Below are 115,343 nucleotides of genomic sequence, written 5' to 3'. Positions count from 1 at the left end.
GTGCCCGTTTGATCAAGTGACTGCTGAATTTGCCGCAGCGGAAGGTGAAGGCGACAAGAGCTATGCGTGGTGGCGGCAGGCACATCTTGCATTTTTTGAGCAGGAAGGGCGAACTCTCGGCGTGCCGTTTACAACCCAATCACCTTTGGTGTTAGAGCGCTTTGAGAAAGTCTATCCGCTTGATAACCATGAAACTGAGCAGGTAAGCGCATGATAAAACAAGTCGGTCAAACATCCATCCAACCCGAACACTTGGCCCGCTGTCACTGCGGGGCGGTTGTGTTAAGCGAATAACCACTAAACATGTTCTTTAAGTTGTACATGTCTGGTTTGTTGCTCTATACTTCGATGTTGTACGAATAGGAGTGATCCGATGAAAATTATTTCGTTTACTGAAGCGAGAAATGGCCTCAAAACGGTATTAGATGGAGTGGTTGATGACGCTGATACCACTATCATCACCCGACGTGATGCGGAAGACGCGGTGGTGATGTCGCTTGACTACTACAACAGCCTTATGGAAACCGTTCATTTGTTGCGCTCACCCGCCAATGCTGAGCACCTAAATCGGTCTATTACTCAGTACAAGATGGGAAAAGCGATGGAGCACGCATTAGTCGATGACGATGAGTAGTCGCTTACTTTGCTGGACGGATGATGCGTGGCGTGACTACGTTTACTGGCAACGTCAGGATAGAAAAACACTCAAGCGAATCAACAAGCTTATCCTCGATGTAAAACGAACGCCATTCGAGGGAATAGGTAAGCCCGAAGCACTAAAAGAAAACCTGACCGGCTTTTGGTCGCGGCGTATTGATGATACCAATCGGCTGGTTTACGCCGTGGATGATACGTCTATTACGATCCTATCTTGCCGGTATCACTATTAGCCACCAAGCGCATGATGTAGGCCGCGCGTTTGCCGTGGGAATCGAATGCGTTGTGATCCCAAGTGTAGCAATTCAGTGAGTCAAACACATAAACTCCCTTCTATCTTAAACTCCCTTCTATCTTAGGGCCTTGGTTCGTCAACACGGTCAATTTAGCGTAGGATGCCAGTAATCCAGTCACATGTAGCTGTTTATGACTATTGAAGTAACAAACGTGCCAACCTCCGATGTTACCTGCGCGACGTGTAAAGCGTGTTGCTGTCGCTTAGAGGTGATGCTGATTACCGATACCGGTGTACCGAGAGAGCATATTGAAATCGATGCTTGGGGCGGAGAGGTAATGAAACGGCTTGACGATGGTTGGTGCTCGGCGGTTGATCGAGACACGTTTATGTGCACGATTTATGAAAATCGGCCTTGGATTTGTCGAGAGTTTGAAATGGGCTCAGATGAATGCATCGATGAGCGTAAAAACATGTAACCACGATTCACCGTGAAAAAAGAGGGCCTGTTGAACAAAAAGGCCCTCTTTTTTTATTTTTTGATCGCGCGAGGGCGGCCGTTCTCATCAATGGCAACATAGTTAAATGTTGCATGACTGACCTTATTACGATCACCAATTTCATCATGGCTGACGGGCTTAACCCATACCTCGAGTTCAATGGTTATCGACGTATTGCCGATACGTTGGCAGGTACCGTAGCAGCAGACCACATCGCCGACGCTCACCGGTGATTTAAAGGTAATGTCATTGACTGAGACAGTCACAACGCGACCGCCTGAGATTTCTTTCGCCAAAATGGCGCCGGCCAGATCGAGCTGAGACATAATCCAGCCACCAAAAATATCACCATTGGCGTTAGTGTCCGCAGGCATCGCTAATGTACGAAGCAGCAGTTGGCCGCGTGGGCAGTTGTTTTTATTGTCAGACATGGCTCTCTTCACATCTTATTGAAAAGGGGCAATGCGCCCCTTTTTTACAGTACAAGATAAGAATTGTGACCGCTAACACAGCATTCGGGCAAGTTTTTATTGGTCCGATAAGCGTTAAACCCAATCCCAGCCGAAGACCAACAGCATTAAAATGGGGCAAATAACACGCACATATCCGGGCCAAATTTTCCAGAACCAGGTGTCGCCCAGTTCAGGACTGCCTTGCACCAACTCTTTTAATATTTCGTTGCGGTGCCATAGCCAACCGGCGACAAGCGCAAACAGTAGACCGAGAATTGGCTGTGCGTATTCGGTGGTCACGGTGACGACCAAGCCAAACAGCTCGCCAAAGTTGTAGACGATGATGGCCGAGGCGGCGGTGATCAGGCCTCCTATCCACCAGACCGCTTTTTCTCGTGATTGTTTCAGCTCTTCGGTCGCACAGGCGACAGGCACTTCAAGCATGGAAATCGCCGAGGTGAGTGCCGCAATCACCATGAGCAGGAAGAAGGCAAAACCGATGAATAAGCCAGCCGAGCCCATGGTGTCAAACATGGCCGGTAATACGCTAAATACCAGGGTGTCGCTGCTCAGCAATTCGCCCGCTTCACTGTATATCGCCACCCCATTGTGCTGTGCCACAAACATGGCGGGCATGATCAGTAGCCCCGCGGTAAAGGCAATGCCCGTATCGAGTAGCGCAACTTGCGCGGCCGTTTTAGGAATGCTGGCAGATTTGGATAAGTAAGAGCCGTAGACCATCATCACGCAGACACCGAGCGATAACGAGAAGAAGGCTTGCCCCATGGCACTCACAACCAGGCTAGGTGACAGGTGTGACATATCGGGGATCAGGTACATTTTTAAACCGTCGATCGCACCCGGTTGGAACAAAATGTACACCACCATGACCACGAACAACAAAAACAGGACGGGCATAAGGCGGGATGACCAACGTTCAATACCGTTAGCAATGCCATTGCGCACAACCAGGATGGTCGGCACCATAAAACACAGCATCAATACCAGATTTCGGGTATCGCTAAATGATTCTAACCAGGTTGCTGTTTCGGTAAAGCCCAATGCGGTGAGTAAAGGCGAGACCATAAACCCGACCAGCCAGCCAGCGACAATGGCATAGAAGCTCAGAATACCCGTCGCTCCCAGCATACCGACTAAGCCGAGCAGGCGGCCCAACCACTTGTGTCCGCCGGCAACCGACGACAAAGAGCGAACAGGGTTGGCATTACCGTAACGACCAATAGTGAGTTCTGCTATTAAAAGAGGGTACGCTAGGATAAAAACCATTAGCAGATAAATGAATAGAAAAACGGCGCCGCCGTTAGAGGCGGTTTGGGTAGGGAATCCCCAAATGTTGCCTAGCCCAATGGCTGAGCCTGCTGCCGCCAAAATAAACCCAATGCGGGATGAAAATTGTGCGCGTTGTGTGTTTGCCATACCTACTCGTTATCGTTTGCGATAATTAATTGATTTTTTTAACGACACCTCAGGATGTCGTCGTTGATGAAACTGTCAAAGGTGTAAACTTTTTATTACGAACTTGGATGAGTGATTCCCAGCTCAAAGACTCGTAAGTAAAACAGTTTATGCGTAGAATTTGAAGATCTTGCCGTATGTAATGCCTAAAATAAGCATAATTTCCCCATATTCTTCCTGCTCGTGATGACTTCTTCGACAGTGATAAGCGCGATTCGCTACCTATAGTGAGTATCACAGTGACTTTCTCTGCTGCAATCACTGATTTAACAATCTAGTAACATTGCGGTGAGTTGTCACAATAATATGACTGACTGCGCTAAGATAAGCGCCAATGATGTGCGTTAACTCACTGTCGAGTCTGATTGTGTCGTAACCTAAAGACAAGACGTTGCTTGCACCCGCTCATAACCTAGGCAGAATGGAAGAGCTAGCGGGTTAACCCTTTATTAATGACTATCAAGGTGTGCACTTGGGCATGGAAAAAGTCTACGAAATCCTTACCGTACTGTTGTTGTTACTGTACTGGTTAACAATTGCGGGTGTAACGATACGCGTGGTATTCAAGCGACGCGCACTGGGCGTGTCGATTGCTTGGCTGATGATTATCTATATTCTGCCGATTGTGGGGGTGATTGCGTACCTGCTTTTTGGAGAATTGAACTTGGGGAAAACCCGAGCCGTGCGGGCGAAAGCGATGTTTGAGCCTTATCGTCAGTGGCTGTTAAGTTTACAAGCGTGTCCCGCGCACCGTCCCCATCATATTAATGAGCAATCCCACCATGTGAACCGGCTCTGTCATGCTCGAATTGGTGTCCCTGAGCTCACGGGCAATCAATTGGCGTTGAAAACGGAACCGGCAGAGATCCTTAAATCTGTGGCACTCGACATTCGTCAGGCGCAAAAAAGTGTGGATATGGTGTTTTATATCTGGCACCCGGGCGGGCACGCTGATGAGGTGGCGCAGGCGGCGTGCGATAAAGCAAAACAGGGCATTCCAGTGCGGATCATGTTGGATTCTGCAGGGAGCAAAGCTTTTTTCCGTAGTAAATGGCCTCATGCGATGCGCGAGGCCGGGGTTGAGCTGATAGAAGCACTGGCGGTGAACCCGTTCAGGATGTTCTTTCGTCGCCTCGATATTCGCCAGCATCGTAAAGTGGTTATTATCGATAACCAACTGGCTTATACCGGCTCGATGAATATGGTCGATCCACGATTTTTCAAGCAAAATGCGGGTGTTGGTCAGTGGGTCGATGTGATGGTTCGCGTGTCGGGGCCGACGGTATCGGTGCTTAGCAGCGTATTTGCCTGGGACTGGGAAGTTGAAACCGGCATTCGTGACCTGCCCAGTGCGCCCGAATGCTTGATGATAGAAGATCATCAACATGCCAATCATGCCGTACAAGCGATTCCGTCGGGGCCTGGATTGCCTGAGGGAATGATCCAACAAGTGCTCACCTTGGCCATTCACCAAGCGGAAACCAGTATTACGATTACCACGCCTTATTTAGTCCCCAGTGAAGGCCTGATGGTCAGCCTGCAAACCGCGGCGCAACGCGGTGTGAAAGTGACGATCATTGTGCCGGAAAAAAATGATTCGCTGATGGTGGAGTGGGCGAGTCGCTCATTTTTTGAGGACTTGATGTCAGCGGGGATAAACATCTATCGCTTCAGCGGTGGCTTATTGCATACCAAGTCAGTGCTTGTCGATGAGCAGTACTGCTTAGTGGGAACGGTAAATCTTGATATGCGCAGCCTATGGTTAAACTTTGAATTGACTTTGACTGTCGATGACCCTGAATTTTGTGCTGCTATTAACCAATTACATCAGGATTATCTGGCTCAGTCTTCGCGCGTGAACCCTGAGAGCTGGCAACAAAGGCCGGTTTACCTCAAACCTATCGAGCAGTTTTTTTATATGTTTAGTCCGCTGTTGTAAAAAAAGCCCACCATGGCACGACTTGCCTGGTGGGCTTTTTGCTATCGGTACTGATGACGACAAGCGACTGAAAGCTACGAGGCGTGTGCTGTTGCCGCTTTCATGGCTCGGACAAACTCAGTAAGCGCGTTGAGCATAGTCGGCACGTCGTGCTGATGGGTTTCAATAATTTTCACCACCGCTGAGCCTGATATTGCACCGGCGGCTCCGGCCACAATGGCTGCCTTGACTTGCTCAGGGGTTGAAATACCAAACCCAAGTAGCGGGCGCGGTGCTTGATGATGAAGTAGGGTACCTAGCAAGTGCTCGACCGGTGTGCCGGCTTTGGCTTCCGCACCAGTTACCCCGGCGCGCGATACCAAATAGGTATAGCCACGACCCAGCTCGGCCACTTTGGCGAGGGTTTTATCGTCCGCATTGGGTGGGGCGATAAAAATCGGATCGATACCGTGCGCTAGGGCGTGATCACGAAAGGGGGCGGATTCAGAAATCGGGGCATCGGCGATAAGCACCGAGTCGACGCCAACCTCAGCGCAGCGGGTGTAAAATGTTTCGATACCCCGAGCATAGACTAAGTTGGCGTACATTAATAACCCAATGGGAATCGTGGGGTGCTTGGCACGAATGGTCGCTAACATGTCAAAACAGGTATCGGGTGTAGTGCCGGCTGCCCGCGCTCGGATGGTGGCGTCTTGAATGGTCGGCCCATCAGCGAGCGGATCGGAAAATGGCATGCCGAGCTCTAGGGCATCCGCGCCACCTTCAATCAAGGCATCGACCACGGCGAGCGATTGCTCAGGATTCGGATCCCCCAAGGTCACAAAGGGAACAAAGGCGCCTTGCTGTTTGGCATCCAAGTTTGCAAACATTGATGAGTATCGCGTTGATGGTGCCACCATTACAGCTCTCCTTTGCCTTCTAAAATCTCATAAACCGAAAAAATATCTTTGTCGCCTCGGCCCGATAAATTAACCACCAATATCTGCTCTTTATTGGGGTCGGCGGCGATCATTTTTTGCGCGTGTGCCAGGGCGTGGGCGGTTTCTAATGCGGGAATGATCCCCTCATTACGCGCCAGTGATTTAAAGGCTTCCAGCGCCTCGTCATCCGTGGCCGCCGGGTATTCAGCACGACCAATGGCGTTGAGGTGGGCATGTTGAGGTCCCACGGACGGGAAATCTAACCCGGCAGACACGGAATACGACTCTTCTACTTGGCCATATTCATCTTGCATTAATGGCGATTTCATCCCAAAGAAAATCCCGGGCTTGCCGTGTTTTAAGGGGGCGCCGTGCTGATCGGTATCGAGTCCTTTACCGGCCGGTTCCACGCCAATTAAGCGCACGTCTTTGTCTTCAATAAAATCAGCAAACATGCCAATGGCGTTTGAGCCGCCGCCGACACAGGCGATCACCGCATCGGGCAAGCGGCCTTCTGCGCGCAGGATTTGTTCGCGGGTTTCTTCACCAATAATGCGTTGAAACTCGCGCACAATGGTCGGGAAAGGATGAGGGCCGGCCGCGGTGCCGAGCAAGTAGTGCGCGGTATCATAGTTGGCAGACCAGTCGCGCATCGCCTCGTTACAGGCATCTTTGAGGGTCGAAGAGCCCGCGTGCACGGGGATCACCGTTGCGCCCATCAGCTTCATGCGAAACACATTGGGGCTTTGACGTTCAACATCCTTGGCGCCCATATAAATGCGGCATTTTAGCCCCAACAGCGCACATGCGAGTGCGGTCGCCACGCCGTGTTGTCCGGCGCCGTTTCGGCAATAATTTCTGATTTGCCCATGCGCTGAGCGAGCATCGCCTGGCCAAGCACTTGGTTGGTTTTGTGCGCGCCACCGTGGAGTAAATCTTCACGTTTGAGATAGAGTTTAGTCTTGGTGCCCTTGGTAAGATTACGGCATAACGTCAGTGCGGTGGGGCGTCCCGCGTATTCTTGCAATAGACGAATATAGTCGTCTTTAAAGGTGGGATCTTCTTGCGCATCAATAAACGCTTGCTCGAGTTGATCGAGCGCAGGCACCAAAATTTGTGGCACGTACTGGCCGCCAAATTCACCAAAATAAGGGTTAAGCTTGCTCATAATAATCCTTTTACGTCTTTAATTTGGTGCCGAGGTGCGTCGTTCACCCCGGCGTAATCACTCATCTCTGGACAATTAATAACGGCGTAGGGCACGAAACGCCGCGTTAAGCTTGTGGGCGTCTTTCACACCGGGCGCATGTTCGACGCCGGAGTTAAAATCGAGCCCTAAGCAGCCTTGTGCAGCGGCCTTTGCGGCATTGTCGGGCGTCAAACCACCCGCGATCATCACTTTGTCTTTGGCCGCTTTTGGGATCAGGTGCCAATCAAAGGTTTTGCCGGTGCCGCCAGATTGCTGACCGACTCGGCTGTCGATGAGGTGGCGGTCTGCGTCGATGCCGTCTAACGCTGGGGCGACATCAGACACACCGTGCGCTTTCCACATTTCACAGTGGGTCGGAAGCCTTTCGCGCAGTGCTTGTAAGTACGCAGCATCTTCATCGCCATGTAATTGCACCGCGTGTAGGTTGAGCTGATGGGCATGCGCTGCGACTGTCTCTATTGCGTGGTTTTGGAACACGCCCACATAGCGAAGCGGCGCGCCTTGCTGTACACGTTCGGCCACGGCTGGGGTTACCGCGCGCGGCGAGTGTTCAACAAAAATGAGCCCGCCATAAACCGCGCCCGCGTCATAGGCGGCGAGGGCATCATCGGCTGAGGTTAACCCGCACACTTTGTTATCGCCCAAGATCACTTTACGTAGCGCAAGCGTGAGATCGGGTTCTGCCATTAAGGCACTGCCAATCAAAAAGCCGTCGGCGTAATCGGCGAGGTCGCGCACATGGCGGTGGCTATGAATGCCACTTTCTGAAATCACGATCGCTTTTTCCCCCACTTGCGGTGCTAAGCGTTTGGTGCGATCGCGATCAATACTTAAATCGCGCAAATTACGGTTGTTAATGCCAATCACCACCGCCCCTAAGGCATTGGCCCGCGCCAGCTCGTCTTCGGTACTCACTTCGGTGAGTACCCCCAGCTTTAAAGACTCGGCTAAATCGGCTAGCTCACGGTATTCAGCGTCGTCGAGCACTGACAGCATCAACAAGATCGCATCAGCTTGATAATGGCGCGCGAGGTAAACCTGATACGGGTCGATAATAAAGTCTTTACACAACACCGGCGCATCAACTTGGTCACGCACGATGGGGAGAAAATCAAAACTGCCCTGAAAGTAGTCTTCATCGGTGAGTACCGAAATCGCCGTGGCGAATGGCTTGTATGCTTGCGCAATGGCTGCTGGATCAAAATCGTCTCGAATCACCCCTTTCGAGGGCGAGGCTTTTTTGCACTCCAAGATAAACTGCGAGCCCGGTGCGGCTAACGCAGCACGAAAATCACGATCGCTCGGCGTCAGTTGGTCGACAAAGCTTTCTAACGGCTGGGCTTTTTTGCGGGCGGCGATCCAGCGTTTTTTGTCGTCGACAATACGGCCTAAGATAGTGTCGTTGAGGGCTGACGTGGTCATACTGCGCTCCTTTGTGCTAACGCTTGCATGATGGTGTAAGGCTTGCCCGACGCCATCACGTCCAAGGCCTGTTGGGTATTTGCTTTCAAATCTTCTTGTCCGAATAAGCGTAGCAATAGGGCGACATTGACCGCTACCGCCGCTTGCTGGGCATCTGTGCCTTTACCTTGCAAAATCGCGCGGATCATCTCGCGGTTTTGCTCGGGCGTGCCCCCGGCAATGCTGTCCAGCGGGTATTGGGATACACCAAAGTCGCTGGGGGTTAGGGTGTAATGCTCAATCTGTGTTGGCGTGATTTCTGCCACCGTCGTAGGGCCATGGATCGCCACTTCATCCAGGCCGTCACCGTGAACCACGGCCGCGCGCGTCATGTTGAGGTTTTGCATGGTTTGCGCAATTGGCGCCACCAGTGCTTGGTCGTACACGCCCATCAGCTCAATACTGGGCTTGGCTGGATTGATTAACGGCCCAAGCAGGTTAAAGATGGTGCGTGTTTTCATGGCTTGGCGCACGGGCATCGCATGGCGCACACCGGTATGGTATTGCGGGGCGAATAAAAAGCACACGCCAAGTGTATCCAGTGCCGCACGCGCTTGCTCGGCAGGCATGGCCAAATCAATCCCAAACGCGGCGAGTAGATCCGACGAGCCGGATTTGCTTGAGACCCCGCGATTGCCGTGCTTGGCGACTTTCACGCCACAGGCAGCGGCCACAAATGCGGCGGTGGTAGAAATATTAATGGTGTTCGCGCCATCGCCACCCGTGCCGACGATATCGGCAAACGGATAGCTGGGACGTGGAAAAGGCTCGGCGTTATCGGTGAGTGCCTTCGCGGCGCCGGCGATTTCTTCGGGGGTTTCCCCTTTAATCTTCAATGCGGTTAACGCGGCGGCTAATTGAGCAGGCTCGAGCTCGCCTTGAATAATGGCGCTAAATAGTTGTTCACTGCGCGTTTGGCTGAGCGACTGCTGTTGGTAGAGCGCTTCTAGTAGGTGATCCACGGTTGCTTGATCCATCACTGCATTTAACCTCGATGTGTCTGTCCTGACGTCCGTACTTATTGGTGCTGTACGTGTTGTATCTCTATTCGTTTCTTTATTTATTGGTTTGTTTAGCTATTAATCACGATTGCCTTGATAAAATTCACTCGCCCAATCGATGGTGTGGGTGAGTAGCGCGGCCCCTTGCGCGGTTAAAATCGATTCGGGGTGGAATTGATAACCGACTACATAGTCGGTGTTGTTAACCACGGCCATCACTTTCTGATCTTTGCCATCAAAGGTTGTGGCGATGACATCCAAGTTGGCAGGGACATCAGTGGCAACCAGTGAGTGGTAACGGGCGACGGTTAATGGTGAGGCAAGTGGACCAAATACCGCATGTTGCTGGTGGTGCATGGCTGAGGCTTTGCCGTGCATAATGGTACCGGCGCCTGCCACTATGCCGCCGTAGGCTTCAACGATGGCTTGCTGGCCCAAACAAATCCCCAACATCGGCACGTGGCCGCGTAAGGCCTCAATCAATGCGGGCATGCAGCCGGCATCGGCGGGTGCACCCGGACCGGGCGAGAGCACCAGTAGCGGCTGGGGCAGGGCACGAATGTGGCTGACAATGGCATCAGCATCTAAATGGTGCCGGAACACCGTGACCGGGTAACCCAATGCGCGAAATTGATCCACTAAGTTATAGGTAAAGGAGTCCATGTTATCGAGCAAGACAATGTCCATTTTTGGGGTGCTCATGGTTGGCCTCCTTGGTGAGCAGCTTGAATCGCATGGATCACGGCTTGCGCCTTGCCGCGGGTTTCGTCCGCTTCCGCTTGTGGGTCAGAATCAAACACCACGCCTGCGCCGGCTTGTACGGTAGCAAGGCCGTTTTCAACGTAGGCGGAGCGGATCACGATGCAGGTGTCCATGTCGCCTGAACCGGTAAAATATCCCACCGCACCGCCATAGCTACCGCGGCGGCAATGCTCGGTATCACGGATCAGTTGCATCGCTCTAAGTTTCGGTGCACCGGTGAGCGTGCCCATGTTCATACAGGCTTGGTAGGCATGCAGCGCGTCAAGATCGGGTTTAAGTTGACCCACCACCCGAGAGACTAAGTGCATGACGTGGCTGTAGCGGTCCACTTTGAGCAAATCGGCCACGTGGCGGCTGCCGGGCGTGCTAATGCGTGCAACATCGTTACGGGCCAAATCGACCAGCATCATGTGCTCAGCATTTTCTTTTTCATCATTACGCAGCTCAAGTTCAATTCGGCTATCTAAGTCGTGATCAATGCTGCCTTGGGCCGTTTTTCCGCGTCGACGAGTACCGGCAATAGGGTAAATTTCGACTTGATTGGTCGTTTGGGTATATTTGAGTGCGCTCTCTGGTGAGGCACCAAATAAGCTGAATTCGCTATCGCGCAGATAAAACATATATGGGCTAGGATTGCCGTGTTTCAGCGCGCGATAGGCATTGAGCGGCGACGGGCACGCGAGTGTAAAACGGCGCGAGGGCACCACTTGAAACACATCTCCGGCGATCACGTGTTTTTTTAGCGCTTCAACTTGCTGACAAAAGTTTGAATCGGAGATTGAAACCGCGACCGAGTGTTCAGTCATCACGGGCGCGTCGGGAAGTGGCGCAGGCGATAAGCAGGCTTCTTTGATGCGTTGCAAGCGGCGCGATAAATCCACGTAGTGGGCACTTGCATTATCGCCACCAAACAAGGTGCCTTGTAAGCGTGCTTGTCGGTGTTGGTGATCAATCACCAGTAAGCTCTCGGCGACATAAAAGAGATAATCCGGACAGCTCTCGGTGCCGTCTACGCTGGACAGTGTTTCGGTACTGGCGACTAAGTCATAGGCAAATAAGCCGCCGATAAACAGCGCATCGTCAGGCTGGTTCTCCAACGCGACGCTTTGTTTAACGACGCGCAGCGCATCAAACACCGACGCTTGGCGCAGGCGGGCGTCTTCATCCAATAGGGCACCATTGTCGTTAGGATGGCGGAATGTCAGTGTCAGTGCCGGCTGATTGTTACGCTCAGTGCTTTCTGCCTCACAAGGTAACGCTTGCAGCGCCGCACTTTGCCTGATGCTGTCGAGCAAATGGGCGCCATTATGGGTCAGCGCTTGCAAGGTTACGGTTTGCGCCCGGCATTCAATCCGTACCGCGGCGTCAACGAGCATCAGGCTTTTCACGTTGCGCTTTGAGTCAATTTCAGCTGACTCCAGCAACATGCTAAAGGGTTTATCTTGGCACACGGCGGCATACAGCTCGGTCGGATCGGCCACATAAGGCACCGACAGTTGGAGCGTATCGAGCTCGCCGTATTGGAGGTGATGGGTGTTCACAGCTTTCTCCCTGCCGCTTGAACAAAGGGGGTTAATTCTTGCATTAGCTGCGCGAACATATCGCCGGTCAATGCTTGGTGACCGTCTGACAACGCCTCGCTTGGATTCAGATGGCTTTCCACAATAATGCCATCTGCGCCGACGGCTGCAGCCGCGCGTGATAGCGGCGTGACGAGCTCTCGCACACCCGTTCCATGGCTTGGGTCGACCAGTACTGGCAGGTGGCTGCGTTGTTTCATAAAGGCCACCGCGTTTAAATCCAAGGTGTTTCTTGTGGCGGTTTCGTAAGTGCGAATGCCGCGCTCACACAAAATCACATTAGGGTTGCCCGCATCGACAATATATTCCGCTGCCAGCAAACATTCTTCGATAGTGGCGGAAAGGCCGCGTTTTAACAAGACCGGTTTGCCAGTTTCTCCCACTGCTTTGAGTAAGCCATAGTTTTGCATATTACGTGCGCCAATTTGCAAGCAATCAATGTATTCACACACGGCATCGACTTGGCTGATTTCCATCACTTCTGACACGGTTGGCATGCCGGTGAGCTCACTGGCTTTTTTTAGCAGCTTAAGCCCTTCTATTCCCATGCCTTGAAAATCATAAGGGCTGGTGCGCGGCTTAAAGGCACCGCCACGTAACACGCGAGCGCCGTGGGTTTTAACTCGCTCTGCCACGGAAAGCAATTGAGGTTCCGACTCCACCGAGCAAGGGCCTGCCATGACCACAAAGTCTTGTCCACCGACAGGCACATTGCCGATATTTACTACGCTATCGTGCGGCTGCACATCACGGCTGACGCGTTTGTACTTGGTTAAAATCGGTTTCACTTCTTCAACCAGCGGGTTGGCCTCAAAGTGGCATTGTTGCAAAACGCGTTCATCGCCCAACGCGCCGAGTACAATGCGCTCAACCCCTGGCATGTAAAGCGGTTTTAATCCGCACTGCTCGATTTGGTTGAGTAGCCCTTTGGCGTCCTGCTCAGTGGCTTGGGGTTTAAGTACAATAATCATCAAATATCCTTTTAAACTATGGTTGTGGATTACCGTGGCTGAATGCTTAGTGGCCAAATGCTTAGTGGCTAAATGCGTAGTGGCACGATAACGCTTAATGGCAAAGCTCAGAGACAAAAACGCCCGCGTCAGTGGCGGGCGTTGTGAATAAGGTAGCTGTTGATACAGCCCGTCACACCGCCCGTAAGGAGCCGTGCCACCCAATAAGCGCAACAGAGGTCATAGATGTCGCTAGCGCGCTGACGGCCAGTACTGCAGTGGGTGCCGTGTAAATGCCCTTTGTACGAGGCGAGGTATTGAAATACATGCTGCGAGACTCCGTTGTGACTGTTACCCTTAGCGCCATCTTGCTCCCCGAGACCGAGAAACGGTGTGCGTTAACTTGTGTACTAGTAAACTGATATTTTGTCTCTGTGTCAACGGGGAAAACCAAAAGAATGCAGAAAAAGTGCGGAAAAAGCGCACCATAAAAAATAACAAATGAATCAATAGTGTTCGCGTACGTGCATTAACTTGCTTGCGTTAGCATCATCAGAGTGCGTGGACATATTAAGGAAACCCGATACACCATGATCATTGATTTACATAGTCACACGACGGCCTCAGATGGCCGTTTATCGCCCCAAGATTTAGTGCAGCGTGCGGTTGAGCGCCGTGTGGGGGTGTTGGCGATTACCGATCACGACACCACTGCCGGGCTGGTGGATGCGCAAGCAGAAATTGACCGCCAAGCGCTGCCTCTTACCTTGGTCAGCGGTATTGAGATTTCTACTCTGTGGCAAAACTTTGATATTCATATTGTGGGCTTAAATATCGATCCGCACCATCCGGCATTAATCGCGCTGATTGCCGAGCAAGCTGAGCGACGCCAACAACGGGCGGAGTTGATTGCTGCGCGGCTAGAGCGCTCGCATTATATAGGCGCGTTAGCGGGTGCACGTGAGCTGGCCGGTGATGCACCGCTAACTCGTGCGCATTTTGCCCGCTGGCTGGTAGAGCAGGGCCACGCGAAAACCATGCAGGCTTGTTTTAAGCGCTTTTTAACCCGAGGCAATACGGGGTATGCGCCGCCAAATTGGTGTTCGATTGCAGAGGCCGTTGAGGTGATTCACCAAGCCGGTGGACAGGCAGTACTCGCTCACCCGGGCCGATACAAACTCAAGGCTAAGTGGCTGAAGCGACTGCTCACGGCGTTTTCTGAGGCGAAAGGCGATGCCATCGAAGTTGCACTCCCTCAGCAGTCGCAACAAGAACGTCGTTTGCTCGCTGACTACGCGCGGGACTATGGCTTATTGGCCTCATTGGGCTCAGATTTTCATTACCCTTCACCATGGACAGAGCTAGGCCGAAATCTATGGCTGCCTAAAGACTGCCAGCCGCTTTGGTGGAATTGGGCATGGTTAGAGGCTGCCGAGCAGAAACAGCAATCAATAAATCAACTAGATAGCAACCAGTCAGACGCGTTACAATAGAAGGATAATAAGGATTATCCGGCGCGTCGGCCACTATCGCTGGGTTGCGGTGCGCATCCAAAACGTGGTCAAGCTACAGCAGGAGGAACCATGAGTCAGTTTTTTTATGTCCACCCAGAGAATCCGCAAGCGCGGCTGATCAAGCAAGCGGTGGAAATTGTGCGAAACGGTGGGGTGATTATTTATCCGACTGATTCGGGCTATGCGCTTGGCTGTCAGCTTGAGAATAAACAAGCGCTAGAGCGTATTTGCCGTATTCGTGATCTCGATAAAGATCATAATTTTACGTTGCTATGTCGCGATCTTTCTGAGCTTTCACTGTATGCACGGGTGGATAATGTTGCGTTTCGGCTAATCCGGAACAATACCCCAGGGTCGTATACCTTTATTTTTAAAGCGACCAAAGAAGTGCCAAAACGTTTGATGAATCCAAAACGTAAGACCATTGGCATTCGTGTTCCCGATAATCAAATCGCCCTAGATTTGCTCGAAGCTTTGGGTGAGCCATTAATGTCGACCTCGCTGATTCTGCCCGGTAATGATTTCACCGAATCCGATCCCGAAGCGATACGCGATCATTTAGAACACAGTGTGGATTTGATCATGCACGGAGGGGTGTTGGGTGAGCATCCAACGACGGTGGTCGATTTTAGCGACGGTGCGCCTGAAATTCGACGCCAGGGTCGTGGTGATTCGACGCCGTTTGATTAATCCTTTATTGCCAGTGAACCAACAAACATTGCACTGCGTAATTATCAGTGCAATGTTCTTGTTCTGATGTTGCGTCAGCCAGTGGTTGACCTTCCATTCCCGCCCAGCCACCTTGCTGGGCGTTTTTTTATGATTCGATATGTCTCAATTTATGCGGTAGGCGATACACTATTGACCCAGTTGATGCGCCGTTAAAATTGCGGAATAAACATTATCTGCCGTTACAGGAAATGGCATGTTATGGATAGTCTCTCCTTCAGCAGTTGATGCTTCTGCCACCGCACGCAACGTCGTATGATTCAGCGTTTTTACGCCCATATCAAAAAGATTGGTCGGTAGGCCAACGGAACGGCAGAAAGCGAGGACGGTATTTATCTCTTCCATTGCCGCGTTTTCGAGTACGAGTTGAACAAGTGTACCAAATGCCACCTTCTCGCCATGGTAAAGATGGTGGCACTCCTCAAGCTTGGTGAGACCGTTATGGATGGCATGTGCGCCAGCTAGGCCACTGCTCTCAAAACCGATACCGCTTAGGTAGGTGTTGGCTTCAATAATGTTTTCTACCGCCTTGGTACTCACACCATTTTCTACTGCGATTTTCGCTTTTAAGCCATCTTCAAGTAATGTTTCATAACACAGTTTTGCTAGCGCTTGCGCGGACCGGGTCGCAAGCCCACCGGCCATGGTTGCTTTACCTGACGTCATATTTGCACGAGCTTCAAAGTAAGTTGATAGCGCGTCACCCATCCCGGAAACCAGTAAGCGAACCGGTGCTTTAGCGATGATCGACGTATCCATGATCACCATGTCCGGATTTTTAGGAATCATCAAGTATTCAGAAAATTCACCTTCTGGGGTATATATAACGGCGAGAGCCGACGTTGGCGCATCTGTAGACGCGATGGTCGGCACAACAACAACGGGAATTTTGGTATAGAAAGCAACGGATTTTGCCGTATCTAATGTTTTCCCGCCGCCAATACCGACGATGACATCATGTTGCTGTGTCGCACAAATATCGGTGATGCGCTCAATCTCAGCACGCGAACACTCGCCATTAAAAATATTGGTTGCGAGTGATATCTCTTCATCAGCAAAACTCTGTTTTACCTCTGCACCCACCAAGTCGGTCACGAACGCATCAGCGATGGCTAATGGTTTCTCACCAAGACTTTTTACATAGTGTGCAATCGAGCTCAGTACTTGCTCACCTTGGACGTATTTACTGGGGCTAATAATTATTTTGTCCATAATTCAGACCTTTATTCTTTATTCTGTGTGTTTTCTGCAATGAAAAACCATTGTAGGGAAGGCGCTATATTAGGACTGACAGCTCAAACGAGAAAGGATATCGAGGATTTGAATTGAGCTTTTATGACCGCAGTGTCAAATCCGTCGCGAAAGAAAAAACGACAAACCCTGCTTTATGGCATTGATCACTATTCAGACTGTTTGCGTCATTCATGTTCCATATTGAAACGAAATAAAAAGATAAATTGTTCCACTATGGAACAAAATTATTTTTGTTGAGCCCCTGTTTTCTCTGCTTAAGATGAGTTCATACCCTACGTGAAAATAAATGGAATGAGATAGAACGATGAAAAAACTAATCAATCAAGTCGATGATGTTGTCTTGCAACAAATGGAAGGCCTCGCGTTGTCCCGTCCTGAGTTAAAGGCCAATTACGAACCTCGTTATATGTGGCATGAGGAAACACCAGGACAAGTCGCGTTAGTGTCTGGTGGCGGTTGTGGTCATGAGCCATTGCATGCGGGTTTTATTGGTAAGGGTATGTTGACCGGAGCGTGCCCGGGAGAAGTCTTTACATCGCCCACACCGGATCAAATGTATGAGTGTGGTAACCAAGTAAACACCGGTGAGGGCGTGCTTTTTATCATTAAAAACTACACGGGCGATGTGTTGAATTTTGAAACGGCCGTGGAGCTACTTCATACCGATGGTATCAGTGTTGGATCAGTCTTGGTGGATGATGATGTGGCCGTAAAAGATAGCCTTTACACCGCTGGCCGTCGTGGCGTGGCAGGTACTGTGTTAGTGGAGAAATTAGTCGGCGCTGCGGCAAGTAAAGGTTATACGTTGGCACAGTGTGAAGCGCTTGCTCGACGCGTCAATAACCAGTGCCGATCCTTTGGTGTCGCGCTTAATGCTTGTGTCGTGCCAGCCGCAGGTAAGCCGTCGTTTATCTTAGAAGATAATGAAGTGGAGTTTGGTGTTGGTATCCATGGTGAGCCTGGTATTAAACGCATGCAATACACAGACGTCGATACTTTGGTGGATGACATGTTTGCTGAACTCGCTGAAAACGCACCTTATCAGCGCACGTTACGGATTTGGAATCGTGAAGAAGGCGAATGGGATGAGGTCGTGTCTAGTATTGAGCCTTTTTCTGCCGATCATGACTACATCGTGATGGTCAATGGTATGGGAGGCACGCCAATTTCTGAGCTTTACGGCGTGTATCGCCGTCTAGCGCATAACTGCGAGCAAGCGGGATTCCGCATCGTACGAAATAGGGTAGGTAACTTCTGTACGTCGCTTGATATGGAAGGGGTGTCAATCACCTTACTCAAAGCGGATAAAGAGATGTTAGAACTTTTTGATGCACCCGTTGATACTGCCGCAATCAACTGGTAACAGGGGAAATAACATGCAAATTGAAAAAACACATATTATTCACTGGTTAGAGTTGTGTGCGACGACCTATCAAGACAACCAAGATTTTCTCACGGATCTTGATCGTGATATCGGCGATGCCGACCATGGTCTCAACATGAATCGTGGCTTTAAGAAAGTCGCGGAAAAACTGCCTCAAATTGTCGAGCAAAACATTGGTAGCATTCTAAAAAATACGGGAATGACATTATTGTCTAGTGTCGGAGGCGCGAGTGGCCCTTTATATGGCACGTTATTTATTCGCACAGCGGCGGCTGTCGGGACTCGAGAACAATTAACCTTTGAAGAGCTGATCGACGCGCTAAAAAGTGGGGTCGATGGTGTGGTTTCTCGTGGTAAAGCTGAATTAGGCGACAAAACCATGTGTGATGTTTGGCTACCGGTTTTGACGAGTATAAAGGCATCGTTAGATAAGGGCACAAGTGCTGATCACTTACATAATGAGATGGTTGAGCTCGCAGAAGCGAATGTATTAGCCACCATTGAAATGCAAGCGAAAAAAGGACGAGCGAGCTATTTAGGTGAGCGCAGTATCGGTCATCAAGATCCCGGTGCAACGTCCTCTTTATTAATGATTAAAGCACTAAAGCAAGCAATAGCAGGTAATTAAGATGGTGGGAATTGTTGTTGTCTCTCATAGTCGTCGCCTTGCTGAGGGGGTCGCTGAATTAGCGACCCAAATGACCCAAGGCAAAGCGAATATCGCCATTGCTGCAGGTGTTGATGATCCTGAAAACCCGATAGGTACCGATACCATTGCTGTCATGGAAGCGATAGAGCGGGTGAATGATGAAAAAGGCGTTATTGTCTTGATGGATCTCGGAAGCGCATTGCTAAGTGCAGAAATGGCGCTAGATCTCCTTGATGATCAAATAAAGGAAAGTGTGACGTTAATATCAGCGCCCATCGTCGAAGGGACGATGGCGGCATCGGTGGCAGCAGCGGCAGGGTTACCGTTGGCAACCGTGGTTGAGGAAGCGCAGAATGCCTTGGGTGTAAAACAAGCGCATCTAGGTGATCAGCCATCAACAAATGCGGAACCCGCGCAAACGGCGAAGCAGGATAAAGAAGCGCTGACATACGACTGGATCGTGCAAAATCCGCATGGATTACATGCTCGGCCAGCCGCCGCCATTGTTGGCGCACTGGCGTGCTTTGACTGTCAACTCTGGCTACAAAAGGGCGACCGACAGGTCAATGCAAAAAGTCTCAATAGTATTGCGAAGCTTGGTGTCCGTTGCAATGAGACCATAACCATACATGCCCTTGGTTCCCAAGCCGTGGATGCGATAGCCGCATTTAAAGCTCTCGCACATGATCACTTTGGCGAAAAACAGGCCGTTGATGATGGTGCTCTCGAACATCAAAGCGATGAAGTTGATGCATTACAGTATGAGGTGAATGCGCAAACCATTGAAGGTGCGATCACGGGGATTAGCGTGAATGAAGGTATTGTAACGGCGCCCGTTGTTCTTTTCACCAGTGATATGCCCTCCGTACCCGATCGTCCCTTTGGTCATGAAACCGATGAAATTACGCATGTTAAGCAAGCGATAGAGTGTGTTGTTCAACGTTTACAACGTCAAGCAAAGCAAGCGAAAGGAGACATATTTTCGGCGCATAGCATGATGTTAAGTGACCCTGAATTGTGGCAATCGGTCGAATCGCATATTCAGTCAGGCATGATTGCCGAGCAAGCTTGGCTAGAAACCCTTCACGCGCTGGCGGAAGAATATCATCATGCTGAGACGCTATACATGCGCGAACGTGAAGCTGATGTACATGATATTGCCCGCCAAGTGATGATTGAAATGACAGGTGCCAAGCCTCAGGCCATTGAGATTCAGGAGCCAAGTATTTTATTGGCCCATGACCTTATGCCCTCGGATGTGGCTGGATTCGATAAAGAAAAAGTGCTCGGTATTTGTTTAAGTGAAGGCGGTAAAACGTCCCATAGTGCGATACTTGCTCGCGCGATGGGGATCCCCGCGATGGTAAAAGCGCAAGGGTGTCTCGATGCCGTTCGGTCAGGTCAAATGGTGACTCTTGATGGCTTCAAAGGGCACTTATGGTTTGCGCCGTCAGATGAGATACAGCAGGCGCTAGACGCACAGAAAATTGAATGGCAAAACGCGCGAAAAAGTGCGCTAGCGAGCGCACAGCAAGTGGCGATGACTCGCGATGGTATCGCTATTCCCGTTTTAGCGAATATTGGTGGACCGAATGATTTGGAAAATGCGTTAACATCGGGGGCAGAAGGTGTTGGTCTATTTCGTACCGAGTTTCTATTCCAAGACAGTGAAGCCTTACCGACTGAAGATGAACAATACCAAGTTTATCGAGACATTGCCGCTGCGCTCGGCGATAAACCACTCACCATTCGTAGTCTCGATGTGGGAGGGGATAAACCTCTAGCGGCTTATCCTATGCCTGAGGAAGATAATCCTTTTTTAGGCTTGAGAGGGGTACGTTTGTGCCTCAAGCATGAAGCTTTATTTAACACGCAACTGCGCGCGATTTTAAAGGCGTTTCAGGTACAGCCGAATATTCAACTGATGATACCCATGGTCGCGCAGGTTGAAGAAGTAAAAAAAGTGAAAGCATTGTTGGCGCATCAAGCTCAGCAATTAGGGGTGGATGCAAGTAAGCTTCCTGTCGGTATTATGATAGAAGTACCCGCTGCTGTCCTAAATGCGGATGCGTTGGCGCAAGAAGTTGACTTTTTTTCTATTGGTACTAATGATCTGACGCAATATGTTATGGCGGCAGATCGCGGCAATACGGCAGTCGCAGAGCTTGTGAATTACTTTGAACCGTCGGTATTAAAAGCCATTGAATTGACGTGTGCTGCCGGTGAGCGTGCTGGTATTCCCGTGAGCATGTGTGGCGAAATGGCGGGTGATCCGAACGCAACACAGATGTTACTTGGTATTGGTCTTCGTAAGTTCAGCGCTAGCGCTAGCCTGCTGCCTGGACTCAAAGCTCAGATTCGCCAACTGTCTTTGCAGGCATAGCGTTCCTCTACGTATAAACCGGCGTTCAACGCCGGTTTTTTTATATGACTTTTTTAATATGACTCGTTAGTACCACTCCATCTGTTCATGTAAGCCAAATTTTTTGATTTTTCGCCATAGTGTCGTGCGTCCAATTTGCAGTGCTTTGGCCATCTCGTTCATTTTCCCATTACATTGATTCCAAGCCTGAACAATGGCTCTTTTCTCGGCTTCTTCTAGGGTTATGATCGGCGTATTATCTGTACGATGATGGGCGTTCAATTTTATGTCCTCAGGAATATCACTCAGTTTGATCAAGTTTGAACCTCGATTAAGCAAGATGCGCTCAATTCGGTTTCTTAACTCGGAGTTATTTCCTGGCCAACGAAAATTCATTAACGCTTCCAATGCCACTTGTTCTATCGAGAGGGTTACATTGTGGCGACGCTCGTAATGGCTAACAAGCTGCTGGACAAGATGTTCGATGTCTTCTCTGCGTTTTCTTAGTGGCGAAATAGGGAGTTCGTTTGAGGATAACTCATAGTAAAGTTGGCGACCAAATGAGCGCTGTGTAACATATTCGCTGATTTCTGCGGTCGTGCTGGTAATGAGTTGAAAGTCTACTGGGATCAATCGCAAGCTGTCGCTACGGCTTACCAAGCCTGTCTTTAATAACTTTAGTAACACGGCTTGTAGGTCTGGCGATAGGTATTCCACTTTTTCTAAAAACAGAGTTCCGCCGTGAGCTAACTCAAACTTAGAAGGCATGCCCTGTCCTTCATCATAGCCCAAGGTCTCTTTCACCAGTTGTTCCGTATTGATCGAGCGGCAGTTGAGCGTAATGAATGGCCCATCTTTATAGCTACTCTCATTATGAATCGCCATGGCTAACGTCGCTTTTCCCACACCTTCCTCTCCAGTAATGAAGATCGGTGAATTCGATTTTATCGCCCGCTTGGCCATGGTAATCACGTGTTTCATCTTGCGTGAAATAACAGGCAACGTATTGAATGTATATCGTGCACTGCCTCCGATTTGCTGTTGAGCTAGTTCGCGAATTTTATCGATGGGGTGCAAGAACAGTAAATGGGTGCCGTCATTGAGCGCACGCAGCGTGATAATCGCTTCAACAAACTCGCCGCCGACTTCTATTGTGGTCAATTTACGCTTAATTGTTGTACCAGATTCAATACTGTTGAGTACATTGGGAGGGAAACGAAAAACACAGAACACATCTTTTTCTAAGACATCGCTTGCCTCGATATTCAGTAACCGCTCAGATTGATGGTTAACCATGGTGATGTGATTGTCTTCATCCCATGCCAGGAGACCATCATCCATGGACTCTAGTGTGGCGTTGTGCGCGCAGGAAAGACGGTTAATATTCTCTTGTTCAGAATGAATATGTATCTGCAAACTGATTTCTCTCGCACTTGACGCGATGATGACTAAGCTCTCTTTCTGGTAGTGTTCTGCGTTTTTGATCAAACACGTTGTCCCACGTAGCTTGCCAAATTGATCGAAAACAGGTGCTGCCACGGAGGCATAAGGATGTAAGTGACGATTAAAGTGTTCTGCGGCAAATACTTCACAAGGCATATGGGTGTTGATACAGAGATTGACTGCATTGGTACCAATCTTCCCTTCAGAAAGAAAGCAACCGTGTTTTATACCAAGCTCGTTCATCTCCTGCTTTATTACGTCATGCCCGACGAGAGAAAGAATGCAGCCATTGTTGTCAGTCACAATCAATAGCAAATTTTCTTCGCCTAACATATCGTAAGTATCTTCAAGCACTGTGGTGGCACATTCGATAAGATGCTCGTTGCGCTTCATCAAAGACGATAAGGTAAAACCAGAGGCAATGTGTGGTTTTGACCAAGTGTAGGGATTACATTGCTTTATACACCGCTCCCACGACTTAAGTACGGGGGTACGTGAGAATTCATGAGACACCCAGTGGTGTTTTTGGAAAAAGTCCCATTTGGTTTTATTGTCTTCGATCGAAAGCATGCTATACCGCTCTAGCACAAGTTATGGACTGTCGGCATGTTACAGGTACTTTAGCCCAGCAGCTGTGAGAACTTTCACGCCTCAGCACAGAGAGACGAAATGAGCGAGATAAAAGACGTATAAAAACTGACCGTTTTATCCAGTGGTCAGGGTGTATTTTTCTATGCGTGCGTGATGCGGTCGTGTATCATTAGGCACCTGTTATAGCGCCGCGCTTTATCTTGTTGGAGATGTTTCAACAAGTTTTACTAGGGGCGTATTATAACCAGCCATAACGTAGAGTTATTCCGTTTTTGACGCCTGTGAAGGCGACAGTAAGGTAAGACAAACATGAGCGAAAAATTACAGAAGGTGCTAGCGCGTGCTGGCACGGGGTCACGCCGCGAAATGGAAAGCTATATCCAAGCCGGCCGAGTGAGTGTCAATGGTGTGGTGGCCAAGCTGGGCGACCGTCTTGACGATCCGAGTGCGCTGGTGCGTGTCGATGGCCATGCAGTGCCGCTCAATGCGCCTTCTGATTCAGTATGTCGCGTGCTGGCTTACAACAAGCCAGAGGGCGAACTATGTACGCGTAGCGACCCAGAAGGTCGTCGTACCGTGTTCGACCGGTTGCCAAAGCTCAAAGATGCCCGCTGGGTCGCTGTTGGCCGCTTGGACGCCAACACGTCCGGTCTCATGCTGTTTACCACTGACGGTGAACTGGCAAACCGCTTGATGCATCCAAGCCGCCAAGTGCAGCGTGAATATATGGTGCGCGTTTTTGGTGATGTGAACGAAGACATGGTGCGCAACGTGGTGGCCGGTGTCGAGCTTGAAGACGGTGTTGCCCGCTTTGAGGACGTGGTTTACGCGGGTGGCGAAGGGATGAACCACACCTTTTATGTTGTGATCACCGAAGGGCGTAACCGCGAAGTGCGTCGCCTTTGGGAAACTCAAGGTGTGACTGTGAGCCGCTTGAAGCGAGTGCGTTACGGTGACATTTATCTTGAGAAAGACCTGCCACGTGGTGGTTGGCGCGAGATGGAACTTAAAGAAGTTAACTATTTGCGCGAGATGGTGGAAATGAAGCCTGAATCGCAAACAGTGATCACGCCAGAAGACCAAAAGCGTAAAAAGTCGCGTCAGAAAATTCGTCGAGCAGTGCGCCGCTATGAAGAGCGTATCGACTCGCACGATAAGCCAAAGAAAGCCCGTCAAGCTCGCCGTGGTAATGCCCCGGCAGCAGGACCAAAAGGGTCGGGACCCAAAAAAGGTAGCCCACGCCCTGGCGCGCCAAGAGGGAAAGGAAAGCCTCGGACGCGTAAATAAAACGCTTTCAGCATTAATGAATGAAAACCCGGCCTTGTGTCGGGTTTTTTTATTCAAGAGAGAAGAGAAGGGTATACATGATAACGATTATTATTTGTGTTATTGTCAGCTCAATTTATAGAACTATCGATATACGGAAATAATGACGATCGCTGCTGAGCCTTATCAAGCTGCCACCCGTTTGAATCGGATTGAACGTGTATTAGCCTACATCCATACCCATTTAGATCAGCCACTATTGGTTAGTGAACTTGCAGCAAAAAGTTGCTGGTCTCGTTGGCAACTGCAGCGCGTGTTCTCTGAGCAAACGGGGATGAGTGTTGCGCACTACGTGCGGGAGCTTAAATTGAGTGATGCCGCTAAGCAGTTACTGACTGGCCAACGTCGTATCATTGATATTGCCTTATCCTGTGGGTTTACCTCTGAGGCTAATTTTTCCCGCGCATTTCGACAGCAATATAATATGACGCCTCGAGAATATCGTCGACGAGGCATTATGGATGGTATTCGTACACCGTTACAAATTACCACTTTAACCACACCACAACCTCTGTGGTTATCTGTGCAGATCAAAACGCGGCCTCAAGCTACACTCGTGGGAGACGTTGCACCGATATTGGGATTATTTGCGCCAGAGCCTGATTTTAATGATGTTGTGCCAGCGCTTTGGCAGCGAGCCTATGCGCGCGGCGTGATTGATCTAAACCAGCCAAGTATCGGTGCCATTGATGTAGCTAGCGCGGATACACTGCAATCACCGTTGCCATACCTTGCGGGACAACAGGCATTAGCAGGCTTTCAACATGACACCACAAGCTGGATCATTCCGGAAACGACCTATGCCGTTATCACGCACTCCGGACCGGTGAGCGGGCTCCCTGATACATTGCAGGCGTTTATTTACGCTTGGCTACCAGACTCTGGCTATCAATGCACCGATGGTATAGAGCTTGAAATCTACCCCAGTGGTTACCAGCCCCACTCGAATAGCGCAGTAATGACATATTGGGTGCCACTCAATCCCGTGCATCGTGCTATCGATCCCGTGCATCGTGCACCAAAATGAACAGTATTTCCTCTATGTATCCATAAAATACGAATGATTCCGTTTTAGATTTATTGGTTCGTCATTAGAGGAAATCATGATGCATACAGGTTTTTCGTGCCCACGGCAGGCTATTGGGCGATTGTCGCCGTTGACCTTAGCTGTGATTAGCAGCGTAGTAACTGTGTCGGCTTACTCTGCTCCCCAAGAAGCCAACATGGAAACCATACAAGTCCTAGGTGACACGTACCGCAATACCGCCACCAAAACGGTATTGGCACCCGAAGAGACACCACAAGCGGTCACAGTGATTAACCGCGACACTTTGGAGCAGCGCCAAGCAAGTTCATTAAGCGAAGCCGTCCGCTACACCCCGGGCGTAAATACCGAACTTCGCGGTGGGGCCGTGACCCGTCTCGACCTTTTCAATATTCGTGGTTTTATCAACTATCAAAATTTTTACGACGGGTTAGCGATCCCTTACAACACCTGGAATTTACAGCCACAAATTGATCCGATCGCGATTGAGCAAGTCGAGGTTTTTAAAGGGCCTACATCCGTGTTGTACGGAAATATCCCACCGGGTGGCATGGTGAATATGATCGCGAAAACGCCACAGCGTGAAGCCGCGCATCGGGTTGGCGTCAGTACTGATACAGAGGCGCTGCGAGAAATATCAGTCGACAGCACCGGAGCGATTCAAGATACCTCGTTGGCCTATCGGATGGTGGCGCTGGCACGGAAAAAAGACGGGCAAGCCGGGCATTCAGAAGAAGAGCGTTATGTCGTGGCTCCGTCGCTAGATTGGCGTATTTCGCAAGATACCTTAGTGAATTTTAATCTATATTATCAAGCGGATCCGGCTGCGGGCATTTATACGTCGCTACCAGCAAAAGGCTCAGTGCTGCACAGTGACCAAGGCAGCCTTTCGAGTGACAGTTTTTCCGGTGACAACAACTGGAATACCTACGACCGAGAGTTTTTAATGCTGGGCTATAAAGTGCAACACCAACTCGCTTCTGATTGGTCACTACTGCACACCGCACGATACACCGATGCCGATTTACTGCAAAAGAACATGTACCATCAAAAAAGCAGTGATGGCAGACACTATCCGCGTAATGCATACCTGACAGATGAAACCATGGAATCGTGGGTGGTTGATACTCAGCTTTCTGGCGATTTGCGCTGGGGGGCAGCGCAACATTACACCTTGTTCGGCTTGGATTATCAAAACATGTCGTCCAATGTTGGCTATGACGATACCCTTGCAGGTGTGGTGCCGGCTATTGATATCTTTGAGCCCAATAATAACCAGGTGGACCCAAGTTCACTTAGCTTCGTTTATCAGGATCAGCATGACATTGAGGTCACGCAGACCGGACTCTACGCCCAAGATCAGATCCTTTGGAATCAATGGGTCTTTCTCTCTGGCGCGCGGTACGATGAATATGAGTTAAAAGATGATCAGCAAACATTGTTTGCTGGGTCACCGAGTACCTCTGATAAAAACATTCGCCACTACAATTTAGCGTTTCGCGCCGGAGCCATGTACCAATTTGATAACGGTATTTCCCCTTATCTCAGTTACTCCGAGAGCTTTGAGCCGACAGACATGGATAATCGAGGTAATGTCTTTGATCCATCGAAGGGCGAGCAGTGGGAAGCAGGCTTGAAGTATTTATCATTGGATGGGACGACAGGGCTCAACTTGGCGTTATTTGAGCTGACTAAGCAAGATGCCTTGGTCAACGATCCCAATGATTCTTACGCCAAAATTCAAACGGGTGAAATCCGTTCGCGAGGCGTCGAAATTGAACTGAATCAAGCGCTGAGCCTAGATACCAATGTGGCCTTAACCTATAGCTATATTGATATGGAGATCACCGACGATCCTAACCTTGATGGCAAGACACCGGTTTGGGTGCCCGAGCAAACGGCCAGTGCTTGGGTGAACCATCAGTTAACCTCCGGATTAGAAGTGAGCGTGGGGGCGCGTTATGTGGGCGAGTCACAGGGTAACGCGAACAATACCTTTAAAGTGCCTGATTATACCCTGTTTGATACCGCTCTAAACTATGATCTTGCTCAGCTAGATACGTCGCTATCAGGAGCGAAATTGTCACTATCTGCAACGAACCTGCTGGATAAAACGACCTATAGCTGCTTCGACGAGCTGAACTGTTGGTATGGTGATGAGCGGAATGTAAAAGCAAAAATTACCTTTGATTTTTAAATCGCGTTTGTGAAAAACAACGCCCCCGTCAATGGGGGCGTTTTTGTTTATCGTTTGGGTTGCGCATCAATGCACTGGCCATGCACTTCAACACCTTCCGGGGCCATGAGGTAGACGTAGAGCGGAATAATATCGAGTGGCGTTTTTAATGTGTCGGGATCCTCGCCTGGGAAGGCGCTGGCGCGCATGCTAGTTCGCGTGCCACCTGGATTAATCGCGTTCACTCGTACCTTGGTGTCTGACATTTCATCGGCCAGTACTTGCATCATTCCTTCCGTGGCGAACTTAGAAATCGCGTAGCTGCCCCAGTAAGCACGGCCTTGATGACCCACGGTAGACGTGGTAAACACCACCCGCGCATCATCAGACTTTTTCAGCAGTGGCAGCAAGGCTTGTGTCATCAACATGGTGGCTTTGACGTTCACTTGCATCACATCGTCATGCGATTTTTCATCGATTTGATCGAAAGGGCTTAGCACGCCAAGTAGGCCAGCATTATGGAGTACTCCGTCTAAACGACCAAATTGTTGGTCAATGGTATCCGCCATGTCGAGGTAATGCTGCCGGGTTGCCCCCAGCATGTCTAAGGGAATAATGGCAGGTTGTGGTGCGCCCGTGGCAGTAATTTCATCGTACACAGCTTCAAGCTTTTTCACGGTGCGGCCGAGCAAAATCACCGTCGCGCCTTTTTCGGCATAGCTCAGTGCCGCTTGACGACCAATACCAGCGCCGGCGCCGGTGACCAAAATCACACGCCCTTGAAGCGCGTCGGAGGTTACTTGATAGTCCACAGTACAAATCCTTATTTATTGTTAAACGTAGATTATTGTAAGGTTGCGGGTAATGTGTGACAACCAAGTGCGTGATGCACTGGGCTGAGGCATTGCAAACTCAGAGATAAAAAGAGGATACAACATTGGAATTCATTGCGGATTATGGGCTTTTTTTAGCGAAAGTCGTCACCTTTTTAATGGCAGCGGTGGTGTTAGTGGCACTGCTACGCGCGGCGAATGATAAAGGCGGACAGAAAGGCAGCCTGAAGCTTACCGATTTAACCGATAGCTTTAAGACCTACCGGCAGTCGCTCGAACATCATCTTTACAATGAGTCATCGTTAAAAGCGCGCGATAAAGACGAGAAAAAGGCGAAAAAGAAAGAAGAAAAGGCACAAAAGGCCGCAGCGAAGAAGCAAACGGCGCAGCCAACACAGCGCGATCCACAACTTTTTGTTCTGACTTTTAAAGGCAGTATTGATGCCCGCGAAGTCGAGGCATTGCGTGAGGAAGTGACCGCCATTTTGTCGGTAGCGACCGAACAAGATGAAGTCTTGGTTAAACTGGAAAGTGGCGGCGGCATGGTGCACGGCTATGGGTTAGCCGCCTCGCAACTGGCACGCGTTCGTAAAGCCGGCGTACCGCTGACTGTCGCGGTTGACAAAGTCGCGGCTAGCGGTGGCTATATGATGGCATGTGTGGCCGATAAGCTGATCGCTGCGCCTTTCGCAATCATTGGTTCGATTGGTGTGATTGCCCAGCTCCCCAACTTTAATAAGTTGCTCAAGAAAAACGATATTGAGTTTGAGCAGCTGACCGCAGGGGAGTTTAAACGTACCTTGACCATGTTTGGTGAAAATACCGATAAAGCGCGTGAAAAATTCAAAACCGAGTTGGAAGAAACGCATGGTCTATTCAAAGCGTTTATCACCGAGCACCGCCCTTCGTTAAATGTTGATGAGGTCGCAACCGGCGAGCACTGGTTTGGCAACCAAGCATTAGAACTTGGCTTGATTGATCAAGTCTGCACCAGCGACGAGTATCTTTTTGAGGCGGCCAACAAGGATCGTAAAGTGCTATCGGTCTCTTATCAGCAGCGCAAAAATATCGCTGAGAAATTAGCAGGAACCTCCGCTGAGGTGGCCGATCGTGTGTTGCTTAAATGGATTAGCCGAGGCCAGCGTCCGCTGGTGTAAGCAAACGCGCGTGCATGATATCGGTATATTGCACATAAAATAGGGCATCGTCGTATTGACTGCTGGCATGCCTTTGGCTTGGCGAAATCACGCTATGATGGGATAAATATCAAGAATAATGTGAGCCAAGCCAAAAATTACCGTATCCACTTAGCTATTTTACAGGCGGCAATGGTAATGATTAGCGCGCTTTTTGCCGAAAAGTGGCATAGCGAATAACCGATACACTACTATCACAATTGATTAACAATTGTGGAAGGTACGAGCAATCAGCGTGTTTTACTGCGAATTTAGTTGATATTCGGCTAGACTCGCTCAATATTGTAAAACAGATAGCGGCATTCCAATATCGGAGTGCAACGCAACGAATTTTCGACAGTTTTAGCGCAAAGGGCGTCAATTAGGTCATTATGGGCAAATCTCTCGTTATCGTGGAGTCCCCTGCAAAGGCGAAAACGATCAACAAATATCTCGGCAAAGATTTCATTGTGAAGTCGAGTGTCGGGCATGTGCGTGATCTGCCTACTGGAGCGACCCAGGGCGGTAAAAAAGCTGCACCTGTGTCTACGAAAGGGCTCAGCGCCGAAGAAAAAGCGCAAATTAAGAAACAAAAAGAAAAGAAGGCGCTCATCAATAAGATGGGCGTCGATCCTTACAACGGTTGGCAGGCGAAATATCAAGTGCTGCCGGGCAAGGAAAAAGTCGTTGCCGAACTCAAATCACTGGCCGAGCAAGCTGACCATGTTTATCTCGCAACGGATTTGGACCGCGAAGGGGAAGCCATAGCTTGGCACCTGCGGGAGCTGATCGGTGGCGATGAAGATCGTTTTAAGCGTGTTGTGTTTAACGAGATCACCAAAAATGCCATTACCCAGGCGTTTGAAGCGCCGGGAGACGTCAACATTGATGGCGTCAATGCACAGCAAGCAAGGCGTTTTCTTGACCGTGTGGTGGGCTTTATGGTGTCACCGCTGCTTTGGAAAAAAGTGGCGCGCGGTTTGTCGGCAGGGCGTGTGCAATCGGTCGCGGTGAAATTGTTGGTCGAACGCGAGCATCAAATTAAAGCGTTTATTCCTGAAGAGTTTTGGGATGTGCATGCGGACACGCTCACCCCTAACGAGCAGGCACTTCGATTGCTCGTTGCACAGCAAAACGGAAAAGCCTTTAAGCCGAAAAACAGCGATGAGGCAATGGCCGCGGTGGCCGCGTTGGAAAACGCGAGCTACGTGGTACGTGATCGTGAAGATCGCCCCTCAACCAGTAAGCCATCTGCGCCCTATATCACCTCAACACTTCAGCAAGCCGCCAGTACGCGGTTAGGCTTTGGGGTGAAGAAAACCATGATGTTAGCGCAGCGTCTTTATGAGGCGGGTTACATCACCTATATGCGTACCGATTCGACCAACCTTAGCAAAGAGGCGGTGGACGCAGCGCGGGGACATATTGCCAGCGAATACGGTGAACAATATTTACCTGAGTCGGCGAACGTCTACGGGGCAAAAGCCAATGCGCAAGAAGCCCACGAAGCGATCCGTCCATCGGATGTTGGCGTGACGGCGAGCGATTTGCAAGGTATGGATCCTGATGCGCATCGACTGTACGACCTGATATGGCGTCAGTTCGTGGCGTGTCAAATGGTACCGGCTAAGTACGACTCCACCACATTGACCGTAGAGGCCGGTGAGTTTTCTTTGAAAGCAAAAGGGCGGATTTTACGTTTCGATGGTTGGACGCGCGTACAGCGCCCGACGGGTAAAAACGAAGATCAAATCTTGCCTGCGGTGGAAGTGGGACAATCACTGACGTTGAGTCAGCTTGATCCGAAACAGCACTTCACTAAGCCACCGGCGCGATTCACGGAAGCGGCTTTGGTTAAAGAGCTGGAAAAAGCGGGTATTGGCCGTCCGTCCACGTATGCGTCGATCATTTCGACCATTCAAGATCGTGGTTATGTGCGCGTCGAAAATCGTCGTTTCTACGCAGAGAAAATGGGAGAGATCGTCACCGATCGTCTGACCCAGAGCTTTGCAGACTTGATGGATTACGACTTTACCGCCCGGATGGAAGCGTCGCTGGATAAAATCGCTGAAGGTCAAGCCGATTGGAAAGGCGTGCTTGATGACTTCTTTGCCGACTTCACCGCAGAGCTAGAGCAAGCGGAACAAGACGAAGAAGAAGGCGGGATGAAACCGAACAATATGGTCATGACGGATATTGATTGTCCAACATGTGGCCGTAAAATGGGTATTCGTACTGCATCAACTGGCGTCTTTTTGGGCTGCTCAGGGTATGCATTACCGCCGAAAGAGCGTTGCAAAACCACTATCAATCTGATGGATGAAGACGGCATTGTTAATGTCCTAGAAGAGGATGTTGAAACCGCGGATCTTCGTGCCATGAAACGTTGTCCGATTTGCGAAACGGCGATGGATTCATACCTGATTGACCAACATCGTAAGCTTCATGTCTGTGGTAATAACCCAAGCTGTGAAGGTTATGTGGTCGAAAAGGGTGAGTTTAAACCGAAAGGCTATGACGGTCCGGTCGTTGAGTGTGACAAATGTGGTAACGATATGGTGCTGAAAAATGGCCGTTTCGGGAAGTACATGGGTTGCACCAATGATGAATGTAAGAATACGCGCAAGATCTTGAAAAATGGTGATGTTGCACCACCGAAAGAAGATCCTGTGCATTTCCCTGAACTGCCTTGCGAAAATTCGGACGCCTATTTTGTGCTGCGAGACGGCGCCTCGGGGCTGTTTATGGCGGCAAGTAACTTCCCTAAATCGCGTGAAACTCGCGCGCCGCTGGTGGAAGAGCTCGATCGCTTTAGAGATCGTATCTCGGAGAAATTCCAATACCTTGCGGATGCACCACAACAGGATCCTGATGGACGACCGACGGTAGTTCGTTTTGCACGTAAAACCAAAGAAAACTACGTGCGAAGTGAAGAAGACGGTAAGCCATCCGGCTGGTCAGCTTTCTTTGTCGATGGTCAGTGGGAAGTCACTGACAAGCGCAAGAAGAAGGCCAAAGCCTAATGAGATTCAACCCGCCATCACGGCGGGTTTTTTTTCGTCGTTTTTAGCAGCCGTGATACCGACGTTTGATCTCTACCAAAGTGCCTCTGGTTTGTGCTGCTAAGATGCGACTTTGTATTGAGCCACGAGGCACCATGGAGCTGCACCAGTTAGTTAATACACTTGGCCAAGATCTCAAGCACCGCTATGGCGAACGGGTGCATAAACTGACGTTGCACGGTGGTTTTAGCTGCCCAAACCGCGATGGTACGTTGGGACGGGGCGGTTGCACGTTTTGTAATGTGGCCTCGTTTGCGGATGAAAAAGCGCAACATGCATCGGTCAGTCAACAACTCAGTCAACGCGCCAAAGAAGTGGATCGTGCCCGCCGTTATTTAGCGTATTTTCAGGTTTATACCAGCACCTATGATGAAGTCGCCCGTTTAAAAGTGTTGTACGAGCAAGCACTGGCCCAAGAGCACATGGTGGGATTATGTGTGGGAACACGTCCTGATTGCGTGCCGCATGCCGTGCTCGATTTGCTTGCAGATTATTATCAACAAGGCTTTGAGGTGTGGTTAGAGCTTGGCTTACAAACCGGCCATGATAAAACGCTCAAACGCATTAATCGTGGGCATAACGTCGCGGTATACCAACAGGTCGCAACAAAGGCCCGTGCCTTAGGGATCAAAGTGTGCACCCATTTAATTGTCGGCCTGCCAGGGGAGGAGATAACGGCCCATCAACAGACGATTGATACAGTGGTAAATACGGGCACCGATGGGATCAAGTTGCATCCACTGCACATCGTTGAAGGAAGCACCATGGCAAAGGCGTGGCGAGCTGGGCGACAAAGGGAAATTTCGTTCGACGATTACATCGCTAGCGCCTCGATGATGATTCAGCGAACGCCACCAGAGGTGGTTTACCATCGGGTGTCGGCAAGTGCACGTCCACCCACATTGTTAGCACCTGCCTGGTGTGAAAATCGCTGGCTTGCGATGACAGCGATCGCCGAGACACTCACACAAACAGGCGCACAAGGGGCCGCGCTGGGCCACCCCTTTGTAGGGCGCTAGCCGATTGAATCTTTTGATCTAGCGGAGTTGATCCTCTGATGCCGTTGGCAAGACGCGTTGCATCAGTCTTTGCAACACTCTGCCAATATCTTGCAATATCAGGTACAAGCAAGGCACAAGAATCAGTGTGAGCAAGGTTGCGAACATCACGGCAAAGCCTAACGCCACTGCCATGGGGATCACAAATCGTGCTTGTAAGCTAGTTTCAAACATGATCGGCAGTACCCCGGCAAAGGTGGTGATGGAGGTGAGAGTGATGGCACGAAAACGCGCGCAGCCGGCGTCAATCACCGCTTGTTTGACTGCAACGCCCGCTTGCCGAGCCCGGTTGATGTAATCGGTCATTACCAGTGAATCGTTGACCACCACACCTGCCGCGGCAATTAAGCCAAAAGTCGACATCAAGCTCAAATCGATATCAAACCAATAATGTCCCCAAATGGCGCCGGTGAGACTAAATGGGATCACCGACATAATGATTAATGGCTGGGTGTAACTTTTTAATGGTACGGCAAGCAATGCATAGACCACGATCATGCCAGCGATAAAAAACAGCAGTTGCTCACTTTGCTGAGCTTGTTGCTCCTCAATCGAGCCACTGAGCTCACTGGTGACTTCAGGATAATCGGCCAACACATCAGGTATTACCGATTGTCGAATCGTTTCAACCACTTGGTTGGGTTCTACTTGCTCTTCATCAATGGCGCCATAGACGTAGACAGTGCGAAACCCTGCTTCACGGCGAAGGCTACTGATCCCAGGCTGTTGCTCAAAGTTGACCACATCACCCAGCATCACTTGTTGCCCCGTTGGCGTCGTAATCACGGCATAGCGTAGCGATGAGAAGGTTTCTCGCGTGCGCTTTGGATACCGCACCATGACTTTGATTTCTTCACCGTCTCGGATCAATCGCTGTGCTTCACCGCCATAAAAGCTGCCCCCAACTTGCTGGGCAATGGTCGTCAGATCCAGCCCCAGATCATGGGCGACGGGAGTGAGCGAGATCAGAATTTCCTGGCTGCCAGAATCCATCGAAGAGGATATATCGAAAAGCCCTGGTTGCTGATTAAGGCGTGACATCAGCGCCCGCCCAGCGGCATTGAGGGTATCAATATCGGGGCCGAATAACAGGTAACCAAATTCATCACCTTGTTCTCCGCCGTTGACATCGTCTTGAATGGTGAGCTTTTTCACCCCCGGAATATCAGGCATGGCATCGCGCCAGCGCCGAGAGAGTTCAAAAGTGGTAAAGGGACGAACGGCATCATCCACCAAGGGGATCACCAGCTGCCCAGCGGTTCGGCCCTCATTAAATACCAGGGTTTCTTTGATCATGGCTTGGCCGGTTTCCGCTTGAGTGTTGTTATCAACGTCGTAGACCATTCGCTCGATAGCTTTTAGGGCAGCGATGGTTTGTTCGCTCGATGCGTTGTTATTCATCTCTAAACGAATATTGGGGAAGTCATGTGGTACTTTCGGCGTCGGCACCATACGAACGTGGCTGGCCACCACCAAAGCAATACTGATAGCCAATAGGGCAATGAATACGGTAAGTACAGACCAACGCCAGTGTGTGGCCCGGGTGACTGTACGGCGATAAGGGCCGTGAATGAATTGCTGAAAACGGCGGTTAAAGCGTTGGCGTAAGCTATTTGGTTTAGGGGTAGAAAAGTGGGTATGAGCAAGGTGTGCTGGAAGGATGAGTTTGGATTCAATCAAACTAAATACCAGGCACAAGATGACAATGGCGGCGATACCAAAGAAGAAGGCACGCTCTGGTCCACTAGACATCAAAAAAGGGGCAAACACTGCAATGGTCGTTAATACCCCAAAGGTAGCGGGCGTTGCAACCCGTTGAGCACCGGCAACCACGTTATTCACACCACCGCCCTTATGCTCGACTTCGGTATAAACGCTTTCGCCTATCACAATGGCATCATCAACGACGATCCCCAATACCATAATAAAGGCAAATAACGACACAATATTAATACTAACCCCTATCACTGGCATCAGCATAACCGCGCCAAGAAAACAAACAGGCAGTCCAACGAGCACCCACATAGCTAGCTTAAAGCGTAAAAAGAGGGTCAGTAACAACGCGACGAGCACTGCCCCTTGCAGCAAGTTTTTGAGCATCATGTCCAAGCGCGCGTTTAAGTAGTGGGTCATATCAACCACGGACTTTAGCGCCAAGCCGGCTGGAAGCGTGTTGTTTTTCGTCTCGATGTAATCTTTGACTGCGGAGGCGACGGTAACCATGTTTTGCGACGCTGTCGCGTTCACCGAGAGAAAGATGGCATTTTGCCCAGAGTATTTAAAATAGCGCTCACCTTCGGTAAAGCCATCTTTAATGGTCGCGATATCTTGCAGTCGTAGTCGGCTACCATTTGGACCAATTTTAATCGGGATCTGTCGAAATTCGTCGCCGCGATAGCGTTGGTTTTCCACGCGAATGGCGATCATACCGCTATCGGTGCGCACTTCACCGGCTGAGAAGTTGGCTGAATAGCGGGCTATGGCATCACTGACTTGACCCAGAGTGAGGTCGTATTTTCTTAATTGTTGCGGTGCAACTTCAATGGCGATTTCGTAGTTAGGGGCACTGAGCTCGACTAATGTCACATCGTTAAGTTGAAGTAACTCGTCTTCGATGTTTTGTGCGACGGGTTTTAGCTCGGTCAGTGGCTTGTCGCCCACCACCGCCATGCGTATCACTGTTTGTCGAAACTCAACTTGCGACACATTGAGCGGCTCCATAGACGCGGGCAGATTAGAAATGGCATCGACTTTCTGATTCACCCGATCCAACACCACATTGAGGTCTTCGCCAACATCCACTTCGATTTCGACACGGCCAAAGCCTCGGCGTGCTGTCGATACCACAGACTCAATGCCGGTGACATCTTTAATGGCTTCTTCCACCTTTACGAGGATGCTTTCTTCAACCTCTTGTGGCGAGGCGCCTGGGTAGTCAGCAGTGATATGGATATAATTAATTTCGATGTTGGGGAACATCTGACGTTGAATAAAGAAGTAGCTCGCGATCCCCATGATCAATACAAAAATCATGATCAGATTCGCCGCGACAGGGTTATGTGCAAAATACGCAATGAGACCACGAGGTGGCGTAGGGGCTTCATTCATCGTCGTCGTTCTCCTGCGCAACCTGCGATGCCACGCGTACCGTCATTCCCGCTTCAGGAAACTCGGGGGGCGTTGTCACAATCTGGTCATTGGCACTTAGCCCTTGGTCCGCATAAAGGTATTGCCCTTCGGCACGGACAATATTCAAGGCGCGAGATGAAAGTTGGCCCTTGCCATCGACCACCCAAACTTGTCGATTATTTGCCAAGGCTTGGGGAAGTTTAAATACTGCGTCTAACGTGGTGCCGTTAAAGGCCACCTCAACATAACTGCCGAAGGGCAGAGTTGGTTTAGGCGAGCTGATACCGTAGGGGTCATCAAGACGCACCACCACACGCATCATCCGTGTACTTTGTTCCACAATCCCTAAATCACGCACCACGGTGCCTTCGCGATGAATCGGCGATGTGCCATTTCGTGTCAGCGAGGCCTGAATCCCTTCGAGTTGTTCGGGCAGAAATGCACTGTCAAACCCAGCCACAGGTACGTGGACTTCCGCCACTTCAACATTGTTGATCGTACCCACAGTCGTGCCTGCGCTAATATATTGACCCACACCGATATCGCGTGAGACCACTAGGGCATCATAGGGGGCGGTGACTTGACAGTTATCAAGATCGCGTTGAGCGCGTTTTAATGCCGCTTGGGCCGACTTCACCCGCGCCTTGGCCGTTAATAGTTGTGGTTTGCGTAAATAGAGATCGGTGACCTGTGTCGGAGGCAAGCTTTTTGCTTGGCGCTTTGCCACTGCGGCTTGCGCTTGTTCTTCAATGAGAGCGGCTTGCGCGCTGGCGAGATCGGCCTCTGCACTGAGCACCGCCGCCTGATAATTATCCGCCTCAATAGAGAAGAGCACGTCGCCACGTTTTACGATGCCACCGGCGACAAAATTCGGGTGCCAATCCATGACTTCTCCCGATACTTGCGCGGAGATTTGCGTGGTTTCCAGCGGCATTAATTCACCATGCCCCGTGATGACTACTTGATGTTGCGTGGGCGTGATGAACTGCGTATCGACGATCGGCGGAGGAGGAGCGGGATTATCGACCAGTGTCTCTGATTCTGTTGCCGCAATAGCAGTATAGCCAAGGTAGCCGAGCCCTAATACCACTAAGGGCAGAATCCAACGTAGTCCTTTCATTAATGATGAGTCCTTTCTGTGCGTCGCCATGTGTAGTGTGACAGCCGATTCGGGTTATATGTCTATTAACTAATTTATCATGTAACGTCAGTACTGTGATGACACGCTAACTGATCTTTTGAATTTCATCATTTTTTGTTGCACTCAACACGTTACGACTGAGTGTGTCCTCCCGATCGCCTCGTTTCGGTCATCCGGCATGTGTCTTTTGCTAAAACGCAAACCTGTTCTTTTTTTCCAATAGATAATTACATAGTTAGTTTTTATCTCACTTATTTTTACGTTTTTTACGTGATTTCTCTGATTTTGTTGGTAAAAAACAAGCGTTGAACATGTATGCAATCTTGTTAATTTCCACAATAAAAAAAGAAAGGGGTTTTTTACGATTTTAACGTAGCGTTATAGGGGTTTATTGAATAAGAGAGGCTGTTTTATATGCCTATGGGAATAAAGATGGTTACGCTTGTTTTAAGGTGTCTTTGTGAGACATAAAATAAAAAATACAATATTCAAATACTTATGTTTTTAGTGTTGCATTTCAATGTCAGATCTATGTCATAAAAATGCCTAAAATATGCTCACCGTCATATTATTCGCATTAAAAATTAAGTCGTGATTGATATTTTTCTCTGCGTATTTAGTCTGGAGATGTGGTTACACGAAATGTGTAAGCAGCGGGGTGAAAACATGACATGAATGTTTGTGTTTTCGAATCGGTTTTGCACTCGATAAAACTTAATAACCCAACGGGGCAAGACCTCATCTTGCAGGCAGCAGGAGTATTTCATGAACAAAGTTTTTAAACACACACTTTTGGGCACACTGGTCGCTATTGGTTCAACAGGCGCGATAGCAGCTGATCATGACAATGTGGTTGGCGTGTTGAGTGATTATAATGTTGATATCTATGGTGTTGCTGCAATTTCCGCATTTTATCAAGAGGATAACAACGGTTACGATTACGAGAATGAGTCTCGAATTGGATTCCGGGCGGGAAAAGACTTCAATGAAGATGTTTATATCTTTATGCAAATTGAGTCAGGTTATGTGGGTGAAGATGGTACAGGCTCGACACTTGGCGGACGTGATACCTTTATCGGTATGAAAGGCGACTGGGGTCAGGTGCGCTTTGGTCGAATGCTTACGCCTTTGTATGAAGTGGTGGACTGGCCCTATTCAAACCCAGGGTTAGGCCGTGTCTTCGACTGGGGTGCGGACACTAAGTCGCATTATGATCGTAAAGGCGATATCGCACGCTATGACTCACCAGACTTCGATGGTTTTAGTTTCGATGTGTCTGTTGGACGTGGCGATAAAGATGTCAACGGCTCAAACCATTTTGGCGCTGCGGCACACTATACTGTGGCAGAGGCCTTTACGTTGCACGGCGGTTACGAATACAACTCCAACTACTCTGATGACATTGATACTCAAGCCTATTTAGCCGGGGTTGAGATCCCACTTCCTGGCGGATTTAAGGTGTCTGCAGCCTATAAATACAATGATGGTGTATACAAGACAGATGGTGTCAACAAAGATACTGAGGCAGAACAAGAACAAGTGTCAGTAGTCGGTGAATACTGGAGTGGTCCATGGGGCTATCGTCTTGGTTATGCAGCGAATGGTGACTCCGATCTTGATAACAACGCGAATGTTGATGACAGCGAATCAGTGATTGCGGGTCAATTAATGTATTCTCATAACGGTTTTTTACCGTATTTACGCGTTGGTCAACATGATGCCTATAACGCCGACGAGAAAAGTGCCTTTGCCCGTGTTGGGATTGAATACAACTTTTAGTCTACAGCTTTGCCTTTCTATTTTTCGCCGGCCAGGAAGGCCGGTTTTTTTGCTTCCAATAAGGGTGGTTTATGAACACTTATTTACGTCTGATTACTGCTTCTAGTTGTTTATTGATGGTTGGTTGCGCGAGCTACGATTCGTCTAGTGAGTTTGACGATGTGGTGAAATCAATCAAAGAGCGGCACCACTATGTACAAATCGCAACAAAATCGATCACGCCAGATACACAAGCGTTGGTAGGTGCCGATATTGTTAAAGCAGCGTCCCATTATGTGGGTAATTACGCTACCGGCGATGTGGATAAAGCTGAACTAGCTTCTTCGAAACTCATCACAGAAGTATCTTTTTTTAAAAATTATCAAGAGTTTAATTCGGTAACGATCAACGGAGAAGCCATTCAACTAGAAAATATGCGTGTAACATCAGAGTCTTGCACCGAACATTGTGTAACCACGCAATATGTCGCGTTCCCATTGTCTCCCGAAACCGTGGCGAACTGGCCTGAGTCAAACGTACGCTTTATCTTTAACAGTTCAGGCGGTGGTAATCGTGTGCAGTTTTCTATCCCTAAAGCGTATTTTACCGCCGCGAATCAAGAAGCGGCGCGGGTAGTGGGAAAAAGGATTAATCCGTCCTTGGTTGCTAGTGGTGCTGAAACGAGCGAAAAAGTGGCACAGAAGCCTGAAGCGATGATTGATTATTGGTATCAAAAAGCCAATGAATCTGACCGTAACGCATTTGCCGATTGGGCGTTTGCTAATCGTGATGGTAGTGGCACACTGCCAACCACCCAGAGTCAGCCTTTGCAGATGATGGGGTATTGGTATCAACAAGCGACACCCACTTCACGCAAAGCGATCCTCACTTGGTTGCTTAACCAGTCTTAGTTTTTCATCAAACCTTGAATGTGCTGTGCAATCAAATCGCATAAGGTTGCCAGCGCATTTTGATGAGCATGATCGAGCGGGTAAGACGCATTGAGCCGAAAGCAATGCGCAAACTGTGCGTGCGTGGCAAACATATTACCCGGTGCGATACTGATATGATGTTTGAGCGCAAGGTGGTACAGCGCGGTGGTATTACTGCCTTTGGGCAATGCAATCCATAAAAAGTATCCGCCTTGACTGTTGACTACCTCAACATCTCGGGGCAAGTGGTCAATAAGAAATTGATATGTCGCTTTTTTTCGCTTGGCGAGTGTGCGGCGCAGTTGCTTTAAGTGGTGCTCGTAGTTTCGGTTGTGTAAGTAGTGCGCGACGGCAAGCTGAATCGGGACGCTGGTGGTCACTGTGCTCATCAGTTGGAGCTTTTGTAGCTTCTGGGCTTGATCTCCTGCCGCAACCCAGCCGAGGCGGAAGGCATCGACCAGCGTTTTTGAAAACGATGAGCAGTGCAAGACATGGCCACTGTTATCGAATGCTTTGGTGGGCAGTGGTTTGTGCTCACCCTCGTAGAGCTCGCCATATACATCATCTTCGATTAAGTAAACCTGATAGCGTTTAACTAGATCGGCTAGACGCGCTTTCTTCTCGTTTGACAGCGAATAACCCAACGGGTTTTGATGATTGCTCATTAACCAGCAAGCGCGAATCGGGTGAGTTTGCAAGACGCGTTCTAAGGCATCAAGGTCAATGCCTTCGGTGGGATGCGTTCTGATCGCCATCGCTTTCAGCCCCCTATTTTCAAGTGCTTGTAACGCGCCGTAAAACGCGGGGCTTTCTACCGCGACCCAGTCACCAGGCTGAGTGACCGCGCGTAAGCTAAGGTTGAGTGCATCTAGCCCGCCGGCGGTAATCACTATCTCATCGGGAGAGACTTGCATCCCCTGTGCCGCATAGCGCTGGGCAATCAGGTGGCGCAGTTGAGCATTGCCCGGAGGGAGATTATCGACCACGCTGTGAATGGACATAAAGCGTACCGCGGTGGTGAGCGAACGGTTTACTTGGTGGCGGGGAGCAAGCAGGGGATCGACATACGCATGCCCATAGCTTGCCATGCCGGGGGAGCGGCTGGCTTGCAACACATCGAAAATGTAGTCATTAATATCCACCGATTCAGTAGGATGGATGGCACTGTCTGACCTATTCTGGGTAAGCTCGGCATGGGGGGCGACGCGGTAGCCTGAGCGGGACTGAGAAACAATCCAACCTTGGCTTTCTAGCAGTTGATAGGCTTGTAGCACTGTCATCATACTCAAACCTGAATAAGCGGCCTGTTTTCTAAGAGAGGGGAGCTTTTCTCCAACGTGCCAAATGCCGGTCTGAATTTGTTGTTTTATCTGTTCACTAAGCTGTTGATACTTAGACATGTTTTCACCATAGGGACGACTGACTTACTGAGACTATAACACTGCATAAAGTAGACTGTTATAGTTTAATCTGATTCGTCTGTATATGGGCACATTGATCGTGGGCTTCTACCATGCGCGTTAGTCTAATCACTAAAGTGGACTTCACGTATGTTTGGTCTTGATGCATTTATGTTGGCCCGTATTCAATTTGCGTTTACGGTTTCTTTTCACATTATTTTCCCCGCGATTACCATTGGTCTCGCCTGCTATCTCGCGGTGCTCGAGGGGTTGTGGCTTAAAACGCGCGAGCGTGAGTATAAAACGCTTTACCTTTTCTGGTCGAAAATCTTCGCAATAAATTTCGGGATGGGCGTGGTGTCTGGGTTGGTCATGGCGTACCAATTTGGCACGAACTGGAGTGGCTTCTCGGAATTTGCGGGCAGCATCACCGGCCCACTGCTGACCTATGAGGTGCTAACCGCCTTCTTTCTTGAAGCTGGCTTTCTAGGGGTCATGCTTTTCGGTTGGCAGCGTGTCGGTGATCGTTTGCACTTTTTTGCGACCTCTATGGTGGCGCTGGGCACCGTGATCTCCGCCTTTTGGATTTTGGCCTCCAACAGTTGGATGCATACCCCGCAAGGACATGAAGTGGTTAATGGCCAAGTTGTCCCTGTGGACTGGTTCTCGGTGGTGTTTAATCCTTCTTTCCCTTATCGCTTGGCGCACATGGTGGTGGCCGCGTTTTTATCCAGTGCGTTATTTGTTGGCGCGTCGGCGGCGTGGCACCTGCTCAAAGGGCAGCGCAGCCCAGCCGTGAAGCGGATGTTTTCGATGTCGATGTGGATGCTGTTATTCACCGCGCCCATTCAAGCCTTTATCGGAGATTTACACGGCTTGAATACCTTGGAATATCAGCCCGCTAAGATTGCAGCGATGGAAGGGCATTGGGACAACAGTCATGGAGAACCCACGCCTCTCATTTTGTTTGGCCTGCCGGATATGGAAGATGAAACCACCCACTATAAAGTGGAAATCCCCTATCTGGGCAGTCTGATCTTACAGCATAGTTTGACCGAGCAAATTCCTGCGCTAAAAGAATTTCTTACTGAAGACCGGCCTAACTCCCCGGTAGTTTTCTGGGCTTTTCGCCTGATGGTGGGTTTAGGGCTATTGATGATCACGCTTGGCATATTAGGGGCGTGGCAGCGCTATAAAGGACACCTGTTTGAACATCAGGGATTGCTTCGTTTCGCGTTCTATATGGGGCCAGCAGGCCTAATCGCCATTCTTTCCGGCTGGGTGACCACCGAGGTCGGACGCCAACCTTGGGTTGTGCATGGTCTGCTACGCACCCAGGATGCGGTCTCTGCGCACGGTGATTTGCATATGAGTATCAGCTTGATCAGCTTCTTTGTTGTGTATGGCTTAGTCTTTGGGTTGGGGTATATCTATATGATCCATCAAATTAAATTAGGCCCGGATCAACATGATGACACGCCCCATGAACCGTTAACTGTCTCTGGCCGTGTGTAAGGGGGAAACATGGATTTAGCAATGATTTGGTTTGGCATTATCGTGTTTGCTACCTTGATGTACATCGTGATGGACGGGTTTGATCTGGGTATCGGGATTCTGATGCCGTTTGTCAGTTATCGAGAAGAGCGCGACTTGATGGTGAATAGTGTAGCACCCGTGTGGGATGGTAATGAAACCTGGCTGGTTCTGGGAGGCGCCGCACTATTTGGTGCCTTCCCGTTGGCGTATGCGGTCATTGTTGACGCATTGACGATTCCGCTGACCTTGATGCTGGTGGCGCTCATTTTTCGCGGCGTGGCGTTTGAGTTCCGTTTCAAGGCATTACCTGGGCATCATGGCTTTTGGGATACCGCCTTTATGGCTGGGTCTATTTTTGCCACCTTCTTTCAAGGGGTAACCGTTGGTGCTGTGATTGAAGGCTTTCCCGTTGAAGGGCGCGCCTTTGCCGGCGGCGGACTCGATTGGCTGGCTCCGTTTCCGATTTTCTGTGGTGTTGGGTTAGTCATTGCTTATGGCCTATTGGGTGCCACTTGGCTCATCATGAAAACTGAACACCAACTACAACTGCGTATGTATCATCTGAGCCGTCGATTAGTGGCGCTGATGGCATTATGCATCGCGATAGTAAGTGTTTGGACACCGTTGGCGTATCCGGGGATTGCAGACCGTTGGTTTAGTATGCCGAACCTTTTTGCGCTCTCACCGGTTCCTCTTTTTACCGCTTTTTGTTTGTTGCGGTTATGGCGTGCGCGTCCTGAGCATGCCCATCACCGTCCTTTTTTAATGGCGTTGTGTATTACTTTACTCGGATTTATTGGCCTAGGAATTAGCATTTGGCCGCACATTATTCCACCCAGCATTACGATCTGGCAGGCAGCCTCACCACAACAAAGCTTGCAGTTTATGCTAGTCGGCGCGGTGTTTATCATCCCTGTTATTTTGATGTACACCTACTGGAGTTACCGCGTATTTAGCGGCAAAGTGAATCCCGATGAGGCTTATCACTAATGGCTGACACCACAAAACCCACTTGGCAGCGATGGCTTTGGTTGGTCGGCATCTGGGTAGCAAGCGTAGCTGCGCTCGGAGCTGTTTCTTGGTTATTTAGGGTCTTGATGCAAGCGGCAGGATTCCAAAGCTAACGGCTCAAGGGAACTACCATGCAGCGAACCAGGGTGTTCTGCACCTTATAAACAGCACTAGACAGCAACCAAGATGGTTCTAATTCGCCCTAGGCTGAAGGTACATATGGCACAGTGGGATGATTTGTGTGTACGAATGCCGATGGTACTATACGCGAGTAGCTTGGCACAGTGACTCGTGAGGCTCCGGTGCCAAGTTACAAGCGTTCATCGGCTTTTCTTTCTTCGCTAAGGTACATTATGATCACACTCGAGCCTTACCAATTAATCGACGCCAACTTCTTCCCATGGAGATCAATCTACTTGGACGTGGCCCAAGCGCTCTCTACCCATATTTCTACATCTCGCATTGATGTGCTGCATTTTGGTTCAACGTCTGCCAAAGTTGGCGGTAAAGGGATCATTGATTTATCGATTCTGTATTATCCGGGAGAGCGCGAGAACGCTGTGGATCACCTCTACGCGTTAGGCTTCCAAGATCAGCACAGTGATCAGCCTTTTCCAGCGCACCGTCCTCGTAAAGATGCGTCAGTGACTTATCAAGGTGAACGCTTTTTGATACATGCACATGTGATTGAAAAAGACAGTGAAGAGTATCATCGCCAACTCGCGTACAAGCAACACTTGCTCGACAACCCAGATGTCCGGATTAAGTACGAAAACACCAAACATGCAATACTAGCCCAAGGAGTGCGCGATCAAGATGTTTATGTGAAGCATAAAGCACCCTATGTCAAAGATGTATTGGCTAAGTTAAACGTAAAGTGAGTGAAATTTAACCGGCTTGGGTGAATTGTCTACACTTGACACGGCACAAGAAAAAAAAGATTGATTTATATTGGCAAATCATTAAATTAGACCGCGTCTATGAGGTGCGCCCCGGTGGTGGAATTGGTAGACACAAGGGATTTAAAATCCCTCGACGTTCGCGTTGTGCCGGTTCAAGTCCGGCCCGGGGCACCATAGCACTCATAGCCTGTGACATCATCATGTCACATCCCTTCCAAGTTCCATTTCTTTTTTATCGAAGCACTCATTCATATTAAGCAACAAATCAGCTGTATTGCCATGATGTTGTTAGGCCATTAATTGTGCTTCTTATTCGCTTTTATCGTTCCTTATTGCTCCATTTTCTCCCATAAACTAGTCAAAAAGAAGCCTCATACGCTCATTAAGCGATATATTCTATTTTTTCTATCATAATCGGCACCGCTGTCTAGATTGCTGACTAATATTGATATGTTGGTTAGTAGTGATAATAAAAAGGGACAGTGTATGCGTTGGCAAACTCTTTCAATCAGAAAGCGGATTTATATCGTTCTCTCAACCATTTTAGTGCTCAGCACGCTGATTGCGATGGTGCAACAAGCGATGTTATCAGCAAACAAACAGCTTGATGATTTAAAAAATATCATTCTGCCTAGTCAGTTACGTGGGTTGGCATTTGAGATCAGTAATGAACTGCAGCCAGCAATTACGGGCTCTAACTTTCTTGCTCACCATTCGGGGCTAATCGATTGGGTGGATAATGGCGGAGACTTATCTAATCTCGCGCCAATTCATCAGGCACTTTCCAACGCAAAAACGCGTCTTGGTGCAGATAATGCGTTTGCGACGATAGACACAGAGCAAGGCAAGTATATTTTTACCTATGATGGTGAGCATCGGAGCAGCTCGATGCAGACCTACCCTTATCGTGATTTCTACCCCAATTTTTTGAATAAAAATCAACCTTATGAGCTGAACATGAATCGCGATGTGAATAACAGCGAGTATGTGATTTTTATTAATTATCGGAGTGTCCCTGTCAACGCTGCTACCGGTCAGCCTTATGTGGTGGCGGGTGTCGGCTTTAATGTCAGCAGTTTGGTTAATCTCGTGCAGGGTTTTCGCATTGGAGAGCAAGGGCGTGCGATGTTAGCCGCGCGCGACGGCAGCGTAGAGGTGGCACCAACGGACTCCGCACTGAATGCAGACAACGCCAATCGCTTTCAGCAAGCGGTGACGAAAGGAGCCAATAAACCGGTTATTAGCGAAGTAACTATTGATGATAAAGCATTTTTTGTTGGATCTTACTGGCTAGCAGACTTAGATCGCTTTGTGGTGGTTGAAATCCCTAAAGCACAAATAACGGAACCCATCTTGAATCAGTTTATCCAGTCTTTGTTAGTAACCTTGGTGTTTATTGCCATTGCGTTGCTTGTCACGCACTGGGTGATCAGTAATTTGACCCAACCGATCAAGCAACTCTCAACTGAAGTCGATGAAATTGCCAATAAACTCGATTTGGGTCATCAGATATCAGTAAAAGATCAAGCCGAAGTCGGACGTCTTGCCAATAAAATTAACGGTCTATTAGCGCGTATTCGTGACGCATTGCAGGCAGTGAACCATACCGTTGACGAGTCGCAATCCGCATTTGGGGTACTAAAACAACAAGCCCACGAAGTGAATCAGGCAGGGATGGTGCAGCAACAATCGCTGCAAACTATCTCTGCGGCCAGCCAAGATATTACTGAAATTACCACTGAGGTGACGGATTCGGCAAATCACGCCGGCGAGCTGTCCCAAGCTGGGAATGCGGCGCTTAAAGAGGCCTTAAGTGGTATGCATACCAGTTTGCGGCATATTGAGCAACTGGGTGAAAACATGACCTCGAGCCAAACTAGCTTGGATGAGCTCAATCACCATATTGAGAATATTCTTCGAGTGCTTGAAGTGATTAGTGCCATTTCCGAACAAACCAATTTACTGGCACTTAACGCGGCGATAGAAGCCGCACGCGCGGGGGAACATGGCCGCGGCTTTGCGGTGGTTGCTGATGAAGTGCGCTCGCTGTCACAACGTACCGGTGAGTCGACCAGTGAGATCCAAGAAATCATCAATCAGCTTCGTGCTGCATCCGACAATGTAACCGGACAAATTAATCAAGTGAGCCAAGATAGTCAGAATAGTCTTGATACTCACCAAAAAGCGGTTGCGAATATGGACACCTTGGATAGCAACCTACAAAAATTATTTGAGCACAATGCGCGGATCGCTGATGGTGCTAATCGACAAAGCAGCGCCGTGAATGAGATTAATCAAAGTATTGAAGAGTTAGCGCAGCAGGGAAGTCGCACCCAAGAGGTATTTGAACAAAGTGAACAAGCAGTGACCAGCTTTGATCAACGCATGAAGGAGTTAACCAAAAAAGTCAGTGCTTTTAATGGGTTGAGCAAGTAACTATACGAGGTGTCACACACAAATGCTAACGCCTTTATTGCTTGTGTCTTTGCCGTGCTCCGGTAGGATAGCGCGAGGAGGGCGGCATGAATCTAACCCAAATTGATGCGTTTTGTGCAGTGGCAGACACCGGATCAGTGTCTGAAGCAGCACGTCAACTGGATGTGAATCGCTCACGTTTAAGTATGGCGATTAAAGCGCTAGAACAATCACTTAACGCCGAATTGTTCTATCGCACCGGTAACCGTCTAACACTGTCGGAAATCGGCAAAGCTGTGTACAAAGATTTCGAGAGCATATCGGTCACGGCGGCGCGTATTCGCCGTACTTGCGAGCAAGCGAACGCGGGATTTAATGCCGAAGTATGGATCGCGCGTGATGATGCCATTCCCGATCAACTTTGGCAGGATTGGGCCCATCAGCTTAACAAGCGCTTTACCGCGACCTCCTTTAACCTTGTGCTGGCCTCGAGCGGTGATTTGGCCAACTTGGTTGAAACCCAACAAGTCGACTTTGCGTTTGGGGTCGATTACGAGCGTATTGACGACCCACGTATCAACTACCAACCGCTGGGTAAAATTCGCATGATGTCTGTATGTAACAGTGAGCATCCGTTGAGTCGACTACGTCGGGTCAGTGATGATCAACTACGTAACGCCATGCAAGCGGTAATGGTCTACCTCAACGAAAAAGACAATCCCGAGCTTCAACCCTTCTCACGCCGCTATATTGGCTTTTCTAGCTTTGAATATATGCTCAATACCATTTTGCAAGAAGAGGCATGGGGCGTGCTACCTGAGCCGCTGATCCGCAAACACCTCCGCGAGCAGCGCTTGGCTGTGATCAAGCATACTTACGGCCTCACGCAAGAAGATTATTGCCTGTTTACGGCGTCTGGTATGGCCGAACACCCTGGGATCCAATGGCTGAACGATAGCATTACTAACTATTTGTTTGATTTCTAGATCTTGTTTAATTTCTAAATCGTCTATTAAAAGTGATTTATATCATTGTCTTAGGCTGCTTTTTCGGGCGTTTTTAACTGACTCGAAAAAGTTTAAGATTTTCTGATCGCACACATAGCGCTAGAATGCTTGCACTTGATTTCATCAACCCGGCTGATTGTCATCGAGCCTACTTATTTTCATCTAGCCCACTTATTGTCATCGAGCCTAATTATGACTGCCTATCTTCGTTATCTGCCTTTTTCTCTCGCGGTCCTCGCGTGCTTAACCCCCTGGGTCACTTCGCCCATCGCTTTAGTACTCGGTTTTTTACTTACGTCTTTGGGCGGGGTACCCAGCGGATTACCGCTCACTAAGATCACTAAAAAGCTCCTCGCGTACTCTATCGTTGGACTGGGGTTTGGTATTCCTTTGCAAGAGGCGTTGGCGGTTACCGGCGACGGGATAGGGCTGATTATTGCCACCATTACGGGCACTCTGGTGTTTGGCACGATACTGGCCAAGCTGATCGGGTTGGATCGAAAAACGGGTCATTTAATTGCCTCGGGAACAGCTATTTGTGGCGGCAGTGCCATCGCGGCCGTCTCGCCCGCCATCAATGCCGATGATGAACAAATTGGCCTCGCGCTGGGCACCGTGTTTGTACTGAACTCGCTAGCCCTGTTTGTATTTCCGATGATTGGGCATGCGTTAGGGCTTGATCAGCATACCTTTGGGACTTGGGCGGCGATCGCGATTCACGATACATCATCGGTGGTGGGGGCGGCGTCTGCCTATGGTGAGCAAGCATTAACCACCGCCACGACACTCAAGCTTGCACGTGCGTTATGGATTGTGCCTGTCGCCTTTGTCAGTGCACTGATGTTTCGTAGTCACGCCAAAAAAATCACTATTCCATTTTTTATTGTCTTTTATTGCTTAGCTATCGGCATCAGTGATGTGTTTGTGCAAGCACAACCGATTTACGATGTGATTTTCGCGGTGGCTAAGCAAGTGTTGGTGGTGTGCTTGTTCTTGATAGGCTGCAGTATCTCTATTGCCCAGCTACGTGCCGCAGGCCCCAAGCCCCTGTTTTTTGGCATTGCGCTATGGGTGATTATCTCTTGCTCGTCGCTTGCTTGGCTGCTCTTTGTTGCTTAGTTGTCCGGTTTTGCTTCAGGATCACTCGTGCGGTGTGTCCTGAGGCAAACGGAGTACCGCGACCAATAAAAAAGCACTGAGTGCCGCAGCAAACTGCCACCATCCCGTGCTGGTCACTGCGAGAAAAAGCTGCAAGGTAATGGCAGCAAGCAAAATACCTTTCCTCATCTTCTTAGTCCATAAAGAATCTAAATGTGCGCTTAGTATGCGCAATAGTTATATAAGAGCAAAATGCGATTTTGCGCTATCTCATAACTAAAATGTGTTTAGGACACTGAGTGTCAAAAATACTGACAGTTGATTTTTGTTATAAATTATTGAAATTAAATGCCTTTCATTTTCCACCTAACGGGATGATGAAAACACCAGCAAGTTCGCATTTGTAAAGCGGCGCAGTAGCACCAAGAATGTGTGCGTGTTTTCTACTTTTGGTGTTTTATGTCTCCTCAAAACGTGATCAATGAAAAGTCAGTCTTAGTGTTTTCAGCCCTTTTAGCATTAGGGTTTGCCATCACCGGCCTGGCCGTAGGGTGGTTTGCTGGCTCTTTAGTGATTATGTTCGACGGTATCTACTCGTTGATTAGCCTAGTGTTAACTTTGTTGTCACTGGGCGCGTCATGGTATATCCACTCGCGCTATGCAAGGCCGATCACACGTGCGCTGCTCACTCCGCTTGTTGTCGCCATTAAAGGTGCCGTGATTATGCTGTTGGTGAGTTATTCCCTTTACGAAGCGGTATCATCCTTGGTCGAGGGCGGACGTGCGGTTAATCCGTCATTGGCGGTGTTATTTGGTATCGTCAACGTGGTGGGTTGCGGTTACGGATGGTGGATGATTGCGCGTAAAAATCAAGCAGGGCAAAGCCAGTTGGTGGAGGCGGAATCGCGCCAGTGGCAAATGGACACCTTATTAAGTCTCGCAGTCACCTTAGGCTTTTTAGGTGCTTGGTTAGTGGCGCATTCACCTTGGTCGGATTATGCGGTTTATGCGGACCCTATGATGATGGTATTGATGTCGTTCTACTTTATCAAAGTGCCGTTCATCATGGTACGTAACGCGTTAAAAGAGCTCGCACCTGTCACCGTCAAGTGGTATCGCACCCGAACGATGACAGTTTGACTGCTGCGGTTTTATCGAAGGATTGTGATTGTCTCTACTGTTTGATTTAATCGTAGATGTATTAAATATCAAGGAAGACAACATGTTACTGCCACCACCTCTTAAAAAAGGCGAGACAATTGGCTTTTTCTCGCCATCATCACCTGCCACCGTATTTGCTCCGCAAAGGTTTGAACGCGCGATGGGCTATGTCAAAGCACAAGGCTTTGACCTTAAGGCGGGGGCACTGACAGGGCAATCGGATCACTATCGCTCAGCCTCGATCAAGGCGCGTGCGGAAGAGCTCAACCAGTTGATCCGTGATCCGAATGTGCGCTGCATCATGTCCACGATTGGTGGAATGAACAGCAATGCTTTGCTTCCCTATATCGATTATGCCGCTTTGGTTGATGATCCTAAGATTATCGTGGGTTATTCGGACCTCACTGCTTTACTGCTCGGTATCTATGCCAAAACGGGATTAATCACCTTTTATGGACCAGCCTTAGTGGCGTCTTTAGGGGAGTTCCCGCCATTGGTCGATGAAACCTTTGACGCGTTTCGAGCCGTAACAACTGAGAATGTAACGCTGCCGATGACCTATAAGATGCCTGCCCAATGGACGGATGTCATGATTGATTGGGGTGAACAGACAGAGGCAAAACTGACCTATGAGAATGCATGGCAATTTATGGGTAAAGGTCAGGTAAATGGGCGTATTATCGGTGGCAATCTCAATACGCTGAATGGGATTTGGGGAACGCCTTATATGCCAGCGATTGAAACAGGCGATATTCTGCTGATTGAGGACTCTTTGTTGGATATTGCCACGGTTGAGCGCTCACTCGCACACCTAAAACTGGCCGGAGTGTTTGATACGGTAGGTGCGGTGTTACTTGGTAAACACGAGCTGTTTGATGACAAAGGAACGGGACGTTCAACCTATGATGTTCTTGAAGAAATACTCGATGGCCAGCCGCTCGCTGTGGTTGATGGTTTTGACAGTTGCCATACGCATCCGATGTTAACCATACCTTTGGGGGCTCAAGCCTGTATTGATTTTGATGCCCAGACGGTCTCACTCACGCAAGCTTGGTTGGCGGGTGAGCACGCTGGGCAATGAGCTCGCATCAGCTTGTGCACTACAACGCGAGTTTAGTGAGGTAGTGATGGCTTAACGTCAGTGAGCGTGCCAGCGGCTTGGGTAGGGTGTCGATTTCGAGGCTATCAAGCAGGTTTTTCACATGCAGCCCAAGTTCGGTATCACCACTGATACTGAGTTGACGCTGGAAAAACAGCGTATCCGGATCGCAATAGTGAGTAGCCATTTTTAAAAACGCTAACCAATCTCCCTCGATACTGGCGTCTTCTTCCCCCGATAAACCCACTAATAATTGGTTGCTTTCGTTCAGTGACACGAACCAATTGGCGTTGAGATCGCGCAAACCAATGCGAATGGTACGGCCAGCAAGAAAGTCGAACTCTTCCTCCGCCAGCGGCACGGTAAAAGCGGTATTCATCAATTTAGTCAACACCTGGGCCTGTAGCCCTTGTGGTAACTGAGTGATCGCTTTTAGGCCTGGTGTAATCAGATTGGGCTGAGGCAGTGGCAGAGCAAGGGGTTGTTGTGTGATTGGGTTAACGAGCATTTGGCTTTCCTTTGGTGCCAATGGTTGAGTGCCACTAGAGTAGCGAGGTAGGAGGCGCTGCCATTGGATCCGAGTCAAAAATGAGGAGGATTTTTGTGGCAACAGCGTCATTTATCGCGATTTTTATCCTCATGGGGAAGTGAGCTTGATACATATCAACCCCCCACACTGGCAACGCCCTTATCTTAGCCGGACAATCATAAAATGGAATGCAATGTTATGGAGCTCCTTTGTCCGGCGGGCAATATTCCGGCGGTTAAAAAAGCGATCGAGCATGGCGCCGATGCGGTGTATGTCGGCTTAAAAGATGATACCAATGCGCGCCATTTTGCTGGGCTGAACTTCACCGACAGCAAATTGCAGCGTGCCAGTCAGTATGTGCATGACCACGGCAAAGACTTGCACGTTGCCATTAACACCTTTGCTCACCCCGATGGTTGGCGCCGCTGGCAATATGCCATTGATAGCGCCGCCGGAAATGGCGCTGATGCACTGATCCTTGCTGATATGGCCTGTTTAGATTACGCCGCCAACACCTATCCCGATTTGGATATACACCTTTCTGTCCAAGCATCCGCCACTAACGCTGGGGCGATCCGTTTCTATCAGCAGCAATATGGCGTTAAGCGAGTGGTATTGCCGCGGGTGCTGTCTATTCATCAGGTTAAACAACTAGCACGCGATACCGATGTTGACTTAGAGGTATTTGCCTTCGGCAGCCTGTGCATTATGGCCGAAGGGCGCTGCTATTTATCGTCTTATCTTACCGGCCAGTCGCCCAATACCGTGGGCGCTTGCTCACCGGCGGCATTCGTGCGCTGGCAAGATACTGAGCAAGGGCTGGAGTCGCGCTTAAATGGTGTCTTGATTGATCGGTATCAAGCCGACGAAAAAGCGGGGTATCCCACCCTCTGCAAAGGCCGTTTCTGTGTCGACGGCAACCGCTATCACGCACTGGAAGAGCCCACCAGTTTGAACACCTTAAGTGTCCTGCCTGAGCTTTATCGCGCCGGGATCAAATCGGTCAAAATCGAAGGTCGTCAGCGCAGCCCTGCATATGTGGAGCAAGTTGCACGGGTATGGCGTCAAGCGATTGATCGCTGTGTCGCAAACCCCGAGGCGTTTGATATTGCACCGGATTGGGCGCATTCGCTCGATAGCCTTTCTGAAGGGGTGCAAACCAGTTTGGGTGCTTACCATCGCAAGTGGCAATAAGGAGTTATGATGCAATTTTCTCTCGGGCCAATCCTGTATTACTGGCCCAAGGCTGAGGTTGAAGCCTTTTATCAAGCGGCGGCAGACAGCCAAGCCGATGTGATTTATCTCGGCGAAACCGTCTGTGCTAAGCGGCGAGAGCTGAAAACCAAAGACTGGATCGGGCTCGCGCGTGAGCTGGCTGAGTCTGGTAAACAAGTGGTGCTCTCGACCATGGCGCTGATTGAAGCGCCCTCAGAGCTGACCATGCTAAAACGCTACTGTGATAATGATGATATTCGCATTGAAGCGAATGACCTGAGCGCGGTGCAATTTTTAAGCGAGCGTCGGCAGCCCTTTGTGGTGGGGGCGGCCATCAACTGCTATAACCCGCAAACATTAAAGCAATTTGTCGACTTAGGCATGACACGCTGGGTGATGCCGGTGGAGCTTTCGCGCGATTGGTTGGTGAATATGTTGAACGGCTGTGATGCACTGGGTATTCGCGACCAGTTTGAGGTGGAGGTCACTGGCTATGGTTACTTGCCACTGGCTTATTCGGCACGCTGTTTTACCGCGCGCTCAGAAAACCGTGCCAAAGATGACTGCGAGCTGCGCTGCCTAAAATACCCCAATGGACGGTTAACGGAATCCCAAGAGGGTCAAGCGGTATTTGTGCTGAACGGCATTCAAACCCAGTCCGGGCAATGCGCCAATCTCGTTAACGATTTACCGTCGATGCAAGGGCTGGTGGACGTGGTGCGGTTAAGCCCACTGTCGCTTGACACCTTGCAATGGGTAGACAAATTCCGTGCTAACCAAGCAGGCACCCAGCCGCAACCGCTCAACCACGATTGCAATGGCTATTGGCACCATTTGGCGGGCATGACACAAGTTTTAGATTAAACGCGATAACAAAAACAGCCTGCGTAATCGTGTAGAGAGGTGAAGGTATGTTGTATTTAGAGTTCTTGTTCTTACTGCTAATGCTGTATATCGGCTCCCGATACGGGGGCATTGGGCTGGGCGTGGTCTCGGGAATCGGCTTGGTCATAGAAGTGTTTATCTTCCAGATGCCGCCAACGTCACCGCCCGTAACCGTGATGCTGATTATTCTTGCGGTCGTCACCTGTGCCTCTATCTTAGAAGCGGCTGGTGGCCTTAAGTATATGCTGCAAGTGGCCGAGCGATTATTGCGTAAAAATCCAAAACGCGTCACTTTGATTGCGCCGTTTGTCACCTATGCCATGACCTTTATGCTTGGTACCGGTCACGCGGTGTATTCCATTATGCCGATTATCGGTGATGTCGCGCTGAAAAATGGTATTCGTCCGGAGCGCCCCATGGCCGCAGCGTCGGTTGCTTCTCAAATCGCGATTACGGCGTCACCTATCTCCGCTGCGGTGGTGTATTACCTTGCCCAGCTTGCCGATATTCAACATGACATTACGTTAGTCTCGATTTTGTTGGTCACCGTACCCGCCACCTTGTTTGGTACCTTGCTGATGTCTCTGTACAGCTTGCGCCGCGGCAAAGAGCTGGATGACGATCCGGATTACCAAGCGCGCTTACAAGACCCGAAATGGCGTGAGCGTATCGAAAATACCACCGCGACCTCGTTAGATGAGGTATTACCCCGTTCCGCGCGCAATGCGGTGTTATTGTTCATTAGTGCCATCGTTACCATTGTGATTATCGCGATGTGGCCAGAAATTCGCACAGTGGCAGGGGAGAGTAAGGCCATCAGCATGTCAGTCGTCATTCAAATGATGATGCTCTGCTTTGGCGGCATCATCCTACTGGCGACACAAACCGATCCGCGCAATGTGCCCAATGGCGTGGTGTTTAAATCTGGGATGGTAGCGGCTATTGCTATTTTTGGGATTGCCTGGATGTCAGATACTTATTTCCAATACGCGATGCCCCAGTTTAAGTCTGGAATTGTGGATATGGTCACTCAGTATCCATGGTCTTTTGCTCTGGCCTTGTTTATCGTGTCAGTAGTTGTTAATTCACAAGCTGCCACCGCACGGATGATGTTGCCGGTAGGTCTTGGGTTAGGGCTCGACCCTGCACTGCTTATCGGTATTATGCCGGCGGTGTATGGGTACTTCTTTATCCCCAACTATCCTTCTGATATTGCGACCGTGAATTTCGATGCATCTGGCACCACCAAAATCGGTAAATGGTACTTCAACCATTCATTCATGGCGGTTGGTTTAATTGGTGTGGTGAGCGCCTGTGCGTTCGGTTACGTGTTGGGGCAGATTTTTATCGCCTAACACGCAAAAGGATACGAAGGACAAGGATGCAGGTGGGGCGTACCTCGGTTGAGGGCTTGGATGTAAATTTTGCCTGAATGTACAAATTGGTGACATGCATCATCAACATGCGCCGCATCTGTTTGCAACGCCTGGCCAAGTAGTCGGGCGTTTTAAGCCAAAGGAGCCAACATAATGATTGATAAACATACCGTGATGCGGGTTGCGCGGCCAACTGATAACTTAGCCGATATTACGAATATGTATTGTGAAGGATTAGGTTTTGAGTTGCTCGGGACCTTCTCTGGCCACAATGACTTTGATGGTGCCATTATCGGTCATCCGCATCACAATTATCACCTTGAGTTTACCCACCACCGCGGCACCCATGTTGGACCAGCCCCCTCACAAGAGAATTTATTGGTTTTTTATTTGCCGGATCACTCGGCATGGCAAGCGGCGTGCAAAAAAATCGAAGCGGCCGGATTTACACCGGTTTCGAGTTATAACAGTTATTGGGATAAAGACGGCTGCACCTTTGAAGATCTGGATGGTTATCGTGTGGTGCTTCAAAATCGCGAATGGGCATGGTGAATGTGAGTTAGCGCGTCTCTCATCAGCTCATAAGTTATTGGCTATTAACATTATTGGCATAACAGATTAGCACTTTGTGTGATTGTCTATTAACGTTACTCATGTTTAGTTAGCAATAACTAATGATAGCGTCAGTGCGGCCTAGTCAGGTGTTTTAGCGTTCGCACTGATGGATAAAACATAAGGAGAAAGCAATGTCTCAGCAACGCTCAACGTCGGGCGGTCAATGCCCCGTGATGCATGGTGGCGCAACATCGGAAGAGATGGCACACAAAACCTGGTGGCCCAATGCACTTAACCTCGACATTCTTCATCAGCACGACACAAAATCAACGCCGTTTGATAACGATTTTGATTACCCGTCAGCCCTAAAAACCCTCGATATTGACGCACTTAAAAATGACGTTAAGTCGCTACTTACCGACAGTCAGTCTTGGTGGCCTGCAGATTGGGGACATTACGGCGGATTGATGATCCGCATGGCATGGCACTCGGCAGGGAGCTATCGCATTGCTGACGGTCGCGGTGGCGGTGCAACAGGTAACCAGCGTTTTGCACCTTTGAACTCATGGCCGGATAACGCCAACCTCGATAAGGCCCGTCGCCTTCTATGGCCGATTAAGAAAAAATACGGCAACAAAATTAGTTGGGCAGATTTGATCTTGCTCGCGGGCACGCTGGCGTATGAATCGATGGGGCTAAAAACCTACGGGTTTGCGTTTGGGCGTGAAGACATTTGGCATCCAGAGAAGGATACTTATTGGGGCGCAGAAAAAGAATGGTTGGCCCCAAGTGATGCAGAGAACAGCCGTTACTCTGGCGCACGCGATCTCGAAAATCCACTTGCCGCAGTGATGATGGGGCTGATTTATGTTAACCCTGAAGGGGTAGATGGCAACCCAGATCCGCTCAAAACTGCCCATGATATGCGTGTCACGTTTGAGCGCATGGCGATGAACGATGAAGAAACCGTCGCGCTAACTGCCGGTGGCCATACCGTGGGTAAATGTCACGGCAATGGCGATGCGAGCGTATTAGGACCTGAGCCTGAAGCGGCCGACGTTGATGAGCAAGGCTTAGGCTGGAACAACCACCAAGCGCGTGGCATTGGTCGCGATACGGTCACCAGTGGCATTGAAGGGGCTTGGACTACCCATCCCACGCAATGGGATAACGGCTACTTTTATCTCCTGTTTAACTATGAGTGGGAATTGAAGAAAAGCCCTGCGGGTGCCTGGCAGTGGGAGCCTATCGACATCAAAGAAGAAGATAAACCTGTTGATGTTGAAGACCCCTCGATTCGTCGTAACCCCATCATGACCGATGCCGATATGGCACTCAAAATGGACCCGGCCTATCGCAAAATCTCTGAACGCTTTTATCAAGACCCTGACTACCTGGCAGACGTCTTTGCCAAAGCCTGGTTTAAATTAACGCACCGCGATATGGGGCCCAAGTCACGTTACATCGGCCCAGATGTGCCGAGTGAGGATTTGATTTGGCAAGATCCCGTGCCTGCAGGACGTACCGATTATGACGTGGCAGCGGTAAAAGCAGATATTGCCAATAGTGACCTGACGTTGGCAGAGAAAGTGACCACCGCATGGGATAGCGCACGGACTTATCGCCAATCCGATAAGCGGGGTGGGGCGAACGGCGCGCGGATTCGCCTAGCACCGCAAAAAGACTGGCAGGGGAACGAGCCGGAGCGTCTGGCGAAGGTAGTCAACGTGCTGAGTAATATTGCTCAGAAACACCAGATTAGTTTGGCCGATACCATCGTGCTGGCAGGCAACCAAGGCATCGAAGAAGCGGCAAAAGCGGCTGGTGTGGTCGTCGACGTACCGTTTGCGCCGGGCCGTGGTGATGCCACGCTTGAGCACACTGATGTGGATTCATTTGAAGTACTAGAGCCGGTCGCAGATGGGTTCCGTAATTGGCTGAAAAAAGATTACAACGTTCAGCCCGAAGAGCTCTTGCTTGATCGCGCCCAATTGATGGGACTCACCGCACCTGAAATGACAGTACTACTGGGCGGTATGCGTGTGCTTGGCACCAACTATGGTAGTGCCCCGGAAGGCGTATTTACCGATCGGGTCGGTGAGCTGAGTCATGACTTTTTCGTCAACCTGACGGACATGGCGTATCAGTGGAAACCTGTCGGCCGTAACCGCTATGAGATCATTGAGCGTAATTCGGGGGCAGTGAAGTGGACGGCGAGCCGCGTCGACTTAGTGTTTGGCTCTAACGCCATTTTACGCGCCTATGCAGAGTTCTACGCGCAAGATGATAACCAAACCAAGTTTGTGCACGATTTTGTTGCAGCGTGGGTGAAGGTGATGAACGCTGATCGTTTTGATCTGGTCGCTAAGCAATGATTTAATCGTTACAAATTGTGATCACCAAGCCGCCTTTCATTGATAGGCGGCTTTTTATTTGTCTTAAATCAAGTCAGGGCTTGGTTGTTGTCGTGCTACAGGCAGGGTTTTAGTACAGTGAGCTGAGTAAATTCCATCCAATTCTTTTATCTTTACCATCTGGCGGAGTGAATTATGCTAGAACTTCTCATTGGGCTAGTTGTAACCGTGGCTGTGGGTTATTTCATTGTCAAAGGTTATCGTCCTGCAAGCACTTTGCTGACCGCAGGGATTATATTACTGATCATCACAGGGATATTAGGGCACAGTGTTCTGCCGGCTAAATTAACGTCGACGGGCAATCTTTTTACTGATTCGCTGGAATATGTGAAATACATGCTGCAATACCGTGGTGGCGGCCTCGGGATGCAAATCATGTTGCTGTGTGGTTTTGCGGCCTATATGTCGCATATTGGTGCCAACAACGTGGTGGTGAAGCAGTTCTCTAAGCCGTTGTCGGTGATCAAGTCGCCTTATGTGTTGTTGGTTGCAGCCTACATTGTCGCTTGTTTGATGTCACTGGCGGTCAGCTCTGCAACTGGCTTAGGTGTGCTTTTAATGGCTACCTTATTCCCGATGATGACTGCGATGGGCATTTCTCGTCCCGCCGCGACTGCAGTGTGCGCGTCTCCTGCAGCGATTATACTTTCACCCACCTCGGGAGATGTGGTGATTGCAGCGGAAAAAGCAGGCTTACCGCTCCACGTGTTTGCGGTCGAAACCGTATTGCCGGTCTCTATTTGTGCGATTATTGTGATGGCCGCCGCGGCGTACTTTTGGAATAAATACTTGGATAACAAAGAAAACACGCCGATGGAGCGTGTGGACGTCTCCGAGATAGAAACTCACGCGCCAGGTTATTACGCCGCCTTACCTTTTCTGCCTATCATTGGGGTGTTTTTATTTAACGGTGAAACCATTCCGGGCCTCTATCTAGATATCTACACCATTGTGGTGCTCTCTATCTTTTTAGGTGCGCTCGTCGACTTCGCCACCAAACGTTTTAATGGTCGCAAAACGTTAGAAGATCTGGATGCGTGTTATGAAGGGATGGCGGATGCCTTTAAAGGCGTGGTGATGCTGTTAGTCGCTGCAGGGGTATTTGCACAAGGCCTTATGTCAATTGGTGCGATTGACAACTTACTCGGCTTAGCAGAAAGCGCTGGGGCAGGCGGTATTGCATTGATGATGCTGCTTACTTTACTCACCGTCGCAGCCGCTGTTGCCACTGGCTCTGGAAATGCACCTTTCTATGCGTTTGTTGAATTAGCACCGTCTTTGGCAGCGAAAATGGGCCTCAATCCGGCATTTTTGATTATCCCTATGCTGCAAGCCTCTAACTTAGGCCGAACCATATCGCCGGTGTCTGGAGTGATTGTGGCGACATCTGGGATGGCAAAACTCAGCCCGTTTGAGGTGGTTAAGCGCACCTCGGTGCCGGTCCTCTGCGGGTTAATTACCGTGATTATTGGCACCCTTGTATTGGTGCCGATGATGGCGTAACGTCGCAAGGCATGAAACGCTCGCGTGCAAGTGTTCGCGGGCGTTTTTAATCGTATCGCACCATAGACCAATACAGTTTTGGAAGAAAGCAACATGACTGCCCCGACCAAAATCACCTTTTTCTCCACCTTAACGCCCATGGTGGCCGCCGGTGTTAAAACCATCACCATTCGCGATGAATCTGAAAGTCACTATCAACCCGGTTCGCGCGTCGCGGTACATCAGCTAGAAACTGATCATTATGTATGTGACATTGTGATCGACAGCGTTGCTCCGCTAGCGTTCGAGGACATTAATGCCCGTCATGCTGAACAAGAGGGGATGTCGCTTACCGAGCTGAAGGCGCTGATTTTGCAAATCTACCCAGCGCGTCCCCCGTTGTTTGTGATTGATTTTCATCTGGCTTAACAGCTCGCGCTTGTTCGTCGTAGCGCGCCATTAAAAAAACGCCCGATAATACGGGCGTTTGACTACTATGAGTGGTTGATTAGACAATTTTGGGTTGGCCGTCTGATGCTGTTGCACCACCGTCTACGGGCAAATTGACACCAGAGATAAACGACGCATCGTCACTGACTAGAAATGCCACGGCAGAGGCAACTTCCTCTGGTTCTGCTGGGCGTCCCAGAGCGATACGCTCATTAAACTTTTCTCGAACTGAGTCAGGCCAGCCATTGGTCATGTTGGTTTTAACCAAGCTTGGACAGACCGCATTGACACGTACTCCTTGTAAACCGTGGTCCAGTGCCATGGCACGCGTTAGATTCGCGACAGCGCCTTTTGCAGCACAGTAAAAAGCAGCGCCCCAATCACCGCCTAAACCCGATACGGAGGCCGTGTTTACCATAGAGCCTTTTGTTTTAATCAATTCAGGCATTGCATATTTTGCGCAAAAGACTACGCCATCAATATCAACACCAGACACTTTTTCCCAATCGGCTAGAGTGCCGTCAATAACAGAGCCAGGAGTATGCACGCCTGCGTTATTTATCAGTATATCAAGTTGCCCGAAGTGGTTAACAACGTCTTGTATCATTGCTTCTACTGCTTTTGGATCTGACACATCGACAGAGAGTTTCAAGACGCGATCAGCATCGTATTTTGCTGCTGTGTCATCTAGAGCTGTCTTGTTCCAGTCTGCAATCGCAACCTTTGCACCTTCTTGATAGAGGCGGTCGGTAATCGCTGCACCAATACCGTTGGCTGCGCCAGTAATTAACGCCACTTTTTGGTTAATACCTTTCATTGTGTTCTCCGTTTTTGTCTATTGAATTAAGCAAATACCGGATCCATGCTGCCGGCTTCTCGGGGGGCCATCAGCTTAAAGTTGTCGCTGTAGTCCACGGGAATGGCGATAACAGCTGGGCCTTGAGTATCTATGGCTTGTTTAAGTTGGGTGACTAAATCTTCTTGTCGTGTGACCGCATAGCCCTTGGCGCCAAAGGATTCGGCATAGGCTTTAAAATCAATCGGACCAAATTTCACCCCTGAATAACGCTGGTACTTTTTAACTTCCTGCATTTCCACCATGTTATAGGCGTTATCGACCCAGATGATGTGCAGCAAGTTACACTTGAGACGCACTGCCGTTTCTAGCTCCATACTCGATTGCATAAATCCACCGTCTCCGGACACGGACACCACTTTACGGTCGGGGTTGAGCAAGCTCGCGCCAATTCCCCACGGCAAGGCGACGCCCATGGTTTGTTGGCCATTAGAGACCAATAATTGCCGAGAGCGGAAGCAATTAAGATAGCGCGCAATCCAAATATGGAAGCTGCCCATGTCTAAGCACAAGGTGGTGTCTGGAGTGATCACATCCTGCATGGCTTTAATCAAATGCAGTGGATGCATGGCAAAATCTTGGTGTGAACGACTGTATGCTCGAATAGCTTGGCGCTGGTGGGCCACTTCTTCAAGTAAATCAACTGTTGATGCGGGCATAAGCCATTGATGGTCGAGTTGTTCGGTGAGCGCATTAAGGGTGGGCTCAATCTGGCCAACGAGCTCCACGCTAGGGCGGTAATAGTGCTCAATTTCTGCTGGTGCCACATCGATATGGATAATATCGGTGTGATGCGTGTTCCAAAGCTCTGGATCATATTCAATTGGGCCAAAACCAATGGTGACGATCAGATCAGCGTTCGCTAACAAGAGATCACCGGGTTGATTATTAAATAAGCCGACCCGACCCGCAAAGCGCTGATAGTAGGTGATGTCGACGGTACCAGCGGCTTGGTAGGTCCCGATGACGGGAAGCTGGGTACGATTGAGTAGGGCGCGAATAGCTGCGGCATTTTCAGGACGGCTGGCTTGTAACCCCAGTAAGAATACCGGATTATGCGCCGCTTTGATTTTGTTGGCCGCTTCGCGGATAGAGCGCGTATCAGCCATCCCTAATGGTGCCGGGAATGAAGGCGCGAGCACGCCACTGTCGACCGGTTGGTTAAGAATATCCATAGGTAAACTGACAAACGCGGCGCCCGGGCGACCGCTTTCCGCTGCACGAAAAGCGTTGGCAAGGATTTCAGAGGTCGCTGAACCGGCTTGGACTTCGGCACTGTATTTGGTAACCGAATTGAAAATGCTGACGGTATCTAGGCTTTGGTGGGTTTGTTTTTGTTGATCGGCACGTTTCACCGCACCACCTAAAGCAACCACAGGATCGCCTTCAGAATTAGCAGTCGCCAGTCCAGTCACCAGGTTCGTGCAGCCCGGGCCGGACGTTGCCATGGTGACGCCCGCTTTACCGGTTAAGCGGCCAATAACACCGGCCATAAAAGCGCCATTCGCCTCATGGCGGACCGGGATCATTTTGATATTGGTATCTTCAATCGCATCAAAGAGGCGATCAATTTTTGCGCCAGGTATACCAAAAATATACTCGACGCCTTGGCGTTCTAAGTGGGTTGCGACCAGTTGTGCGCCTGTGTCCCAATGCGTTGTTGTTGTCATGTTGGGCTCCTCGTGAGGTTAGCTCCCTATGGGAGGTGATATTATTTTTCTGCTTGTTCGATAGCGGCGTGAATATTGTCTGGTGTTAAGTTCGCGCCCAAAAATTCCGCATTGGTGGGGAGGTCAATCACCAACTTGGAGACGCGGCCGATTTGCAAGGTGCCGCATGCCAACTCGTAGTCTTGGACATGGCCGCCGCCTGCGCGAGTGTCAGTGATAAAGTGCTCGTGATAGCCTGCGACATTGATGCCCTGGGTATATTGCGGGCTACGGAAACCAGCAATTACGCCATTAACGTGATCAAAACGAAATTCTGGCTGGGCACCGATGGCCTCGAGCATGGGCTTGTATGGCGGTGTTTGCTTGGGCACGGTGCGCGTACGCACATGCTCGAAGGCACCATCAATTCGAACGGCACAGAACAGATTGTCACTTGGTACCAGTGTGTCGATTACGTCGTGTAGCTCTTGGCGCGACATGGGATGATCAAACTGTTGTGTAATGTCTGGTTTGAAAAAGGTCATAACGGCGAATGGTGTTTTTTGCTCAGGATCCGCGCGCCTTGCCGAACCATCGCCGCGTAGTTGAAAAATCGTCTGATCAAAGGCGATGAGTTCACCGTCCAATTGGTTAAAGGTCCCTAGGCCAAAGTCGCCATGCTCGAGCAGGTCGGCCATGGTGGTCTCGCCCTCATACACGCCATCAATTAAGGCACTCATCAATGAGGTTTGATAAATCTCACCTTCTCCTGTTTGTTGGTGATGCTTGAGATAGGCGGCGGCGACATGTTCTGCGCAGTGGCAGGTTTGGGTGCTCATAAAGCGTCCTTATAAACCGAAGTCAGTTAGGTTAAAACCGAGTCTTGATGATGCGAGGTTGAAGAAGGAGACACCAATACAAATAACGTTGGTTTTGATATCTAAAAGATATGGCACATGGAAAACGTGGTAAGATATTGAATCCAAATAGTTGATAATGCGCAGCATTAAGGCATGACGATGGAGTTTAGGTATTTACGGTATTTCGTCACAGTGGCCGAGTGTCAGCACTTTACGCGCGCGGCTGAGAAACTGGGTATTGCTCAGCCGCCACTGAGCCAGCAAATTAAAAAGCTAGAACAAGAGATAGGTGTGCCCTTATTAGAGCGCCTACCGCGAGGTGTGTCGTTAACACCAGCAGGGGCGGTGCTTTATCAAGATGCGGTAAAAATTCTCAGTCAGTTAGATCAAGCCGTGCAGCGCACAAAGCAGGTTGCCCGCGGGGAACGTAATCAAATACGCCTCGGTTTTGCCAGCTCGACGGTCGTCAGCCAACAAGTGTTAGCGCTGGTGCGAGGGTTACAAGAACATCATCCCGATATCGATTTTCAGCCGGTCGAGCAGCCCATGCCATCATTAGTGGAGACACTTCGTCAACAAGAGGTGGATTTAGCTTTCTTACGTTTGCCTTGTTATGCCAGTGAACATGTGGCGCATACCGCCTTATTTGATGATCCCTTTAAACTGGTTGTCGCGGCTGACCATCCTCTCGCGACATGTCACAGCGTGACGTTGTCACAGCTCGGCAATGATCCGATCATTCTCTTCCCTCGTGATATCGGGCCTGGGCTCCATGACGCGTTATCTGATGCATTAAAAAGCGCAGGATTGACGCCATCTTCTGCATCGCTTGCGCCACAACTCCATTCCGCAACCGCAATGGTATCAGCGGGTTTTGGCGTGGCCTTGGTTCCCGCTTCGCTAACCACCCAGTTGAGCGACCACGTGTCTGTGCTGTCGCTGGCACAGATGCCTTTGAGTAGCCAAGTGGTGCTGGCTTGGCAACGCACGAATACTGCCCAAGTGGTGCGTCGCTGTATTGCAACGGCACGCGAATGGGCGAATGCTCAATAAGCCACCCAGATCGTCATCGTGTTCAACGCTAACGCGCGGCGTGTTGTAAAAACTCGAGTTGCATACGCTCTTGCTCGGACATTTGATAGGGTGTGTCCGACAATTGGTCAATGTCAAAGACGCCCAATGAATAGGTGTCTTTCGGACTGATACCAAATTGTGCTCGCTCGCCGGGGGAGCCTGACATGCGTTCAATCACGATATTTTTTAGCTGCCACTGCTTATCGAAGCCGAGTAACGTTTGCTTAAACGCTTTTAATTCAACAGTGTGATCGCCTTCCTGAAGCCGTTTTTTGGTGGTGAGAAACGCAACGGGTTCGTCGTTTTGGGTGAACAGATTGGCGCGAAAACGATAGATTCCGCCCTTATCGACATTAAGTTGTAAAGGGATAATCATATCGGCATCACGACCAAAGACGGGGTTTATTTGCGCTAACTGGGCAATCGGCTGATATAGCCTAAAATCGGCAGTGAGCACATCATGCCCAGAATCAAAGTCTAGGATCGCCTTGAGACGTAACTCCATCGGCCAGCTTTCGTCTGGCTCAATCTGCCATGTGTCTCCCGACACGGTCTTTGTCTCAATCACCTGGTTGGTCCTGACATCAATAATCTCTAAGACGGTTTGATTAACAGGTAAAGAGGCAACCAATGACGCTTGGATCGGCTTGGGATAAAAATAGCGGTATTGACTTAATTTGAGCGCTGCTTTCTCGGTGCCATCAAGTATAGGAACGGGTGTACTGATATGCCGATTCCAGTGCAAATAAGGGCTTTGCGGCGAGGCGATGGGCATTGAATAAGGTGGATGTTGGATTTTTTCTGCATAATCCGATGCAATGTAGCTAAGCGAGTTTCGCATGCTAACCGGTACAATATCTGGCTCAGTGGGTTGGGTTTGTTGTGCGAACGTTGTGACCTCTTCGTCTGTTGTTTGGCTCAATGATGACGCACTCTGTTCGTTGGTACGCACTATCGTGTTGGTCGCCAGCGCCATAGACGCTGGTTCTGGTGTATCAAGCCACAAATAGCCGGTAATGCCGATAGCACTTATCAGAGTGACTGCCAGGATCAGTCTTGTCATTGCAACCCCTAATTAACGTGTAACGAACAAACTATCATGAGTGAGAAAAGTGAAGAAATCCGACAAGCTGCTTCCTCACCATAAAAAAGCAGCTTTGCCGATTTTGTCACAGTGTGTTGTGCTTATTGCGGTAGGGCGTACACGATCTCTGACAATGTGTCACGGTCCGAATCACGGACATATCGATATTTTTTGCCAAACCAACCATCCTTATCAAAGGTTTCAACTGAGATGCGTGATTGATCGCCAAGCTTGAGCTCTGGATCGGTGGCGGTAACTTTACCTCGATGCGCTGACTTAAAGATCGTGAGGTGGCTGTATTTATTCCCCATTAGCAACGGGTAGTGCATGGGGATAAAGCGTCTCACTCCTTTATGGACATAATCTAACTTGCCATCGAACTCAATCGCGGTCGAACAGCTATCAAATGCATCGACATCGGCAGCGCCACATGCAGAATGCGCGGCAACCACACCGTCATCACTGCCTGGAATAAAGGGAGATGTCGCCCCCAAGAAGTCAGAGCCATTGCCAACAAAGCGGATACGAGGGACACGGTTGTCAGGCCAGTTCGATAATTGGCGTGCGTTGGCGACTTTTAAATCGTTCAGAACGCCAATATTGTCTTTGTTCGGTAACTGACCCATCCAAAGCGATACCGCTTTTTTCATTGTGTGATTAAGCCAACCGCCTCCCTGTGCCACATTGACAGCAATGTCTGCCATTTCGACACCACCACCGGCACCGGCAAAATCGAAAGTCCCTACAATATTGAGCGGCTCAAGACCTGCGTTAATCAGCCAATTTTCTTGATTATCTAACAGGTAGCGTGCAACCAAATCGCCGGTAGAGTGGGTGACTAAAAGGCAGCCGGACAAACAGGTTTCTTGCTCTGAAAGGGTTTTTAGCGCAGGCCAAAGGTAATCTGAGGCGATTTTTCCTTCAATACGCTCATTGGCTGGCCAATCTATACGTGCATCGGCGTACTGCAGCCAGTAATCTTGCCAATAGTTAGCGCCATCTTGCACGACTTGATCGTGATCGGGGCGGCTTTGTAGTTGATCAGGCTGAAAACCGTGAATCAGTACCACCTTATAGGGGCCGATTTCGGCGAAGGCTGAAGCGGAAAATATGGCCGCCAGCATGAGTAATGCGCGATATATATTTTTCATTGTTGTAGCCAACTTGTTTTGAGTAAACACTCAGTATTATATAGCGGATTGTACAATAAGTGCCACAATGATAATTTTCTCATTAATCAGTAATTTGACATTATTGAAAAATATTTGTCTGATTTACTTGTCTGTTTTGTATAGAGAATAGACACTTTTTGGCTATTTATTATCGTTTTTATCCATTCAATGGCTTGTTTTTAGTGTGGTTATTATTTTTTCTATTAATAGATTGGATCTCACTTTTATGTAAAGTGTGATCTTGTTTCTAATTAAAACGTTTACTATCGCAATGAATTATTGAGTTTTTTATAATCAAAAGAAAAAGCCTATGATTTACTTCGATGCCGTTGCTAGGAAACTCCATCAAGACCACAAATCTACTCGACTTGGCTTCCGAGAAGCCTTGGTACTGGAATGCCTGCTGTTGCATGCGCCTGAGACCGTGTGTAAGCAAACCTTGATTTGTTATGCGTGGGGAAATGAATACATTGGTCAAACATCGTTAGCCAAATCGATCAGTGCGCTAAGACGAAGCTTAATGACGATTAGCGCAGACCCGACCTTAGTGATCACCGTGCCGAAGCAAGGCTATCGCATGGTCGCTGGCATGGTAGAAACCAAGACTGTCGGCGAGTCACTAACAACCGTAGAGCAAACTAAGGTAGCCCCCGTCACGACGAATGCGGTAACGGGTCTCTCTGCTGCTGAATCGAGGCATGATGCTGACAATAAGGCAGTATCGAGTAAACCGATACGCCAGTGTGTCATGATGGCGTTGATGTTATTTGCCTGTGTGGCGAGCAGCGTGTTTGTGGTAGGAAAAATCAATGGCTGGCGTTGGAGTGATGTGGTTCAGCGAGGCGGGCTAATACAGAAACGTGTCGGTAGCCTTTATGTTTTTTACCCTCAAGAAACACGGCTTGACTTTCCGATGGAGCAGTTTTTGAGCCACAGTCAATGTGATTGCCTTGTATATGTAGAAAACAGGCACAAGATAGCAACGATGGTTTTTGTATCAAGAAAGACCAACCGTAGTGTGTTTATCCGCTATTCGCCTTTCAATATCAAGCATGCCACTAGTAAACTTGAGCAATTTCTTGCTGAGGAATAAAAATAGAGTATTTGCTTTATTTTTATGAGCCTTTTCGAGTGTGTTTTGCGACATCTTATTATTTAGACTCCCTCTCATAGATACCCTTAATCAAATAATAGAGCCTTAACTCTAATATATATTTTTTGCTATGTTTTGCGTGATTTTTAGTTCTGAATACATATCACGTTTTACTTTATGAGAATAAATATGAATTTAACCTAAAGTAATGAACTATAAGGGGAATTTAAATCATCGTTTTTCATTTTGTTTTTATTGTTGGCTATGGAAAGGTCAAAAAGGTCAGCTTTCGAATAGCTGGCAGACTCTAATAACACCTAACAAAAGGAAGACGTCAAATGGCGACAATCTCACGTACAACAACCTTGACTCTCTCCACCATCGCAGTGCTCGTCAGTGCGGGAGTTGCACAGGCGAGAGTCTATCCTGACCAAATTGTGCTTGATACCTTAGGCGATGACCAATGCCGGGCCAACTATCGGCCCTTAACGGCAGACGAGGCGAGTACCCACCGCCACTTTTTGAACGATCGCATGGGGAAATGGCAAATCGCTGGGCTCGAAGGCGATCATGGGTAGCGGCTATAACGGTGAAATCAAACACTACGGTCAAACGAAAGATACATGGTGTTATCCCATCAATGATAAGGGCGATATTCCGGATTACGCCGCTCAAAGCGTACCAGAAGGGACTGAGCTCGATGTCCAATATTCACTGGTCAATAATCGCAGTGAATTTGTCAAACCGCTGAGCTATCTCGCGCATTACCTGGGTTACGCATGGGTAGGTGGTAATCACAGTGATTACGTCGGTGAAGATATGAACGTTTGGCGTTCCGGTGATCAATGGTTGATTCGGGGCAATAATGATGGCGGGTGTGATGGCTACCGCTGTGGTGATAAAACCACCATCAAAGTGGATAACTTTGCTTATACCTTAAATGACAGTGATTTCTGGCATGGTGATGTGGTTGAGTCCGATAAACAGTTAGTCAAAACGATTTCTGCTGTCGCCCGCAACAACCTCGACGAGCCTCAACAAGTGGTCGTTGATCTCAAAGTCGATGAGGCCACTAATTGGTCGAAAACCAACACCTATGGTTTTGCGCAAAAAGTACAAACAGAAAACGAATTTAAATGGCCATTGGTTGGCGATACCAAGCTCACTATTTCATTTGAGGCGAATCAAAGCTTTGCCAATAGCAATGGTGGCTCGAGCAGTGAGCAGGTGACGTTACAAGCACGTCCATTTGTTCCGGCGAACTCCGAGATACCTATTCGCGTCGAGCTTTATCGGTCGAGCATTTCTTATCCGTATCGCTTTGGCGCCGATATTAGTTATGACGTGACTTTTGACGGCTTCTTGCGCTGGAGCGGTAACGCATGGCACTCGCACCCTGAAAATCGTCCTACAGTACACCACACCTTTACGATGGGACGTAGTAGTGAGCCGTCTGCAGATATCGCATATCAATGGCATCACCGCTACATTCCTGGCGAAGTGAAATGGTGGGACTGGAGCTGGGCGGTTGAAAAGTATGGCCTAGAAAGCATGCAGTGGGCAACAGGAAAGAGCTTACGTCCTTTCTATTCCTACGTGTCGGGTGATTTTTATGCGGAATCCCAGTATGCAGGGACCATTGAGCTTGGCCATGCAAAGCCGATTGGCCAAACGGCTTCCTCTCGCGTCAAGCGATCTATTTCGCCAATGACCACGACGGGCGAAGCGAATGGGGTAGAATTGATTTCTAACTTTGACTCCGATGAACTTGCGAGCCTCGGTTTCGACAATGCCGAATTGACCATCAAACCTGTGAAGTAAGCAGGAAGACCAAGCTGTCAGTAAAGAGGTCGCTCCCAAAGGTGCGGCCTTAATTGATTAGCCAGATTCATTTTTCTATCTATTGCCATTAAGTGCCTTTAGGAAACGTGCAGGGGTGCCGCCGTAAAGACTGTCAGGTGGCACGTCGTGTTTAACTACCGCATTGGCGGCGATGACGCTGCGCGCCCCGATAGTGACTCCTTGACAGATCACCACATTACCGCCAATCCACACATCGTCTTCTACCACAATGGGTTGGCACCATGTCTCCCATGCGCGGCGGCTTTGATAGTCGAGGGAGTGGGTAGGGGTGTAGAACTGCGTATTGGGGCCAATCAGCACATGGTTGCCAATCGTGATCGGTGCACCATCCAGCATAGTGACATTCATGTTGATTAAGGTGTTGCTGCCAACCTCAATGGTCTCGCCAAACTCACAATGGAACGGAGGTTGAATGACCGAACCTTCGCCGATGGTACGTAATAACGTGGTAAGCAGTTGCTTTCTTGTCGTCGTATCTAGGCTTTGATTGAATGCTAATAAGGTTCGTGTGGCATGGTCTCGCCTGATATCAATGGATCCATCGCTGTCATCAAACACAAGTCCTTGGCACATCTTTCCCATTCGGTCATTATTTATCTCCTTATCAACCCCAAAACGACGGATGTTGCAGTTCTAGGTGACGTAAAAAAGCGCCACCTGGGGTAGCGCTTGATAATATTATCGTTACTTAGTTACTATTGAAAGTAAACACGAACGTCGGTTTGGCTCCGGCTGCCGTCGCCAGCGAGTAGCAAGTACAAACCTTGCTGGTTGCGTAAGTCAACCTCAATGTATTGATTGCTGCCGGGTCTTTCAGAGGCTGCCTGATTTTGCGCTTGCGTTGGCCAATACTCTTCAGCCGCAAACACGTTCAAATCACCTGCATCACCGTCTGCCATGACCCACACTTGGGCTTTGGTCGCACCTTCAGGTACATCGGCATACAGATAACGACGTTGATAAACGCTAATACTGTTGGGGCTGGCGACGTTGAGCTGAGTCGGACGTAAATCATCGGTGCCAGTCGGTGTTTCAGGCTGCGGCTCTGGCGTTGGCTCGGGATCGACTTGGCCTTCCGCATTTACCGCGACAGTGACATCGGTAAAGTCTCCGCGTCCGGTGACACTTAAGGTATACCGGCCTGGCTCCACATCGTTCAGGGTCACGGTTTCATTACTGGTTTGGTTCCACTCGGTGGTGTCAAAGTCATAATAGTGCGCCTGGCGGTCTTTGGCGACGTAGAGATCAGCATTGCCTTGGCCCGCGATGCTAAAGGTAAGCGCAGTGGCGGCACGGTTCAGGTCGATCTGATAGAGATGTTCACTGTATGCCTGCCCGCTAATGGTGACGGTTTGTCCCAGGGATAGGGTTGTAACGTCTGGGTGCTCAGGCTCAGGCTCAGGCTCAGGCTCTGGTTCAGGATCTGGGTCTGGGTCTGGACGAGGAGGCTCGCCGCCCTCTGAACTATCCAGCGTCGTCAGCCATTGCGAAAATGCGGGGCCATATTGTTCACCATACTCTTTGGCTAAGCTTGCCCATTGTTCAAATTGTCCAGTTCGCCCGGCTGCGAGCAACGCATCTACCGCTTCTGGGTGCTTTTCAAATAAGAAGCGTACGGCCAAATACCCCCAACGATACACACGATTAACATCATGTTGGTAGGTGGTAGCAAACACGTCACTGAGTGAATAACCGCCTTCTTTGCCCAAGTGAATTGCTTCGGCATAGTCATCGCCATGAGCCATGTATTCAGCAAAGCCTTCCAGCCACCACACGGTATGACCATGACGCAGCACGTCGTTGAAGTCGCCGTACATGTTAAAACGGCCATCAAGATAATGAACGTACTCGTGTTCGAGGTTCCAAATGGAGAGCGATTTACCCTCGTCATTGCGGTAGGCAATAAAGCGAGCTTGGTTGTCAGGGCTTGCTGGGTCGCCCTCTAAGTACTGGCCGCCGTTATCGGTCGAGTTACCAAACAAGAACGATGAATAGGTTTTGTAGTCCGACGGGTTATCAAATACCACCACTTCAACACTGTCGTTTAGATCATCAGCCACCGCTTGATAACCGGAGCGAACAGTTTGATGAAATGCGTTTTCTTTTTGATGCAAGCTTTCACAGGCTTGTTGAGACTGCGCTTGTGTCATGCTTTGTGAGCGGATCACGGCAGGACCATCACATTGAAAACGATAGGGAACGATTTTGGTGGCTAACGTCGATTTGGCATCGATGAGGCCTAACTCCTTCATTTTATCTGGGGCAAACGCGTCGACCATTTCAACCAGTCCGACCCAAACGGCATCGTTGGCGCCACCCAGAGGAAAACGAGGCAGAAGATCACGGTAGTGGGTTAGAACCCGTGCACGGATACTTGGCTGAGGTGCCATGAGTAATCGGCCCATCTCGCGGACTGTATTCGACACCAATAAAGCACCGTTTTCAGTTTGTGATAACTGAGGATTATCAATGACAAACTGGTAGAGACGATCGATCAAAGACAAGTCAGCTGCAAGCACATCGTAGAAGGCTTGACGCGATTGGTGACCTGCCATGGCAACAAATAGATTGTTCAGCGCGTTGACATAGCCACGCTCTTGTAAGCGCGCTTGATTCAGGTTTTCCAGCAGTCGCAGTTGTAGGTTAAAGGTTTGTGGTAATTGCTTAATGCTATCGGCCATCAACGTCAGGCCATGTAATGCATCGGTTTGCGCACGGCCATCTTCGGTTGCAAAAGGGGATTGTAGAAACTGGACGATGGTATGCGCCAATGCTTCGTCAAGCTTATCAGAATAATCAGCTTGGTCTGTGTCACCATAAAAGCGGACGTAATAAGCTGCGCGAATATATTCAGTGAGGTTGGCGATTTGGCGTGCTTGCGTTGCTTGACCTTGATAGTGCGTGACGGTTTGCTCTAGTCGCTGAGCGACTTTGCGGACAAAGGCTTCTTGGTAAACGGAATCATAACGGCTTGATTGGGTATCGTACCAGCTTGTAAAGCAGCTGCGATCTGCATTCGCAATCACTTGGATAGGGCTAGCACTGGCTGCTAAATCGGCGACCTCGCATGACTCGCTAGCCCATGCACTGGTGCTACTTAGCGCGGCAAGCGCGATAAGTGCCGAAAGAGGCTTGGGACGGGAAGGAAATTCATAAGACATTTCAAGCTCCTAGTTTAATTTGGGCGGAGCTTTTATAACGATTTTCTCGATATTTTTGGCGAATTAAGCCCAAATATTAGGGCTTAGTTCCACTTTGTTTGTCTTATCAGCTACTTATTCATCATTACGTTTCTTTTTCACGCAGGTGCAACTTGGCAATACGTTTGGTCACGGTATAGACGCGCTTGAGCGATTCGGTCCACTCCATTTCAATACTAAACAGTTGAAGACGATTGGGGTTATGCTCGACCAAACGCTCTGCTTGATGAGCCAGTACTTTATCCAATAGCGCGTTAAGGGTACGTTTGGTGTTTAGTACCCGCTTAGCCCGTTGCGTATCCCCACGTCGAATCGCATTCACGCTATCAAGTAACGCATGCGTCACCTTATCTTGGATTTCATCAAGCGTTGATTGCATTTCAGGGCTGATGCTAATCTCCGCATGAAGTGATTTATCCATGATGGGAACTAAGGTGTCTTCAATCAGATCAGCAATGCTTTCGAGTTGGTCGGTCACACTGATCAGCATGATTTGACGATCACTTTGTACCTGTGAAAGTGGCTCTTTACGCAGTCGTCCTAAGTAAAACAAAATATGCCCATGTAGAATATCTACTTGTTGTTCTAGAGTCTCTATTTTCCCCAGCGCCTCCACGGCTGCGCTTTGCTCTTGCTGCGTGGCCAGTTTTGAGGTTAGAGGCGGTAGGGCATTCATCATGTTGCAAACTCTACGCCCAACGCGACCTATCTCAAGCTGTGCCTGGTCCATAGCAATGTCTGGCGTCATCAATAGTTCTTTCGACAAATATTTCGGTGCGACAATCGGCCGTTCGCTGATCGTTGGTTTAGGCGTTTTCGGTATGATTTTTTTTGCGAGCCAAACAAATCCTCCCACGAATGGCAGCATAATAAGCGTATTCACGACGTTAAATAACGTATTCGCATTCGCTATTTGACGCGGGAGCTCAGCTCCTAATCGTTCAACGCCGGTTAAATCAGGGTGAATCGGCGAAAGCGCGACACTCCAATCACTGAGCGTGCTGATCATTGGCAACCAAATGAATACGCCAATAATGTTAAAGAGAATATGAACACTGGCGGTTTGCTTGGCTTCGCGAGATTTGCCGATGGCGGCCAATAATGCGGTGACGCAGGTCCCGACGTTAGCCCCCATGGCAAGTGCGATCCCACTTTCCAACGAAATAAAGCCTTGTCCCGCTAATACGATCACAATCCCGGTGGTGGCCGACGAGGATTGTACTAATGCAGTAAACAAGGCTGCAAGCAAGATAGCGAGGAAGGGGTTTCGCATTTGGGCCATGGCATCAATAAATGGCTGATAGCCGCGCAGGGGTGACATCGCCTCACTCATCATATTCATCCCCGTAAAAATAAGACCCAAGCCAAACAGCATCTTGCCGTATTGCTTGGTTTTATCGGCCTTGGCGGTAAATTGAATAAAAAAGCCAATAGCGACCATCAGATACGCGGCTTGGGTGATTTTAAAGGCCACAATCTGGGCCGTTACCGTGGTGCCAATATTGGCACCCATGATCACGCCTGTTGCTTGTGTCAGTGACATCAAACCTGCAGAAATAAAGCCAATTAATAGCACTGTGGTGACAGAGGAAGACTGGATGGTTGCGGTCACACCGGCTCCTGTGAATACACCAGCCACCCGGTTAGTCGTTAGTCGCGCTAACAAGGATTTGAGTCGACTCCCTGCGGCATTTTTAAGCGCATTGGACATCTTATCCATGCCGTATAAAAACAGAGCAAGACCTCCGAGCAGCCCCATGAGCATGGTCGGGTAATGAATCGACGATGTGTTGACCTCAGCGGCCCAGACAGCGGTAGGGATGAGGAGAAGGAGCAGCGCGAGGTGATGCCAGCGTCCGATAGTGGGAAATACCTTTTTTTGCATCCAATCTATCCATAACTTAATTGTTACCAATAATCATTAACATAGATGTAATAAATCAGTAATGCGAGAGATAGGTACCATTATCGGCGAGAATCGCGCGGGGATCACAATACGTCATCGCTTCACTGGCAAGGGATGGGGCGCATGATCAGTAACAGACAAATGAAGCGGCTGGCATGATGCCAGCCGCCATGGAAACTAGCCTTGGCAACGACCTTGGTAGCGCCAAACCCATTGGTTGGACATAGGATCAATGCCCCAATTGTTTTGTGAGGCTTGGAAAAAGTGTCCTTGATACTGAACCTGTACGCCGGCCGAGTAATAATTGTATTGACTCCAGCTAGGCATATTGGCGCAGCGATTTTTTTCTACACCGCGGTCATCAACCCGGGCTAAGACATTCGTGGTGTAGTTACCATTACTGGTTACCGTGACATAAATGTCTTGGCCTTGAACTTGGCTAAAGCCACAATACTCATCGTTGCCCGAATTGGTTGAACGACAGTCATGATCATTCGCGCTTGCCGGGCGACCGACAGCGGCATATAAATCGACATCGCCTTGGCCGCGATAGGTTTGTAGCCAAACCGTACCGCGTGGTGCGGATTGAACCACAAACTGCTGTGCTCTTCCCGCTGTACCTTGAATTTGCACGGGCTGCTCTAAGGTGAGCGGTTTTAGCTGCGGCTCGGGTTGTGGTTCAGGCTCAGGCTCTGGCGTCGGTGTGCCACCGCCACCTTGGCAGTTTTGCATCTCGATACCGACTTCTGCAAAGGCCTGACTCACTGCCCCCGCAGGGTAGTTAAGATCTTTAGCTGCTTCGCAAACCCCATTCGCGCCTTGTTGGAAGCTCGCGTTAGGACGCCAGTAAAGTTGGTTAGCAGTTGCAAATGCGCGGAAGGCCTTTTTGATATTCCACTGTTCGCTGGTGGCCAAATGATAAAAGGCTTTGTTGTAAATCCCCGAGCTTAAGTGGACATCAATGCCTTGATAGTAACGATCAACGTGACCAATAGAGCGACCGTCTTTACTGGGGTTAATGAAATAACGCATGGCTTCGCTATGCTTCATCACATCTTCACCCATTTTCCAGTTAAAGTCGCCGAATACATACTGGCCTAGCGCTGCGGCAGCGATATCTGAAAAGGCTTCATTCATGCCACCAGACATTCCGCGATACTCTAAGCCAGAGTTTTGCTCGGTAAAACCATGACTGACTTCGTGTGCAATCACATCCCAAGTGGTAAGCGGGTACATGCTGCGATTTCCGTCACCAAATGTCATCTGGCGACCATCCCAAAACGCATTACCGTAGCCTTGACCATAGTGAACACGCATTGTGAGCTGCTGGCGAATAGGGCGAACACCTAACCAATCTTGATACATGTTGAAAACTTGCTGACCAAAGTACTGCGCATCATTCATCGGGGCATAGGCGCCGTTGACTTGGCGATAGGTATTTTGAGGGCAATTAAATTGATGAACTTGTCCGCCCCATTCACGGTTGTTCATATTAATGGTTTTCACGTCGGGGCTGTTCATTTGGCAGCGACTATTCACCTGGAATCCACCGAGCTGCGTGTTCGGACCAAAGTTAAACCGACCACTTTTTTGGTTCCCTCCTGGGCCACTCGCTTCTAGGTGAGCGATGCCTTCCCAGCTATCTAAAACAGTGCCGGATTTCGCATCGATAATTTTAATCGGGCGTGACGGATGGCCATTATCGCTGGCTAAATAGTCGACTTTATACACCAGGCGCGCAGTTTGCTGCTCATCAAGCCAAATCAACAACTGTGTATTCGCATCTGGCTGCTTAAATTGCCGCGCATTTGGGGTCGATTCGCCCTGTGCAATGGCAATGGCCTGTTGCTGATTCAACATCGGCAGCGTGCTGCCAATATCAGACTCAATACCGGTGACGACCTCGCCTTTTACCTCCGGCGCAAAATTGCGTGCCGATGTGTTCTCAACCACCGAGTAACCATAAACAGGAATACCGTAATGAAGTTGTTGTTTGCGAACCAGAGATTGGTCACCAATGTTAAGGCGAGATTGCTCTTGGTAACTTAATGGAGAGCCATTCACCATGGCACTGCGAGATTGCTCAGGTGCGAGTGCTTCGCTCAAATCAATACTGGTCGCATCGACAATATTGGCGGCATAAGCGGGCAACGCAAGTGGAATAAATAAGGCAAGTAACGTTTTACGCATAATATCCTCGTTAGATAGGAAAGATCCTGGTTACTATCCACAGCCATTGCTAGAGTAAAATGTGATTGGGGTCATAGTGTCGATCCGGTTCAAAATCTGTCTAGAAAAATGGTACCTGGCTTCCATTTTTCTGTTGTTTTTGCAGCGACGCTGGATAACGTAATGAAAACAAAGGAGTGATGCTGTGTATCGCCGAGGATGGCTGGCTTTGATGTTGATAGGATGTTTATGGACCGTTCCGGCCGAGGCGAGTGATCAGGCGTGGCAATCGCCTGGTTATATCCTTGACGCTTTTTACCGAATAGCGATGAAAAGCGAATATATTGAAGGGGAGCAGGGCATCCGAAAGTGGCAAGCGCCGATTCGGTATCATATTGCCCATCCAATCAATAACAGTGAGCTACATGATAATTTAGTGGCGTACCATCTTAGTCATTTGCAATCAATCACTGGGGTAGCCTTTACCCCAACCGAAAGGCCTGAACGCGCCAATCTATCGATCGTATTTACTAATCATGCCCGTTTTTTAGACGATGCACGCAAACAGTTTGCGACGGACGATGTCTCGCCATTAGAGAACGCGATATGTGCTGCCAACATTAAAGTGGATAGACACGGGGTAATTCAGTATGCGGCGGTGGTGATCCCCGTCGATCTCGCCCGATCAAAAGGTAAGCTGGTGGCGTGCGTGGTGGAAGAGTTGACGCAAGTCATGGGGTTACCCAATGACGATAACCGAGTCTATCCGTCTATTTTTAACGATCAGAGCTCGCAGCAGTTACTGACTGGACTCGATAGCCTACTGTTGCAGCTGTTATATCTCGATGCCGTAAAACCAGGGCAAAACTGGGAAACCACCCAGACAATTATTCGGCCCGTGATCACGAAATGGGCGCAAGATGGCACCATTAATAACGCCCATCGAGCAGTAAAAACCGGAAAACTCTATCCGCTACTCGGATGGTAGCCTGGCTGAAGATGCCAACGTGTTGATGATTGGTCTGCCCGATAACAAAAATTGTTGAAAGTGATTTAGACATTTCGCCAACTTAGACGACACTTAAAGGGTGGACTGATAATGTCATAACGATTTGGGGAGGCGACATGGAGTCGATCACAGTCAAAGATTATATGAACAAACGACCGGTTACATTCTCGCAGGACATGCCGTTGTCTAGTGCGCTCGAAAAGTTACTTCGTAGCCAGCAAACGGGAGGACCAGTCATTGATGCTAATAAGCGTTTGGTGGGCTTTATATCCGAGCAAGATATGTTGCAGCAGTTGTTACGAGACAGCTACCACTGTCAAGACTCACACACCGTCTCAGATTGCATGACGCCCAACGCGTTAGCGGTAGAATCAGAAGACAGTATCATTAAACTGGCCGAAATGATGGCACCGACCAAACCTAAACTGTATCCGGTCGTCGATGAAGGTAAATTAGTTGGGATCATCACGCGTCGTGACATACTGCGCGCCATTGGGATGCAGATGGGCGAATGTTTAACCCACCCTGTGTGACCACAGTACGATACGCACGCACCCTACTGAGCCGTCAGTAGGGTGGTTGAATTGAGCATCTCCTCTCGTTTCCCGTCTATTTTTTAATCAGCACACTCTGCTGTTATCCTGCCTTTTAATATTGATATTTCAATAACTAAAGCGATGTTCATGATAGATCGTGCGATTTTTGGTGCCAGATTTAAGGTTTTCTGCTATTGTGCTGCCCATTGGCAAGCTGGTGGCCTGCCGTGCGGATACAGAGGTTAGCCCCTGTCATGCAGTGAATACGATAAGCAGGATGCGGGAATATCGTGGGTGTGGAGGCCAGCATTGACTTTACGACAATATCAAATGAGGTAGAAACAAAGGTTAAATTGGACGATCAGGGAGGACGAGGTGAGAGAAACAAAGAGGTTATATGTATCAACTCAATTCAATTGGTGCACTAGAATCATTCTTGATTGCTATTGGTGTACTTTTTCTAGGCCATTTCGTTAATTCAAAAATTCCCGCATTACGCAAGTTTAATATTCCCGAACCTATTGTTGGAGGATTGATCATTGCTTGTGTTATTTCATTGCTACATTATAACGGTATCAACTTTAAATTTGATTTACCGTTAAAAGACACCTTTATGCTGATGTTTTTTGCCACCGTTGGGCTGGCAGCTAATTATAAACAGTTAGTAAAAGGTGGATTAAAAGTTTTCTGGTTTTTAGTGATTGCGTCTGTTTATATCATCATTCAAAATGCGATTGGTGTCAGTTTTGCCTCACTCCTTGGCCTTGATCCGTTAATGGGCTTAGTCGCAGGGTCAATTACGTTATCAGGTGGTCATGGCACTGGCGCAGCCTGGGCCCAGATATTAACGGATGAATATGGGATTCAAAGTACGCTTGAGATCGCAATGGCCTCAGCCACACTCGGCCTCGTTATTGGCGGGATCATTGGTAGCCCGGTTGCTCAGCGTTTAATTAATAAACACCAACTCGAATCTGAGTATGGACGTGGAACAACGACGCACGAAAAGTATCCCGAATTAGTCACATATAATGAAAATGAAGAAGATAAAGTCACTGCTAAAAAAGTGATTGAAGTGCTCTTTATTTTGATATTGTGCATTACAGCCGCAAGTCATTTATCTGAATGGGTTAGCCAGTTCAACATTCAGTGGCTAATGATCCCTGATTTTGTTTATGCGTTGTTCTTGGGTGTCATTATTACCAATACGTTAGAGTTGTTTAACTTGCGTAAGCTTGAGTCTGAAACGGTTGATATGGTGGGAACCGTCTCTCTGTCTTTATTCCTTGCCATGGCCTTAATGACGCTGAAGTTATGGAACATTCTCGACCTAGCCGTGCCCTTTCTAATTATTCTCGCGATTCAATCGGTAGTGATTGGATTATTTAGCTATTATGTCACCTTTAAGCTAATGGGAAGCGATTATACCGGTGCTGTCATTGCCGGTGGACATTGTGGTTTTGGCTTGGGTGCGACACCGACGGCGGTCATGAACATGGGCTCGATCGTTAACCGTTTTGGGCCCGCGCCGCAAGCTTTTATGGTGGTTCCCATTGTCGGCGCGTTCTTTATCGACATCGTGAATCTCATTATACTGCAAGGGTATATTTTTGTGATTCAGTAATCCATTTCGAGGATGTCGCGACAATGAAAATTAACGCCCAGCCAGTCAAAGGCTGGGCGTTTTTTATTATGGCTGTTTTTTGATCATAGTTGTTTTTAAATATCGTTCTTTTACGCTTGACTCTGGAGTGGGCTCCAACCCTTATACTGTCCTTAAATGATTGACACAACGACCAACAAAGGAGTCGATTATGTGTAAACACTGCGGACACCACCACTGTCATCAACCCCATCATCAAACCGCTTCTTCGTCTACGGTGACGAACACATGCCAAGAAACAGGTTGCTGTTCGAGTCATCAAGATGGCGAGGGCAATGCGGGTGACGACGACCCTGACAGGCATCGCTTTTCCTCTTCAGTGACCCATGAATGGGCGGTGACGGGAATGGATTGTCCAAGCTGTGCAGCCAAACTAGAGAAGGCGATTCACGCAACACCGGGTGTTGAAAGTGCAACAGTACTGTTTGCGACAGAAAAGTTACGGGTGTCTCTCTCCCACAATGCACCCGCTGATACGCTTGCGGCGATTCAGTACTCCGCCAAAAAAGTGGGCTTTCCACTGCTGGCATTAAATCAACCCGCTATAGAGCCGTCTGGCTGGCAAAAGTGGCGCGATGATGCACTACTGTTTGGATTGATTGGCAGCATGCTCATCGCCTGGGGCCTGCATTATTGGTCTCCCTCACTGTCAGACTGGCTATTTACCGGCGCTACCATAGTTGGGTTAACGCCTATCTTACTTAAAGCGGGCAGGCTGACACGTCAGGGCTCTCTGTTTTCTATTGAAACACTGATGAGTATCGCCGCACTCGGTGCCCTCTACCTGGGAGAAACGACCGAAGCGGCCATGGTGTTGGTACTGTTTCTCATTGGCGAGCGGCTGGAAGGCTATGCCTCGACGCGTGCCCGTGACGGTATTCAATCATTAATGGCGTTAGTGCCAGAAACCGTGACGCGAGTGGGCAAAAACGGTGAACGTGAAGCCGTTGCGGCGAGCACATTAACGCCCGGTGATGTGATTGAGATTAGCGCCGGTGAGCGTTTGCCGGCGGATGGCAAATTGATGGAAATGGCGGCGAGTTTTGATCAAAGCGCCCTGACGGGAGAGTCGATTCCGGTCGATATTGAAGCAGGCGACACCGTGATGGCAGGCAGTTTAGCCACCGATAAAACGGTGACACTGACGGTTACTTCTGCCCAAGGTGAAAACGCCATTGACCGAATCCTGCATTTGATTGAGCAAGCCGAGTCAAAAAAAGCACCGATTGAACGCTTTATCGATAGATTCAGTCGTTGGTATACCCCGACGATGATTGGCGTAGCCGTGTTAGTGGTTGTCGTTCCCCCCCTCTTTTTTGCTGCCAGTTGGCAAGAGTGGTTATACCGTGGCCTAGCACTATTATTGATTGCATGCCCCTGTGCGCTGGTGATTTCCACACCAGCGGCTATCACCTCGGGCTTGGCCACGGCAGCACGTCGAGGCGCGTTAATTAAAGGGGGAGCGGCGCTAGAAAGCTTGGCAAGTATCAACGCAGTATCCTTTGATAAAACGGGCACACTGACAGAAGGTAAGCCCATGGTCACGGATGTTTGCGTGTGGCAAGGCGATGAAACCACGCTGTTGCAACTGGCGACAGCGATCGAACGCGGTAGTCATCATCCATTGGCTAAATCACTCGTGCTCTACAGCACGGAACGCGGTCTTTCTATCCCCGATGCGACAGGGCTTCAAGCCAATGCAGGCCGAGGCGTAGAAGGGACAGTCGACGGCCAGCTTGTTCGGATGGTTGCGCTCGACAAACTCCCGGACGCCACGCTCGAGCATGCGCAGTATCAACAGGCCAGTCAGATCGCGGCACGCGGAGTCACCGTTGCAGTAGTGATGGTCGATGAGCACCCTTATGGCATGATTGGCTGGCGCGATAAATTGCGCGAGGATGCACGTGAGGCGATTGAGCAGATCCGCGCGATGGGGATTCATCCTGTGATGCTGACAGGGGATAACCCGACAGCCGCTGCTGAAATTGCCGACGAGTTAGGGATTGATTATCGTGCTGGACTATTACCTGAAGACAAGGTTGCGGCGGTTGAAGCGTTTGCGAGTCAGTATCGGATCGCCATGATTGGCGATGGCATTAATGACGCCCCTGCAATGAAAGCCGCTCAGTTGGGGGTCGCGATGGGCAGTGGGACGGATGTTGCGCTTGAAACTGCCGAGGCAGCATTGAGCCATAATCGTTTAATTGAGCTGCCTCGCGTTCTTCAGCTCGCGCGCGCGACGCAAGCCAATGTGCGGCAAAACATCACGATTGCGCTAGGACTAAAAGGGGTGTTTTTGGTCACCAGTGTGTTAGGGATCACCGGTTTATGGGTGGCTGTACTGGCAGACAGTGGGGCGACAGCGTTGGTGACACTGAATGCATTACGCCTGCTGCGTGATTAGGACCAAAAATGAGGACACCCTCTGTCTGCTTTTACCTTTATAAAGTGATTTCGATCTCTAAATCCTGAAATCTGTAAGAGATGATAGTGCAATATGTCGATTATGGTCACATAAAAAGGAGCAGATTTGGGTATCCTAAACACATAATCAATAACGAGTTCAGGCCTACCTCGGTAGGCCTTACATTATTTTAAATGCTGATGATAGCATCCAGCGAGGAGACTGATTATGTCTGATACCCCTGTATTCCACCTTGGCGTCACAAAAGCCGATCTACAAGGCGCAACCACTGCCATCATTCCTGGTGATCCTGCTCGCGTTGAAAAAATCGCGAACTTGATGGAAAACCCAACGTTTCTCGCCTCACAGCGTGAATATACCTTGTACCTCGGTTGGCTAGATGGCAAATCCGTGGTGGTTTGCTCAACCGGCATTGGTGGACCGTCAACGTCTATTGCGGTAGAAGAATTGGCGCAATTAGGCGTGAATACCTTCTTGCGTGTTGGTACTACAGGCGCTATCCAGCCTGACATTAACGTCGGTGATATGATCGTGACCACCGGCTCTGTACGTCTTGACGGTGCCAGTACTCACTTTGCACCGATGGAATTCCCAGCGGTGCCTGATTTTGATGTTGCGACCGCGATGAAAGCCGCCGTTGATGAAGATGGTGCTACCGTACATACAGGGGTGACCGCATCAAGTGATACCTTCTACCCTGGCCAAGAGCGTTATGACACCTTTAGCGGTCGCGTTGTGCGTCGTTTCCAAGGCTCAATGCAAGAATGGCAAGAGATGGGTGTGTTGAACTTTGAGATGGAATCGGCCACTTTGCTGACCATGTGTGCCAGCTCAGGCTTACGTGCTGGTTGTGTCGCGGGTGTGATTATCAACCGTACGCAAAAAGAAATCCCAGATCACGCGACCTTAAAAGAAACGGAAGCACGTTCCATCAAAGTGGTGGTGGAAGCGGCCCGTAAGCTACTATAAGCTAGCGCGATATCGTTATCCTTGAACGCGGTGCCCTGATGAGCACCGCGTTTTTTATTGCCGACAAGGTTGTCGAACGTGTCGTATCGCCTTGCGTAAGCGATTAACTTGTTCTTACTTCGATAGTACCGCCAGCCGCAATAAACCAATCGTAAAGATGGGTGCGTAAGTTGGCCAGCTGGTCAGGGCCGATCAAAGCTAAACCCAGATCTGTACCCCGCGTAATATCGTGATGACGTAATGGTCTAAAGCTGACCAGCATCGCACGTGCTTGCAAGCCACCCAGTAAATCGCGCAAAGACTCTAATTTATACAGGGTGTCATCACCGTCGCTAGACATGCCCTTTGTCTTGCACTCAATGATATGAAGCTTATTGTTAACCACCATGGCGACATCCAACTCATTGCGGACTTCTCGCTCGCCAATTTGGCGATAAACCTGCATAGAAAGCGCACTGTCTTGGATGGTCGGTAATTCTTTTTGGATAGAAGTGACCGTGTGGTGCACGTAGCTTTCCAGCCATTCTCCGTTGGCAAAACGTCGGGCTTCCTCACAACTAAAAGTGAGCACACCATTTTCGTAGTGCGCTAATCCGGCATCCGATAAATCGTCGAGCAGCATCCCAAGTTCGCGATAGCCTTGCTGTTTTTCGCTCAATGCAACATCCAGGCACTGTTCTTTTCGGCAAGTGGTCGCTAAGTAATTTAAAGTGGCTAAGCCTGGGCCTAATTCATACGCATTGCTCGCCCATTTTTCTCCTAACCGATAAATATCATTGGTGAGACAGCCGGTTTCCTCTTCATCGTGATCTGCGCAACGGGCACCAAAAATCGTCATGTACTCGGTCAAACTAATATGATCTTCGACCTGTTGCTGTGGAAGACCGTCGGGGTAGAGCCAGCATAATTCGTCGCTGTAGGGCTCTATCACATAACAGGGCCAGTGGTAAGTTCTAAACACTTCGTAAGCAGACAATAATTGGTGGCGTAGGCCACAGCTCGCATTAAAAAGAATGTCTTCAGAAGATTGGGTGAGCTGTTCGGCAAGACGCTTTACTTGGCTTTTGACTTCTCGGATATTGATATCATCCGAGATTTCAAAAAACTCCGTTTCAATGCCTTTCGGGGCTAACACACGAGTAAGTCGCTCGAACTCAAGATCTTGTTCCAGCGTACCAATCAATACCAGCTTACTGACAGGCAGTTGCTGATGTAAAACCGGGGTAACGAGTCGGACTGGATCCGAATCAATGATTCCTACATGAATAGCCATAAATGCTCCAGGCGGGCTATGCGGCGGCAACAAGCCGACAAGTGGTAAGTATAGTTGTCACACTCAACAGATGACATGGATCTAATATCCGTCCTCAACGCCCGGCTTTCAACCGTTGTTCGCGTAAATAAGTGTAATTTGACAGAGTGCTGACCTTTGGGGGGCAGTGTCAGCGTATTAACCACGCGCTCAGCTAACGACCACTCGTTAGCAGGGCACGTGCTTGTTGAGTATGGCTTATCTAAGTCCGGCTTTGTTTGAGTGCTTGCTGATGTAATGTCGTAGTGAGCAGATTTAACTCAGGGATCATGCGCTGAATTAAGGTCAACTGTTGCAACACCATGCTTAGTGGGGTGTTATCGGCCATCTCATGAAAATCAGCATCAGGCTCAGTGTCGTGGTACGCCGCATCAGGATCGAGCTCTGCTAACTGGCCGGATAGGGTTTTATCACCGGTTGATGCTACTTGATCCGGTTGCTCTGTTGGCAGTTCGCGCCGCAATCGTTCGGTTAACGCGTTGAGCGATTGGTGGATGTCACGATGCAGTTGCGCCATTTTCTGATGGTTGACTTCATCGTCCATGCGACGACGGTGGGCGCCAAGTGCTGAAATATAACTCAGCATTGCGTTATTCAAACATAAGAACCGAAATGTCTCTTCAATATTAGTACGATAACGGCCAGGCTCGACCAACATATTACTGATCGCGGTGGTTAGCTCGGCATCGGTATTATGTGCATGGCGACGTGCGATGCGGTAGGCAAGGTTATCCCGTTTACCGACACGGTATTGCGCGATGACATGGGCGAGATAATCACGGTTTGCTTGCAATGCCTCAGTCATGATCCCACGTAAGCGGTGCGCTTGCCAATCGGGGAGCACATAACGAACGGCGACAACGGCAATCAAGCAGCCAATCACGGTATCTCCCAGTCTTGGTAAGATAACCGCAAAACCCTGACCAAATTGGCTAAAGCACATCAGCACCAGCAGGGTGATAAACAGAGTCGCGAGCGTATATTGCACGGTACGAAACGCGAAAAAGAGCACCCCGGTGATCACCATTAACGCTAATTGACTACTGGGATCAGGGAATAAATACAGGGCTGGCACCCCCAGTAGTAAACCGCCAACGGTTCCTAATATTCGTTCTTTGAGTTTGTTGCGCGTTGCCGAATAGTTGGTCTGACAGACAAATTGAATCGTCATCAAGATCCAAAACCCATGTTCAAGCGATAGCCCCTGAATCACCCCATAGCCAGTGAGCAACGACAAAGAAAGGCGTACCGCATGGCGAAAACGTAGCGATTTAAGCGTCATCTGGCGGCGAATTCGATACACCATTTCGCCTAAAGACCGCGCGTCGGGGTCGGCCAGTTCGCTTTCTTGTGTGCCATCATTGGCAGCTAGATCACTGAGACTTGCCAATTGCTGCTCCACGGTCTCGAGGTTTTTATAGAGAAAGTCGAGTTGATGAAGTAAGGCCGTGCGCGAGGGATCTTGGGGTTGCGCTGACAATAAATATTGCATTGATTGCTGAATAGCCACTAACGCTTGCTGACCCGTCTTCGGGTGCTGGTAGCGCGCCCCGATCGATAACGCTTGTGCCACATCGCGACAGGCATTGGCTTGAGTATTGAGCAAGGCCTCAAAGCGAAACAAAATATCGGAATGGAAAAACTGCGCAGCGAGATCTTGATAACGATAGTGAGAAGAGCTCACTCGCTCATGGATATCTTGGGCAATGAAATAGGTTTGCAGTAAGGCTTGATGCCGTTGGGTCAGTCGCCCCCGTCGCGCGCGCGCCAGCAACGAAGCCTTGGCTTGGTTCAGTGCGGCGACGACTTGGGCATTTCGATTCGCTGCCGCAATGCGTGTCGGTTGAGGCGTTAACTCAGCAACGGGGTGAAACAAACTGGATTTGGTTTCCATATAAGTCGCCGTCTGACGAAATACGGTGGCGAGTCGGTGCTGTACCGGGCGATGAGGCCAGATGAGAATCCATATCAGCGATAAAATACCATACCAGGCTGCCCCTGAGAGCAGCATCATGGGCTGCATCCACATATCACTGCCTTGCTCCATACCCAGCATGGTATAAACCGCCAACAGCAATGACGCAAACGCAATAGTGCCATAGCGTTCGCCAATTGCCCCTAGCATGATAAAACCAAAACTCGATACCGTCAGGCCGATAGCAAACAACCATGGCGTGTCATACAGCAGCTCGACTGAAAACGCTGCCACGGTAAAACAGACTAAGGTGACGCCCAGCGCGCGTACTCGGCCCCAAAAATGATCGTCGACCTCTGCCAGTGCCGAGGCGATGACGCCAAGCACGAGTGGAGTGACAATATCGGTCCGCCCAGCATAACTGGCATACAAGGCAACACCCATCAGCGCTATCAGCACACGAATGCTGTCATTAATCCGGTGATTGGCCCAATACTCACGCAAGGTGAGCGGCACGGTAGGAAAACGTGGCAGAGAAAAAGACATAAATAAACATGATCGGCCAACAATGCTGGCAAGATACCAGAAACAGTCAAAGAAACTAAGCCTGAATGCGCCTTTAAGCACCGCTTTTATCATTTAGTTGTGATAGGTCAATTCCTCAATAGAATCGACGCTGAGAACGGGCTTTATAGGCGATTGAATTGATTTATGGCGGGGTGAGCAGTAGCATGCCAAGCATCTTTTAAAGGCCGCGCCTCTTCCTCATTGGCTGATTAACGTATTGATATGAAACTCTCTGCAAATCGCTGGGCACAATGGCTTGTTTATGGCGATCACTACAGCTTACAGCTAGAAAATGATGGGTTGTTACTCGAATCGCGCCATCATCGTCAATATATTCCCTTTTCAGCCTGGGATGGGCAGCTCACCATTTCTCGCGGGTTACTCTGGGGCACTATCTCGTTGACAGGCTTCACTGAGCAAGGGGAGGCTTACCCATTTGATGTGTTTGGTCTGCCTTGGCACCGAGCAAAGCAGGCTGGTAAAGCCATTCATGCGCGTTATCAAGCCTATGTTGCCCGCTATCAAAAACGGCTGGCGCTTATTCGACCGAGCTTGTTGGCTGACTATGAGGCGCTGGTAAATGCGCCAGGATATGTTCGTGTTGCACAATTACGCACCGCCCAGCAAACGTTATTGGATACGTTAGAACGCGAGGGGATCCCAGCCGCTTTTCTGTCCCAGCTAGATGAAGGCGTCGCCATCACGTTGACGCCGGTGTTGCAAGGCGATACCTATTGGCTAAAAATCCGCAACCAGCAGTGGCAAGCGGCGATGCTCAACCAGTGGCAAACCTGGTTCGATCAGATTGAATCGTCACCACTGAACCCAGCGCAGCGTAACGCTGTGCTCACCGATGAATCTCATACCTTGGTGGTGGCCGGGCCCGGTAGCGGTAAAACCAGTGTGTTAGTGGCGCGTGCGGCGTATTTAATTGAAAGTGGGCAAGGCAAGCCTGAGCAGCTTTTATTGCTTGCCTTTGGCCGTGATGCCGCGACTGAGCTCAAAACGCGGATTAAGACCAAAACTGGCCATGAGGTGAATGTGACCACCTTTCATGGTTTTGCCCGTCAGCAACTGGCTGAACATCAAGGCCAGACGCCTACCATTTCTCCGCTAGCCAGTGACGAGACCGCCAAAGCGGCGTGGCTGACCCAAACACTCGCCGAACAATGGCAACAGCCCAGCACACGCAAAGCGTGGGATAAACTACATCAGCAGCACGCACTGCCAATTGATGATAACGCTGAGCTCATCGCCTGTGCCCATGAAAACCGGTTGCACAGCTGGGTTTGGTCGCGTCTTTCCCGAGTGATCCAAGCCAATACCACCAAGCGCGCCCTGACCGATAAACTGGCGGGTTTTGATGAGCAGCCCACGCTAAAAGATGAACTGGCGGTGATTTGGCCGTTGTATCAAGCCTATAAACAGGCACTCAAAGCGGAGAACGCCGTTGACTTTGATGGCTTGATTACACAAGCCACTAAGCTGTTTCAGCAGCGAAAATTCGCCACGCCCATCCAGTTTGTGATGGTTGATGAATACCAAGACATTTCTCCGGCACGGTTGGCGATGCTAGAGGCACTGTGTCACGGTAAAGCGGACAGTGAATCGCACGTATCACGCGCCTCGTTATATGCCGTGGGGGACGATTGGCAAGCCATTTACCGTTTTGCCGGTGCCGATGTCAGCTTAACCACGGATTTTTCCCAGCGCTTTGGTGACAGTGAGATTTGCTGGCTGACCACCTGTTATCGCTACCCGTCTACCTTGGGGGATGTGGCGCAGCAATTTATTTGCCAAAACCCCAAGCAGCTCAGCAAACAGTTGGACTATTCGCGCGACAAGGCATCGGCGAAAACGCCCAAAGCGATTAAAGTGATCACTGACGATAAGTTAGAAAAGACACTAGCAAGCCTTGCCAAAAAGCACGCCAAAGCAGCGCAACCCGTGACTGTGATGCTGATTGGCCGCACCCACTCTCGATGCCCTAACGATCTAGAAACGTGGCAGAAAACGTATCCCTCACTGGCGCTTCGCTATACCACCGCACACGCCAGCAAGGGCCAAGAAGCTCACTATGTGTTTATTCTCGGCATGGATGAGGGCGTATTTTCGGCCAAGCCGCGCTCGCTTTCACTCGATGAGGCCTTATTAGGGAAAAATGAAGAGCCAATTGAACACGCGGAAGAACGGCGATTATTTTATGTCGCCCTGACGCGAGCCCAAAAACAAGTGTGGCTGGTGCACCAAAAAGGTCATGCCTCATCGTTTGTGGAGGAACTGAAAGGGTATCTTTAATTACTACTCATTACGAATAATCATACATATATCTCGGTTTATATGATTCGGCCCATTTAGTATATGAAGAAGATTTTCTGGTAGGAAGGATCCTATGATTACGTTTAAAGAGCTTGTTAATAAGTCATTAAGTAACATTGATATCAATAAAGTTAAGTTTGTAAGACATAAAGATAGTCGTGCACAATACCGAGATATAATAAAGGATAGAGATAGTCTTTTAGCATATCAGGCTGAACAATCAAAAGATGTATTTAGAGAGTGTGAATACATATTTTCCTTTATTGGTCTAGATGGGAGTAAATCACTATTTATTGGTGCCTTTAAGGTCGATGGCTCTCGCTACGACAACGAAAAATATTACTACGATCTACAAGAAGTAGATAGCTTCGAAGATTACAAGGATAGGGTTGTAATCGATTGGGGAGGAGCTGCTATATCGTGGCACCAATGGATAGCAAATAACGATAAGGAAGTTCTGGAAGTGCTACCCAAAGGATACTTAGGCACCTTTCCGGGGCTACTCAACTTTGTTCTGACGTTCGATGAGTTAAACGTGCTCATTAATAATCAGGATGCTAACCAAGACTGGTATTCACGTTTGTCTGCAGTAAATGGTATTTATTTGATCTTAGATACAAACCCTGATGCTGGAGATCAGCATTATGTCGGTGCGGCCTATGGAAAAGAAGGTGTATGGCAGCGTTGGCAAACTTACGTGAAAACGAGGCATGGAAACAACAAGCAACTCAAAGAGCGGTGCGAAAAAAACTCTGATTATCACAAGGGGCTAAAATTTACGTTGCTACAAACACTACCTTCAAACCTTGATAAAGAAGATGTCTTTTTGTATGAAAACCTATACAAAGAAAAGTTAGGCTCTCGAGTAGTTGGTTTAAATAGTAACTAATGCCTTTAAAATGGAGCAAAGGAAAAGCACCTTTGCTCCTAATGAGCAATTAGTTGCTATAATAGGTATCACTCACAAACGCTCGTCTAAGTACGCTTGATAATCAGGAATTTGGATGTTGACATCCTGCCCGAATAGCGGCGACGTGATCATAAAGCGGGCGGTTGAGCGGTTGGTGGCAATCGGAATATTCCATACAGAGCCGACGCGCAGTAGCGCTTTAACATCTGGATCGTGTGGGACCGCATTGAGGGGATCCCAGAAGAAAATCATCACATCGATTTTTTGTTCAGAAATCATCGCCCCGAGTTGCTGATCCCCGCCCATCGGGCCGCTCATCAAAGGTGTTATTTTTAGCCCTGTTTCTCTTGCAAGGATGTGGCCCGTGGTGCCGGTGGCATAAAGCGCGTGCTGGCTCAGTATTTCTTTATTTTCTTTTACCCAGTCGCTCAAGGCATCTTTATAGTGATCATGTGCCACTAACGCGACGTGTTTGCGTGCAAGCATGGTGCGAGACGTTTGTTTCATAATCGATTCCATCTAAAACAAGGCGATTAACGCCAAACTGCGAATGAACAGTGTATTAAAGCCTACGCCAATCTTGCATCGAATTATAGCGTACACCTGACAAACGCCGAACATAGGCTGTTAGAGTTATCACATTATCAATAAAAACTCTCCAAGCACATGAAATGAAGTGTGTTTTTACAGCCAGTTGTTAATCAAGCACGCAAAAGTGGCGCGACAGTCCATCGAAGTGACAACAAAAAGGCTACAGTTAACTAACTAGGCAAGGGAAGCGCCTCGTTATACAGGAGAGTTTATGAGCAAGGAGTACGCGTATGTGGGTGACACTGGATTTTGAAGCATCCGGTTTGTCGTTAATGTCTTATCCGATTGAGGTAGGATACGTATTGCCAAATGGCGATAGTCAAAGTTTTTTAATTGATCCCTCCACCGCCAGTGGCCATTGGCATCACTGGGACCACGAAGCTGAATCCCGTATTCATGGTATCTCGCAAAAGACATTAGCCACAGAAGGCACCAGTGTATTGGCAGTATGTCAGCACCTTAACCAAACGCTCGCACCGTTTGAGCATGTATTGTGCGACAGCCAGTGGGACCTATTTTGGATGGGGCGGCTTTATAAAGCCTGCTATATGCGTCCTTCATTTACGTTAATGGAGGTAAACCAGTGGCTAAAAAAGCACAGTGATCTCGACCGACGTGATTTTAGTCGCGAAATGAAAGCATTGGGACCCGCCCCCCATCGTGCCGTCGAAGATGCATTACAAATTCGTCGTGCCCTTGAGAGCCTGTTAAAATAGTCGGCTTTTCAGCGCACGAGTAGGCTATCATGACAGCACCATCAACCCTGAGGTTTGCGCAATTTAACCTGTCTTTGGCAGGGCGCAAGGCTGGCGACATTAAATCGCAGATGCAGGCACCAACGCCGAGTCGGCAAATTAAAAACCTCGCGGCCACCTTACAGCGCGTGCGACCTGATGTGGTGGTGCTGTGTGAATTTGATCACCCAGGCGATGGTGGCGATGATGGTGCACTGGCCGCATTTTGTGAGCGCCACTTAGCTAAATCGCAAGACGGCGCCCCCCCGATTGATTATCCGTATCGCTATTTGCCTGCCACCAACACGGGTTTAAAACTCACGGTGCCGGTCAGCGCGCATCCACGTTTAACGGATGCTCAGCAGTGTCATGGCTTTGGCGACTATCATGGTCAGTTTGGCTTTGTGATCATATCGCGTTACCCCATTGAAGACACCGCGATTTGCACTTGGCAACACTTTGCGTGGCATCAGCTGCCTCACCATCAAATTCCGTCTGACTACTACACCGAAGCGGCGAAAAAAAAGCTACGTTTAGCTTCGAAAAACCTGGTCTCTGTGCCGATCAGTATCGGAGAGCAGCAGATACGCTTGGTAGCGTGTCACCCCACGCCGCCGGTGTTTGATGGGCCTGAAAAGCGTAATTGGCGGCGCAACAGTGATGAAATTCACCAACTAATTGGCCTTTTGGATAACGCGGATTGGCTGGTGGACGACAAGGGCGTCCACGGCGGGCTTTCTTCCGAGATACCTTTTGTGGTGATTGGCGATTTAAATGCGGACCCGAGCTACGGCGATGGGGATAAACAAGCCATTGGTGCCTTGCTTAACCATCCGCGTATGCACCCTGATGTCGCCACTGGTGCGCAGGTGCCAAAAAGTGAGGCGGCCCAGTCTCACGCGTTTCGCTTTATCGATGGCAAAGGGCGGGCAATCGCTACCCATAACGGCGGGCTGCGCCTCGATTATGTTTTGCCTTCGCGAGAGCTGGCGGTGTTAGTCTCCGGCGTATTTTGGCCTGCCCCTGATGATGCCGACTACCCACTGATTTGTGATAAAAACGGCCAAGAACACGCGCGTGCCCACTCAGATCACCGCCTTGTTTGGGTCGATGTGGCGCTCAATTAGCGAGGCTGCGAGTCCAGCGCTACGCCTTCACGTTGACACGCGACTTCAGCGAGCCGTTTAGCTTGTTCGTCCGGTTTTAAAAAACAGCAAGTTGAGCAATAGCTGTGATCATCGACAGTAAAGATCCGGCAACAGCCGCCGCGCAAACGGAAGCTATGGGTTTGCAGCACGGTTTGGGTGTCGTTCGGATCGTAGACGGTGACATCGTGAAAACCACTGCGCTTGCTATAAAGCGGGGTGCCGCGTTGATGGACGATCGACAGCGCGGCTTCACGCGCGGCCTGCTCACAATCGCGATGCTTCCCTACCATTAAGAAAGCAATACAGATTGAATCCGCGATCACTTTCCATAGTGGCCCCTCACGCATACCACTTTGCTCGGCAATCGCATCGACGATGGGCGAAAAGTGATGCAATAAAGCACCATGCAAAATCGCTCGCCAGTCCTGGTGATCTTGCCGTCTCCATCCCTCAAGGGCGCTGAGATAAAAATGCGGCTTGTGATAAACAAGCTCTTGGCCATTGGGTTTAGTGACGCGGGTAGGTTCGTATTTCACCTGCCAATTATCCAAGTCCAGTGATGGGATCTGCCCGCCTTGTAGCCAGCTTGCCAGCACCGGCAGCAGAAACTCATAGGCATAAGCCCCGATAAAAAGGGTACCTTGGGCACGGCTATCCGCATCGCCATAGGTGGCGTTCACTGCAGAAAAACAATGCGCCAGCCCTTGCGCGGTGGTGAGCTGCTTACGGAGCGAAACGCCTTTCACCGCATCAGGCACCATAGATAAGCCCAGGGCTGGCGGAAAAGAGGGCAGTGTCACTGTGGCGGGTAATGGTAATGCATCAACGGTAGGGTTAGCTGCGCTCATCAACACTCCTTTGAGTTGGCGCCTAAAAAGAAGAATTTACCACGTGATATAACCAATTGTAAGAGTGATTCGTATTTGGTTTAAGAGTGTAGCTTGGCGAGAAAAATGTAGCTTGGCGAGAAAAAATGTAGCCTGGCGAGAAAAGATGATCGGTGCAGCGGATCCGACTGCACCGATATAAGGGGTATGCGCCTATCCCGGCTGGACCTGATAGCGTCCAGGCTTGTGATTCATCGCCAGCACGAGGTTAGTGGTAATCGCCGCGGCGACAGATAAGGCAATCAGCCATGGTTCAACGACCATCAGTGACAACACCACAATCGAGCAATCCAGCGCCATTTGCACTTTCCCGGCGCGGATGCCGAATCGTTGCTGTAAGAACAGCGCTAAGGTGTTAAACCCGCCCAAACTGCATTGATGCCGAAACATCACCAGCATGCCCATACCAATGAGGCCACCGCCAATCAAAGCGGCATAGACGGGATGAATACTTTGAATGGTGAGCACGTGATGTAAGTGATCAGCACAGAAAGACACAATGCTGACGGCGACCAAGGTACTTAAGGTGAAGCGTTTACCCATTTGGGTGTAAGCGAGCCAATAGAAAGGTAGGTTGATCACGAAGAAAAGCTCACCAAAACTAAAGTCGGTGACACGTTGTAAAAAGAGTGCCAGCCCAGCGGTACCGCCGGTGAGTAGGCCTACTTGGTTGAAAAAGAAGATGCCAAGTGACACCAGACTACTACCAATGAGTAGCGCCAATGCGTTTTCACGCTTGGAATGATTTCTATCCATACTTGCGTTCTATCCCTATAAAAACGACCGCTACACAATACGCTGCTTTTCAATGAGGTCGAGTCAAACATCCGTTTGATAACAAGTGAATAACAAATCAATGCGTACATTATCATTTACGTTGTGGGCGAGATCACGACAAAAATACGGCGCTACAGACCAAAGTCTAATCTACATTGTCTACAATCTTATTCTATTCTGGCTGTATTAAAATTTTTAGGCGGTATTTATGTCTTTATTGTCGACAAATGACCAGACTCTCGATCAACACACGCAATCGACTCCGGCTGAGTCACGTGAGCCCACCAAGTCAGCGAGCCTGACCGAGCAGCTTATCGAGGCGATTGTCACCGGCACCTATCCAGCAGGCACCAAGGTATCGGAAGCGGGATTAGCCGCCGCGTTTGGCGTCAGCCGAGGTCCACTGCGCGAGGCGATGATGCGGGTCGAAGCCTTAGGACTGGTAGAGCGGGTGCCTCATGTGGGCGCGAGAGTGGTGACGCTGACACATCGCCAATTAGCCGAGATCTACGCAGTGCGAGAAGCCTTAGAGGGCATGGCGGCAAGACTGGCGTGCGCGCACATCACCGATGCCGAGATCGATCAGTTAAGTGAGGTGCTCGCCACCCACCATGCCTATATCGAGCGGGTGGAGGGGGCGGCCTACTTTCATCAACAAGGCGACTTTGATTTTCATTATTGCATCATCAAAGCCAGCCATAACCAGAAACTGATCAACCTGTTATGTGGTGAGTTATACCACTTGCTGCGTATGTACCGCTTTCAATCGCCCCGGGCGCATTCTCGCCCCCAGCAAGCGCTGCAAGAGCACATGCAAATTTTGGCGGCAATTCGCGAGCGCGATGCCGAGCTGGCGGAAATGCTGATGCGTCGTCACATTCAGCGCAGCCGCCAACTGATTGAACAGCGAATAGCAGATTGAATAGTCACTGACGAATTAAAAATAGTGCGGCGGTGATCCCCGCTAAGCTACTAATTTACAAGGAGAATACTATGAGTGCAGGTGCGCGTTTTCGCCAAGCGGTGAGCAGCAATATTCCGCTGCAAGTCGTCGGCACAATTAACCCCTATTGCGCCATGATGGCAGAGCGGGTGGGGCATCAAGCCATTTATCTATCCGGAGGCGGGATTGCTAACGCCTCTTACGGCTTACCGGATTTGGGGATCACGACTCTCAACGATGTGTTGGAAGATGTCCGCCGGATCACCGCAGCGACCGACGTGCCCTTGCTGGTGGATATTGATACCGGTTTTGGCGGCGCGCTCAATATTGCTCGCACTATTCGTGAAATGGAGCGCGCCGGCGCGGGTGCGGTGCATATGGAAGATCAAGTGGCGCAGAAGCGCTGCGGTCATCGTCCTAACAAAGAAATTGTCAGCCAAGCTGAAATGGTCGACCGCATCAAAGCCGCGGTGGACGCGCGCACCGATCCTGAGTTTGTGATCATGGCGCGCACCGATGCGTTGGCGGTGGAAGGCATGGACAGTGCCGTCGCCCGCGCCAGAGCGTACGTAGAAGCGGGAGCGGACATGATTTTCCCCGAAGCCATGCAAACGCTCGAGCAGTACCAAGCCTTTGTCGAGCAAGTAAAGGTGCCGGTATTGGCCAATATCACCGAGTTTGGTCAAACCCCACTGTTTACCAGTCAAGAACTAGCGAGCGTGGGGGTCAGCATGGTGTTGTATCCGCTCTCTGCATTTCGTGCTATGAACCAAGCCGCCCTCAATGTGTATCAACACCTGCTGGAGGATGGCCACCAGAAAAACGTGGTCGACGCCATGCAAACCCGTGATGCGCTCTATGACTTCTTGGGGTATCACGCCTACGAACAGCAATTGGATCGCCTATTTGGCAAAGAGTGATCACAGACGCACACCCACGGTGTGAAAACGTCGGTTACACCACTGGAATTATCATCACGTTCACGGATTCATGCAGCGGTTGAATCTGATGGCATCAAAGGAAAGGAGCCAATCATGACAAATGTCGCCGTCGCACCTAACGAGAAACCAACCTCTGGCGCAGGCCTGCGTGGCCAAAGTGCCGGCACCACCGCCTTGTGTACGGTCGGGCAAACCGGCACTGGATTAACCTACCGGGGTTATGACATTACCGATTTAGCCAATCACGCCCAATTTGAGGAAGTGGCGTACCTGCTACTCAAAGGTCAACTTCCCAATCGCCAAGCACTGGCTGACTACACCGAAACCTTGGTTGGCAAGCGGGGATTACCTGACGCCTTAAAAGCGGTGTTGGAACGGATCCCGGCCAATGCGCACCCCATGGATGTGATGCGTACTGGCTGCTCGATGCTGGGTAATTTGGATCAAGAAACCGACTTTAGTGAGCAAGCGGATAAAACCGATACGCTGTTGGCGATGTTACCGGCCATTATCTGCTATTGGTATCGCTATTCGCATGATGGCGTGCGAGTCGATACCTATCAGCCAGAGGTGAAAAGCATTGGTGGTTACTTCCTCAAAATGCTCACTGATGAAACCCCGTCGCCACTGCATGAATCTGTGATGCATTGCTCGCTGGTGCTGTATGCCGAGCATGAGTTTAATGCTTCGACCTTTACCGCCCGAGTGTGCGCGTCCACCTTGTCCGATTTGCACTCTTGCATTACTGCGGCCATCGGCAGTTTGCGCGGCCCATTACATGGCGGTGCCAACGAAGCGGCAATGGCGATGCTGGAACAGTGGCGCACACCTGACGAAGCCGAAGCCGGATTAATGCAAATGCTCGCCAATAAAGACAAGGTGATGGGCTTTGGCCATGCAATTTACCGTGAGTCAGATCCCCGCAATACCCTTATTAAGCATTGGTCGAAACAGCTGGCGGAAAACGCACCAGACGCTTGGCTTTATGACGTGTCTGAGCGGGTTGAGCAAGTGATGAAACGCGAAAAAGGCTTGTTCCCCAATGCCGATTTTTATCACGCATCGGCCTATCACTTTATGGGAATCCCAACCAAATTGTTTACCCCGATTTTTGTGATGAGCCGAGTAACGGGCTGGGCGGCGCATGTGTTTGAGCAGCGCGCCAATAACCGCATTATTCGCCCAAGTGCCGATTACGACGGCCCTGAACACCAAGATTGGCTACCTATCGATCAGCGCCCCTAATCGGCGCGCATTCACCCGATTGAAATTACAGAAGGAATTGACCATGAGCAACAACGTAGAACTGAACCAGCGCCCCGACCCCGATGCCTTATTGGTGCAAATTGCTGACTATGTCGATAGCACGCCGATTGCTTCGGCAGAAGCTTATAACACCGCGCGTAACTGTTTGATGGATACCCTTGGCTGTGGCTTGCTGGCGCTACGTTTCCCTGAATGCACCAAACACCTGGGTCCACTGGTGCCGGGGACGACTGTGCAACATGGTGCGCGTGTGCCGGGCACCTCCCATGAGCTTGATCCGGTCACTGCCGCGTTTAACATCGGTTGTATTATTCGCTGGCTCGATTTTAACGATACTTGGCTCGCCGCCGAGTGGGGCCATCCGTCCGATAACCTAGGTGGAATTTTGGCCACCGCCGATTACTTAAGCCGTGTGGCCGTGGCCGAAGGCAAACCGCCGCTCACTATGCGCGATGTGCTGACCGCGATGATCAAAGCGCATGAGATCCAAGGCGTGCTTGCTCTTGAAAATAGCTTTAACCGTGTCGGGCTCGATCACGTTTTATTGGTACGTGTGGCGTCGACGGCGGTGGTCACCAAAATGCTGGGCGGTAATCGTGACCAGATCATTGATGCCGTCTCACAAGCTTGGGTGGATGGCTGCGCGCTGCGCACCTACCGCCATGCGCCGAACGCCGGTTCACGCAAATCGTGGGCGGCGGGCGATGCCACTTCTCGCGCGGTGCGTTTGGCGATGATCACCATGAAAGGCGAAATGGGAATGCCGTCGGTGCTGAGTGCGCCCAAATGGGGCTATTACGATGTGCTGTTTAACGGCAATCCCTTTAGTATCAAACAAGACTTTGCCAGCTACGTGATGGAAAACGTGCTGTTTAAGATTTCCTTCCCTGCTGAGTTTCATGCTCAAACCGCGGTGGAAGCGGCCGTTACCTTGCATGCACAGGTTAAAGACCGGGCTGACGAGATTGAACGTATTGAAATCACCACCCATGAATCGGCCATTCGCATCATTTCTAAAGAAGGGGAGTTGGCCAACCCGGCCGACCGTGACCACTGCCTGCAATATATGGTGGCGGTGCCGCTGTTATACGGCAATCTGGTGGCCGAGCACTATGAAGATGCCTTCCATCACGCCGACCCGCGTATTGACGCGCTACGGCAAAAATGGTGATCAAAGAAGACCCACGCTATAGCGCGGAATACCTAGAAGCCGAAAAGCGCTCGATTGCCAATGCGATCCAAATCTTCTTTACCGATGGCAGCCACACTGAACAAGTCGCGGTGGAATACCCGATTGGTCATCGCCGTCGCCGTGAGGAAGGGATCCCTGTGCTGGAGCAAAAATTCCGCTCCAACTTGGTAACTCGGTTCCCGCAAGCACAGAGCGATAAAATTGCCGCCTTATGTAACGACCAGGCCGCGCTGGAGAAAACCCCGGTGCACGAATTTATGTCGCTGTTTGTGATTAACTAAGCACGTTCTCAACACGTTGCTTGCTAACTCATCGCTCGCTGATCGCGGGCGATAAGGAGCCGCTTATGCAAGAAGCCAGTTATCAACACCACGCGGATTGGGCTAGCCGTGATCCCGAGGGATTTTGGCAGGCACAGGCCAAACAGCTCGATTGGTTTACCTTTCCTCAAACCATGCTTAGCAAAGACGACAATGGCATTGAGCGCTGGTTTGCCGATGGCACTATGAACACCGCGTATATGGCACTCGATGCCCATGTCGAACAAGGCCGGGGCGAGCAAACCGCGCTGATTTACGACTCACCGGTTACCGATAAAAAAACCACCTACACTTATGCGGCGCTGCGTGACTATGTGGCGAAAGTGGCGGGCATGCTGGCAGGGCTAGGGGTTGAAAAAGGGGATCGCGTGGTGATTTATATGCCCATGATCCCAGAAGCAACCGTAGCGATGCTCGCTTGCGCACGGCTTGGTGCTATTCATTCGGTGGTGTTTGGTGGCTTTGCCCCGAACGAGCTGGCGGTACGGATTGAAGATGCGGAGCCCAAAGCGGTGCTCACCGCCTCATGCGGGATTGAAGGCGAGAAAACCTTGGCGTATAAGCCGATGGTTGATCAAGCCATCATGGACAGCCGCTACAAACCCGACCATGTGGTGGTCTATCAACGTGCCATGTGCCGTGCCAATTTAGACAATCCGCGTGATGCCGACTGGGCAGCATTATTGGCTGAAGCCACACCCGCAGCACCGGTGCCAGTCAAAGCCACCGATCCTTTGTATATCCTCTACACCTCTGGCACCACCGGCAAACCCAAAGGCGTAGTGCGTGACAATGGCGGTCATGCCGTGGCGATGAAGTACAGCATGAGCGCGATTTACAACGTTAAACCCGGCGAGGTGTTTTGGGCCGCGTCGGATGTCGGTTGGGTGGTAGGGCACTCGTATATTGTGTATGCCCCTTTGCTACATGGCTGCACCACGGTGATGTTTGAGGGCAAGCCCGTCGGTACACCGGATGCGGGTGCCTTTTGGCGCGTGGTTGATACATATAACGTCAGCATCTTGTTCTCGGCGCCTACCGCCTTTCGGGCGATTAAAAAACAAGATCCAAACGGTGATCACCTTGCGCGCTATCCAATGACATCCTTACGCACCGTATTTATGGCGGGCGAACGGCTTGATCCACCGACATTGGAATGGGTGGAAGAAAAGACCCAGCGACCCGTGGTTGATCACTGGTGGCAAACCGAAACTGGCTGGGCGATTGCGGGTAATCCATTGGGGTTAACTTGCTTTGCGACCAAGCCCGGCTCGGCAACCATGCCAAGCCCTGGCTATCAAGTGCAGATCCTTGATGAAATGGGCGAACTGGCGGCGCCAAACCAACAAGGATATATTGCGATAAAACGGCCCCTGCCGCCTAGCTGCCTGCCCACGGTGTGGCGTAACCACGATCGCTTTGAAGCCGGCTATCTCAGCCAGTTCCCCGGCTATTATGTGTCTGGTGATGGGGGTTACATGGATGAAGATGGCTACGTGTTTGTGATGGGACGGATTGACGATGTGATTAACGTCGCAGGTCACCGTTTATCGACCGGCGAAATGGAAGAGGTGTTAGGCAGCCATGAAGCGGTCGCCGAATGTGCGGTGGTGGGCATGCACGATGAGCTTAAAGGCCAATTGCCGCTCGGCTTAGTGGTGCTGAAAGACGGCTTTGTCTCAGTGAGTGGCGAGATAGAACGGGAATTGGTGCAGCGTGTGCGTGACAGAATTGGCGCAATTGCTTGCTTTAAACAAGCAGTTATCGTCGATAAGTTACCCAAAACACGCTCAGGTAAAATCTTGCGCCGTATTATTCGCCAAATGGCGGATGGCGAGTCGTATCAAGTCCCCTCGACCATTGATGACCCTAGCAGTTTGGAGGCGATTGCCTCGGCGTTGTCATCGTAAGCTTTGTTATTCAAGCTTTATTATTTAGGCCTTGTTATTCAGGGCTTGCTATTCAGGGCTTGCTATTTAGAGCTTGTCATTTTGGAGCTTGTCATTCTGAGCGTGACAATAGGTGCGACAACGCGTGGTATCACAGCAATACCACGCGTTAAGATAAGAGCGCGCTTATTGAATCAAACACGCAAACCCTTTGAGGTAGAAACCTTCTGGATAAGCACTGTGAGTGGGGTGATCCGCGGCTTGTGCAAAGCGTTCGATAAACTGCACGTTTTTACCCGCATCTAATGCCGCGTCCGCCAAGATCTTTTGGAATAACCCTGAGTCCATCAGCCCTGAACATGAATAACTGAGCAGCACACCGCCTGGGTTTAGCAGCTGCATGGCGAGCATATTGATATCTTTATAACCGCGGCATGCGCCGTTCAGTTGTGATTTCGATTCGGCAAACTTGGGCGGGTCCATCACAATGACGTCAAACCGTTCGCCTTGTTCGCGATAAGTGCGCAGCAGCTTGAAAACATCGGCATTCACAAACTCAGCACGGGTGAGATCAAAGCCGTTACGTTCGGCATTGGCTTTGGCTCTATCGAGCGCCGGCTGTGACACATCCACATTGATGACCTGTTTGGCATTGCCTTTTTGCGCATACAAGCCAAAGCCGCCAGTGTAACAAAAGCAGTTTAAGACGCGTTTGCCATCCATATACTTAACCGCTTGCTCGCGGCTATCACGCTGGTCGAGATAAAAACCGGTTTTATGGCCCTTGGTAATGTCGACCTCAATCGCAACCCCATTTTCTTCGATGATGACAGTGGCCGGTGGCTCGTCACCGTGTAATACGCCGATACGTGGTTTCAAACCCTCCTTTTTGCGAATCGCAACATCCGAGCGCTCGTAAATATGGCAGTCAGGAAATTCGCTACGCAGTGCGGTGACCAGGTTATCGCGTTGGGCATCCGCGCCGGCGCTCAGCAATTGGCACACTAGGTAGTTATCGTATTTATCCACGGTAATGCCGGGCACACCGTCTGACTCGGCGGCCAATAGACGATAACCGGTTAAGCCATCACGCTCGGCGAGCATGGTACGTAGCGATTTTGCCGCACGAATACGGGCGAGGAAAAAGTCACTGTCGATGACGGTTTTCTCAAAGCACCACATGCGTACCCGAATTTGTGATTGCGGCGAGAATGCCCCTAGGCCTAAAAATTCGCCTTGATGATCACAAACAGTGACAGTGTCACCTAATCCGGGCTTGCCTTCAACGCGGGTGATTCCTCGCGAGAAAATCCAAGGATGGCGGCGTTTGATTGATTTATCGCGGCCTTTGGCGAGATACACAGTGGCAGTCATGATGGTTCCTAACAATGGGTGGTGCAAAACACGTCAAAATGCTGAGTGAAGCACCTGCATCATGACGTGACTTGCGGATAAAGCAAAAAGGGCGGGTATTGTCGAGCAAGGCTGACAGCATTGCAATAAAAACGCGCCCAGAGTAGGGCGCGCGATAAGGGGAATGATGGAATCAAACCATGGCGTTTAGGTGCGAAGCCCTGCCACTAAGGTTTTTAGCTGGTGGGCTTGTGCGCCAAGTTCGCTCACTTCGGTAGCGGAATCACGCAGCATTTGGGCAACCTGGGTAGACTGGCTGCGTACTTGCTCCACATCTTGCGAAATCGTACCCGCAACATTACCTTGCTGCTCAGCAGCGGCGGCAATTTCGGTGCTGCGATCGGCAATGGTGCCACTGCGCTCAGCGATTTGGCTGATCTCAGTATCAATCTCTTGCACCGCCGCTTCACTGGCTGACGCATTTTCAACCGTGCCTTCCATCACCCGGCGTAGCTCGGCGGTGTGCGTTTGCAGTGACTCAATCATAGATTGAATATCAACCGTCGATTCCTGGGTGCGGCTAGCCAGTGTGCGCACTTCGTCTGCGACCACGGCAAAGCCACGACCTTGTTCGCCGGCACGCGCGGCTTCAATCGCGGCGTTGAGCGCCAGTAGGTTAGTTTGTTCACTAATACCGTTAATGGTGGTTACCACGGTACCGATTTGCTCGGCGTTTTTGCTCAGCTCGCTGACTTTATCTGCCGCTTGAGCTATCTCGCTGGCAAGACCATTAATCGCGGTCATGGTTTGCTGAACTTGCTGACGCCCCATATTTGCAGCTTCTGTGGCTTCTTGTGTTTGGGTTGATGTCTCGGTGGCATGCGTTGCGACCTCGCGAATTGAGCTCGCCATTTCTTCGGTCGCGCTGGCCAGCGAATCAAGGTACTGACGCTGGCTCTCGCCCACAGCTTCGCTTTCATTGCTGCGCTGCTGCAAACTTGCGGACAGGCCGTCCATCATCTCTGCGCTTTCCTGGATCGCCTTCACCAAGTTTTGCTCACGCTCAAGTACTTTATCGATAGTAACGGCAATTTGGCTAAACTCATCACGGACCGGGATAAAGTTCATCCGGTAACTTAGCTCACCATCTGCTAGCTTTAATAAAGCTTGGTTCATGGTGTACATGGCGCCGCCGATAAAGGTCATGATGTAGTAAATCAGCACCGCAATGACTAACACCATGCCAAGCAGCAGGCTCCAATCGGTGGCGCTCATATGGCTAAATAGCGAGCCGTCGAGCTGATAGATAAGCTCATTGCCATTGAACGTAAAACCGGTTTGCTGGCTATTGAGCAGGGTTTGCACCTCGCCTTTCGGGAGGTCGTATTTTTCAACCATGGCTTGAATGGCTTGGCCTTCCGCTTCCATCTTGTGTGCCACACGGGTATCCGAGGCTGCATCTAAGGTAAGCGCAATCACAACCATTGCGAGTAAGGGGAGGAAAAAGATAAGGTAAAATTTCTCTTGGAGCCGAAGGTGGATGAAATATTTATCAATCCATCGAAACGCAACTTCTTTCATGACGTAATCCTGTCAAACGACTTGTCTCATGTAGCGTTATACAGGTGTCGTTTTGCAATGGGAATACAGTAGAGGTGACCGATGTCTCAAAAATGTATTAGGGCCTATGTTACAGGTCACGTTCAGGGGGTTGGCTTTCGTTATCAGACCGCCCATGAAGCGATAAAGCTCTCATTGACCGGGTATGCGAAGAACTTACCGGATGGGCGTGTTGAGGTACTGGCATGTGGCCGCAATGAATCGGTGGATGCCCTCATGGCGTGGTTAGATAAAGGGCCGCCTACCGCGGGTGTTGATCAGGTCGATAAAGAAGACGTGGAGTGGCGCGCCGTAGATGGCTTCGCAATACTATAGCGACTCGATAGGACCATGTCGTCTAGGTAACAAGTCGTGTTTAGCTAAAAAACAGCGCCTAGGTAACAAATAGCAATTAGCTAAAACATGTAAGCGCCGCGGTGGGTAGTGCGGCGCTTATAGGCTGGCCATCGGTACTAAAGACATTTAGCCGGCTTAGGTAAACCTGCCAGTTTTGTTGCCTGTTTAGCGGGACCTTTCGGGAACAGCTTGAACAAATACTTGCTGTTGCCTTTTTCTGGGCCGTATTCTTTTTCCATCGATTTAACCAACAAACGCACCGCCGGTGAGGTGTTGTATTCTTGGTAAAAGTGGCGGACAAAGTGAATCACTTCCCAATGGGCCTCGGTAAGGGCAATGCCTTCTTGCTCTGCAAGCATGGGAACTAATGCTTCGTGCCAGTCGTCCACATTTTTTAAATACCCCTGCGCATCCGTCGCAATGGTTTCACCTTCATACACCAGCATAGTCTTACCTTTGTTCGTCATCTGATCGGACGTTATCGCTGTTATTAAAGCTGCAAAGCATAGCGAGCAGGGAGGGCGAGTGCAACTGGCGTTCAACCGCGACTCCGTGCTGCGCGCCGCACTGAGTGGGTGCGCCATTTAACGACAAAAAAGCCGGCGCGTGCCGGCTCTTTGTGTTTGTTACTGACTAAACCCTGGGGGGTTAGTCGTCGTTCATAAAGCCAAGAATGCTCAGCATATGAACGAAGATGTTGAAGATGTTCAAGTACAGCGACACTGTGGCGCGGATGTAGTTGGTCTCGCCGCCATTAATGATGTTGCTGGTGTCATACAGAATAAAGGCTGAGAAAATCAGTACCGCGATGGTGCTAATTGCCAGGCTCAACGCTGGGATCTGCAAGAAAATATTCGCGACCATTGCCACTAATAGGGCAATCACACCGGCGACCAAGAAACCACCCATGAAAGAGAAGTCTTTCTTAGAGGTAATGGCATACGCCGATAGGCCTAGGAACACCATCCCTGTGGTGGCAAGCGCCTGCATCACAATGCCTGGGCCGCTAGAAAGGCTCAGGTAGTAAGTCAGGGTTGGGCCGAGTGAGGCACCCAGCAAGCCGGTGAAGACGAATGTCCACACAATACCGGCAGAAGAGTTCATGGTGCGTGGTAGCACAAAGAACACGATCGCCAACGCACCTAGGGTCATACCTAGCGACATCATTGGGCCGATGCCGACAGCGATAGCGATAAAGGCCGCGATAGCACTGGTGATCAGTGTCATCGATAGCAGTGCATACGTGTTACGTAGCACCTTGTTTGTAGATAACGCACTCTGCTGTGACTGGCTGTGCGAAACGATACGATCGTTCATAACGTTCTCCCGGTTGGGTTAACAATCCATTTTTATATACGACAGTTATGCGGGCAGTCGTTCACTTTTTCAAGCTGCCCACGTCCTTAATCTAAACCACGACTGGCTTTTATAGGGTTAATAATACCTTATCCGCGCCTAACACCGATGGTGAAGTTGTAAAGGGATGTTAACCCAGCCCTTGAAGCGCGAACAAGGTAAAGTTTGTTACATCAACCACTTCCACCAGACGAACACGGCCAAGAAACCAAATAAATAGACCAGCCCGGTGATTGCCAATGCGCGCATCGCCTTGCTCATGGTCACTTCGGGTGGTAAACGGTGCTTGGTCACCAAAATATAGTTCAATAGCGCGAAAAAGGGCGTGGTGACAAATGCCGCGACCATGGCAAAATCAAGCATGGTCAGCAGCGCCCCAGTCCAAAATGCTACGATAGCCAGTGCCAACACAGCGATCAGTACCATCCAGCCTTGTGTAACTGCGGGTTTTGCTTCTGCTTCTGTTTGCTCGCGTAATAACCGTTGCGATTCGGACACCACCCGCGCATAGCCATCGATTACCGTGATGGTGCTGCCGAAGATACAGAAAAAGGCGACCACCGCAATCAAATAACGTGACCACTCGCCAATGGTGGCGGCATACAAACTCACCAATTGATGAGAAAAGCCAATACCGGATTGTTTCAGTTCAACCCCGCTGCCGTGCAGAAGCAGGGCACCCAGTGATAAGAACACAATCGCCAATAGCGCGGTGCCAATGTAGCCGACGTTAAAATCAAACAGCGCCGCTTGGGCATTGATTGGCTCAGATTGCGCTTTGCGCTTGAGCCACACCGACGTAATGCTAGAAATTTCAATTGGGGCGGGCATCCAACCCATGGTGACCACGATAAAGCCAATCGCTGCTATGGACCAAATCGACGGCGCATTAAAACTAGGCTCGACCGCGACTGGGTTACCGACCGCAACTGTAACCGCGACCAACGTGGCGCAAGTTAGCGTTGCCATAATTACTTTAGCAAGCAGATCCAATGCCTTGTAGTGGCCAGCAATTAATATCACCAGGCAAGTGATCACAATAATGGTCGACAACACCGTTAGTGACAGATCAAACGGCACAAAATAGCTTAATAAGCTGGCGCTAAATAAGGTCAAGGCAGCGGTGTTAATAACACCAGACACGGCACTCAGTGCAACAAACAGCCACAAGTAAGGGCGGCCTAAGCGCGCATAGCCTTCTACCAGCGTTTCGCCAGTGCCTGCGGTATATTGTACGCCTGCTCGAAAAAAGGGGTATTTAAATAAGTTAACGAGCAGGATCAATGCTGCGAGCTGCCAGCCATAAATAGCACCGGCTTTGGTAGATGCAACAAGGTGAGATCCGCCTACTGCCGCCGCGGCCATCATTATCCCTGGCCCTAAAGCGCGTAGGCGTTGCATCACCGACAAGCTGGGCGCTGTCTGGTGCGAAGAGACGGTTTGCATGGTTGTTTCCTTTATAATAATTGCGTTGTTGTGTTTGCTTAATTTTATGATTTAACGCTATTGCTTTTATATTTTACGCGTAAGGCCGATTTTTATCGTTTTGCCTTCAGTGTTTTTGTCAATAGCTACCCATGAATAGCATATGAGTTAAACGTGTCAACCAGTCTTGCCATATTTATTCAGCATAGGCGTCACGCTGGGTGCGAATGACCAACACCGCTAACCTGACATAAATATAAAGCGATAAACATCCGACCATTGTCTGAGAGAGCAGACAGCGCCGGAAAAGATCTTAGCAGGGTGCAATCAGGGCTGAATAAGTGTGATCTAAGATCAAATTCTGCTGGAAATGAGACTCCAATCACAATAGAATGCTCGCCCAACATGCGCTCTTTGCTCAGTGATAGGCAAAGAGTGGCTGTGTCGCGATTCGCGGCTGAAGAAAAAGCGTCCAAGGTAGGGCCCACCTTCACCGAACCCGCGGTACGATGTAACGCATGATGGAACCTCTTGCCTCCCCGGCAGCGTGTCGTACTCATCCGTACCGCAAGTGCAATACAACACGGCAAGGTAATCTATTTATGCAACTCCTCTATAGTGCGGCAGGTCTCGTCGCTCTGGTTCTGTGCGCGTGCGCATTTTCCACTAACCGTAAAGCCATCAATTGGCGTACCGTGCTCGGCGCGTTTGGTTTGCAAGCCGGTTTCGCGGCGTTAGTGCTCTATATCCCCTTTGGGCAAGCCATGCTGGGCTCAATGAGCAATGGCGCGGCTAAGTTGTTATCGTTCGCCAACGAAGGCATCGAATTTGTATTTGGTCCGCTGGCCAATGATGGATTTATCTTCGCTGTTAAAGTTCTGCCGTTAATCATTTTTATCAGTGCGCTGATTTCTCTCCTTTATCATCTCGGCATTATGCAGTGGGTTATTAAATTGCTCGGCGGGGGCATACAGCGATTACTCGGCACCAGTCGAGCTGAATCGCTGGTAGCCACCAGTAACATCTTTCTTTCTCAGGGCGAATCTCCTTTGGTGGTTCGCCCTTTTCTTAGCAAAATGACTCGCTCAGAGCTATTTGCGGTGATGGTCGGCGGTATGGCCTCGGTGGCCGGTAGTGTGCTTGGCGGTTATGCCGCGATGGGTGTAGATTTAAAATACCTGATTGCGGCGAGCTTTATGGCGGCACCGGGTGGGCTATTGATGGCCAAAATCATCGTCCCAGAGACCGAAACACCGGCCGAGCAAAGCCAGGTTGAGATCAGCGATAGCGACCAAGCAAACGCGATTGATGCATTGGCTAGCGGGGCGATGAACGGCATGAAAGTCGCGGTTGCGGTCGGCACCATGCTGGTGGCCTTTATCAGTGTGATTGCGATGCTAAACGCCGGGCTGAGTAGTTTAGGGGAGTTGGTCGACATTGACGGCTTAAGCCTAGAAATGTTGTTTGGTTACCTGTTCTCACCCCTAGCGCTGCTTACCGGTGTACCCGTGCATGAAGTGTTTGATGTCGGCAACCTCTTGGGACAGAAGATTGCACTTAATGAGTTTGTCGCCTTCTTATCCTTTGCCGATATTAAAGCCAACCTGTCGGTGCAAAGCCAGGTGATTGTGACTTTTGCCTTGTGTGGCTTTGCCAATATCGGCTCGATTGCCATTCAACTTGGCTCCATCGGTGCCATGGTGCCAGAGCGCCGCAAAGATGTGGCAAGCTTAGGCGTGCGCGCAGTGATTGCCGCCACCTTTGCCAACCTAATGAGTGCGGCACTGGCGGGTATTTTTATCGCGCTATAAACATTGCGCGGTAACGAGACTCGGTTAAAGTATCTCAGTAAAAGCAGGGCGATTGGCGGCAAGCTAATCGCCTTTTGCTAACATATTCGCCAAGCTGATCACAGCTTGAGCGAACAGACAAGAAGCGGTAAATAAAGGGTTTACAAGCCAAAGCGAACCCAATAATATACGCCGCGTTCCGGAGAGATGGCTGAGTGGTTGAAAGCACCGGTCTTGAAAACCGGCAAGGGTTAATAGCCCTTCTAGGGTTCAAATCCCTATCTCTCCGCCACATGCAAAAAAGCCGCTGATTATTCAGCGGCTTTTTTGCATTTATGCCCCCACAAATCCCCAAACTCTGACCACGCCAACATTTTAGACCCCTTTGCCTAAACACACTGCCCAGCGTCTGATAATCTAGCCCACGAAAAACTGCCCTGTAAGGCCTTTTGGACGCCGCCAACCAAAGGGCGGTAGCGTGGGTGTTGAAGCGCATTCCATCACCTCGTTCCCACGCTCCTGCGTGGTAACGCGTGATGGGTTAGTTGGTATCGTTTCGGGATAGTGTGAACGCTTCAACCGTGATAGGCGGCATGCACACTTTTATAGGCGAGTCGATTGCTTCAAACATTAGAAATGTATTTAATCAGGCGTTGTTTCCTAAATCATTGAACTTATCATTCGAGCCGCGATCAGATCAGCAAAGCCTCAAAACAGGTCACAGATGATGAGCAAAGCCAAGTACAAAATCAGCAACTGGAAGCAATACAATCAGGCATTAGTTAACCGTGGTTCGATTACTTTTTGGGTCGATGACGCCGCTATCCAGGGTTGGCTCTGCAACACTCACCATGGCAAGCGAGGTAGAGGCTTTACGTTTACCGATGGTGCCATTGAAACGGCGCTAATGATTAAAGGCATCTTCAAGCTTCCTTTACGCACACAGGCAATAATGGCGACTATTTTCGGCTTTCGGCGGCGCTAATCGAGATACGTCGTTTTTAACGTTTAATAAATTAACGCGTGAAACAGATTCATGGAGAATGACTTTTCCGTGGTCATCCACCGCGTGAAGAGAAAAGTGGTGCTTTGCGAGATCAACGCCACAAAAGAATTGAGTAGGCATGGTTACCTCCGATATTAAAAGCCGCGTCTAAGTGTGGCAGATCTTCAAGAGGGGGAATCCATGTCATTCGTTATGTAACTAATTACGCATGAGTACTTGAATTAGAGTATCTCATCCCCATCTAATACTTATATATTAGTAATCTGAGGATTCACAATGTTTTTTAGTTACATAGAGGGCTTTGAGCAAAGAATGGCTCAAAAAGACGTGGCAGTTGCGTTCTTTACTATCCAATATCACAACTGTGCTATGGAGGTCGCCTATTCTAGGGCACAAAAAAAGTTTTTGATTGCGTTTGTTGATCACAACTTAGGTTTTACATGTTCACTGAAGGGAAGTTACGCTAATGGCTTTATCAACCATTATGAAGCTGTTGAGCAGTTGGCTGTATGTCGTAATCACGGCACTTTTGATCCTATTCACTTTTATGAGTTTTTAAATGCTCAACTACCTCACGTAAACTTTGGCGAGCTTGCACTAAGAGATTACGTTGGTATCGTTGGGAGAGCAGTATCTAACTTTGAAGACCGAATCTACTTTAATCATTGGCGTAGAGCCGCTATTTCTGAGCGTCAAGTGAACAAAACGATAGAACTAATGGGATATGAAGTGGTTGAGTTCTGCCGTGAAAATGGATTGACTCCTGTATTTTACCCACGCCCTACGGAACGTACGCTTGAAGCATTTGGTGATTTTAATCAAGACTTTGAAGATCATGGCTTAGCACAGCAATAGTAGTTACATAACAAATAAGAATAAGTGTCGCGTAGCCGACACTTTATTTGGGTGTTGAACAAGCTCGTTGCTTTATTAAGTAAATAGCTCGAATGCGCATAGGTGGGTGCTGCGTCTGGCACTTTTTCCAGCGCGAGGCAGCCAGGAAGTGAGCAGATAAGACGTCACTTCAATACGTTACGTTAACGATGTGGTTTTTGTCAGTTTGTTCTCCTTTGTTTAAGTGAATACCATTCTCCTTATTCTGTTCGCCTTTCGGCTATCTCATTGTTTAACTGATATTTATAAGGGTGGTTGTTAAGTGGCGAGCTCATGTGGATTAATATATTTATGTTTGATAGGTTGCGTTAAAAATTTAGTTTTTTTAAAAGGATTATCAAAAAGTGAAAATAGAGGCTAATGATAAAGAGGTTCAAGACATCTTTTCTTCCGGTTACTTTAAAATCCCAAGGTTTCAGCGCCCATATTCATGGGGTAAAGATGAAGTTGAAAATTTTTGGTTAGATATAATTAGTGATAAAACCGATAGTTACTTTATTGGTTCGATGGTTGTGTATCAAACTCGTAAGCCATATTTTGGTATCGTTGATGGACAACAACGATTGACGACTATCACGATTGTCCTGTCAGTGATTAGAGATGCCTTTCTTCGACTTGGTGAAGTAAACTTAGCAAAAGGTATTCATCGTTTTATTGAAACACCAAATAACGATTATGTTAATGAGTTTATTCTTAATGCCGAGACTTCATTCCCATACCTTCAAAATCATATACAATCTTTCAATGACATCAATTCTAGTATCAAGATTAACTGTGAAGTTGGTTCTGAAGAGTCTAATTTAAAAGCAGCTTATGAGCTGATTTCAGGTAAATTAGAGCAATACATACCTTTTTCAAAAGCAGAAAGTCCACAAATGGAATTTTTTGCACATGAAGACCCGATATTAAAGTTAAAAGAACTAAGGGATAAGTTTTTATCGTTAAAACTTGTTTTTATTCAGCTGGATAATGAAGATGATGCTTATTTAATCTTTGAGACACTAAATGCTCGCGGTCGAGATCTAAAAACTTCAGATCTTGTTAAGAACCTGATTCTAAAAACGATAAAAAACTCTCATTATTCACTTGATAGCCCAAAAGAAGCATGGAATCGTCTTGTAAAACGCTTTGATGATATCTCCGATTCCAATGTTATCGATACTTTTCTGCTACACTTTTGGATTTCGAAACATGCTTACACGACAGATAAGAAGTTGTATTCTTTGATAAAAGAATATATAACGACAGAAGAAAATAACGCTAATTTATTGTTGCGGAACCTTGATGAGTATGCAGTTTGTTATAGTAGAATGTTAAGTCCCGATATTTCCGATTGGACTAAAGAGTTGTTTGAAGTGAAATCATCTTTGATAGCTCTTAACAGTTTTAAAGTAAAACAACAATCTTCATTTGTATTAGCTCTTCTTTTTTCTTATTCTTCTAAGAAGATAACACTCAAGCAACTAAAGACGACGATTAAACGAATTGAGCATTTTCACTTTGTCTTCAACGCTGTTACACAGCAAAGATCCTCAGGTAGTATTGCGTCGATGTATTCTCAGCACTCAATTGAATTAACTAAAGCCCAGGATAATGATACAGTACAAAGAGTATTAACGAGTTTGAAACGAAAATTAGATGAAAAGCTACCATCATATAGTGAATTTGAGGTTAGGTTCTTAGACTTGAACTATCTATCAAATAAAACAAAATCTAAAAACGTAATTAAATATTCTCTCTGTAAGCTATTAGGATCTCAGTCTAACGGTCTTGATATTAATCATATTAACTTAACGATTGAACATATTATTCCTGAATCGATGATTAAGTCTGGTTCGGACCCATTGATAATAGGTAGTGTAGGGAATTTGTTACTTACTGATGCGAGTACAAATGGTCATAAGTTAAAAGATAATTTGCCAGCGGATAAGATTGCTATACTTAATGAAAGTGGATACCCATTAGAGACGAATTTCATTTATGGCTATGATTGGAGTGAGGAAAAAGTATTTGAGCGTGCAAAGAAGATTTCTAAACATGTCTATAATGAAGTATAGTTTTCCGCTACATACCAAATTAATATGCCTACAGTCATCAAGTTTTTTAAGGATTTGATTTCATATTTTACCGTCTCTATACATCGAATTTAAGGGTGACATCTTATTTCGCAAACAAGCAGTAATAGTAACTTTTTGTAGTTAATAGCGCGTTAAGAGAAAGTAGTGCTTGGCGAGAGCACGCCACAAAAACATTGAGTAGACATGATGATCTCCGGTATTAAAGGCTACATCTAAGCGGTCATTTTTCGCTCTGCGTCCAATGGCGCCAGCGAAGCGTTTAATATGCACAGGGTTGGCGCGTACGATGGGTAAATTGGCTTCAATACATGCGAGTACAAAGGGCATTTCTAATCGGCCAGTGGCTTCAATGATGATGCGTTCAGGCTGATAGGGTTTGATGATTTTCAGTGCATCTTTAATACCTTTGTCAGTGTTTGGCACAGAGAAGAAGTGCGCCGTCGGTCTGATATAGATATCGAGTTGCGCTTTGCCGGTATCGACGCCGATGTTGATGTTTTGCTTGGGTGCTGTATTCATAATAAGCTAACTCTTGTTTGCGTAATACGGGTTCGAGACCCAGTCGAGTATTCGAGTTTGGTGCTTGGAGCTCTAAGGTGCGTTCATGTTTGTTATCGGTCTCTCGACAGAGGAGCCAGCGTTCAATCGAACTGCACATTAGAAAGCTTTAGTTGCAGCTAAAGCCTGGGTCTCACTATACCCAAATATGGGTCAGTTTATCCATATTTGGGTAAAGAGGGACAACCGACGCGTGGCATTTTTATTATGCGTTGATTTTTGTGATTACGGTGTTGTGCGGAAGCTTGGTAGTAGCGTTGGTTGCCCCTTAACCGGGCGTTAAGTTTCTAGAAAAGTGGTCGGGAAGAAAGGAAATGTGATGAAAAAGATGTTTTTAACTTCATCTTTCATGGATGTGGCAGATTTGTTCGTGGAGTTCGCCGAGGAAAAATGTGCAGGAAAAACTGTTACATTCATACCTACGGCGAGTCTTGTCGAAGATGTTACAT

87 protein-coding genes, 2 tRNA genes and 7 pseudogenes (1 of these 96 running past the window's edge) are annotated in these 115,343 nt (G+C 49.3%); 58 read left to right on the top strand and 38 right to left on the bottom strand.

Annotated elements, in window-relative coordinates:
- The 4 genes from HLG76_RS08255 to HLG76_RS08240 form a co-directional block, all read left to right on the top strand.
- On the top strand, nucleotides 1-214 hold the 3' portion of the coding sequence (locus HLG76_RS08255) for an ASCH domain-containing protein (RefSeq protein ID WP_175993450.1). The gene continues 284 nt to the left of window position 1, outside the view; 214 of the gene's 498 nt are visible here — the last part of the coding sequence; the start codon falls outside the window, past its left edge; the stop codon is at nucleotides 212-214.
- A 159-nt stretch (nucleotides 215-373) separates the two neighbouring features.
- Nucleotides 374-634 carry a type II toxin-antitoxin system Phd/YefM family antitoxin gene (locus tag HLG76_RS08250; protein WP_046073446.1) on the top strand — a complete coding sequence of 87 codons (261 nt, stop codon included), beginning with the start codon at nucleotides 374-376 and terminating at the stop codon, nucleotides 632-634.
- The gene (locus HLG76_RS08245; RefSeq protein ID WP_217706524.1) at nucleotides 621-890 is read left to right on the top strand and encodes a Txe/YoeB family addiction module toxin; all 270 of its coding nucleotides are present in this window, start codon (nucleotides 621-623) and stop codon (nucleotides 888-890) included. Before HLG76_RS08250 ends, HLG76_RS08245 begins: the two co-directional genes overlap by 14 nt.
- A 193-nt stretch (nucleotides 891-1,083) precedes the next feature.
- Entirely contained in the window at nucleotides 1,084-1,371 is a 288-nt protein-coding gene (locus HLG76_RS08240; RefSeq protein WP_021024594.1) for a YkgJ family cysteine cluster protein, read from the top strand.
- 53 nt (nucleotides 1,372-1,424) lie between these two features.
- On the opposite strand, the gene yciA is transcribed toward HLG76_RS08240, so the two are convergent.
- Together yciA and HLG76_RS08230 are read right to left on the bottom strand one after the other, a co-directional pair.
- On the bottom strand, nucleotides 1,425-1,823 hold the full coding sequence (yciA, locus tag HLG76_RS08235) for an acyl-CoA thioester hydrolase YciA (RefSeq protein WP_021024595.1): 399 nt from the start codon (nucleotides 1,821-1,823) through the stop codon (nucleotides 1,425-1,427).
- A 114-nt stretch (nucleotides 1,824-1,937) separates the two neighbouring features.
- Nucleotides 1,938-3,281 carry a sodium-dependent transporter gene (locus HLG76_RS08230; RefSeq protein ID WP_021024596.1) on the bottom strand — a complete coding sequence of 448 codons (1,344 nt, stop codon included), beginning with the start codon at nucleotides 3,279-3,281 and terminating at the stop codon, nucleotides 1,938-1,940.
- A 517-nt stretch (nucleotides 3,282-3,798) separates the two neighbouring features.
- Between HLG76_RS08230 and cls the strand changes: the two genes are divergently transcribed.
- Nucleotides 3,799-5,259 (top strand): cardiolipin synthase, encoded by a 1,461-nt coding sequence (cls, locus tag HLG76_RS08225; protein ID WP_077461026.1) that lies wholly within the window; start codon nucleotides 3,799-3,801, stop codon nucleotides 5,257-5,259.
- A gap of 74 nt (nucleotides 5,260-5,333) precedes the next feature.
- Here the strand turns inward: cls and trpA are convergent, their stop codons facing one another.
- The 7 genes and pseudogenes from trpA to aroF form a co-directional block, all read right to left on the bottom strand.
- The gene (gene trpA, locus HLG76_RS08220; RefSeq protein ID WP_077661195.1) at nucleotides 5,334-6,158 is read right to left on the bottom strand and encodes a tryptophan synthase subunit alpha; all 825 of its coding nucleotides are present in this window, start codon (nucleotides 6,156-6,158) and stop codon (nucleotides 5,334-5,336) included.
- Nucleotides 6,158-7,347, bottom strand: a pseudogene (gene trpB / locus HLG76_RS08215) (tryptophan synthase subunit beta). Before trpB ends, trpA begins: the two are co-directional and overlap by 1 nt.
- Nucleotides 7,348-7,422: 75 nt before the next feature.
- Complete coding sequence (gene trpCF / locus HLG76_RS08210; RefSeq protein ID WP_077773916.1) at nucleotides 7,423-8,811, bottom strand: bifunctional indole-3-glycerol-phosphate synthase TrpC/phosphoribosylanthranilate isomerase TrpF; 1,389 nt, start codon at nucleotides 8,809-8,811, stop codon at nucleotides 7,423-7,425.
- A complete protein-coding gene (gene trpD / locus HLG76_RS08205) occupies nucleotides 8,808-9,812 on the bottom strand; it encodes an anthranilate phosphoribosyltransferase (protein ID WP_077677597.1) in 1,005 nt (334 codons plus the stop codon). The genes trpCF and trpD overlap by 4 nt, the downstream gene beginning before the upstream one ends.
- A 117-nt stretch (nucleotides 9,813-9,929) precedes the next feature.
- The gene (locus tag HLG76_RS08200; protein ID WP_175993449.1) at nucleotides 9,930-10,553 is read right to left on the bottom strand and encodes an aminodeoxychorismate/anthranilate synthase component II; all 624 of its coding nucleotides are present in this window, start codon (nucleotides 10,551-10,553) and stop codon (nucleotides 9,930-9,932) included.
- Entirely contained in the window at nucleotides 10,550-12,154 is a 1,605-nt protein-coding gene (locus HLG76_RS08195) for an anthranilate synthase component 1 (protein ID WP_175993448.1), read from the bottom strand. The genes HLG76_RS08200 and HLG76_RS08195 overlap by 4 nt, the downstream gene beginning before the upstream one ends.
- Complete coding sequence (aroF, locus tag HLG76_RS08190) at nucleotides 12,151-13,164, bottom strand: 3-deoxy-7-phosphoheptulonate synthase (RefSeq protein ID WP_077461176.1); 1,014 nt, start codon at nucleotides 13,162-13,164, stop codon at nucleotides 12,151-12,153. The genes HLG76_RS08195 and aroF overlap by 4 nt, the downstream gene beginning before the upstream one ends.
- A gap of 569 nt (nucleotides 13,165-13,733) precedes the next feature.
- Here aroF and HLG76_RS08185 point away from each other — a divergent pair.
- Both HLG76_RS08185 and HLG76_RS08180 read left to right on the top strand, forming a co-directional pair.
- A complete protein-coding gene (locus HLG76_RS08185) occupies nucleotides 13,734-14,636 on the top strand; it encodes a PHP domain-containing protein (RefSeq protein WP_021024310.1) in 903 nt (300 codons plus the stop codon).
- A gap of 90 nt (nucleotides 14,637-14,726) precedes the next feature.
- Nucleotides 14,727-15,347 carry an L-threonylcarbamoyladenylate synthase gene (locus HLG76_RS08180; protein WP_077577260.1) on the top strand — a complete coding sequence of 207 codons (621 nt, stop codon included), beginning with the start codon at nucleotides 14,727-14,729 and terminating at the stop codon, nucleotides 15,345-15,347.
- A gap of 168 nt (nucleotides 15,348-15,515) precedes the next feature.
- Here HLG76_RS08180 and HLG76_RS08175 read toward each other — a convergent pair whose 3' ends face one another.
- Nucleotides 15,516-16,598 carry a glycerol dehydrogenase gene (locus HLG76_RS08175; protein ID WP_077461037.1) on the bottom strand — a complete coding sequence of 361 codons (1,083 nt, stop codon included), beginning with the start codon at nucleotides 16,596-16,598 and terminating at the stop codon, nucleotides 15,516-15,518.
- 346 nt (nucleotides 16,599-16,944) lie between these two features.
- Between HLG76_RS08175 and dhaK the strand changes: the two genes are divergently transcribed.
- Genes dhaK through ptsP form a run of 3 tightly spaced genes read left to right on the top strand, consistent with a single transcriptional unit; the run spans nucleotide 16,945 to nucleotide 21,056 of the window.
- A complete protein-coding gene (gene dhaK / locus HLG76_RS08170) occupies nucleotides 16,945-18,003 on the top strand; it encodes a dihydroxyacetone kinase subunit DhaK (RefSeq protein ID WP_021024313.1) in 1,059 nt (352 codons plus the stop codon).
- A gap of 13 nt (nucleotides 18,004-18,016) precedes the next feature.
- Nucleotides 18,017-18,652, top strand: a complete 636-nt coding sequence (gene dhaL, locus HLG76_RS08165; protein ID WP_025673984.1) for a dihydroxyacetone kinase subunit DhaL — start codon at nucleotides 18,017-18,019, stop codon at nucleotides 18,650-18,652.
- A gap of 1 nt (nucleotide 18,653) precedes the next feature.
- Nucleotides 18,654-21,056, top strand: a complete 2,403-nt coding sequence (gene ptsP, locus HLG76_RS08160; RefSeq protein ID WP_175993447.1) for a phosphoenolpyruvate--protein phosphotransferase — start codon at nucleotides 18,654-18,656, stop codon at nucleotides 21,054-21,056.
- Nucleotides 21,057-21,122: 66 nt separating this feature from the next.
- Here ptsP and dhaR read toward each other — a convergent pair whose 3' ends face one another.
- The gene (gene dhaR, locus HLG76_RS08155; RefSeq protein WP_021024316.1) at nucleotides 21,123-23,048 is read right to left on the bottom strand and encodes a dihydroxyacetone kinase operon transcriptional regulator DhaR; all 1,926 of its coding nucleotides are present in this window, start codon (nucleotides 23,046-23,048) and stop codon (nucleotides 21,123-21,125) included.
- A 330-nt stretch (nucleotides 23,049-23,378) separates the two neighbouring features.
- On the opposite strand from dhaR, the gene rluB reads away from it, so the two are divergent.
- The 3 genes from rluB to HLG76_RS08140 all read left to right on the top strand — a co-directional run bounded on the left by rluB (nucleotide 23,379) and on the right by HLG76_RS08140 (nucleotide 27,637).
- A complete protein-coding gene (gene rluB / locus HLG76_RS08150) occupies nucleotides 23,379-24,356 on the top strand; it encodes a 23S rRNA pseudouridine(2605) synthase RluB (RefSeq protein ID WP_175993446.1) in 978 nt (325 codons plus the stop codon).
- Nucleotides 24,357-24,498: 142 nt separating this feature from the next.
- Nucleotides 24,499-25,422: an AraC family transcriptional regulator gene (locus tag HLG76_RS08145; protein ID WP_175993445.1), complete on the top strand. Its 924-nt coding sequence runs from the start codon at nucleotides 24,499-24,501 to the stop codon at nucleotides 25,420-25,422.
- 196 nt (nucleotides 25,423-25,618) lie between these two features.
- Nucleotides 25,619-27,637: a TonB-dependent siderophore receptor gene (locus tag HLG76_RS08140; RefSeq protein ID WP_254877655.1), complete on the top strand. Its 2,019-nt coding sequence runs from the start codon at nucleotides 25,619-25,621 to the stop codon at nucleotides 27,635-27,637.
- Nucleotides 27,638-27,684: 47 nt separating this feature from the next.
- Here HLG76_RS08140 and HLG76_RS08135 read toward each other — a convergent pair whose 3' ends face one another.
- Nucleotides 27,685-28,428, bottom strand: coding sequence for a YciK family oxidoreductase (locus tag HLG76_RS08135; protein WP_021023934.1), 744 nt, complete (start codon nucleotides 28,426-28,428; stop codon nucleotides 27,685-27,687).
- Nucleotides 28,429-28,553: 125 nt separating this feature from the next.
- Here HLG76_RS08135 and sohB point away from each other — a divergent pair, with 125 nt between their 5' ends.
- From sohB to HLG76_RS08120, 3 genes are all read left to right on the top strand, one after another.
- A complete protein-coding gene (gene sohB / locus HLG76_RS08130) occupies nucleotides 28,554-29,606 on the top strand; it encodes a protease SohB (RefSeq protein ID WP_021023935.1) in 1,053 nt (350 codons plus the stop codon).
- 410 nt (nucleotides 29,607-30,016) lie between these two features.
- Complete coding sequence (gene topA, locus HLG76_RS08125) at nucleotides 30,017-32,647, top strand: type I DNA topoisomerase (RefSeq protein WP_077669351.1); 2,631 nt, start codon at nucleotides 30,017-30,019, stop codon at nucleotides 32,645-32,647.
- Between the two features lie 134 nt (nucleotides 32,648-32,781).
- Nucleotides 32,782-33,705: a TIGR01212 family radical SAM protein gene (locus tag HLG76_RS08120; RefSeq protein ID WP_175993443.1), complete on the top strand. Its 924-nt coding sequence runs from the start codon at nucleotides 32,782-32,784 to the stop codon at nucleotides 33,703-33,705.
- 18 nt (nucleotides 33,706-33,723) lie between these two features.
- On the opposite strand, the gene HLG76_RS08115 is transcribed toward HLG76_RS08120, so the two are convergent.
- A complete protein-coding gene (locus HLG76_RS08115; RefSeq protein WP_175993442.1) occupies nucleotides 33,724-36,852 on the bottom strand; it encodes an efflux RND transporter permease subunit in 3,129 nt (1,042 codons plus the stop codon).
- The gene (locus HLG76_RS08110; RefSeq protein ID WP_175993441.1) at nucleotides 36,845-37,993 is read right to left on the bottom strand and encodes an efflux RND transporter periplasmic adaptor subunit; all 1,149 of its coding nucleotides are present in this window, start codon (nucleotides 37,991-37,993) and stop codon (nucleotides 36,845-36,847) included. Before HLG76_RS08110 ends, HLG76_RS08115 begins: the two co-directional genes overlap by 8 nt.
- A 786-nt stretch (nucleotides 37,994-38,779) precedes the next feature.
- Between HLG76_RS08110 and HLG76_RS08105 the strand changes: the two genes are divergently transcribed.
- The gene (locus HLG76_RS08105) at nucleotides 38,780-39,793 is read left to right on the top strand and encodes a porin (protein ID WP_077669353.1); all 1,014 of its coding nucleotides are present in this window, start codon (nucleotides 38,780-38,782) and stop codon (nucleotides 39,791-39,793) included.
- Nucleotides 39,794-39,864: 71 nt separating this feature from the next.
- Nucleotides 39,865-40,683 (top strand): hypothetical protein, encoded by an 819-nt coding sequence (locus HLG76_RS08100; RefSeq protein WP_175993440.1) that lies wholly within the window; start codon nucleotides 39,865-39,867, stop codon nucleotides 40,681-40,683.
- Here the strand turns inward: HLG76_RS08100 and HLG76_RS08095 are convergent.
- Nucleotides 40,680-42,104, bottom strand: coding sequence for a PLP-dependent aminotransferase family protein (locus tag HLG76_RS08095; RefSeq protein ID WP_175993439.1), 1,425 nt, complete (start codon nucleotides 42,102-42,104; stop codon nucleotides 40,680-40,682). The genes HLG76_RS08100 and HLG76_RS08095 overlap by 4 nt on opposite strands.
- A 150-nt stretch (nucleotides 42,105-42,254) precedes the next feature.
- Between HLG76_RS08095 and HLG76_RS08090 the strand changes: the two genes are divergently transcribed.
- The 8 genes from HLG76_RS08090 (at nucleotide 42,255) to HLG76_RS08055 (ending at nucleotide 50,094) form a co-directional block, all read left to right on the top strand.
- Entirely contained in the window at nucleotides 42,255-43,619 is a 1,365-nt protein-coding gene (locus tag HLG76_RS08090; protein ID WP_175993438.1) for a cytochrome ubiquinol oxidase subunit I, read from the top strand.
- Nucleotides 43,620-43,628: 9 nt separating this feature from the next.
- Nucleotides 43,629-44,630 (top strand): cytochrome d ubiquinol oxidase subunit II, encoded by a 1,002-nt coding sequence (cydB, locus tag HLG76_RS08085; RefSeq protein WP_175993437.1) that lies wholly within the window; start codon nucleotides 43,629-43,631, stop codon nucleotides 44,628-44,630.
- Nucleotides 44,630-44,764, top strand: coding sequence for a DUF2474 domain-containing protein (locus tag HLG76_RS08080; protein ID WP_077669357.1), 135 nt, complete (start codon nucleotides 44,630-44,632; stop codon nucleotides 44,762-44,764). Before cydB ends, HLG76_RS08080 begins: the two co-directional genes overlap by 1 nt.
- Before the next feature lie 240 nt (nucleotides 44,765-45,004).
- Nucleotides 45,005-45,532: a GrpB family protein gene (locus tag HLG76_RS08075; RefSeq protein WP_175993436.1), complete on the top strand. Its 528-nt coding sequence runs from the start codon at nucleotides 45,005-45,007 to the stop codon at nucleotides 45,530-45,532.
- 108 nt (nucleotides 45,533-45,640) lie between these two features.
- Nucleotides 45,641-45,727, top strand: a tRNA-Leu gene (locus HLG76_RS08070).
- 312 nt (nucleotides 45,728-46,039) lie between these two features.
- Entirely contained in the window at nucleotides 46,040-47,989 is a 1,950-nt protein-coding gene (locus HLG76_RS08065; RefSeq protein WP_077774661.1) for a methyl-accepting chemotaxis protein, read from the top strand.
- An 86-nt stretch (nucleotides 47,990-48,075) separates the two neighbouring features.
- Nucleotides 48,076-48,954, top strand: a complete 879-nt coding sequence (locus HLG76_RS08060) for a LysR family transcriptional regulator (RefSeq protein ID WP_021023944.1) — start codon at nucleotides 48,076-48,078, stop codon at nucleotides 48,952-48,954.
- A 213-nt stretch (nucleotides 48,955-49,167) separates the two neighbouring features.
- Nucleotides 49,168-50,094 carry a YeiH family protein gene (locus tag HLG76_RS08055; RefSeq protein WP_175993435.1) on the top strand — a complete coding sequence of 309 codons (927 nt, stop codon included), beginning with the start codon at nucleotides 49,168-49,170 and terminating at the stop codon, nucleotides 50,092-50,094.
- A gap of 21 nt (nucleotides 50,095-50,115) precedes the next feature.
- On the opposite strand, the gene HLG76_RS08050 is transcribed toward HLG76_RS08055, so the two are convergent.
- Nucleotides 50,116-50,262, bottom strand: coding sequence for a hypothetical protein (locus HLG76_RS08050; protein ID WP_021023946.1), 147 nt, complete (start codon nucleotides 50,260-50,262; stop codon nucleotides 50,116-50,118).
- 270 nt (nucleotides 50,263-50,532) lie between these two features.
- Here HLG76_RS08050 and HLG76_RS08045 point away from each other — a divergent pair.
- Nucleotides 50,533-51,165: pseudogene (locus tag HLG76_RS08045) on the top strand (cation transporter); the annotation flags it as partial.
- 130 nt (nucleotides 51,166-51,295) lie between these two features.
- Nucleotides 51,296-52,315, top strand: a complete 1,020-nt coding sequence (locus HLG76_RS08040; RefSeq protein ID WP_175993434.1) for a S66 peptidase family protein — start codon at nucleotides 51,296-51,298, stop codon at nucleotides 52,313-52,315.
- A gap of 19 nt (nucleotides 52,316-52,334) precedes the next feature.
- Here the strand turns inward: HLG76_RS08040 and HLG76_RS08035 are convergent, their stop codons facing one another.
- Entirely contained in the window at nucleotides 52,335-52,841 is a 507-nt protein-coding gene (locus HLG76_RS08035) for an SCP2 domain-containing protein (RefSeq protein WP_175993433.1), read from the bottom strand.
- A gap of 219 nt (nucleotides 52,842-53,060) precedes the next feature.
- Between HLG76_RS08035 and HLG76_RS08030 the strand changes: the two genes are divergently transcribed.
- The 7 genes from HLG76_RS08030 (at nucleotide 53,061) to yqfB (ending at nucleotide 61,218) form a co-directional block, all read left to right on the top strand.
- The gene (locus HLG76_RS08030) at nucleotides 53,061-54,056 is read left to right on the top strand and encodes a peptidase U32 family protein (RefSeq protein WP_077576595.1); all 996 of its coding nucleotides are present in this window, start codon (nucleotides 53,061-53,063) and stop codon (nucleotides 54,054-54,056) included.
- Between the two features lie 9 nt (nucleotides 54,057-54,065).
- Entirely contained in the window at nucleotides 54,066-54,941 is an 876-nt protein-coding gene (locus HLG76_RS08025) for a U32 family peptidase (protein ID WP_175993432.1), read from the top strand.
- Nucleotides 54,942-54,988: 47 nt separating this feature from the next.
- The gene (locus HLG76_RS08020; RefSeq protein WP_021023951.1) at nucleotides 54,989-56,317 is read left to right on the top strand and encodes an anaerobic C4-dicarboxylate transporter; all 1,329 of its coding nucleotides are present in this window, start codon (nucleotides 54,989-54,991) and stop codon (nucleotides 56,315-56,317) included.
- A 174-nt stretch (nucleotides 56,318-56,491) separates the two neighbouring features.
- A complete protein-coding gene (locus tag HLG76_RS08015; RefSeq protein WP_021023952.1) occupies nucleotides 56,492-56,890 on the top strand; it encodes a VOC family protein in 399 nt (132 codons plus the stop codon).
- A gap of 194 nt (nucleotides 56,891-57,084) precedes the next feature.
- On the top strand, nucleotides 57,085-59,268 hold the full coding sequence (gene katG, locus HLG76_RS08010) for a catalase/peroxidase HPI (protein WP_021023953.1): 2,184 nt from the start codon (nucleotides 57,085-57,087) through the stop codon (nucleotides 59,266-59,268).
- A 174-nt stretch (nucleotides 59,269-59,442) separates the two neighbouring features.
- Complete coding sequence (dcuC, locus tag HLG76_RS08005) at nucleotides 59,443-60,810, top strand: anaerobic C4-dicarboxylate transporter DcuC (protein WP_021023954.1); 1,368 nt, start codon at nucleotides 59,443-59,445, stop codon at nucleotides 60,808-60,810.
- Nucleotides 60,811-60,903: 93 nt separating this feature from the next.
- Complete coding sequence (yqfB, locus tag HLG76_RS08000) at nucleotides 60,904-61,218, top strand: N(4)-acetylcytidine aminohydrolase (protein ID WP_077461063.1); 315 nt, start codon at nucleotides 60,904-60,906, stop codon at nucleotides 61,216-61,218.
- A gap of 79 nt (nucleotides 61,219-61,297) precedes the next feature.
- On the opposite strand, the gene HLG76_RS07995 is transcribed toward yqfB, so the two are convergent.
- Genes HLG76_RS07995 through budA form a run of 3 tightly spaced genes read right to left on the bottom strand, consistent with a single transcriptional unit; the run spans nucleotide 61,298 to nucleotide 64,583 of the window.
- Nucleotides 61,298-62,056, bottom strand: a complete 759-nt coding sequence (locus HLG76_RS07995) for an SDR family NAD(P)-dependent oxidoreductase (protein WP_077461064.1) — start codon at nucleotides 62,054-62,056, stop codon at nucleotides 61,298-61,300.
- A gap of 26 nt (nucleotides 62,057-62,082) precedes the next feature.
- Nucleotides 62,083-63,765: an acetolactate synthase AlsS gene (gene alsS, locus HLG76_RS07990; RefSeq protein WP_175993431.1), complete on the bottom strand. Its 1,683-nt coding sequence runs from the start codon at nucleotides 63,763-63,765 to the stop codon at nucleotides 62,083-62,085.
- A gap of 41 nt (nucleotides 63,766-63,806) precedes the next feature.
- Nucleotides 63,807-64,583: an acetolactate decarboxylase gene (budA, locus tag HLG76_RS07985; protein WP_077661217.1), complete on the bottom strand. Its 777-nt coding sequence runs from the start codon at nucleotides 64,581-64,583 to the stop codon at nucleotides 63,807-63,809.
- Nucleotides 64,584-64,763: 180 nt separating this feature from the next.
- On the opposite strand from budA, the gene HLG76_RS07980 reads away from it, so the two are divergent.
- Complete coding sequence (locus HLG76_RS07980; protein ID WP_021023959.1) at nucleotides 64,764-65,657, top strand: LysR family transcriptional regulator; 894 nt, start codon at nucleotides 64,764-64,766, stop codon at nucleotides 65,655-65,657.
- 28 nt (nucleotides 65,658-65,685) lie between these two features.
- On the opposite strand, the gene HLG76_RS07975 is transcribed toward HLG76_RS07980, so the two are convergent.
- Together HLG76_RS07975 and HLG76_RS07970 are read right to left on the bottom strand one after the other, a co-directional pair.
- Nucleotides 65,686-66,741, bottom strand: coding sequence for a hypothetical protein (locus tag HLG76_RS07975; protein WP_021023960.1), 1,056 nt, complete (start codon nucleotides 66,739-66,741; stop codon nucleotides 65,686-65,688).
- A gap of 122 nt (nucleotides 66,742-66,863) precedes the next feature.
- Nucleotides 66,864-67,913 carry a hypothetical protein gene (locus HLG76_RS07970; protein WP_175993430.1) on the bottom strand — a complete coding sequence of 350 codons (1,050 nt, stop codon included), beginning with the start codon at nucleotides 67,911-67,913 and terminating at the stop codon, nucleotides 66,864-66,866.
- A 331-nt stretch (nucleotides 67,914-68,244) separates the two neighbouring features.
- Here HLG76_RS07970 and HLG76_RS07965 point away from each other — a divergent pair, with 331 nt between their 5' ends.
- Entirely contained in the window at nucleotides 68,245-69,027 is a 783-nt protein-coding gene (locus HLG76_RS07965) for a transcriptional regulator (protein ID WP_175993429.1), read from the top strand.
- Between the two features lie 338 nt (nucleotides 69,028-69,365).
- Nucleotides 69,366-70,848 (top strand): annotated as a pseudogene (locus HLG76_RS07960) (aerolysin family beta-barrel pore-forming toxin).
- Nucleotides 70,849-70,923: 75 nt separating this feature from the next.
- Here HLG76_RS07960 and HLG76_RS07955 read toward each other — a convergent pair.
- The 4 genes from HLG76_RS07955 to HLG76_RS07940 all read right to left on the bottom strand — a co-directional run bounded on the left by HLG76_RS07955 (nucleotide 70,924) and on the right by HLG76_RS07940 (nucleotide 78,186).
- Nucleotides 70,924-71,463 (bottom strand): sugar O-acetyltransferase, encoded by a 540-nt coding sequence (locus HLG76_RS07955; RefSeq protein WP_254877654.1) that lies wholly within the window; start codon nucleotides 71,461-71,463, stop codon nucleotides 70,924-70,926.
- A 122-nt stretch (nucleotides 71,464-71,585) separates the two neighbouring features.
- Nucleotides 71,586-74,051: a M9 family metallopeptidase gene (locus HLG76_RS07950; protein ID WP_175993427.1), complete on the bottom strand. Its 2,466-nt coding sequence runs from the start codon at nucleotides 74,049-74,051 to the stop codon at nucleotides 71,586-71,588.
- Nucleotides 74,052-74,175: 124 nt separating this feature from the next.
- Nucleotides 74,176-75,975, bottom strand: a complete 1,800-nt coding sequence (locus HLG76_RS07945) for a Na/Pi cotransporter family protein (protein WP_241833897.1) — start codon at nucleotides 75,973-75,975, stop codon at nucleotides 74,176-74,178.
- Between the two features lie 198 nt (nucleotides 75,976-76,173).
- Nucleotides 76,174-78,186 (bottom strand): M4 family metallopeptidase, encoded by a 2,013-nt coding sequence (locus HLG76_RS07940; RefSeq protein WP_175993426.1) that lies wholly within the window; start codon nucleotides 78,184-78,186, stop codon nucleotides 76,174-76,176.
- Between the two features lie 184 nt (nucleotides 78,187-78,370).
- Between HLG76_RS07940 and HLG76_RS07935 the strand changes: the two genes are divergently transcribed.
- From HLG76_RS07935 to udp, 5 genes are all read left to right on the top strand, one after another.
- Nucleotides 78,371-79,153, top strand: coding sequence for a DUF2927 domain-containing protein (locus HLG76_RS07935; RefSeq protein ID WP_175993425.1), 783 nt, complete (start codon nucleotides 78,371-78,373; stop codon nucleotides 79,151-79,153).
- A gap of 137 nt (nucleotides 79,154-79,290) precedes the next feature.
- Complete coding sequence (locus HLG76_RS07930) at nucleotides 79,291-79,707, top strand: CBS domain-containing protein (RefSeq protein WP_025744667.1); 417 nt, start codon at nucleotides 79,291-79,293, stop codon at nucleotides 79,705-79,707.
- 400 nt (nucleotides 79,708-80,107) lie between these two features.
- Nucleotides 80,108-81,334: a sodium/glutamate symporter gene (gltS, locus tag HLG76_RS07925; protein WP_175993424.1), complete on the top strand. Its 1,227-nt coding sequence runs from the start codon at nucleotides 80,108-80,110 to the stop codon at nucleotides 81,332-81,334.
- A gap of 190 nt (nucleotides 81,335-81,524) precedes the next feature.
- On the top strand, nucleotides 81,525-83,777 hold the full coding sequence (locus HLG76_RS07920) for a zinc/cadmium/mercury/lead-transporting ATPase (RefSeq protein ID WP_175993423.1): 2,253 nt from the start codon (nucleotides 81,525-81,527) through the stop codon (nucleotides 83,775-83,777).
- 228 nt (nucleotides 83,778-84,005) lie between these two features.
- A complete protein-coding gene (gene udp, locus HLG76_RS07915) occupies nucleotides 84,006-84,767 on the top strand; it encodes a uridine phosphorylase (protein ID WP_077461078.1) in 762 nt (253 codons plus the stop codon).
- A gap of 103 nt (nucleotides 84,768-84,870) precedes the next feature.
- Here udp and HLG76_RS07910 read toward each other — a convergent pair whose 3' ends face one another.
- Together HLG76_RS07910 and yccS are read right to left on the bottom strand one after the other, a co-directional pair.
- Nucleotides 84,871-86,040: a DUF1887 family CARF protein gene (locus HLG76_RS07910; protein ID WP_025744665.1), complete on the bottom strand. Its 1,170-nt coding sequence runs from the start codon at nucleotides 86,038-86,040 to the stop codon at nucleotides 84,871-84,873.
- Nucleotides 86,041-86,281: 241 nt separating this feature from the next.
- Nucleotides 86,282-88,540, bottom strand: a complete 2,259-nt coding sequence (yccS, locus tag HLG76_RS07905; protein WP_175993422.1) for a YccS family putative transporter — start codon at nucleotides 88,538-88,540, stop codon at nucleotides 86,282-86,284.
- Nucleotides 88,541-88,783: 243 nt separating this feature from the next.
- Here yccS and helD point away from each other — a divergent pair, with 243 nt between their 5' ends.
- Together helD and HLG76_RS07895 are read left to right on the top strand one after the other, a co-directional pair.
- Entirely contained in the window at nucleotides 88,784-90,859 is a 2,076-nt protein-coding gene (gene helD, locus HLG76_RS07900; protein ID WP_175993421.1) for a DNA helicase IV, read from the top strand.
- Nucleotides 90,860-90,953: 94 nt separating this feature from the next.
- Nucleotides 90,954-91,769 carry a GIY-YIG nuclease family protein gene (locus HLG76_RS07895; RefSeq protein WP_175993420.1) on the top strand — a complete coding sequence of 272 codons (816 nt, stop codon included), beginning with the start codon at nucleotides 90,954-90,956 and terminating at the stop codon, nucleotides 91,767-91,769.
- Nucleotides 91,770-91,841: 72 nt separating this feature from the next.
- Here the strand turns inward: HLG76_RS07895 and HLG76_RS07890 are convergent, their stop codons facing one another.
- The gene (locus tag HLG76_RS07890) at nucleotides 91,842-92,297 is read right to left on the bottom strand and encodes a methylglyoxal synthase (protein WP_077774591.1); all 456 of its coding nucleotides are present in this window, start codon (nucleotides 92,295-92,297) and stop codon (nucleotides 91,842-91,844) included.
- A 314-nt stretch (nucleotides 92,298-92,611) separates the two neighbouring features.
- Here HLG76_RS07890 and HLG76_RS07885 point away from each other — a divergent pair, with 314 nt between their 5' ends.
- Both HLG76_RS07885 and HLG76_RS07880 read left to right on the top strand, forming a co-directional pair.
- Nucleotides 92,612-93,097: a hypothetical protein gene (locus HLG76_RS07885; RefSeq protein ID WP_025744663.1), complete on the top strand. Its 486-nt coding sequence runs from the start codon at nucleotides 92,612-92,614 to the stop codon at nucleotides 93,095-93,097.
- Between the two features lie 29 nt (nucleotides 93,098-93,126).
- Complete coding sequence (locus HLG76_RS07880; RefSeq protein ID WP_175993419.1) at nucleotides 93,127-94,242, top strand: endonuclease/exonuclease/phosphatase family protein; 1,116 nt, start codon at nucleotides 93,127-93,129, stop codon at nucleotides 94,240-94,242.
- Here the strand turns inward: HLG76_RS07880 and HLG76_RS07875 are convergent.
- Both HLG76_RS07875 and HLG76_RS07870 read right to left on the bottom strand, forming a co-directional pair.
- Entirely contained in the window at nucleotides 94,239-95,111 is an 873-nt protein-coding gene (locus tag HLG76_RS07875; RefSeq protein ID WP_077677330.1) for a (2Fe-2S)-binding protein, read from the bottom strand. The two genes, HLG76_RS07880 and HLG76_RS07875, sit on opposite strands and share 4 nt — an antisense overlap.
- A gap of 192 nt (nucleotides 95,112-95,303) precedes the next feature.
- Nucleotides 95,304-95,906, bottom strand: coding sequence for a YitT family protein (locus tag HLG76_RS07870; protein WP_077461083.1), 603 nt, complete (start codon nucleotides 95,904-95,906; stop codon nucleotides 95,304-95,306).
- A gap of 229 nt (nucleotides 95,907-96,135) precedes the next feature.
- On the opposite strand from HLG76_RS07870, the gene HLG76_RS07865 reads away from it, so the two are divergent.
- The 5 genes and pseudogenes from HLG76_RS07865 (at nucleotide 96,136) to HLG76_RS07845 (ending at nucleotide 102,499) form a co-directional block, all read left to right on the top strand.
- Entirely contained in the window at nucleotides 96,136-96,849 is a 714-nt protein-coding gene (locus HLG76_RS07865; RefSeq protein WP_077647309.1) for a GntR family transcriptional regulator, read from the top strand.
- A gap of 71 nt (nucleotides 96,850-96,920) precedes the next feature.
- Nucleotides 96,921-97,790 carry a methylisocitrate lyase gene (prpB, locus tag HLG76_RS07860; protein WP_077661232.1) on the top strand — a complete coding sequence of 290 codons (870 nt, stop codon included), beginning with the start codon at nucleotides 96,921-96,923 and terminating at the stop codon, nucleotides 97,788-97,790.
- A 114-nt stretch (nucleotides 97,791-97,904) separates the two neighbouring features.
- Nucleotides 97,905-99,056: a 2-methylcitrate synthase gene (gene prpC / locus HLG76_RS07855; protein ID WP_175993418.1), complete on the top strand. Its 1,152-nt coding sequence runs from the start codon at nucleotides 97,905-97,907 to the stop codon at nucleotides 99,054-99,056.
- Nucleotides 99,057-99,099: 43 nt separating this feature from the next.
- Nucleotides 99,100-100,550 (top strand): annotated as a pseudogene (locus HLG76_RS07850) (bifunctional 2-methylcitrate dehydratase/aconitate hydratase).
- Nucleotides 100,551-100,615: 65 nt separating this feature from the next.
- Nucleotides 100,616-102,499, top strand: coding sequence for a propionyl-CoA synthetase (locus HLG76_RS07845; RefSeq protein WP_175993417.1), 1,884 nt, complete (start codon nucleotides 100,616-100,618; stop codon nucleotides 102,497-102,499).
- A 165-nt stretch (nucleotides 102,500-102,664) separates the two neighbouring features.
- Here the strand turns inward: HLG76_RS07845 and HLG76_RS07840 are convergent, their stop codons facing one another.
- Together HLG76_RS07840 and HLG76_RS07835 are read right to left on the bottom strand one after the other, a co-directional pair.
- The gene (locus tag HLG76_RS07840) at nucleotides 102,665-103,852 is read right to left on the bottom strand and encodes a class I SAM-dependent methyltransferase (protein WP_175993416.1); all 1,188 of its coding nucleotides are present in this window, start codon (nucleotides 103,850-103,852) and stop codon (nucleotides 102,665-102,667) included.
- A 186-nt stretch (nucleotides 103,853-104,038) separates the two neighbouring features.
- Complete coding sequence (locus tag HLG76_RS07835) at nucleotides 104,039-105,412, bottom strand: methyl-accepting chemotaxis protein (RefSeq protein ID WP_175993415.1); 1,374 nt, start codon at nucleotides 105,410-105,412, stop codon at nucleotides 104,039-104,041.
- 81 nt (nucleotides 105,413-105,493) lie between these two features.
- On the opposite strand from HLG76_RS07835, the gene yccX reads away from it, so the two are divergent.
- A complete protein-coding gene (gene yccX / locus HLG76_RS07830; protein ID WP_077461090.1) occupies nucleotides 105,494-105,766 on the top strand; it encodes an acylphosphatase in 273 nt (90 codons plus the stop codon).
- Nucleotides 105,767-105,903: 137 nt separating this feature from the next.
- Here yccX and HLG76_RS07825 read toward each other — a convergent pair whose 3' ends face one another.
- The 3 genes from HLG76_RS07825 to HLG76_RS07815 form a co-directional block, all read right to left on the bottom strand.
- Entirely contained in the window at nucleotides 105,904-106,233 is a 330-nt protein-coding gene (locus tag HLG76_RS07825; protein WP_025744655.1) for a TusE/DsrC/DsvC family sulfur relay protein, read from the bottom strand.
- 202 nt (nucleotides 106,234-106,435) lie between these two features.
- Complete coding sequence (locus HLG76_RS07820; protein ID WP_046073363.1) at nucleotides 106,436-107,104, bottom strand: Bax inhibitor-1/YccA family protein; 669 nt, start codon at nucleotides 107,102-107,104, stop codon at nucleotides 106,436-106,438.
- A 207-nt stretch (nucleotides 107,105-107,311) separates the two neighbouring features.
- A complete protein-coding gene (locus HLG76_RS07815; protein ID WP_175993414.1) occupies nucleotides 107,312-108,589 on the bottom strand; it encodes an NRAMP family divalent metal transporter in 1,278 nt (425 codons plus the stop codon).
- Nucleotides 108,590-109,170: 581 nt separating this feature from the next.
- Between HLG76_RS07815 and HLG76_RS07810 the strand changes: the two genes are divergently transcribed.
- From HLG76_RS07810 to HLG76_RS07800, 3 genes and pseudogenes are all read left to right on the top strand, one after another.
- The gene (locus tag HLG76_RS07810; RefSeq protein ID WP_077461092.1) at nucleotides 109,171-110,379 is read left to right on the top strand and encodes a NupC/NupG family nucleoside CNT transporter; all 1,209 of its coding nucleotides are present in this window, start codon (nucleotides 109,171-109,173) and stop codon (nucleotides 110,377-110,379) included.
- Nucleotides 110,380-110,559: 180 nt separating this feature from the next.
- A tRNA-Ser gene (locus HLG76_RS07805) sits at nucleotides 110,560-110,650 on the top strand.
- Nucleotides 110,651-111,085: 435 nt separating this feature from the next.
- Nucleotides 111,086-111,298, top strand: a pseudogene (locus HLG76_RS07800) (transposase); the annotation flags it as partial.
- 69 nt (nucleotides 111,299-111,367) lie between these two features.
- Here the strand turns inward: HLG76_RS07800 and HLG76_RS07795 are convergent.
- Nucleotides 111,368-111,484: pseudogene (locus HLG76_RS07795) on the bottom strand (IS110 family transposase); the annotation flags it as partial.
- A 156-nt stretch (nucleotides 111,485-111,640) separates the two neighbouring features.
- Between HLG76_RS07795 and HLG76_RS07790 the strand changes: the two are divergent.
- Nucleotides 111,641-112,219, top strand: a complete 579-nt coding sequence (locus tag HLG76_RS07790) for a hypothetical protein (protein ID WP_175993413.1) — start codon at nucleotides 111,641-111,643, stop codon at nucleotides 112,217-112,219.
- 383 nt (nucleotides 112,220-112,602) lie between these two features.
- Nucleotides 112,603-114,315 carry a DUF262 domain-containing protein gene (locus HLG76_RS15195; protein WP_175993412.1) on the top strand — a complete coding sequence of 571 codons (1,713 nt, stop codon included), beginning with the start codon at nucleotides 112,603-112,605 and terminating at the stop codon, nucleotides 114,313-114,315.
- Between the two features lie 231 nt (nucleotides 114,316-114,546).
- On the opposite strand, the pseudogene HLG76_RS07780 reads toward HLG76_RS15195, so the two are convergent.
- Nucleotides 114,547-114,855 (bottom strand): annotated as a pseudogene (locus tag HLG76_RS07780) (transposase); the annotation flags it as partial.
- Nucleotides 114,856-115,343: the final 488 nt, after the last annotated feature.

This window comes from Salinivibrio sp. EAGSL (genome assembly GCF_013366455.1).
Lineage (GTDB): Bacteria > Pseudomonadota > Gammaproteobacteria > Enterobacterales > Vibrionaceae > Salinivibrio > Salinivibrio costicola.
This window is presented reverse-complemented; position numbering and strand designations above follow the sequence as displayed.

Coding starts and splice junctions, on each gene's coding strand:
- yccX (WP_077461090.1), top strand. CDS start 105,494: ATGTCTCAAAAATGTATTAGGGCCTATGTTACAGGTCACGTTCAGGGG.
- HLG76_RS07945 (WP_241833897.1), bottom strand. CDS start 75,975: ATGCAAAAAAAGGTATTTCCCACTATCGGACGCTGGCATCACCTCGCG.
- HLG76_RS08090 (WP_175993438.1), top strand. CDS start 42,255: ATGTTTGGTCTTGATGCATTTATGTTGGCCCGTATTCAATTTGCGTTT.
- HLG76_RS07965 (WP_175993429.1), top strand. CDS start 68,245: ATGATTTACTTCGATGCCGTTGCTAGGAAACTCCATCAAGACCACAAA.
- katG (WP_021023953.1), top strand. CDS start 57,085: ATGTCTCAGCAACGCTCAACGTCGGGCGGTCAATGCCCCGTGATGCAT.
- HLG76_RS08030 (WP_077576595.1), top strand. CDS start 53,061: ATGGAGCTCCTTTGTCCGGCGGGCAATATTCCGGCGGTTAAAAAAGCG.
- dhaL (WP_025673984.1), top strand. CDS start 18,017: ATGCAAATTGAAAAAACACATATTATTCACTGGTTAGAGTTGTGTGCG.
- HLG76_RS07970 (WP_175993430.1), bottom strand. CDS start 67,913: ATGAAAAATATATATCGCGCATTACTCATGCTGGCGGCCATATTTTCC.
- HLG76_RS07865 (WP_077647309.1), top strand. CDS start 96,136: ATGTCTTTATTGTCGACAAATGACCAGACTCTCGATCAACACACGCAA.
- HLG76_RS07875 (WP_077677330.1), bottom strand. CDS start 95,111: ATGAGCGCAGCTAACCCTACCGTTGATGCATTACCATTACCCGCCACA.
- HLG76_RS08035 (WP_175993433.1), bottom strand. CDS start 52,841: ATGCTCGTTAACCCAATCACACAACAACCCCTTGCTCTGCCACTGCCT.
- HLG76_RS08100 (WP_175993440.1), top strand. CDS start 39,865: ATGAACACTTATTTACGTCTGATTACTGCTTCTAGTTGTTTATTGATG.
- HLG76_RS07845 (WP_175993417.1), top strand. CDS start 100,616: ATGCAAGAAGCCAGTTATCAACACCACGCGGATTGGGCTAGCCGTGAT.
- HLG76_RS07920 (WP_175993423.1), top strand. CDS start 81,525: ATGTGTAAACACTGCGGACACCACCACTGTCATCAACCCCATCATCAA.
- HLG76_RS07995 (WP_077461064.1), bottom strand. CDS start 62,056: ATGAAAGGTATTAACCAAAAAGTGGCGTTAATTACTGGCGCAGCCAAC.
- HLG76_RS08065 (WP_077774661.1), top strand. CDS start 46,040: ATGCGTTGGCAAACTCTTTCAATCAGAAAGCGGATTTATATCGTTCTC.
- ptsP (WP_175993447.1), top strand. CDS start 18,654: ATGGTGGGAATTGTTGTTGTCTCTCATAGTCGTCGCCTTGCTGAGGGG.
- yccS (WP_175993422.1), bottom strand. CDS start 88,540: ATGTCTTTTTCTCTGCCACGTTTTCCTACCGTGCCGCTCACCTTGCGT.
- udp (WP_077461078.1), top strand. CDS start 84,006: ATGTCTGATACCCCTGTATTCCACCTTGGCGTCACAAAAGCCGATCTA.
- topA (WP_077669351.1), top strand. CDS start 30,017: ATGGGCAAATCTCTCGTTATCGTGGAGTCCCCTGCAAAGGCGAAAACG.
- HLG76_RS07975 (WP_021023960.1), bottom strand. CDS start 66,741: ATGACAAGACTGATCCTGGCAGTCACTCTGATAAGTGCTATCGGCATT.
- HLG76_RS08055 (WP_175993435.1), top strand. CDS start 49,168: ATGACTGCCTATCTTCGTTATCTGCCTTTTTCTCTCGCGGTCCTCGCG.
- HLG76_RS07815 (WP_175993414.1), bottom strand. CDS start 108,589: ATGCAAACCGTCTCTTCGCACCAGACAGCGCCCAGCTTGTCGGTGATG.
- cydB (WP_175993437.1), top strand. CDS start 43,629: ATGGATTTAGCAATGATTTGGTTTGGCATTATCGTGTTTGCTACCTTG.
- HLG76_RS07820 (WP_046073363.1), bottom strand. CDS start 107,104: ATGAACGATCGTATCGTTTCGCACAGCCAGTCACAGCAGAGTGCGTTA.
- prpC (WP_175993418.1), top strand. CDS start 97,905: ATGACAAATGTCGCCGTCGCACCTAACGAGAAACCAACCTCTGGCGCA.
- gltS (WP_175993424.1), top strand. CDS start 80,108: ATGTATCAACTCAATTCAATTGGTGCACTAGAATCATTCTTGATTGCT.
- yciA (WP_021024595.1), bottom strand. CDS start 1,823: ATGTCTGACAATAAAAACAACTGCCCACGCGGCCAACTGCTGCTTCGT.
- HLG76_RS08115 (WP_175993442.1), bottom strand. CDS start 36,852: ATGAATGAAGCCCCTACGCCACCTCGTGGTCTCATTGCGTATTTTGCA.
- HLG76_RS07895 (WP_175993420.1), top strand. CDS start 90,954: ATGATTACGTTTAAAGAGCTTGTTAATAAGTCATTAAGTAACATTGAT.
- HLG76_RS08245 (WP_217706524.1), top strand. CDS start 621: ATGACGATGAGTAGTCGCTTACTTTGCTGGACGGATGATGCGTGGCGT.
- HLG76_RS07910 (WP_025744665.1), bottom strand. CDS start 86,040: ATGGCTATTCATGTAGGAATCATTGATTCGGATCCAGTCCGACTCGTT.
- HLG76_RS08175 (WP_077461037.1), bottom strand. CDS start 16,598: ATGGACAAAATAATTATTAGCCCCAGTAAATACGTCCAAGGTGAGCAA.
- rluB (WP_175993446.1), top strand. CDS start 23,379: ATGAGCGAAAAATTACAGAAGGTGCTAGCGCGTGCTGGCACGGGGTCA.
- trpA (WP_077661195.1), bottom strand. CDS start 6,158: ATGGTGGCACCATCAACGCGATACTCATCAATGTTTGCAAACTTGGAT.
- HLG76_RS07880 (WP_175993419.1), top strand. CDS start 93,127: ATGACAGCACCATCAACCCTGAGGTTTGCGCAATTTAACCTGTCTTTG.
- HLG76_RS08080 (WP_077669357.1), top strand. CDS start 44,630: ATGGCTGACACCACAAAACCCACTTGGCAGCGATGGCTTTGGTTGGTC.
- HLG76_RS08250 (WP_046073446.1), top strand. CDS start 374: ATGAAAATTATTTCGTTTACTGAAGCGAGAAATGGCCTCAAAACGGTA.
- HLG76_RS08105 (WP_077669353.1), top strand. CDS start 38,780: ATGAACAAAGTTTTTAAACACACACTTTTGGGCACACTGGTCGCTATT.
- HLG76_RS07790 (WP_175993413.1), top strand. CDS start 111,641: ATGTTTTTTAGTTACATAGAGGGCTTTGAGCAAAGAATGGCTCAAAAA.
- HLG76_RS08200 (WP_175993449.1), bottom strand. CDS start 10,553: ATGAGCACCCCAAAAATGGACATTGTCTTGCTCGATAACATGGACTCC.
- dhaK (WP_021024313.1), top strand. CDS start 16,945: ATGAAAAAACTAATCAATCAAGTCGATGATGTTGTCTTGCAACAAATG.
- HLG76_RS07870 (WP_077461083.1), bottom strand. CDS start 95,906: ATGGATAGAAATCATTCCAAGCGTGAAAACGCATTGGCGCTACTCATT.
- HLG76_RS07890 (WP_077774591.1), bottom strand. CDS start 92,297: ATGAAACAAACGTCTCGCACCATGCTTGCACGCAAACACGTCGCGTTA.
- dhaR (WP_021024316.1), bottom strand. CDS start 23,048: ATGCTTTCGATCGAAGACAATAAAACCAAATGGGACTTTTTCCAAAAA.
- HLG76_RS08020 (WP_021023951.1), top strand. CDS start 54,989: ATGTTGTATTTAGAGTTCTTGTTCTTACTGCTAATGCTGTATATCGGC.
- HLG76_RS08120 (WP_175993443.1), top strand. CDS start 32,782: ATGGAGCTGCACCAGTTAGTTAATACACTTGGCCAAGATCTCAAGCAC.
- aroF (WP_077461176.1), bottom strand. CDS start 13,164: ATGATTATTGTACTTAAACCCCAAGCCACTGAGCAGGACGCCAAAGGG.
- HLG76_RS08075 (WP_175993436.1), top strand. CDS start 45,005: ATGATCACACTCGAGCCTTACCAATTAATCGACGCCAACTTCTTCCCA.
- HLG76_RS07810 (WP_077461092.1), top strand. CDS start 109,171: ATGCAACTCCTCTATAGTGCGGCAGGTCTCGTCGCTCTGGTTCTGTGC.
- alsS (WP_175993431.1), bottom strand. CDS start 63,765: ATGACAACAACAACGCATTGGGACACAGGCGCACAACTGGTCGCAACC.
- cls (WP_077461026.1), top strand. CDS start 3,799: ATGGAAAAAGTCTACGAAATCCTTACCGTACTGTTGTTGTTACTGTAC.
- HLG76_RS08180 (WP_077577260.1), top strand. CDS start 14,727: ATGAGTCAGTTTTTTTATGTCCACCCAGAGAATCCGCAAGCGCGGCTG.
- HLG76_RS08185 (WP_021024310.1), top strand. CDS start 13,734: ATGATCATTGATTTACATAGTCACACGACGGCCTCAGATGGCCGTTTA.
- HLG76_RS07955 (WP_254877654.1), bottom strand. CDS start 71,463: ATGTGCCAAGGACTTGTGTTTGATGACAGCGATGGATCCATTGATATC.
- helD (WP_175993421.1), top strand. CDS start 88,784: ATGAAACTCTCTGCAAATCGCTGGGCACAATGGCTTGTTTATGGCGAT.
- prpB (WP_077661232.1), top strand. CDS start 96,921: ATGAGTGCAGGTGCGCGTTTTCGCCAAGCGGTGAGCAGCAATATTCCG.
- HLG76_RS08140 (WP_254877655.1), top strand. CDS start 25,619: ATGGAAACCATACAAGTCCTAGGTGACACGTACCGCAATACCGCCACC.
- HLG76_RS08145 (WP_175993445.1), top strand. CDS start 24,499: ATGACGATCGCTGCTGAGCCTTATCAAGCTGCCACCCGTTTGAATCGG.
- HLG76_RS08095 (WP_175993439.1), bottom strand. CDS start 42,104: ATGTCTAAGTATCAACAGCTTAGTGAACAGATAAAACAACAAATTCAG.
- HLG76_RS07840 (WP_175993416.1), bottom strand. CDS start 103,852: ATGACTGCCACTGTGTATCTCGCCAAAGGCCGCGATAAATCAATCAAA.
- HLG76_RS08025 (WP_175993432.1), top strand. CDS start 54,066: ATGCAATTTTCTCTCGGGCCAATCCTGTATTACTGGCCCAAGGCTGAG.
- HLG76_RS08110 (WP_175993441.1), bottom strand. CDS start 37,993: ATGAAAGGACTACGTTGGATTCTGCCCTTAGTGGTATTAGGGCTCGGC.
- HLG76_RS08015 (WP_021023952.1), top strand. CDS start 56,492: ATGATTGATAAACATACCGTGATGCGGGTTGCGCGGCCAACTGATAAC.
- HLG76_RS08240 (WP_021024594.1), top strand. CDS start 1,084: ATGACTATTGAAGTAACAAACGTGCCAACCTCCGATGTTACCTGCGCG.
- trpCF (WP_077773916.1), bottom strand. CDS start 8,811: ATGACCACGTCAGCCCTCAACGACACTATCTTAGGCCGTATTGTCGAC.
- HLG76_RS08060 (WP_021023944.1), top strand. CDS start 48,076: ATGAATCTAACCCAAATTGATGCGTTTTGTGCAGTGGCAGACACCGGA.
- HLG76_RS07885 (WP_025744663.1), top strand. CDS start 92,612: ATGTGGGTGACACTGGATTTTGAAGCATCCGGTTTGTCGTTAATGTCT.
- HLG76_RS07930 (WP_025744667.1), top strand. CDS start 79,291: ATGGAGTCGATCACAGTCAAAGATTATATGAACAAACGACCGGTTACA.
- HLG76_RS08050 (WP_021023946.1), bottom strand. CDS start 50,262: ATGAGGAAAGGTATTTTGCTTGCTGCCATTACCTTGCAGCTTTTTCTC.
- HLG76_RS07980 (WP_021023959.1), top strand. CDS start 64,764: ATGGAGTTTAGGTATTTACGGTATTTCGTCACAGTGGCCGAGTGTCAG.
- HLG76_RS07835 (WP_175993415.1), bottom strand. CDS start 105,412: ATGAAAGAAGTTGCGTTTCGATGGATTGATAAATATTTCATCCACCTT.
- HLG76_RS08040 (WP_175993434.1), top strand. CDS start 51,296: ATGTTACTGCCACCACCTCTTAAAAAAGGCGAGACAATTGGCTTTTTC.
- HLG76_RS08230 (WP_021024596.1), bottom strand. CDS start 3,281: ATGGCAAACACACAACGCGCACAATTTTCATCCCGCATTGGGTTTATT.
- dcuC (WP_021023954.1), top strand. CDS start 59,443: ATGCTAGAACTTCTCATTGGGCTAGTTGTAACCGTGGCTGTGGGTTAT.
- yqfB (WP_077461063.1), top strand. CDS start 60,904: ATGACTGCCCCGACCAAAATCACCTTTTTCTCCACCTTAACGCCCATG.
- budA (WP_077661217.1), bottom strand. CDS start 64,583: ATGAGCACCCAAACCTGCCACTGCGCAGAACATGTCGCCGCCGCCTAT.
- HLG76_RS07940 (WP_175993426.1), bottom strand. CDS start 78,186: ATGCGTAAAACGTTACTTGCCTTATTTATTCCACTTGCGTTGCCCGCT.
- HLG76_RS07950 (WP_175993427.1), bottom strand. CDS start 74,051: ATGTCTTATGAATTTCCTTCCCGTCCCAAGCCTCTTTCGGCACTTATC.
- HLG76_RS07825 (WP_025744655.1), bottom strand. CDS start 106,233: ATGCTGGTGTATGAAGGTGAAACCATTGCGACGGATGCGCAGGGGTAT.